The 104,994-nt window shown below is 45.0% G+C and carries 84 protein-coding genes, 1 pseudogene and 1 riboswitch (1 of these 86 only partly in view); of the genes and pseudogenes, 15 read left to right on the top strand and 70 right to left on the bottom strand.

The window, feature by feature from the left end; translation table 11 throughout:
• Positions 1-464: 464 nt before the first annotated feature.
• Positions 465-1,778 (bottom strand): anti-phage deoxyguanosine triphosphatase, encoded by a 1,314-nt coding sequence (locus AC787_RS21035; RefSeq protein WP_054026575.1) that lies wholly within the window; start codon positions 1,776-1,778, stop codon positions 465-467.
• Between the two features lie 98 nt (positions 1,779-1,876).
• Here AC787_RS21035 and AC787_RS21030 point away from each other — a divergent pair, with 98 nt between their 5' ends.
• Positions 1,877-2,440, top strand: coding sequence for a guanylate kinase (locus AC787_RS21030; RefSeq protein ID WP_054026574.1), 564 nt, complete (start codon positions 1,877-1,879; stop codon positions 2,438-2,440).
• Positions 2,441-2,555: 115 nt separating this feature from the next.
• On the opposite strand, the gene AC787_RS21025 is transcribed toward AC787_RS21030, so the two are convergent.
• The 10 genes from AC787_RS21025 to AC787_RS20980 form a co-directional block, all read right to left on the bottom strand.
• Positions 2,556-3,026, bottom strand: coding sequence for a DinB family protein (locus tag AC787_RS21025; RefSeq protein ID WP_054026573.1), 471 nt, complete (start codon positions 3,024-3,026; stop codon positions 2,556-2,558).
• 75 nt (positions 3,027-3,101) lie between these two features.
• The gene (locus tag AC787_RS21020; RefSeq protein ID WP_054026572.1) at positions 3,102-4,016 is read right to left on the bottom strand and encodes an ornithine carbamoyltransferase; all 915 of its coding nucleotides are present in this window, start codon (positions 4,014-4,016) and stop codon (positions 3,102-3,104) included.
• Between the two features lie 185 nt (positions 4,017-4,201).
• Complete coding sequence (locus AC787_RS21015) at positions 4,202-6,130, bottom strand: 3'-5' exonuclease (RefSeq protein WP_054026571.1); 1,929 nt, start codon at positions 6,128-6,130, stop codon at positions 4,202-4,204.
• A gap of 235 nt (positions 6,131-6,365) precedes the next feature.
• Positions 6,366-12,809, bottom strand: a complete 6,444-nt coding sequence (locus tag AC787_RS21010; RefSeq protein WP_054026570.1) for an S-layer homology domain-containing protein — start codon at positions 12,807-12,809, stop codon at positions 6,366-6,368.
• 203 nt (positions 12,810-13,012) lie between these two features.
• Complete coding sequence (locus tag AC787_RS21005) at positions 13,013-13,393, bottom strand: (deoxy)nucleoside triphosphate pyrophosphohydrolase (protein WP_054026569.1); 381 nt, start codon at positions 13,391-13,393, stop codon at positions 13,013-13,015.
• 13 nt (positions 13,394-13,406) lie between these two features.
• Positions 13,407-16,559, bottom strand: coding sequence for a DUF3427 domain-containing protein (locus AC787_RS21000; protein ID WP_054026568.1), 3,153 nt, complete (start codon positions 16,557-16,559; stop codon positions 13,407-13,409).
• A gap of 70 nt (positions 16,560-16,629) precedes the next feature.
• On the bottom strand, positions 16,630-16,959 hold the full coding sequence (locus AC787_RS20995; protein WP_054026567.1) for a nucleoside triphosphate pyrophosphohydrolase: 330 nt from the start codon (positions 16,957-16,959) through the stop codon (positions 16,630-16,632).
• Between the two features lie 122 nt (positions 16,960-17,081).
• Positions 17,082-18,080, bottom strand: a complete 999-nt coding sequence (locus tag AC787_RS20990; protein WP_054026566.1) for a FecCD family ABC transporter permease — start codon at positions 18,078-18,080, stop codon at positions 17,082-17,084.
• Positions 18,073-19,083 carry a FecCD family ABC transporter permease gene (locus AC787_RS20985; RefSeq protein ID WP_054026565.1) on the bottom strand — a complete coding sequence of 337 codons (1,011 nt, stop codon included), beginning with the start codon at positions 19,081-19,083 and terminating at the stop codon, positions 18,073-18,075. The genes AC787_RS20990 and AC787_RS20985 overlap by 8 nt, the downstream gene beginning before the upstream one ends.
• A 78-nt stretch (positions 19,084-19,161) precedes the next feature.
• Positions 19,162-21,123: an AraC family transcriptional regulator gene (locus AC787_RS20980; protein WP_054026564.1), complete on the bottom strand. Its 1,962-nt coding sequence runs from the start codon at positions 21,121-21,123 to the stop codon at positions 19,162-19,164.
• A gap of 444 nt (positions 21,124-21,567) precedes the next feature.
• Between AC787_RS20980 and AC787_RS20975 the strand changes: the two genes are divergently transcribed.
• Complete coding sequence (locus AC787_RS20975; protein ID WP_054026563.1) at positions 21,568-22,191, top strand: sensor domain-containing protein; 624 nt, start codon at positions 21,568-21,570, stop codon at positions 22,189-22,191.
• Between the two features lie 563 nt (positions 22,192-22,754).
• Here the strand turns inward: AC787_RS20975 and AC787_RS20970 are convergent.
• The 3 genes from AC787_RS20970 to AC787_RS20960 form a co-directional block, all read right to left on the bottom strand.
• Complete coding sequence (locus AC787_RS20970; RefSeq protein ID WP_054026562.1) at positions 22,755-24,443, bottom strand: extracellular solute-binding protein; 1,689 nt, start codon at positions 24,441-24,443, stop codon at positions 22,755-22,757.
• A gap of 105 nt (positions 24,444-24,548) precedes the next feature.
• On the bottom strand, positions 24,549-26,159 hold the full coding sequence (locus AC787_RS20965) for a response regulator transcription factor (RefSeq protein ID WP_054027185.1): 1,611 nt from the start codon (positions 26,157-26,159) through the stop codon (positions 24,549-24,551).
• The gene (locus AC787_RS20960; protein WP_235561029.1) at positions 26,137-27,978 is read right to left on the bottom strand and encodes a sensor histidine kinase; all 1,842 of its coding nucleotides are present in this window, start codon (positions 27,976-27,978) and stop codon (positions 26,137-26,139) included. The genes AC787_RS20965 and AC787_RS20960 overlap by 23 nt, the downstream gene beginning before the upstream one ends.
• Positions 27,979-28,119: 141 nt before the next feature.
• Between AC787_RS20960 and AC787_RS20955 the strand changes: the two genes are divergently transcribed.
• Both AC787_RS20955 and AC787_RS20950 read left to right on the top strand, forming a co-directional pair.
• Complete coding sequence (locus AC787_RS20955; RefSeq protein ID WP_054026560.1) at positions 28,120-29,070, top strand: ABC transporter permease; 951 nt, start codon at positions 28,120-28,122, stop codon at positions 29,068-29,070.
• A gap of 15 nt (positions 29,071-29,085) precedes the next feature.
• The gene (locus tag AC787_RS20950; RefSeq protein WP_054026559.1) at positions 29,086-29,958 is read left to right on the top strand and encodes a carbohydrate ABC transporter permease; all 873 of its coding nucleotides are present in this window, start codon (positions 29,086-29,088) and stop codon (positions 29,956-29,958) included.
• A gap of 178 nt (positions 29,959-30,136) precedes the next feature.
• On the opposite strand, the gene AC787_RS20945 is transcribed toward AC787_RS20950, so the two are convergent.
• From AC787_RS20945 to AC787_RS20930, 4 genes are all read right to left on the bottom strand, one after another.
• Complete coding sequence (locus AC787_RS20945) at positions 30,137-30,967, bottom strand: carbohydrate ABC transporter permease (protein ID WP_054026558.1); 831 nt, start codon at positions 30,965-30,967, stop codon at positions 30,137-30,139.
• Between the two features lie 12 nt (positions 30,968-30,979).
• Positions 30,980-31,879 carry a carbohydrate ABC transporter permease gene (locus tag AC787_RS20940; RefSeq protein ID WP_054026557.1) on the bottom strand — a complete coding sequence of 300 codons (900 nt, stop codon included), beginning with the start codon at positions 31,877-31,879 and terminating at the stop codon, positions 30,980-30,982.
• 75 nt (positions 31,880-31,954) lie between these two features.
• Entirely contained in the window at positions 31,955-33,274 is a 1,320-nt protein-coding gene (locus AC787_RS20935) for an ABC transporter substrate-binding protein (protein ID WP_054026556.1), read from the bottom strand.
• Positions 33,275-33,325: 51 nt separating this feature from the next.
• Entirely contained in the window at positions 33,326-35,419 is a 2,094-nt protein-coding gene (locus tag AC787_RS20930; protein ID WP_054026555.1) for an amylo-alpha-1,6-glucosidase, read from the bottom strand.
• Between the two features lie 247 nt (positions 35,420-35,666).
• On the opposite strand from AC787_RS20930, the gene AC787_RS20925 reads away from it, so the two are divergent.
• Positions 35,667-36,677, top strand: a complete 1,011-nt coding sequence (locus tag AC787_RS20925) for a LacI family DNA-binding transcriptional regulator (protein ID WP_054026554.1) — start codon at positions 35,667-35,669, stop codon at positions 36,675-36,677.
• A 101-nt stretch (positions 36,678-36,778) separates the two neighbouring features.
• Here AC787_RS20925 and AC787_RS20920 read toward each other — a convergent pair whose 3' ends face one another.
• From AC787_RS20920 to AC787_RS35105, 9 genes and pseudogenes are all read right to left on the bottom strand, one after another.
• Entirely contained in the window at positions 36,779-37,618 is an 840-nt protein-coding gene (locus tag AC787_RS20920) for a class I SAM-dependent methyltransferase (protein WP_054026553.1), read from the bottom strand.
• A gap of 1 nt (position 37,619) precedes the next feature.
• Entirely contained in the window at positions 37,620-38,333 is a 714-nt protein-coding gene (locus AC787_RS20915; RefSeq protein WP_268760197.1) for a polysaccharide deacetylase family protein, read from the bottom strand.
• A gap of 153 nt (positions 38,334-38,486) precedes the next feature.
• Complete coding sequence (locus tag AC787_RS20910; RefSeq protein WP_082360893.1) at positions 38,487-39,362, bottom strand: glycerophosphodiester phosphodiesterase; 876 nt, start codon at positions 39,360-39,362, stop codon at positions 38,487-38,489.
• Positions 39,363-39,608: 246 nt separating this feature from the next.
• The gene (locus AC787_RS20905) at positions 39,609-40,334 is read right to left on the bottom strand and encodes an ABC transporter ATP-binding protein (RefSeq protein WP_200930723.1); all 726 of its coding nucleotides are present in this window, start codon (positions 40,332-40,334) and stop codon (positions 39,609-39,611) included.
• A complete protein-coding gene (locus tag AC787_RS20900; protein WP_054026549.1) occupies positions 40,334-41,431 on the bottom strand; it encodes an ABC transporter permease in 1,098 nt (365 codons plus the stop codon). The genes AC787_RS20905 and AC787_RS20900 overlap by 1 nt, the downstream gene beginning before the upstream one ends.
• 189 nt (positions 41,432-41,620) lie before the next feature.
• A complete protein-coding gene (locus AC787_RS20895; protein WP_054026548.1) occupies positions 41,621-41,908 on the bottom strand; it encodes a hypothetical protein in 288 nt (95 codons plus the stop codon).
• Between the two features lie 86 nt (positions 41,909-41,994).
• Positions 41,995-43,119 (bottom strand): annotated as a pseudogene (locus tag AC787_RS20890) (DEAD/DEAH box helicase); the annotation flags it as partial.
• Between the two features lie 169 nt (positions 43,120-43,288).
• A complete protein-coding gene (locus tag AC787_RS20885) occupies positions 43,289-43,765 on the bottom strand; it encodes a GNAT family N-acetyltransferase (protein ID WP_054026547.1) in 477 nt (158 codons plus the stop codon).
• A 207-nt stretch (positions 43,766-43,972) separates the two neighbouring features.
• Positions 43,973-44,095, bottom strand: a complete 123-nt coding sequence (locus AC787_RS35105) for a hypothetical protein (protein ID WP_268760183.1) — start codon at positions 44,093-44,095, stop codon at positions 43,973-43,975.
• Positions 44,096-44,301: 206 nt separating this feature from the next.
• Between AC787_RS35105 and AC787_RS20880 the strand changes: the two genes are divergently transcribed.
• Positions 44,302-44,844: a DUF6022 family protein gene (locus tag AC787_RS20880; protein WP_054026546.1), complete on the top strand. Its 543-nt coding sequence runs from the start codon at positions 44,302-44,304 to the stop codon at positions 44,842-44,844.
• Positions 44,845-44,875: 31 nt separating this feature from the next.
• Here the strand turns inward: AC787_RS20880 and AC787_RS20875 are convergent, their stop codons facing one another.
• The 3 genes from AC787_RS20875 to AC787_RS20865 form a co-directional block, all read right to left on the bottom strand.
• On the bottom strand, positions 44,876-45,529 hold the full coding sequence (locus AC787_RS20875) for a M48 family metallopeptidase (protein ID WP_054027184.1): 654 nt from the start codon (positions 45,527-45,529) through the stop codon (positions 44,876-44,878).
• A 454-nt stretch (positions 45,530-45,983) separates the two neighbouring features.
• The gene (locus AC787_RS20870; RefSeq protein ID WP_054026545.1) at positions 45,984-46,541 is read right to left on the bottom strand and encodes a GNAT family N-acetyltransferase; all 558 of its coding nucleotides are present in this window, start codon (positions 46,539-46,541) and stop codon (positions 45,984-45,986) included.
• 113 nt (positions 46,542-46,654) lie between these two features.
• A complete protein-coding gene (locus AC787_RS20865) occupies positions 46,655-47,551 on the bottom strand; it encodes an AraC family transcriptional regulator (RefSeq protein ID WP_235561028.1) in 897 nt (298 codons plus the stop codon).
• A gap of 174 nt (positions 47,552-47,725) precedes the next feature.
• On the opposite strand from AC787_RS20865, the gene AC787_RS20860 reads away from it, so the two are divergent.
• Positions 47,726-48,562, top strand: coding sequence for a phytanoyl-CoA dioxygenase family protein (locus AC787_RS20860; protein ID WP_082360890.1), 837 nt, complete (start codon positions 47,726-47,728; stop codon positions 48,560-48,562).
• Positions 48,563-48,676: 114 nt separating this feature from the next.
• Here AC787_RS20860 and AC787_RS20855 read toward each other — a convergent pair whose 3' ends face one another.
• The 4 genes from AC787_RS20855 to AC787_RS20840 form a co-directional block, all read right to left on the bottom strand.
• A complete protein-coding gene (locus AC787_RS20855; protein ID WP_054026544.1) occupies positions 48,677-49,384 on the bottom strand; it encodes a DNA alkylation repair protein in 708 nt (235 codons plus the stop codon).
• 507 nt (positions 49,385-49,891) lie between these two features.
• On the bottom strand, positions 49,892-50,290 hold the full coding sequence (locus AC787_RS20850; protein ID WP_054027181.1) for an iron chaperone: 399 nt from the start codon (positions 50,288-50,290) through the stop codon (positions 49,892-49,894).
• Between the two features lie 23 nt (positions 50,291-50,313).
• The gene (locus AC787_RS20845; RefSeq protein ID WP_054026543.1) at positions 50,314-50,502 is read right to left on the bottom strand and encodes a hypothetical protein; all 189 of its coding nucleotides are present in this window, start codon (positions 50,500-50,502) and stop codon (positions 50,314-50,316) included.
• Positions 50,503-51,210: 708 nt separating this feature from the next.
• Positions 51,211-51,996 carry a TatD family hydrolase gene (locus tag AC787_RS20840; RefSeq protein WP_152970724.1) on the bottom strand — a complete coding sequence of 262 codons (786 nt, stop codon included), beginning with the start codon at positions 51,994-51,996 and terminating at the stop codon, positions 51,211-51,213.
• 587 nt (positions 51,997-52,583) lie between these two features.
• On the opposite strand from AC787_RS20840, the gene AC787_RS20835 reads away from it, so the two are divergent.
• The 3 genes from AC787_RS20835 to AC787_RS20825 all read left to right on the top strand — a co-directional run bounded on the left by AC787_RS20835 (position 52,584) and on the right by AC787_RS20825 (position 56,791).
• A complete protein-coding gene (locus AC787_RS20835; RefSeq protein ID WP_054026541.1) occupies positions 52,584-53,324 on the top strand; it encodes a LytR/AlgR family response regulator transcription factor in 741 nt (246 codons plus the stop codon).
• Between the two features lies 1 nt (position 53,325).
• Entirely contained in the window at positions 53,326-54,615 is a 1,290-nt protein-coding gene (locus AC787_RS20830) for an ATP-binding protein (protein WP_054026540.1), read from the top strand.
• Positions 54,616-54,739: 124 nt separating this feature from the next.
• Entirely contained in the window at positions 54,740-56,791 is a 2,052-nt protein-coding gene (locus AC787_RS20825; protein ID WP_054026539.1) for a serine hydrolase domain-containing protein, read from the top strand.
• Positions 56,792-56,868: 77 nt separating this feature from the next.
• On the opposite strand, the gene rlmD is transcribed toward AC787_RS20825, so the two are convergent.
• From rlmD to AC787_RS20805, 4 genes are all read right to left on the bottom strand, one after another.
• Entirely contained in the window at positions 56,869-58,365 is a 1,497-nt protein-coding gene (gene rlmD / locus AC787_RS20820; RefSeq protein WP_054026538.1) for a 23S rRNA (uracil(1939)-C(5))-methyltransferase RlmD, read from the bottom strand.
• 79 nt (positions 58,366-58,444) lie between these two features.
• On the bottom strand, positions 58,445-59,353 hold the full coding sequence (locus AC787_RS20815; RefSeq protein WP_200930755.1) for a diacylglycerol kinase: 909 nt from the start codon (positions 59,351-59,353) through the stop codon (positions 58,445-58,447).
• A 41-nt stretch (positions 59,354-59,394) separates the two neighbouring features.
• The gene (locus tag AC787_RS20810) at positions 59,395-60,198 is read right to left on the bottom strand and encodes a sirohydrochlorin chelatase (RefSeq protein ID WP_054026536.1); all 804 of its coding nucleotides are present in this window, start codon (positions 60,196-60,198) and stop codon (positions 59,395-59,397) included.
• 10 nt (positions 60,199-60,208) lie between these two features.
• Positions 60,209-60,499 (bottom strand): YerC/YecD family TrpR-related protein, encoded by a 291-nt coding sequence (locus AC787_RS20805; RefSeq protein ID WP_054026535.1) that lies wholly within the window; start codon positions 60,497-60,499, stop codon positions 60,209-60,211.
• Positions 60,500-60,721: 222 nt separating this feature from the next.
• Between AC787_RS20805 and AC787_RS20800 the strand changes: the two genes are divergently transcribed.
• Positions 60,722-61,252, top strand: a complete 531-nt coding sequence (locus AC787_RS20800) for a hypothetical protein (RefSeq protein ID WP_054026534.1) — start codon at positions 60,722-60,724, stop codon at positions 61,250-61,252.
• 636 nt (positions 61,253-61,888) lie between these two features.
• Here AC787_RS20800 and AC787_RS20795 read toward each other — a convergent pair.
• The 20 genes from AC787_RS20795 to purE all read right to left on the bottom strand — a co-directional run bounded on the left by AC787_RS20795 (position 61,889) and on the right by purE (position 85,158).
• Positions 61,889-62,884, bottom strand: coding sequence for an inorganic phosphate transporter (locus AC787_RS20795; protein WP_054026533.1), 996 nt, complete (start codon positions 62,882-62,884; stop codon positions 61,889-61,891).
• Between the two features lie 24 nt (positions 62,885-62,908).
• Positions 62,909-63,520 carry a DUF47 domain-containing protein gene (locus AC787_RS20790; protein ID WP_054026532.1) on the bottom strand — a complete coding sequence of 204 codons (612 nt, stop codon included), beginning with the start codon at positions 63,518-63,520 and terminating at the stop codon, positions 62,909-62,911.
• A 221-nt stretch (positions 63,521-63,741) separates the two neighbouring features.
• Entirely contained in the window at positions 63,742-64,815 is a 1,074-nt protein-coding gene (locus AC787_RS20785; RefSeq protein ID WP_054026531.1) for a DUF3048 domain-containing protein, read from the bottom strand.
• 267 nt (positions 64,816-65,082) lie between these two features.
• Positions 65,083-65,904, bottom strand: a complete 822-nt coding sequence (locus AC787_RS20780) for an alpha/beta hydrolase (RefSeq protein WP_054026530.1) — start codon at positions 65,902-65,904, stop codon at positions 65,083-65,085.
• A gap of 352 nt (positions 65,905-66,256) precedes the next feature.
• The gene (locus AC787_RS20775; RefSeq protein WP_054026529.1) at positions 66,257-67,651 is read right to left on the bottom strand and encodes a sensor histidine kinase; all 1,395 of its coding nucleotides are present in this window, start codon (positions 67,649-67,651) and stop codon (positions 66,257-66,259) included.
• Positions 67,648-68,496, bottom strand: coding sequence for a response regulator transcription factor (locus AC787_RS20770; RefSeq protein ID WP_054026528.1), 849 nt, complete (start codon positions 68,494-68,496; stop codon positions 67,648-67,650). Before AC787_RS20770 ends, AC787_RS20775 begins: the two co-directional genes overlap by 4 nt.
• 25 nt (positions 68,497-68,521) lie before the next feature.
• The gene (locus tag AC787_RS20765) at positions 68,522-69,919 is read right to left on the bottom strand and encodes an FG-GAP repeat domain-containing protein (RefSeq protein ID WP_152970663.1); all 1,398 of its coding nucleotides are present in this window, start codon (positions 69,917-69,919) and stop codon (positions 68,522-68,524) included.
• 77 nt (positions 69,920-69,996) lie between these two features.
• Positions 69,997-70,923, bottom strand: coding sequence for a polysaccharide deacetylase family protein (locus AC787_RS33360; RefSeq protein WP_054026526.1), 927 nt, complete (start codon positions 70,921-70,923; stop codon positions 69,997-69,999).
• A gap of 199 nt (positions 70,924-71,122) precedes the next feature.
• On the bottom strand, positions 71,123-72,388 hold the full coding sequence (purD, locus tag AC787_RS20755) for a phosphoribosylamine--glycine ligase (protein ID WP_054026525.1): 1,266 nt from the start codon (positions 72,386-72,388) through the stop codon (positions 71,123-71,125).
• A 204-nt stretch (positions 72,389-72,592) separates the two neighbouring features.
• Positions 72,593-74,140: a bifunctional phosphoribosylaminoimidazolecarboxamide formyltransferase/IMP cyclohydrolase gene (gene purH / locus AC787_RS20750; protein ID WP_054026524.1), complete on the bottom strand. Its 1,548-nt coding sequence runs from the start codon at positions 74,138-74,140 to the stop codon at positions 72,593-72,595.
• 36 nt (positions 74,141-74,176) lie between these two features.
• Positions 74,177-74,788, bottom strand: a complete 612-nt coding sequence (gene purN, locus AC787_RS20745) for a phosphoribosylglycinamide formyltransferase (RefSeq protein ID WP_054026523.1) — start codon at positions 74,786-74,788, stop codon at positions 74,177-74,179.
• Positions 74,788-75,831, bottom strand: coding sequence for a phosphoribosylformylglycinamidine cyclo-ligase (gene purM / locus AC787_RS20740; protein ID WP_054026522.1), 1,044 nt, complete (start codon positions 75,829-75,831; stop codon positions 74,788-74,790). Before purM ends, purN begins: the two co-directional genes overlap by 1 nt.
• Before the next feature lie 64 nt (positions 75,832-75,895).
• A complete protein-coding gene (purF, locus tag AC787_RS20735; RefSeq protein WP_054026521.1) occupies positions 75,896-77,380 on the bottom strand; it encodes an amidophosphoribosyltransferase in 1,485 nt (494 codons plus the stop codon).
• Positions 77,362-79,608, bottom strand: coding sequence for a phosphoribosylformylglycinamidine synthase subunit PurL (gene purL, locus AC787_RS20730; protein ID WP_054026520.1), 2,247 nt, complete (start codon positions 79,606-79,608; stop codon positions 77,362-77,364). Before purL ends, purF begins: the two co-directional genes overlap by 19 nt.
• Positions 79,586-80,281 (bottom strand): phosphoribosylformylglycinamidine synthase subunit PurQ, encoded by a 696-nt coding sequence (gene purQ / locus AC787_RS20725; protein WP_054026519.1) that lies wholly within the window; start codon positions 80,279-80,281, stop codon positions 79,586-79,588. The genes purL and purQ overlap by 23 nt, the downstream gene beginning before the upstream one ends.
• A 4-nt stretch (positions 80,282-80,285) precedes the next feature.
• On the bottom strand, positions 80,286-80,531 hold the full coding sequence (gene purS / locus AC787_RS20720; RefSeq protein ID WP_175598164.1) for a phosphoribosylformylglycinamidine synthase subunit PurS: 246 nt from the start codon (positions 80,529-80,531) through the stop codon (positions 80,286-80,288).
• A 754-nt stretch (positions 80,532-81,285) separates the two neighbouring features.
• The gene (locus AC787_RS20710) at positions 81,286-82,182 is read right to left on the bottom strand and encodes a phosphoribosylaminoimidazolesuccinocarboxamide synthase (protein ID WP_054026517.1); all 897 of its coding nucleotides are present in this window, start codon (positions 82,180-82,182) and stop codon (positions 81,286-81,288) included.
• A gap of 15 nt (positions 82,183-82,197) precedes the next feature.
• Positions 82,198-83,493 (bottom strand): adenylosuccinate lyase, encoded by a 1,296-nt coding sequence (gene purB, locus AC787_RS20705; protein WP_054026516.1) that lies wholly within the window; start codon positions 83,491-83,493, stop codon positions 82,198-82,200.
• Between the two features lie 7 nt (positions 83,494-83,500).
• On the bottom strand, positions 83,501-84,676 hold the full coding sequence (gene purK / locus AC787_RS20700) for a 5-(carboxyamino)imidazole ribonucleotide synthase (RefSeq protein WP_054026515.1): 1,176 nt from the start codon (positions 84,674-84,676) through the stop codon (positions 83,501-83,503).
• Positions 84,673-85,158, bottom strand: a complete 486-nt coding sequence (gene purE, locus AC787_RS20695; RefSeq protein ID WP_054027180.1) for a 5-(carboxyamino)imidazole ribonucleotide mutase — start codon at positions 85,156-85,158, stop codon at positions 84,673-84,675. Before purE ends, purK begins: the two co-directional genes overlap by 4 nt.
• Positions 85,159-85,479: 321 nt before the next feature.
• Positions 85,480-85,579, bottom strand: a riboswitch (purine riboswitch).
• Positions 85,580-86,074: 495 nt separating this feature from the next.
• On the opposite strand from purE, the gene AC787_RS20690 reads away from it, so the two are divergent.
• Positions 86,075-87,358, top strand: coding sequence for a LysM peptidoglycan-binding domain-containing protein (locus AC787_RS20690; RefSeq protein ID WP_063847549.1), 1,284 nt, complete (start codon positions 86,075-86,077; stop codon positions 87,356-87,358).
• A gap of 81 nt (positions 87,359-87,439) precedes the next feature.
• On the opposite strand, the gene AC787_RS20685 is transcribed toward AC787_RS20690, so the two are convergent.
• From AC787_RS20685 to AC787_RS20675, 3 genes are all read right to left on the bottom strand, one after another.
• Entirely contained in the window at positions 87,440-88,009 is a 570-nt protein-coding gene (locus AC787_RS20685; protein WP_054026514.1) for a nitroreductase, read from the bottom strand.
• A 47-nt stretch (positions 88,010-88,056) separates the two neighbouring features.
• Positions 88,057-89,043 (bottom strand): peptide-methionine (R)-S-oxide reductase MsrB, encoded by a 987-nt coding sequence (gene msrB, locus AC787_RS20680; RefSeq protein ID WP_054026513.1) that lies wholly within the window; start codon positions 89,041-89,043, stop codon positions 88,057-88,059.
• Positions 89,044-89,163: 120 nt separating this feature from the next.
• On the bottom strand, positions 89,164-90,921 hold the full coding sequence (locus tag AC787_RS20675; protein ID WP_054026512.1) for a stalk domain-containing protein: 1,758 nt from the start codon (positions 90,919-90,921) through the stop codon (positions 89,164-89,166).
• 263 nt (positions 90,922-91,184) lie between these two features.
• Between AC787_RS20675 and AC787_RS20670 the strand changes: the two genes are divergently transcribed.
• From AC787_RS20670 to AC787_RS20660, 3 genes are all read left to right on the top strand, one after another.
• Positions 91,185-91,616: a hypothetical protein gene (locus tag AC787_RS20670; RefSeq protein WP_054026511.1), complete on the top strand. Its 432-nt coding sequence runs from the start codon at positions 91,185-91,187 to the stop codon at positions 91,614-91,616.
• Positions 91,613-92,689 (top strand): phosphodiester glycosidase family protein, encoded by a 1,077-nt coding sequence (locus tag AC787_RS20665; RefSeq protein WP_054026510.1) that lies wholly within the window; start codon positions 91,613-91,615, stop codon positions 92,687-92,689. The genes AC787_RS20670 and AC787_RS20665 overlap by 4 nt, the downstream gene beginning before the upstream one ends.
• Before the next feature lie 99 nt (positions 92,690-92,788).
• Positions 92,789-93,733: a proline dehydrogenase family protein gene (locus tag AC787_RS20660; protein ID WP_054026509.1), complete on the top strand. Its 945-nt coding sequence runs from the start codon at positions 92,789-92,791 to the stop codon at positions 93,731-93,733.
• A 69-nt stretch (positions 93,734-93,802) separates the two neighbouring features.
• On the opposite strand, the gene AC787_RS20655 is transcribed toward AC787_RS20660, so the two are convergent.
• The 9 genes from AC787_RS20655 to AC787_RS20615 all read right to left on the bottom strand — a co-directional run.
• Positions 93,803-94,942: a glycoside hydrolase family 88 protein gene (locus AC787_RS20655; RefSeq protein WP_054026508.1), complete on the bottom strand. Its 1,140-nt coding sequence runs from the start codon at positions 94,940-94,942 to the stop codon at positions 93,803-93,805.
• A 57-nt stretch (positions 94,943-94,999) separates the two neighbouring features.
• Entirely contained in the window at positions 95,000-97,315 is a 2,316-nt protein-coding gene (locus tag AC787_RS20650; protein ID WP_054026507.1) for a helix-turn-helix domain-containing protein, read from the bottom strand.
• A 44-nt stretch (positions 97,316-97,359) separates the two neighbouring features.
• Complete coding sequence (locus AC787_RS20645) at positions 97,360-98,259, bottom strand: carbohydrate ABC transporter permease (protein WP_054026506.1); 900 nt, start codon at positions 98,257-98,259, stop codon at positions 97,360-97,362.
• A complete protein-coding gene (locus AC787_RS20640) occupies positions 98,253-99,158 on the bottom strand; it encodes an ABC transporter permease subunit (RefSeq protein ID WP_054027178.1) in 906 nt (301 codons plus the stop codon). Before AC787_RS20640 ends, AC787_RS20645 begins: the two co-directional genes overlap by 7 nt.
• Before the next feature lie 77 nt (positions 99,159-99,235).
• Positions 99,236-100,885 carry an extracellular solute-binding protein gene (locus AC787_RS20635; RefSeq protein ID WP_054026505.1) on the bottom strand — a complete coding sequence of 550 codons (1,650 nt, stop codon included), beginning with the start codon at positions 100,883-100,885 and terminating at the stop codon, positions 99,236-99,238.
• Between the two features lie 354 nt (positions 100,886-101,239).
• Entirely contained in the window at positions 101,240-102,208 is a 969-nt protein-coding gene (locus tag AC787_RS20630) for a metallophosphoesterase (protein WP_235561027.1), read from the bottom strand.
• A gap of 38 nt (positions 102,209-102,246) precedes the next feature.
• Positions 102,247-103,101 carry a DMT family transporter gene (locus tag AC787_RS20625; RefSeq protein WP_054026504.1) on the bottom strand — a complete coding sequence of 285 codons (855 nt, stop codon included), beginning with the start codon at positions 103,099-103,101 and terminating at the stop codon, positions 102,247-102,249.
• 186 nt (positions 103,102-103,287) lie between these two features.
• Positions 103,288-104,055, bottom strand: coding sequence for a DeoR/GlpR family DNA-binding transcription regulator (locus tag AC787_RS20620; protein WP_054026503.1), 768 nt, complete (start codon positions 104,053-104,055; stop codon positions 103,288-103,290).
• Positions 104,056-104,171: 116 nt separating this feature from the next.
• On the bottom strand, positions 104,172-104,994 hold the 3' portion of the coding sequence (locus tag AC787_RS20615; protein ID WP_054026502.1) for a biotin-dependent carboxyltransferase family protein. Its footprint extends 191 nt past the window's final position; only the last 823 of its 1,014 coding nucleotides appear in the window; the start codon falls outside the window, past its right edge; the stop codon is at positions 104,172-104,174.

Genomic DNA, 104,994 nt, shown 5'->3' with positions numbered 1-104,994 from the left:
CCGCTCGACTTGCATGTATTAGGCACGCCGCCAGCGTTCGTCCTGAGCCAGGATCAAACTCTCCAAATTGGTGTTTGAAATGCTCATTACTTTTTATCGCTTTTTCGCTTATCCCGAAGGATTTGCGAGGCAGTTATTACTCGTTGTTCAGTTTTCAAAGAGCAATCTATTCTTTCGTTTGTCATGCTTGTTTTGCTTGCTGTCCGCGTGTGTCTCTCGGCCAGAAATAGAATATACCATGTACTCACCTACTAATGCAAGTGTTTTTTTGAAAATAGTTTATAAACTTTAAATATAGCGATATTTGAATCCTTTCTCTTACTCTTTTTCTATTAGAAAGCACTGTATTAATCATACCGTATCAAGCACCTTCCTTCATTAGAGAAAAGTGCTTACGTACAGCTACTACAATCTATCACTTAATAGTGGTGAACCAATTAAACTGCCGTAAGCGACCATTCATATTAAATATCAAATAGCCTGCCTCCAGCGGCTTCATATAAACGAGAATACATCTTTAATGCATAGGTGTCCGTCATCCCAGCAATATAATCGCAAACTAGTCTCGCATTCATCCTATCACTAGATGCATGCCAGCTTAGCTTTTTATCCTCAGGAAGCAGGTTTTGATCATTCAGCATTGCGTCGAAAAGTTTTTCTATTATATTGCCGCCGCGCCATTCAAAGGTTTGAACCTTCTGTGAGAAAATCACATGCGTTTCGACTAGCTTTTTCAAATCCTCCAGCAAATCCATTGCATCCTCAGTTATTACCGCCTTATAGCGCAACCGATTGGATGAAAAGGTAGGCTGGGACTCAACAATCGTAATCTCATGAATGAATCCAGAAACCAGATCAGCGAAAAAACGCTTCGTCTGTTTATTCTGCTCACTGCTATTCTCCATAAAAACCCGTAAAGATTCTGCAATTCTAACTGATGAAATATGCTTATGCTTCTTGGCTACGTCGCATAAATCATTTATTTTAATCATATTAAGCTTGAATGCATCCTCTAAATCATAGGTTGCGTAAGCAATATCGTCAGCGAGCTCAATAATGGAGCATTCGAACGTTTTATTTAAAGTCTTCTTATGCTTACCAGCCTGCAAGTCGGATACTTGCATGAAGTAGGCCTTCTCTTCCGCCGAAAAGCTCTCAATAACCCACTGAAAAACGTGCTCGTCCTCTTCAAAAACACTGCTTTTGGGCGGTTTGCCCGTAATTTCTGGATTATTAACTTGCTTCATGCTGGCTGGATATTTCAATATGGACAATAAAACAGCTCTCGTTAAATCAAGTCCCGCTTCCATGTCCCCGTCTCTATTCGTCAAAAGCCTAAACGTATGTGCATTACCCTCAAAGTTAAGATCGAATGCACTCATGCATTTGTTCAACGCACGCTCTCCTTGATGTCCGAATGGCGGATGTCCCAAATCATGAGCTAACGCAGCAGCCTCAATAAGAGAAATATCAATCTTGCTCTCCGACTCTTTAAAAATATTGTTTTTTTCATTTAAGGTTGTGGCAATTCCTCTTGCAATTTGAGATACTTCAAGGGAATGTGTAAGGCGAGTTCTGTGAAAGTCTCCTTCGCTGATTCCGATGACCTGCGTCTTGGACTGCAAGCGGCGAAACGCCGCTGAATGAATGATTCTGCCAAAATCACGTTCAAAGTCATCCCTAACTGAAATTCTTTGCTTCGCATTTTCTATATTAAAATGCCTCTGAATATCCATATCATTATAAAATGAATTTGAAGAATGTTTATAGAGAATCATAGGCTCGCTCCCAGCTCATTGTAATTTAGAAACATTTTAACAATATATGGTCTTTATTAGAAGAGATAGATGAAGAATTAATAAAGGAGAGCATTCGTTTGGGGAAAATATTCGCATTTTATGGTCCGTCCGCTTCAGGTAAATCAGAAATACAGAAAGAGCTAACCCTAAGTGGCTTTCAAAAAATCATTACAGCAACAACAAGAGCCCCTAGGCTGAATGAAGAAGCAGGGGTTCATTATATTTTTATGGAGGTCCCGCATTTTAAAGATCATATTCAGACTAATTCCTTCATCGAGTGGACGCAGTATAATGATCAGTATTACGGAACACTCAAATCCAGCATCGAGGAGGTATTAGATCAAGATGGAAAAACCCACATTGTTCTCGACTTAGCTGGCGTGCTCGCTCTAAAAAAACGGTACACGAATATAGTAGCTGTCTACGTTGGTGCCAATATTGAGTCTATTAAAAGAAGAATGGCTTCAAGAGGTGGACTTCCCGATGAGATGATTAAGAGGGTGAAAAAAGCCGAAGAGGTTGAACTAACCAGCGAGTATATGCAGCATGCCGATGTGATCATATGGAATCATGATGATATTAAATTTAAAAATACGATGATGCAGGTTATGCAAATTATAGAATCTGGTCATGATGCCTGAATTTTTTCAAACAAATGAATAAGTGAAAAAGCTCATCACCGCTATAACGCGAGGTTGAGCTTTTTGATTACCGCATAGAGGCAAACTAATAATATCGTATGAAGTAAGTATATCGTTATGCACTCTTCTCCCGTTCCAAGAAAGCCTCCATCTGCTGCTTATGATGCTCGTCATGGTGAATAAAAACATGAACAAATTTCTTATAGGTATAATTACGGTTATCGATTGTAAACTTTGTCGTCGTATCATATTTCTCATTGAGCAGCGCTAACAGATCCTGCCTAGTCTTAATACAATCATCAATAAGAATGTCTAATTCCATATAGGCTTGGGCAAGCGCTGTAGCCACTTGGTTATGTTTCTCGATATCAACGAAGTTAAGCTTTGCTCCCTCTTCCATAGCCGGAACCATCATTTCCAAGCTGTTTTTATCCCAGTTCATCATGTGAGTCAATATTTCTCTAATCGACCATTTGCCTGGTGAGGTCGGTTGAAGCCATTGCTCTTTACCTGTATCCCTCAGCTTCTCCATCCAAGATACTAAATCCGAAAATTGGCTCAGTGTCTTATTCTGTTTAGCAGCCATCGAAAAGCCCCCTTTGTATTATTCATTTTGTATAACATACCACAAAATGGAATAAAACACAAACATATGTTCTCATTACTGTTGCAGCACATACATAAGCAAAGCTTTTTGAACATGCATTCTATTCTCTGCTTGCTGATAGATAATGGAGCGTTCCGATTGAACCAGCTCCTCCTCTATTTCAAAACCAGGATGAATAGGCATGTCATGCATGATGTAAGGAGAGTATCCACTTAGTTTGGCTCTGCTTAACTGATAAGGCAGCATCTGCTCCATTCTCCGGTTCTTCTCCTCCTCGTAATGACTCTCGTAGTAAAACTCCATATCAATCCAAGTGTCTGTATATACAAAATCAGATCTGGATATCGCTTCTGACAAATGATCAACCTTTTCCACATATCCGCTTTGATAAGCCGTCAGCATAAGCTCTTCATCCCAAGAAGGTGTGTTAATGATTGGTGTAACCAATAAAAGCTTAATACCTAGCGCCACACAACCTGCTACCAGCGAATTGGCAACATTGTTATGAATCCCAACATAAGTGAGTGTTATTCCTGCAAACGTACCTGCAACCTCATAAATCGTCATCATATCAGCTAACGCTTGGCATGGATGATATTTATCGCAACAGCCATTGATCACAGGAACCTTGGAATATTTGGCTAGTTCGAGCACATCGGAATGCTTCTTCAATCTAGCCATAATGACATCGCAGTTTCTTGAAGCATACTGTGCTTCGTATTGAATCGGTGAAATACTGAAGTTACTAGCATCCCAATCCATGACAACCGGGTAGCCGCCCATCTGGTTAATGCCGGATTGAAAGGAGAGATTCGTTCGTGTAGAGGTTTTCTGAAAAAGCATCAGGAGGCCTTTTCTCTCAGCTGCATTGTAAAAGAGCTCTGGGTTCTTCTTCATCTCGATTCCCTGTTTGATGATGGAAAGAATCGTATCTCTGCTGAATTCTTTTAATGATAATAAGTGGATCATCGTTTCACCTCGCATGAATATTTATGCAATAATTTGTATTTATATTCAACTTAAGGTGAAGGAGCTTATTTGTCAACCGATGGATTTCGCATGGACGAAGTTCTCGTTTTCATCTGAAAATCATAAAACAGGCCGTCCGATACATTCTCGGACAGCCTGCTTTTTTATTGGAATCAGCCGCTGCTTCATCCCATCTTCTTTATGGAATGCTTTTGCTCCTGACGCTGCTTCTTAACCTCGTCCAAATAAAGCGTAAACTTGGAATCCCCGCTGTAGGAGATGTGCAGCCACTCCAATGCGCGTGTCATGGCAATATAAAACAGCGATACCTCGCGTTCCTCCGCCTCTTCCAATGAGAAAGGCATGTTCTCGGCATTTACGATAAAGACCGCTCGGAAATCGAGCCCCTTCACACTGTCAATGTCCGATAGGTTAATCGCATCGCCGTTAATGTCAGATTCCTGATTCGAATCGCCATTGTCCGTGATCCAATAAACCGGAAGCCCTTGCCCCTTAAGCGCCCTCTTAATCATATCCGTGTAGGAGGAGTAGTAGTTGTCTTTCACTCGGTACAAGATGACCATGTCCGAATAAGCAATCTTATGATTATCATGCAAGTACCGGATATGTTCAATTACAGCCCGGAGCTCTTCCTGAAAGCTACCGCGACGTTCCAACAATGGCTCTGGTCCGCTTCTCCGGGTACTCTGAGGAGGAATAATCTCTACCCCTTTCGCTACCCCGTATTGAACCTTATTCTGAAGCAGTGAATGCCGTTGATAGAAATCCCAAGCAAACTGGGCGATCTGGGCCGTGTTACGGTAATTAATGGAGAGAATACGTGATCGCCCGCGAAAATCAAGCCCTGTGTCCTGCAGCAAGCTCGATTTCCGCTTAAAGAACGATTGCGCCCGATCCTCAACCAGCAGCAGATTTTGTGTCGCTGGATTAAGCAAATAACTCAGAAGCTTTAGCCATTCCGGCTGGAAATCCTGGCCCTCGTCGATCAGGATCGCTTCATAGGTAGGTAGAATCGCTTCCTTCTTCTCCAGCTTGCCGATAAGTGCAGAGATATCCGTATCCCTTGCATTCAGCACCGCCCTCAACCACTCATGAAAGTTGTAAACCTCGACGTTTTGCTCGCGTGGCTTGCCGTCCCTTTGTTCCGCAAGTCTAATCCAGTCCAGCAGATCCTCCGGCTCCTCCATCTTGCGGTCAATCATTTGCCGAAGACTTCGGGATAAGGCGATACTGCTGCAGAGGACAAGAATCTTCCAATCCGGATGATGATTAGCCAGATGTTTGGCACGACTGGCGAGGACAAGCGTTTTACCGCTCCCGGCCACGCCGCGAATCAACCGGTGACGATCACCGAGCTGCTCTGCCATATTTTCCTGGTGCAGATCCATTCCCTTAATATTGTGAAGCGACAATACAAACTGCTCCTGTTGCTTCTGATTCGCGGGCTGGCGAAATTCCGCACTGATCCGCGCTTCAGGTATGAGGTGATTGCGAATTTGCCTAATATCCTCTTGCGATAAAATGTAACTGTTGCGCTTCCGCCCCGTAAACATGCCGTGGATTTTCTCAATGAGAGAATCGGCTGTAAATCCCGCATCCTCCGGGTCGATTTCGTCACGGCAAAGCACAAATTGCTCTGTAATGACATCGTATAAGCTATATTCTATAAAATCCTTCTGCTTCATCCGAGTAAAAGCCGTTCCGAAGCCGTGCGGGAATTTGAGCTGTCCTTGAAATTTACCTTCCCGTTCAATGAGGTTGTCGTCATTCCGAAGCTCGCCCACCACGTGCCGCAAGCTCTCCCTTGCTTCTTCATAGGGGTTCTGAACGGCTTCGATCTGTCCTCCAGATGCATGCAGACGCCACTCGTCGCGGTCAACCTCAAATAAAGCAGACTTCGTATAATCCTTCACTTCCAGAACGACCAATCCCAGATCGGGACCTATGATTACGAAGCCGGGACGATTCCCCTGAATTTCCGGTTCAAAATAAACCACATAATCGCTCGGTAAATAATCCTTCAGCGTACGAAACAATAACCGTTCCCCACCAGTCGCACTCGTCCGGATAACCTCCGGGACCATATAAGCCATTCTCTATCACCTCAAATTCGGTTTTCTGTTGGTTCTAGTATAAACCATCTTTGAGAGATTAGTATGAGAAAATGGGGAAGGGGATTGATTACTACGGAATATTTTTAAAGGAAAAAGAACAGAGCGTCAAGTAGACAGCTACTCGTCGCTCTGCTCCTTTGTAGGGCAGTATCTATTCCTATTTTAAAATATGCATTCCATACAAACCGTGGTCTAACAACCACGTCTCGTAAATTTACTTCAAGCTGTTCAGTAAATTCAAAATCATTTGAGCGCTCTCCGCTCTTGAGCCGTTCGCCTTGGGAGCAAAAAGCTCATCTGTACGTCCTTTCATGAGTCCAAGCTCAGCAGCCGATACGATTGCTTTTCTCGCCCATTCTGGTACGGAGGTTGTATCTGTGAAGCGTACATTACTTAATGTACCAGCTATCTGATTTTTCATCGCGTATTCGTAAGCCCTAACGATCATTGCCGCCATTTCTTGACGGGTAATTGACGCGTTAGGTGTAAATGTGACTTCACTTACTCCCATCACAATACCCGCTTGCTGAGCAAGTGCGACCTCATTCGCAAACCACTTATCCGCTGGTACATCTGTAAATATCGGCGTTGCTTGACCTGTGATACCTAGCGCTCGTACAAGCATAGCTGCAAATTCTGCACGAGTAACCGCTTGGCTAGGGTTAAAGCGATCAGCGGATACGCCTTGAATAAGTTGTTTTGCCGTGAGCTCTTTCACAACACTAGCTGCCCAGTGGCTCGGTGGCAGATCGGTAAAGGACTTGTCATACTTCAATACAGCATACTTGCTAAAATGATTGATAGTAGCCGTAAGCTTCCCATTAACCAGCTTACCTCCTACATAATCTAGCTTCCCATCATCTGCAATGTAGTAAATGCCAAGCAAGCTTGTATCTGTTTGAGAACCTACATCAAATGAAATTGTGATCGGCTGCTTGAACTCGCTTAATGTGACCGTTTTGCCGTCTTCAGTCGTCATCGTCAAGCTGAAATCATATACCTTGCTTGCCATATCCAATTGCGCACCGGCTTGGTTTCCTGCTTTTCCTAATAGATCAGCAGCTTCATCAGTCGTAGATATTTTTCCTACCAATGATATCGTGCTCTTCTTTACTTGATCAGATGGCAGCAAATTCGTTAAGTCGCCCAGCACCTTCGCAGGAATGCTGATCAAGAGGTTCGAAGCCTCTACCTTGAACAATGAACCCGCTAGCAACTCGGCCGTATTCCCTGGCAAAACGAGCTTACTTAGTTCTCCATTCGTTTTAATCCGAACCTCGCCATTCGCGGTATTATCCGTCAACTGTTTATCCGTTACTATAACCACGCCTGGCACTTCAGGGGTTGGCGTTGGTGTCGGTACTGGTGTTGGTACTGGTGTTGGTTCCGGTGTTGGTTCCGGTGTTGGTTCCGGTGTTGGTTCCGGTGTTGGTTCTGGAGTAGGTGTCGGTGTCGGTGTCGGTGTCGGTGTCGCTTGCAGTGTCACGTTAATAACGAACTCCACCTTTTTCCCGCCATAGCTCGCCATAATCGTTGCTTCCCCAACTTGTAATGCTTTAATCGTGCTGCCATCCACAACCTCCACGATATCGAGGTTGCTGCTTATAAATTCAGCCTCCTCACTTACATCACTTGTAGTCCCATCACTATATACCGCTATTAGCTTCGCTTTTGCCGATTGACCTAGATCCATTGCTGAATTTAATCCGCTCAGTTCAAGTTTACTGAGCGTTACTTCTGGCTCATCTGCCGTTATCGTCAATTCGTATTTGGCGCTTAAGCCTTTGTAAGTTACCGTTATTTCCGTCGTACCTTCCTTCAAAGCGGTGACTAGACCCACTTCACTTATTGCAGCCACTTCCTCATTCGAGCTCGCAAAAGCAAGTCCCGTCAAAATGACCTCTTTTCTGCCTGAGCCATACACGGCTTCTGTTACAGTCTGGTCTACTGAACCTACCTGAAGCGCTGACTTCCCTAGAAGTGTAACACTTTGCAGTACATCCACGACTGTAATCAGACTCTCTGCATAAACAGTCGGATATCCGCTAACCGTCGCTCTTACCGTTGCCTGTCCCGGCTTCACTGCCGTTACTACGCCTCCGGCATCCACTGTAGCCGCGCCCTCCGGCGTCGATTCCACGATTGACCAAATCACTTCTTTCGCTGTCGCATGATCTGGGTTTACTGTTGCTTTAAGCGTAGTAGTCTGACCCGCTTCAAGCTCGGCCGACGTCTGATCAAGAGTTACCGTCTCTGGCTCCACTTTCGTAATGGCAAAACGGTCAATTTCCCGTCCATCTACCGTTCTTCCCACAACAACAATCTCATTGTTTGTTATTTCAACGGCAGTAAAGATTTGTGCATCCTCGTCAAAAATCTTCTCCTGCCAATAACGTTCCGTCAGCGCATAAAACTTCGGACCCGACGAGCCGCCAATGACATATCTCGTACCCTGCCCATCCGCTACCTGCTGACCACCCTTCATCGGGTACGATCTCATATAAATATGGTCATGACCATTCATAACGAGATCCACGCCATGCTTATCGAAGATAGGCACCCAAGTCGACTGCACCTTTTCGTTTGCATATATGCTGCCATATGGTCCTTGGTGGAAGAAGATGACCTTCCACTTTTTGCCTGAACTAGCGAGATCTGCGTCCAGCCACTGTGCCTGCTCATCCATGATTTGACTAGACACTTCCGTATTCATCACCACAAAATGCGTATCCTTTACATCAAAGGAATAGTTCGAGCCCTTCACAGCTGCTGCTCCATTTTGCGGATTATTGAACTGAGCCAAGTAGTCGCCCGCGCCGTTCGTTCCCATCACCTCGTGGTTGCCGATGATCGGAATAAGCGTTGTGTTTAACAGCTTCTCTTGAGCCGCTTCAAACCACCAATCCCATTGCTCCTGTTCAAAGCCTTTATCAACCATGTCGCCCGCATGTACGAGCATCTCCGCATCCGGCATGTACGCCGTTGCACTATTTAGCGTGTTGCCCCAAAGACTAAATCCAGCCTTCGAATCTGCCTGTGAATCTCCGATGAATAAGAACTTCATCGTATCTCCTGCTGCGGCACTCGTGCGGAAGGTACCTTGACTACTAACATTTGTTTTGCCATCGCCAACTCTGTATACATAAAGCGTATCAGGAGTAAGCTGAACAGCTTCCGCCTTATGAACACGCATTGTGCCATCATTGTTGGTATTGTAGATTGAGCTAGAGCCTACTATTCGGGTTACATTGCTATCTTCGAATTTTGTAAACTCTGACTGCTTCACAAGCTCAACAACTGTATCGCTCGTAAGCGGCTCCGTCTGCCAAGTAAATTGGCGGGATGTGCTCGGATCGAGTCCCATCGTCACGTTAATATTACGCGGCGCCGCTGTTCCTGCATGCGGTGCGACCTTGAACGTCATAACAGGGCTATATGCACTGCCTTTTACCGCTTGCACCTTATACGTTCCTGCCGCCTGGGTAGCTGCTGTAGTTGTAAGAACACCGTCAGTGCTAGAGCTCGCATCAGCTATCTCCATTTGATCAATAATCAGCTTCGCACCCTCGACAGCTTTTCCTCCTTGCATCTCCTCTACCTTGAAAGAGGCAGCATAGCCCAGTCCAATCGTAAAATGATCCCAAGTCAGCTTCAACTGTGTCTTCACTGTCGATTGTGCTGCAGCACCGACAAAACTAATCGGATTACCTGATCCTTCAGTAGAGATGACCACACCTGAAGTGTTCTCAATCGAAAGCTGCTTCGACACTTCATTCGTTGCTTGCTCGAGCGTGATCGGTCCGACATAGTCATTCCGAATCGTATATTGAATTTGTCCAATAAGTTCGGAATCAGCAAGATTAGCCTCGTTTATATTCAGCAGGTTTAAGCGGACATTTCCCACAGCCTCGTCAATTATCGGCTCTAGCTGAGCCTCCGACACTTTGGTTCCGCGAACGACTTTAAGATCTTTGACCGCTGCTGGATCAAACTTAAAGGCAATATGTCCTTCTTTCAGCTTGCTTGCCTTCTCCGCCCGAATATTTAACGTATACGTATTCCCGGCAAACAAATCGCTTGGTGTCTCGTACACATAATAAGGCGATCCCAAATTGACCATGAAATACCACTCTTTGATCGTCTGGTTGCCATCCAAATCACGAATAGCTATCTTCACTTTGTGACGACCTTCCGCAAGCGGAACGGTCGGCTTATACGAAATGAGGCCCGCAGGCGGATAGAAGCCATGCTCCACAAGCTGGTCATCCACGTATACGCGAGTTTTCGCAGGATCGATTAGAGTTGTGCCTGGGTGAAGAACAGGATCATAGCCAGCATCCTCGCCACGGACAGAGATAGTCGGTGTCGCCGTTTTGATTACCGCATTCTCAAGCGGAAGTATATCTTTGATCACAGGAGGTGTCGTGTCCTCCTCCATAGGTCCATAAATAGCGCGTATATCATCAATATACAAGGCACCATCTGTCTTCTTGACGTTGCTGGTCTCCATATAACGGACAGGCATATCCATCGATAGCGGCGTCGCTTTTCCTTTCGGAACGGTCGCCTCTACATACTTCCACCCTGTCCAATTCACACCGCTTATGTTATCCGTAAAATCGACCGGAACTGCCGCGTTGTTGCCATCCCGAATTTGAGCGCGTAGCCAATGCTTCTTCCCGTCACCGTACACCCACATGCCGATCTTCTCTGGATATCCCGGAATTTGTATGCGGTTCTCAGCAGAGGTTGCCGCTAAGTAGGCACCCGACGTACCCGTTTTGCCAATAAAGTCATACTCCAGCTTCAGCGCTTTATTCCCGTTTCGTACGAAATCCTGATCCGTCACTTCAACGATGCGCACGTAATTCGCAGCAGAGTTGGAAGCGTTATATTTGCTTAATCCAGATTCGAAATCCTCCAAAATAACGGGAGGTAAACCGACGTTGACCTCGAATGAGGTTTCCAAGCTGCCGTATTTCACGAAGATTTTGCCATGCTGTCCGTTCTCCTTCGTAGCTTGAAATACACCATTCTCGTCCACGTCACCGATACTACCTTCCACACGCCATTCAAAATTATGATTATTCACCTGTACCGTTTGTCCGTTTCGCAAAGCCTTCACCGTAAGGTTAGCTGTTGCACCGGATGTATAGGTTTTAATGACATCAGGAAATTTAAGTGCAGTAAGCTGATCGACAACCTCTATTTCAGCGGTGCCCTGCACAGATCCAGACGATGCCGTTACGAAGCCGCTTGCCGCAGAAGCACCTGCTGTAAATACGCCGTTCTCATCGATCGTTCCGAGCGATGGATCAACCTGCCATGAGAGCACATCCGAATAAGCTGCTGGGTGACCATTATCATCAATCCCGGCTGCTTTGAAGGTGTAAGATGCTCCCTCCAAAATCCGCTGCGCGTTCGGCTGAACCGCAAGTTTTGAAGCAACGTTAAGCTCAGGCGCTTTGTTAACGAGCAGCAAGCCATTGCCCGTCTTCCGCTCCCCGCCATCGGAGCCTTGGTTCATCATCTGAACCTTGCTCGTACCCGGAAGCTTCGCAACAAACGTAGATGATCCGCCGCCGTCGAGATTCATACCATTAACGACACCCATGTCCTTTAACATTTTTGCAAGCTCATCGGTTTCTACGCCTTCACTAAAGCCCGGCGACCTTCCGTCAATCTCGAAGAGGACAATGCTCCCATCGGCCTTCGTCCCGATCGCGGTACGAGGATGAACACCCGCTGGACCTACGTCCAGCTGCGGAACGCCGTCCTTCACCAGAGGCCCTTGGCCTCCAATTGCTACCGTTACTTGGCTCCACTCTCCATCAAGGACAAAGTTAGCAGCGATCTCGTCACCAACCTGTAGACCCGCTATTACAGCACGAGATGAGCCGGAAGCGGATAATACCATCTGTCCTTGTGCAAGCTTCGTGTCTCCTTTATCTTTGCGGAGCTCGATGACCTTCAGCTTCATCGTCTGTCCGCTCTTTACTTCACCTTCTACGATATCTAGTAAGACCTCATCGCCCAGATTCGTAGACAATGTTGAAGTATTATAGTCAGATGTAAAGAGAACCAGCTGGTTCAAATCTCGATATCGGTTAATGCTCGTCAAATTGGTCGTCTTCCCGCCAATCGTTACCGTCTTCGTAAGCTTCGGAGCGCCATAAATCGAAGATCCATCAGCTTTCAGTCCGAAAGCGTAGGAAGAGATAGAGCTATTAAGAATGCGGCCCTCATCCATGAATAATCCATTCGGTACTCCTGTAGCGAAACCGCTAATTTCGTAGAAATCACCATTAATACCCGCGATGACGCGGCTTCCTGGCGCATCCACATGAGCGGCCATTTCTGTTACGCCCTTCATACCATATACTTTTCCGCCTTTGGTGCCCGCACGCAGCTCCAAGTTTGGATTTTTCGGATCAAATTCAACTGCGTGAATCTTCTGCAAGCCACGTTCATTCTCCATATCCATCCACGTATAAGTCGCACCCGGTGCGAGCTCTGTCCGCCTTACATCAACGACTTTACCGTAGTCCGTTGCTGGAAGATCTGTAATAGCCGCATTTACGATCAACGCTGGCTGGAGTAACGAGATTAGTAGAGCAAAGATGATAAATGCATGTGTCTTGCGTAGATACCTTCTCACAATTCATATTCCTCCTAATGAGATTTTACTGCCCAATATTTGGACAACATCTTATAGGTAATCTTAATGATAGAGTATGAGGGGGGTGTTATGAAGGAGTTAAGGTATTGTGAAAGGGGCTGACCTATCAAAAAAAGCGCGCATGGAAAGAAACTGCCCTCTCCATACACGCTATTGACTGCTCTTGTTCTACCTATTTATTCCTACTGCATTAATAACTCTACAAACTTAATATCAGCAGGTGCAAAAATGTAATCGGCCAATTCATTAAGTTGCACCCACCTATACTCGTCATGGTCAACTAAATTAATCGTACCACTTACAAATGTCGCTTTATAAGCAATTAAACGAATGTGGACAGTATCATAATAATGGTCGTTTACACCAAAATATTTATAAGGAACAATATCGATACTCATCTCCTCTAACAGCTCTCTTCGAAGACAGTCCTGCGGTGATTCATTCTCTTCGAGCTTACCTCCTGGAAATTCCCACATTCCTGCCTGAGCTTTACCATAGGAGCGTTTTGCAATTAAAAGCCTGCCGTGACCATCTTCAATAATAGCGGCTGCTACTTCAATCATATCCGTTCACATCCTATACGATCACTTTATTAGCCGCTGGCACTAGTGCTGGAGGCATTTCCTCTTTTAGCCGCCAAACAATGCTCATTGGCTTGTTTCCCTCATGTCTTACATACTCCGCTTCTCCCAAAAATATAAAAGGGGCAGTATAGTTGTTCTCTTCCTTATACTCACGAACGAAAAGAACAATCCGATTCCCGAGCTTTTTATGATGAATATACCTTTGAGCCGTATTCGATTCCTCTGATGTTCGGCTTTGCGTTTGCCAATGAAACAACCGTTCATTAATGGCGTAATCCTCATACAACGTAGAGGGAGAGAAATCTTTATCTGACTTATTGAGTGTAATAAAGAAAATATCTGTTTTCTTACTCTCAAAATACTTCACTCCCTCTCGGAAGCTTGGCGCCTTCTCTTCGTTCCAAAATCCGAATGCTGTCAAAATCTGATCGGTTGAATAGCGGCAATGCAGATCTAATGGACAAGCATATGGAAAGTTGTTTCTCTTATCTACAAAATAGATATGTGAAAGGTTGAATTTCAAAATATCCAATACCTCCTCGCGGAATTCTGGGCAGGCTAGAGCAGCACGAATTCCATGATCAATATCGCTGAAGCCCTGCTTCTTAGGCTCAGCCCTATAGAAGGTATAATAGAATAAACACAGCATTAGCCGTTCTTCCTCGGAATTCACCTTATTTCCCTCTTCCAGGTAGGAAATAAGAAATGTTAATAGTCTCCGTGAATTAAGGTTTAACAGGGCGGGAATACGCTTGGTGAGATGATCTATGTTTTCAAAATCAAATGCCTCTTTTAATTCAGCCTCCACCATTAAACCGTGAAAAGTCCGATTGCCTGTCCTACCACCATAAAATTCATGCAGATCCATCCCATGATAGCGAACGAAGTTCTCAAGAGTCAGTCTTAACCCCGTATCCCCTTCGAAATACTTCATTTTATTAATTAGACTTCTGCGGTTATTCGTTGCTTGCTTCAGGTTTTTCATAATGTGCTCTTTTGTTTGCTTCTCCAATTGAATGAAGCTGCCTCTAGGCAGGCTAGAGAAGCCATGCTCGACATAATGCTGAACGGAACGTTTTGTTTTGCCTAGCAGCGCCCTGAATTTATCTTGAAAATTATAGTCCTTATGAGCCTGACCGATGAAATCAAGAACAGTCAGGCATTCCTTTCCTTCAGCTAAGCGTAAGCCACGGCCAAGCTGCTGCAGGAACACAGTTAAGCTTTCTGTAGGACGAAGAAATAATATCGTATTAACTACTGGTATATCAATACCTTCATTATATAGATCAACTACGAAGATCATTTTCACGTCGCCTTTAACCAAAAGCCCTTTGGCTTGATCACGTTCCTCATCGTTAGATCGCCCATGAAGTGCGATTGCTGGCAATCCCGCTTCGGTAAATACTTTAGCCATATATAACGCATGATCTACACTTACGCAGAAACCGAGACCTTTGACGTCATCAAGATCTGCAACATATTTTCTAAGACTATTTAAAATTTGAGTAGCGCGTATTTTATTGTTGGTATACAAGTTTTCTAATTCTTGAAGATCATAGCCACGCCTAGACCATTTCACTTGCGTCAAATCCACACTATCCGTCACACCGAAATAATGAAATGGGCATAAAAGCTTGCGATCTATTGCATCTGTTAATCGAATCTCAGCAGCTATAGAATCATCAAAGTAATGAAGAATGTTTTTGCCATCCATTCGTTCCGGTGTCGCTGTTAAGCCCAATAAAATATGTGGTTGATAATGTGAAAGCAGCTTTTGATACGACGGAGCCGCTGCATGATGAAACTCGTCCACAATAATAAAATCATAAAAATCGCTTGTAGTCATTTCGGCAAGTTTGAGCGAGTTGAAGCTTTGAATGCTAATAAACAAATGATCAATCGATCTGGCTTGATTGTTCCCTACTTGCAGCTCACCGAAATTTAAATCCTTCATAATGAAACGAAATGAATCCATACTCTGCTTAAGTATCTCTTCCCGATGCGCGACAAAGAGAAGCCTTGCCCTTACATTTCGCTGAGCATATCTTTTATAGTCAAATGCAGATACAACCGTCTTCCCTACGCCAGTAGCAGCCACCAGAAGATTTTTCATTTTTCCATACAGGACTCTCTGCGCTTCAAGCTTTTCTAATATATCCTTCTGGTAGTCGTAGGGTGCAATATCGAATTGGAAGGTAAGGCTGTTGCGCTGCTGCTCTTTCTTTCTTCCCAATGCCTGCTTGAGCAATTGCTCATGCTCGTTGTCTGTTGATAAGAAGCTTTTGAACTCCCGATCATTCCAATAGCTTTCGAAGGTTGCTTCGATCTTCTTAAGTACATCATACGAATCCTTCTCCGTAATCTTAAGATTCCATTCTAATCCGCTTGTAAGCGCTGGATTGGAAAGATTAGAGGACCCAACATATGCCGTAGTAAAGCCCGTATCTCGTTTAAATACATAGGCTTTCGCGTGAAGCCTAGTACGATCAGTATCATAAGATATTTTAATTTCTGTGTTGGACAGCTTGCTTAACTCTATGACCGCCTTATAATCGGTAGCCTCCATATAGGTTGTCGTAATGACACGCAGTTTTCCTCCATTTGAGGTAAACTGTTCTAATTGCTCCATTAAACAACGTAAGCCACTCCACTTGATAAAAGAAACGAGCAGATCGATCCCATCCGCAGATACAATCTCATGCTGCAGCTCACTCATCATATTAGGTTCCGAATGGGCACCAGTAAATAATGAGCTTTGCGATAATGGAGTCGTGGGACGACTCACTTTCTCATGCTTAATACTACGAATATGATTTAGTTTGGAATAAACATAGGTGAGCACCTCACCCTGCTCGTTTAATTGCAAGTCGTTATACTCTGCCTGTCCTAGAGTGTCCTTCAAGGTAGATATGATTTCATTACATGTTCGTACTTGTGCAAATACTGATTCTTCATCATTACTATTTTGTTCCCTGATGACTTTCAGTGCCCTACGGGTAACTACCGCTAAATAGTTTGAGAGCAGCTTTCTTGCTTCCTCTGGGTCAAGCGGCTCCTTTCCAAACTCATACAATGCTGGGTCCAGAGCGGATAACTGTCTCGTCGTCACGTTATTAATAATTTGTTCGTAAAGACCTTGCTTCATGGCACACCTCTGCTTCAGGATGTTTAAAGCTCTATCGAATCGTAATAGCCAATATACTGAAAAGCTTCACTCAGTAAGCATCTTCCACCTCAATAAGATATACACGCTCCTTAAATCCTCCACGCTTTTCAGCCTTCTCGGCACGTATTTGTTCAAGCATCTCACTTGTCACTCCGTAAACTTCTGCAAGTGCATAGAGCAGTTCCATAATATCCGCTAGCTCCTCAATCGCCTCAGCACTAGACTCTGCTTCAAGGTATTCATTCGTCTCCTCCTGCAGCTTCGTGCGTAGCTCGTTCAGATACTCTTCGTTCTCGAGAATTCTTGTACTGAGCGTATTGCCTTGCTCCTTTATGATTTCCGGTATCCGATCGCGGACTAATTTATTATAAATGGGCATTTCTTGCCTCCTTGTCATATTGAGTTTCTTAGCCTGCTTGGCTAAACAGTTTCCTAAAATGATTATACAAGAAAAAACGACGACCATAATCGGTCGCCGTTCTTCTTTTTGAGCGAACAACATCATTTAAATGCTTTCCGTTTAAACAAAAGGTACATAAAGAAAGGCGCGCCTATACCTGCGGTAAAGACGCCGACTGGTATATCAAGCGGTTGGAAAAGCGTTCTCCCCGCCAGATCAGCCAACAGCAATATCATCGCACCCAAAAGAGCGGACACTGGAATTACTAGTTTATAAGAATGGCCGATAAGCTTTCTAGCCATATGTGGCGCCAATAAACCTAAAAAAGAAATAGTTCCGGCAATTCCGACCGCTGCCCCTGCAAGCGCTACGCTATAGAACAGCAGGATCATACGGCTTAATTGAAGTCGGCTGCCTAATCCGATTGCCGTTGCTTCACCTAAGGATTGTACGTTCAGCTCTTTTGCATAGAGAATGGATAAAGGAATGAAGACGGCGACCCAAGGCCACAACACCTCAATATACTTCCAACTCGTCCCGTAGATGCTTCCGGTCATCCAGTTCAGCACTTGCGCAGCCAAATAGGCTGGTCCGCTAATAAGCAGAAATATCGTAAGCGCCCCCATAGCAGTCGATATGCCAATACCAATAAGTACGAGCCTGAACGGTGAAACCCCATTTTTCCAAGCTAGCGCATAGTTTAGAGCAGCAATAACGAAGGCCCCCGCGACAGCTATAAAAGGAATCCAGTGAACACTGTATCCTGTAAATAGGGTCATAAAAGCTACAACCGCAACTGACGCCCCTCCGGTCACGCCCAGCAAATCTGGTGATGCAAGCGGATTCCGTATCACGCCTTGAAGCACAGCACCTGCAACCGCTAAGGCAGCGCCGACTAAAACAGCTGCAACAATTCGCGGCATACGGAACTGCATAATAATTAAGTCGCTGCCCTCTTTATTTTTACCCAGCAGTGAAAGGAAGATTTCCTTAACAGGGATGCTTACACCGCCTATGGATAAACAGAGAATAGACAAAGCAATCAGTGCGATACTTAGTATTACGAATATTAAGATAGATTTCCCTATTCCTCTATGCATGCTTACTCCTTCTCGCCACATAAATCAAGAAAGGAACACCAATAAGCGCAGTAGCGACACCTACAGGTACCTCCTTGGGCATAAGGATAAACCGCGAAGCAATATCAGCAAATACGAGGAGGATTGCTCCTACCAACGCACAATAGGGCAATAGCCAGCGATAGTCATTTCCAAATATATATCTGCAAAGATGAGGCACAATTAATCCAATGAACGCAATTGGCCCCGCCACCGCAACCGAGCTTCCTGCTAGAAGTACAACAGCAAGGACAGACACAACCCGTATAAGCATCATTCGCTGACCAAGGCCTCTGGCACTATCATCACCCAAAGCCATGACGTTTAAAGAGCCTGCCAATAGCAGCGCTAAGACCCATCCTAGAAGCATATAGGGAAACACGATAGTGAGATGAGTTAATTGTCTCCCAGATACAGAACCGACCATCCAAAACAATGCAGAATCAAGAGATTCTTTATTTATCAGCATAATGCCTGAGGATAAGGAGGAAGCAAATGCAGCTACAGAAGCCCCGGCCAACGTGAGCTTTATTGGCTCAAACCCGCTTCTACCCTGAATTCCCAGTGTAAAAACAAGCAAAGAAGTAGTGGCTGCGCCTGCTAAAGCAATCCAAACCATTCCGTTCATGGTTAGTGACGAGCCTAGCATAGCCAAGCTGACAACAATAAATAGAACAGCACCTGAATTGATGCCGAATATAGATGGAGAAGCTAACGGATTTTTGGTTAACACTTGCATAATTGCACCCGCAATAGCAAGACTCGCACCTACTGCTGCCGCAATTAATGCTCGAGGAACTCGCGTATTTCTAATAATTAGATGTGCATCAGAACCATCAAATTGCGTATAGGCACGCCATAAATCTTTTAATTCGAATAGATGGATGCCATATAGAATACTAACGAGCATACCGATGAGCAGTAACACTACGCCTGCCCCCAGGCTCACCAGCTTTCTTTTGCGGCTATGGAGCCTTAATGCCATGTTAACTTCACCCCTTTCATCAAAAATAAGCTGACGTCTGGTAGTCACGACGTCAGCTTGTTGACTAACACTGCTAAGCTACTTTACATCAAAATACTCAACAATTTCATCAAGCAATAAATTCGCAGCCTTGTAGCCTCCAGCAGAATTCCAAATCGCTTCGTCTACTTTTATTACCTTGTTGTTTTGCACGACATTTAATTTTTTGAATAAAGGATCGTTCATCCACTCCTCTACCACCTTGGATGCATCTGTCTTCCCAGCTGCCTCCGTGACGAAGTAGAATAATACATCCCCATCCATGCTTGGAATCGTTTCTTTAGACATCACTTCAATAAATGAATCCTTATCCTGTGACTCAGGACGTGCAAATCCTAAATCATTTAAGAGTACGCCCGAGAAGGTTTGCTTCTGATAGATCCGTACCTGAGAAGCGGAGAAACGTGCAACCGAAATTTTGGTATCCGCTTTGCTGCCTAGCTTAGCTTTCACTTCAGCAACACGCTTGTCGAAGTCTGCCATCGCCTTTTCGCCCTCTTCCGTCTTATCCACGGCTTCCATATAAAGCTTAAAGTTGATTTTCCAATCTCCGACCAAGTCCTCTGCGAATACGGTCGGCGCAATTTGGCTTAGCTGATCATATATTTTTTCCTGTCTCACCTTATTCCCGATTATTAGATCTGGTTTCAGGCTCGCGATCATTTCAATATTCGGCTGCAGTTCATCACCTACAACGGTAACGTCCTGCATCTCATCTTTGATATGATCGTACCATGGGTCGCCAATCCAAGATTGCACCGCGCCGATCGGTTTAATGCCAACGGCAAGAAGTGCTTCCGTTCCTTCGTTCGTAAGTATTACAACACGCTCAGGCGCGCCGGTTATCGTTGCTTCCCCCATCGCATGTTTTACTACGCGGGTAACATTTGCTGGTGTTGAGTCGGTTGTTGCTGGGGATGCTTCAGACACATTGGTGGTTGGTGCAGACGACCCTCCATTTGTTGAACTCGTATTTGACGTACCCGCAGAGCAGGCGCTGAGAAATAAAACAAAGCAAAGCAATAATGATGCAGCCATTGGTGTTCTTGATCCTCTATACATTTTGAATATTCCCACTTTCTTGTATTGATAATGATTTTCATAACCATTACCACTATAACGCCTGATTCTGCGTGGGACAATTGTATATCTTGAACGATCCACAGGATTATTTTGAACCTTTGTTTTAAATTGACCGAGCGACATGCCTACATGTTTTTTGAACATGCGATTGAAATAGCTGTCATCTGAGAAACCTACGCTCTCGGCTATTTCTTGCAGCGTTGCATCTGTATTTTGCAAAAGATCCTTCGCTTTGTCGATTCGAACAGCAATCAGATACTCAATGGGACTTTTACCTGTCGCATGCTTGAATTTTCTTGATAAGTAACTGACGCTGCAATCCAGCAGCTCTGCAAGCTCGTCCAATGTTACTCGGTCTGAAGAGTGCTCATGAATATAGCGAACCACTTGTGACACGAGGTCCACCTTTTGGGTCTTAACGTTTTGACTGCTCATTTGACTTAAAAGCTCATAGGCAAATTGATAGAATAACATTTTTATATGTAATTTTTCTAATAGTTCTGGCTCACGCCATTCCTTGCTCATTAGCTCAACACTATGATATAAGGGGATCGGATAATGAGGTACAAAGCTATATTGCAGTTGGAATGGGTTATCCGTCTCCATTAGCTTCATTAAAGGTTGGCGAGAAGGCAAAGCGAGAATAGCTTTATAAAAAATCATATAATATTCAAAAGCATCATGAGCGGTAATTTCAAGACACATCCCTTTGCCGCCATGCAAAACATGAAATCGATTCGCCATGTGCATTGTTCCATCCGACCACATCTGAGCACTGCCGCGAATCGCATAAAAAAAAGCGCTGGTTGGCAAGCGATACGATCGCAGCTCCTCACCTGGTTCCATGACCGTATGGCGTATATCCATCACTTTGATCGAAGCATGATTCCATAACATTAGGTGATCACTCATTTTCATCGTGTCGGATCACTCCCTTCTCCCTGTGAAAGCATTACATATAAAGATTCATTATCATTATAAATGATAACGATTATCATTTGCAACGTCTGGCCGAGTAAATAAATACATTATTTTTAGCGATGAATCTACTATTTGCTCCAATTTGCGTTTATTTTACTTTTCGGCGTATATGATGCATCAATGGCATAACATTTCTACATGTCCAGCAAACAGTGAGAATCGAGTGCGTTTTGCTTCCAAAAAACTCATGTTTTAAAAGGTTTAATGCGCATATTGGTTGAGAGGACGCAGCATACGGAGCGGTTGGTCTGAGTCAATTTTTATAAAAAAAGATATCCATACTAGACCAAAGTCGAGCACCCAATCCAGTCTTTGGATGAATGCTTAAGCAGAATTATGCCTCTATACTGAAGGAAGTGTTGGTAGGAAAGGGGTTTAGAAATGCAAAAACAAAGTGCCGTAAAAGCTTGGACTATGCTTCTAATGTCGCTTCCGAAGGGAATCGTAGCATTTGTAATAGCTGTTACAGGTTTATGTGTAAGTTTACCGCTCATTATCCTATGGGTTGGGCTGCCCTTGCTGGGGGCAACACTCACAGCTTGCCGCTGGATGATGGTCAAAGAGCAGCAATTCACTCTAGATTGGTATCGAAGTGATTCCCAATCGCTTCATAGGTTGGATGATAAACTATCCCTCCGCTGGGAAGGTTGGCGGTCATTGCTTAGTCTTCTTGGAAAAGGTCAAACTTACCAAGGTGTTCTGTACAGCATATTGCAGCTTCCGATTGGTATTGTAGGGTTTACATTAGGGATTGTCCTGCCGGTTACCGCCTATGCAGTCATGCTTTCTCCATTTGCCTATAAGGTAAGTATAGATTTCTTCAACTTAGATCTGTTTCAGTCCAGCTGGTCCTTCTTTCCTTTTTACTTAGAAATTACTTCTGCACAGCGCTCTTGGATAGCTGGCGGGATCGGTTTAGTGCTCGTATTTCTGCAGCCGATGATATTGCGAGCTCTTGGACGCATGTATGCCGCATATATTCAGATGGTATCGAAGACCATTTAGCCACTACACAATACAAACAAATCCAACACCTTTATTAGCACGGTGGCAATTGATGTGCTGGACGGCTACTTCTCACGAATGATGCATACTGCTGAATACTCGAACTAACGGACATACAAGCCGCTATTTCCAATAATTACGACCAAACTGGATTTTAACGGACACAGAAGCCGTTATTCAAGCGAAAAGGCACTAAATTCAAGTACTTGAAGCCAAATAACGGCCTCTATGTCCGTAAGCTCTGCAAAAACAGCCGATTACATGAAAATAAGCGCTCTGGTGTCCGCTACGCTCAACAGGTCTGTTCCATCCGCTCCACACAGCACCGTTCTACGCCGAATCTTCCGCTACTCCTGCACCATTTGCCTCATTTCGCAAACAATCGTCCACCACTCACGTACCCTCCGTACCGATCCACACACAATCATCCGCCACTCACGCACCACCCACTCTATCCCCCTTTTTTGTCTTGTTCATGCCATCCATCATCTCCCCCCATTAGCACCGCCAACCCACCACACAAAAAGAAAAGCCCGCAGAAAACTCTGCGGGCCCCACTCTTATTATTTCGAAACCGATTTGAACCACTCATTAACTTCTTTCGTGATTTGATCTCCGCCATTTGCTTTCCAGCTGGATACAAATTCGTCGAATGCATCAACCGGCAATTTACCGTAGATGATTTTGTTGAATGTTTCCATTTCGGACTGACGCAGAAGATTCCATTTCGATACCATCGTTTCTGTTGCTGCACCTGTAAAGTAGTTTTGTTTGCGAATATCCTTTTGATCCATAACCACTTTCGCTGCATACCAGTTTTCCGGTTTACGGAATTCAGCCGTTTGTTTCTCGTAAGGCGTTTCTGGAGCAGCTCCGTCAGCAAGCTTAACCAAAGTTGTCATAAATAGATCAGGAATACGAGCCGGACCTGTTAGGAACGGGAATTCATTCGTAAATCCAGGAATTTTATCTTTGTTACTAGTTGGTTGACCGTCTACTTCATCCCAGTCATAACCTTTAGCAAACCCATGTTCATACTCGCTGCCAACAGCAGGATTCGCTAGGTTATCGAGCAAGAAGTTATAGTACAAGAAAATGGCTTCCGGATGCTTCGCATCTTTGTTAATCATAATACTAGCGTTTACGCCAGAGTTTTGCCATTTTGTACCCATATAACCATCCGGACCTGCTGGTACCGGGTAAGCTTTATATTTGGAGCCTGGTACGTTTTTCAACAAATCTGGAGCCGGCCAATCTGGTACCCAGTTTGCGCCTGGCAGGATGCCTGCTGCGCCTTTTGTCCAGCTTTCTGCTGACTTGCCTTCATCCCACAAAGCGGAGTCTGCATGGATATAACCTTTGTTCATCCATTCCTGTAGCTTAGCAAGTGCTGCTTTTGCTCCTGGATTAACGGAACCGTATTCAAGATTTCCGTCTTTATCCTTGTTCCATTGTTCTTGAACTGAGCCATATGCTCCGAATAACCAATCAAGTCCGCCCATCCAAGTGTTCGTAGCGCCTTTCAAAGAAATCGCTAGTGGATAAACATCCTTTGGCGCTAGGCCATCAGGGTTCTCGTTTTTGAATTTGTCCATAATTACTTCTAGATCTGCAATTGTTTTTGGAGCCTCTAGTTTCAGCTTCTCCATCCAGTCTTCACGAAGCCAAAGCAGCGTGTTGTCATTGTTCGTGTATTCCATCAATGGCACATTGTATTTCTTGCCATCTCTTGTGAAGGGATACCAAAGCTCAGGGTTTTTCTCAGCATGGTCCTTCCAAACTTTCGTTGCGTACTTGTCAAACAGCTCATCGATTGCAATAAACTGACCAGAATCGATTAGTTGGTTAGTCAATACAGCGTTTGTTGGTACTTTCACAAAATCCGGAAGCTTCTCGCCAGAAGAAATAGCAAGTTGAAGCTTTTGTCTGTATTGATCATCACTAGCTGGATACCAAGTATCCTTATGTTTAATACCAAGTGTTTCCAGCATCCAACGATCGTGAACGTTGTTTTCCTTCGTATCGCCTTTACCGCCATAATTCTTAATCGGCATTAATACGGTGCTGATTTCAATCGGTGGATCGTATTTGCCAGTGGCGAATGCGCTATCAGCTGTACTCGTACCAGTACTAGTATTCGTTGAACCTGTCTCTTCTTTGTTTACGTTCTTGCCGGTATTACCGCTGCAAGCTGTAACGAAAACGAGTCCCAAAGCTGCAAGCAGAAGCCCTGCTTTTCTGAATTTAGCCATTTTTCATTTCCCCCTACGGTGTAAGATCCTTACATGAGTAACTTTAACAATTTGTACGGGGGGGTATCTATAGGACATTCTTAGTTTCCATAGGACTCTGTTAGGCTATTGATTGCCATCTCTATATTCCTGCGGCGTTACACCATATTGGCGTTTGAACACTTTAATAAAATAGGCTGGGTCCAAATAGCCGATCTCCATGCTAATTTCATAAATCTTCTTGCTTGTCGTCTTCAGCTTGTGGCAAGCTCGTTCCATGCGCAAACGTGATATATAATCACTTATTCCTTCACCCGTCTCAATTTTATATATTTTGGACAAATGGGTAGGATGCAGATTCACATGATCAGCTAATGCACGAAGTGAAACGTCCTCATGCAAATGTTCCTCCGCGAAATTTTGGATCTTCTTCACATAAGAAGAACGTATATCCTTAATTTCACTTGAGGTGCCTTCCTTCAGCTTCGAAAGAACGTTAAGCGACCATTTTCGAAGCTTGCTGATAGAAGTAAAAGCTTCTCCGCTTTGCAGCAGCTCCATATCTGCTCCAAGCAGCTTGACCAGCGTATGCCCATTCCGATGGGCCAGCTGTGTGAACGAGGACGCGATCAAAAATCCAGCCTCCATGCAGTGCTCCCATGAATCGGACCATCTCTCATCCAGTTCCGCACAAACGCCCACTAGTTTATCCTCAGCAGCCTCCCATCGCCCCGCCTCTAGCAAGCTAATCAAGGACGGCGGCATATATAGCGCATCCAAGGGGCCATGCGACATGCTTGGCTCCATATCGCCGACCCGCATGACGAATTCTCTCTCATCCCCAACGATTTGCCTAAAGTAAGCAAACGATTTGCGATAGTGGTCCTGCAGTTGCTCAGGAAAATTGAAGCATTCTGATAGTACGATAGACAAGGAGCCCTTCAAAAATTGTTTTACTTTATGCTGAAGCTGAATCGCAAGCTTCTCCAAAATCTTCTCTTTTCCAAGGAGTGAACTATTATCCTTGAGTTGAAGCAAGAACACCAAATAACCATGTTCCTCCTTGACTCCCCATACTTCAGAAAATTCACTGAAGATCTCTTCGGCCATATTGATAATGGCATATTCCATCAGCTGTTGACCGTTACTTGTATATTGTCCAAATTCCTCTTCCATACGTACGAGCAGCAGCGTACAATCTCCATAGCTGAAGGGGAGGCCGTAGCTTTCTAGCTTTCGGCTCCACTCATCAGCGGACATCCGGTAGCCATTTAGCGCATCAAGCAGCAGTTGACCGCGCAGCAGCGGAAGGTTTTCCCGCAGAGTGTACTCCGTACGCTCCTGTGAGCTGACAGATTCCCATTCCGCTTGCAATTGGTCAATCGCAGTCTTTACTGCACTGAACAAATCGTTATCTGAGGGTGGCTTAAGCAAATAATCTACCGTTTGATTTTGGACCGCTTTTTTGGCAAATTCAAAATCAGAATGACCTGATAAAATAATACATTTCATTCTTTTATCGCGTTTCCGTATTTTCTCTATGAGTTCAATCCCTGTCATTTCGGGCATAAGAATATCCGATATGACAATATCGATAGGATTTGTTTCTATAATTTGAAGCGCCTCATGCGCGGAGTACGCTTTATGAACCTGTTCTATACCTAATGTATGCCAAGGCTTGTGCATGGATAGATTCTCTACCCAGTGTGCTTCATCATCCACGATTATCATCTGCATGTTGTGTGTCTCCTTGTAAAGTAGGATAAGGTCTGTGTTCTTCTCCAGATGCTGTTTCCCAAACCATTTCTGTACGAAATCCTCCTAATGGCGATTTCTTGAAGCATAAGTACGATTTATCGCCAAATTGATGCATGATGCGCTGATTCGTATTCCAAAGTCCGCAGCCCATTTCCTCCTGCAGCGACTCGCCCATTTTGCGATTTAACGCATCAAGTATATCCTGCTGCAGTTCTGGACCATCATCATCAATATATATTTTGCAAAACCCGTCTGACATCTCGCCGGTGATCCGAATTTCTCCAGATGTATATGATTTCCCTATTCCATGAATGACCGCATTTTCCACGATCGGCTGAAGCATAAGCGGCGGTATACGCTGTTTCAGCATTTCCGCTGGAATATCTATTGTATAATCAATTCTACCGTTACGCAGCTTTTGAATGTCCAAATAATTAATAAGCAATTTAATCTCTTCGTCCAGCAGGGCGGTTTGCCTCTCCGTTCGGGTCGTATATCGATAATAGGCACTTAGATTATATGCCATCGACACGACTGCTTCCTGTTCCTTCATTTGAGCCATATTAATTATATAGCCCAGACAATTATATAGAAAATGCGGATTAATTTGAGCCTGCAATTGCTTCAATGTGGCTTCCCTAGACCGGATCTTCTCATGCAGTACATTTTCAATTAAGTCTTGAATTTGTCGTGACATGTCGTTAAAGCGGTAAAACAGAAATGCAAATTCATTATTAACGCTTGAGCTGATACGAAACGAGAAATCACCCCGCTGTACGCTTTGTAATCCCTTGATCAGCTGCCTGATCGGTCGCTGTACATTCCGGTAAAGCAAGATAGAAGCAGAAATGCCCACAACAAATAGCAAAATCATCGAGATATAAAACAGATTGCGACTGATCGATATCGGATTCAATATTTGATCGAGCGGGACAACGTCAACGACATGCCAGCCCAAATAAGATGATTTAACAGAACTCACCAAATAGTTTTCACCGTGCAGCTTCACTACCTGCTGTGTCGTGTCTTCCAGCGACTGCTTGTCCAAATAGGAAATCAGCTCTCCCGAAAGCTGTTGATCCGCACTGCGGTTCGTAATCGGAGCGTCCCCCTTATGATAAAAAATCGGGTCGCCTTGTCCGCCTGCCTTATACGTATCCAGCATGTTTTGAATATTTTCATAACTGAAGCTCGCTTCAATGACCAGATTACTTCCATTAAGTTTACCTTGCTGGCCGTATGATTCTGTATAAAACCAATGAAAGTATCTAGGCTCATTCGGGGCCTGGGCAACGCCATTGCCATAGGTCCACTTCCCGCTCATATTTCGCTTTAAATAATCCTCATCGTACTCAGCAGGATTATTGTAATTTGAGATTAACTCTTTGTTTTGTTGTGAGTATACGGTATATCTGACTGGCCATATATTTATGACACCTGATTGCAATGCCATCTTCTCCTGAACGATAAATCTGGTCTGCATGCGGTCATAACGATCTTCCCATATTTTAAGTCCGTTAAATCTCTGCACATTCGGATCTTTTGAGAATGTATTGGAGAAATCCACCATCTGATTAATCCGCGAGTCAATTTGACTGGACAAAAAGGACAGCTGCCTCGTGTTGGATAACTGAAGCTCCTTGCTGACAACGTTAAAGGCCACGTCGTTTGAATACGTATACATAATAAAAATTGGTATGAACAAAATTAAGATCAAACCATTCATTTTGGAAAACAGACTAAACCGAGCACCCATCTTTCTTTTGACAAATGCAAGACCGTTACTTATCTCCATCATTCATTCCTCCAGACGATATCCCCTAACAAAACCATATCAATCCTAACATTGTCATATAGTACAGTGATAGAAATGCTTGTTACTATATATAGCAGGGTTTCTCTTTATACACAAATCAAAATTATGGAACGGGGGATAGCTATGGAAGCAAACACAGAAAAGCAAGTGACTTTGGAGACCACACCACGAGCAAAAACAAAACACAGATATAAACAACCTTGGATGCTGCATTTCATGGTGCTGCCGGCGGTACTTTCGGTTTTCATCTTCTCTTATATACCGATGACAGGTATTATGATGGCATTTCAAGATTATAAGGCTTCACTAGGAATGATGGGCTCTCCATGGGTAGGTTTGAAGCATTTTCAATACATGTTTCAAAATGATTACTTTTTGCAGATTACGTGGAACACCTTATTTTTCGCTTGCTCCAAAATCGTGCTGAACTTGATCATTCCGTTCATTTTTGCCTTGCTTCTTAATGAAGTTAGGAATATGGGGCTCAAAAGATCGATTCAAACGCTCGTCTATCTGCCTCACTTTCTTTCCTGGGTCACGCTATCAGGAATTTTGATTGATATGCTCGCACAGACGGGAATTATCAATCAATTTATTAGCAATGTATTCGGCATTAAGCCGATTTTCTTTTTAGGTGACGGCGCCTGGTTCCGTTTCACCATTATTTTTAGTGATGTGTGGAAGGAATTTGGATTCAACACGATTATCTTTCTTGCAGCGCTTGCCGGTATTAATCCAGCACTATACGAAGCTGCTGAAGTTGACGGTGCAGGCCGCATCAAGCAAACGACGCATATTACGATTCCATCACTCATTCCAATTGCTATTGTAGTAGCAACTTTGGCGCTTGGTAACGTACTAAATGCAAACTTCGACCAAGTGTTCAACTTATATAGTCCTTTGATTTATCAGCAGGGTGATATTATTGACACCTTTGTCTATCGTGAAGGTCTACTCAGCGGTCAATTCAGCTTTGCAACAGCAGTTAGCTTGTTTAAATCAGGGATCAGCTTGATTCTAATCGTAATCTCTTATCGTCTTGCTTATAAATTTGCCGGTTACCGAATCTTCTAGAAAGGGTGACAACATATGCACCATAAAACACTGCCTTACCGTATTTTCAGCATATTTAACAATGTGTTTTTAATTCTTCTTTCCATACTATGCTTGCTGCCCTTATATCACTTACTTATGGTATCCATGAGTGCATCCGCTCCCGCCAACGCGGGATTGGTCACCTTTTGGCCGATCGGTTTCACATTAGAAGCCTATGCCAAAACGTTCGACAATAGCAATTTCCTAACTTCTTTGTGGGTATCGACACAACGGACCATCCTTGGTACAGCGCTCGCGATGCTTGTTAGTACACTTGCAGCTTATGCGCTATCCAAAGATTCTCGTGTCTTCCGTGCTCGCAATATTTATCTTTGGTATTTTGTTGTAACGATGCTATTTGCAGGCGGTCTTATTCCAAGTTACCTCCTCATCCTTAAGCTCGGACTTATGAATACTTTATGGGCGCTTATCCTTCCAGGTACGGTCGGCGTTTATAACGTTATTCTTTTGCTAAACTTCTTCCGCACTGTTCCTAAGGATCTTGAAGAAGCAGCTTTTATCGACGGAGCTGGCCAGCTTCGTACTTTCTTCATGATTTATTTGCCGATATCCTTACCTGCTATCGCAACGGTTTCCTTGTTTATTATGGTAGGACATTGGAATTCCTATTTCGACGGTATCATCTATATGAAAGATGCCGAGAAGCTGCCTCTCGCAAGCTTCATGCAAACGATTATCGTTCAAAAGGATATGACTAAGCTTGATCCGCAGATGGTTGCCAATATGTCGCAACGAACCATTAGCGCATCGCAGATCTTTATCGGCGCATTACCGATTCTATTGGTTTATCCTTTCTTGCAGCGTTACTTTGTAAAAGGGATTGTCATTGGTGCGGTTAAGGAATAACCTATTGCTTATAACTAGCTCCACTAAATAAACAAAAGCAGCCAATCAGGCTGCTTTTTGTTTTATCTGGCGGGGCTTTTTTGTAGACATCCATAATAACCAAAAACTAACTCCTATTAAAAACGAGCTCTGTAGATGATTCTACAGAGCTCGTTCCAGTAATGTCCTCTTTTTCATGCTATTTACCGCCGGTAAATGTAATCCCCTTAATAAAGAAACGATTGAAGAATGCATAAATCAGCAGTGCTGGAAGCGTAAATACCATAGATGCAGCCATAATGTAATTCCAGTGGCTAATGTACTGCCCCTTGAAAGTATTCAGTCCCAGCGTCAGCGTAAACATCGACTTATCGGACATGAACATGAGCGGCTTCAGGAATTCGTTCCATGCTCCCATGAATACGAAGATCGTCTGAGCTGCTAATGCAGGTACCGCCAGCGGCAGAGCAATTCGGAAAAACACACCGAACCGATTCAAACCATCCATTTCGGCTGCCTCCTCAAGCTCCTTCGGAAAGCTTAGAAAAAATTGCCGCATCATAAAGATAAACGTTGCATTCGCCATCATCGGCAGAGTCAGCGCTGCATATGTGTTCAACAAATCGAGCTGCTTCATAATTAAGTAAGCGGGTACGATCGTCAGTTGGCCTGGAATCATTTGCACTGCCAAGATAAGGATGAACATTACCTTGTTTCCAGCAAATTCAATGCGCGCAAGCGCGTAACCTGCCATCGAGTTGAACAACGTATTGCAAACCGTGGCAACTACTGCAATCAAAGCACTGTTATACATCCACCTGAGGAAAAGCGGTTCTTTGACGAAAATATCATAATAGTTCTGAAAGGTGAACTGTTTCGGAATAAAGTTGATGCCCCCTGATACAATCTCACTGAGCGGCTTAAACGAAGAGGAAAGCGCCCATAGAAAGGGAGCAACGGTGATGCAGCCATATGAGAATAACAGGAAATAAAGAATCGCCTTTCCCCATTTGGATTGTTGAAATACCATCTAGTCGCCCTCCTAGTTCAGCTTTTCTTCGGCAAACAGCTTTCGCTGTATCAGCGTCGCGAGCATAATGACCGCAGCCAGCATGACAGCGAGCGCAGAGGCGTAGCCGAAGTCAAGATTTTTGAAAGCATATTGATAAATGAGCAGCGCTACTGTCAAGGTCGAGTTATTCGGACCGCCTGACCCTGCTGAGAAAATATAAGATTGATCAAAGAGCTGAAAGGTTCCGATGATACCCATCACAACCGTAAAGAAGGTCGCAGGCTTAATCAATGGGAGCGTAATGGAAATGAACCGTCTCCAGCCACCTGCCCCGTCCAGCATAGCTGATTCGTAAAGTGCATCAGGAATGTCTTGCAATGCAGCCAAAAAAACGACCATAAAGAATGGAGCGGTAGACCATATATTCATAAGCATGATCGCCTTCATTGCGACCGCAGGATCTCCAAGCCAGTTGTATCCATGCAAACCGATAAATTCAAGCACTCGGTTCAAAAGACCGTTTGAATTGTATATCCACATAAATATAAGTGATAATACCGCCGACGAAGTGACGGTCGGCATAAAAAATACGATGCGAAAGAAGTTTTTGTATCTGAGCTTAGCGTTCAAAATAACAGCAAGCAAAATTGCAAACGCAGTTTGCAGCGGCACAACAAACAGGGCAAAGGATGCCGTATTCTTAAGCGCAATCCAGGCTCGTTCATCGCCTGCCATACGTGTGAAATTATTAACTCCTACCCATTTGTAGCTTACCTCGCCAAGCAGATTGACCTTATGTCCAGATAAATAAAGGGAATAGAAAACAGGCAAGAACAAAAAAGTACCAAGAACTAAAATGGTTGGAAGCAGGAACAGATAGCCGGTTGCATTATTTTTCAGCTTTTTTCTCCATGAAGAGACATGGGTCATGCTGCACCTTCTCCTTTCATATCATAATCAGAGATTGAAGGAGGGAGGCCACTACGCTCCCCTCCTTCACCCCGTTTACTTTGCTGCTGCGATTTCCTTATTCGCGACAGTTTCTGCTTTATTCATTGCATCCTCAAGCTTCGAATTGCCCATAAATGTATCTACGAACTGATTGTTGAAGTTGCTCATGATCGTAGGAAGTGTAGAGCCTGCTTGCCAAGGCGTCGCATAGGAAGCGCCCGCTACAATTGCGCTGCGCAGTTCATCCTTATCGTAGCCAAGCTCTAGCGATACCGATTTACGTGTAGGAAGCGCGAAACCTTTACTCGTCCACGTTTTCATTCCTTCTTTGCCTGTCAAGAAAGAGATCAACTTCCAAGCTGCTTCTTTCTGCTTTGACTCCTTGTTCATAACATAAGCAACAGTGAAAGCCATAGTGCCTTTTTTGCCATTTACAGTTGGAATCTCAGCTGTGCCGTAATCAAGCTCCTTGTAGTTGGACTCCAGGAATGGAATCGCCCAGTTTCCTTCGAATACGATGGAAGCTTTACCTTGACCGAACATTTCTCCACCCCAGCCAGCCCCTACTTCTTTCGGCTCGCCGGATGTTTTGTCTACATTGTGCATATCTGTTACAAGCTGCAGTCCTTTAAGAGCATCCGGAGCCGCGAATGCAGCGTTGCCGTTCTCATCTGCTACTTTTCCTCCGAATGCTTGAACCATGAACATTTGACGGGCAAGCTCAGGCGCTACACCAAAACCAAAACGTACGGTTTTATCGCCTTCTTTTTTCGTTAGCTTAACTGCTGCTTCTTTCAGCTCATCCCAAGTTGTCGGTGGTGTAGTGATACCAGCTTCTGCAAAGTCCTTCTTGTTGTAGAACATTGCAAGGGTAGAGAAATCTTTAGGGAAACCGTAGGATACGCCATCCTGTTTAAAAGCATCGACCATTGGTTGCTCAAAGTCTGCAACATCAAATTCCGGTGTCACATAACCATCAAGCGGCTCGAGTACATTACGCTCAATAAGTGCCGGTGCTTCGAAGGCGTCCAAGTAAAAGACGTCTGGGCCTTCACCGCCAATAAGTCTTGTTTTAATAACATCCATGTATTGATCAGCAATAACTTCATAATTAACTTTGATATTTGGATATTTAGTTTCAAATTCCTTCAATGTCTGGTTTAGCAAATCCTGCTCTTCTGGACTTGCTCCCCAGCCTGCAAGTGTAACTGTAATCTGTTCAGCGGCTGGCTCTTTTGTCGCCTCTTGTTCTGTACCGCTATTCGTTGCTGTATTACCAGTGTTTTTGTTACCTTCATTGCTCTTGCCACATGCCGTTAACATAAGAACAACTACCAGCATCAAAGATAAAATAGTAACCCCTGTTTTCTTCATCTTACATACAACCTCCTTAATAATATGAACTTTGTATATAAAGCATAAAGCCTATGAAATGAGCAGCTCATATCCTGTCTGATTAGACAATATTTCCACCTCTGGTCCATTGATGCCGCGTGTAATGCGCAGACTTAGAGAGCCGCTGCCAATCTGCAACTGCTCGACCAAAAGCTCGTTCATCCCTTGAAGCAAAGATGGCTTGATCGTAATCTGCTTCGTTAGAGCGTTAGGCTGAAGTCCCAGCAATGCTTGCACGAATGTGAGCGGTGTCCCTGCTGCCCATGCCTGCGGAGAGCAAGCAACTGGATAAGGAACCGGCGCATCAAGCGAATCATCATAACCGCAGAACAGCTCAGGCAATCGGTAATATTCAAACTTTTCTGCTGCATTCAATAATCCTTGCATGACCGTAATAGCTTCCTCTTGGAAACCCAAATAACTAAGACCAAGCAAGCAAAGCGAATTGTCATGCGGCCATACGCTTCCGTCATGATAGCTCATTGGGTTGTAGCCGGCTGCGTCCGTACTCATAGTACGAATGCCATACCCACCGAATAAGTCAGGAGCAACCAGTCTTTTTGCAACCGCGCTCGCTCGCTCATGAGAAGCAATTCCTGACATTAAAATATGTCCTGCATTCGAAGTGACGGAGTCTACGCGCTTCTTATCCTTATCGAGCGCAATCGCATAAAACTGCTCATCCTCCATCCAGAAATCGCGCTCGAAACGAGCTCTAAGCTGTTCTGCATCCTGCTCCATACTAACGGCTTGCTCTTCATGGCCTAAGCTCTTGAATATAGGTGCAAGCCTTGTAAGCGCTTGGTAAACATAGCCTTGAACCTCGACGAGCGCAATGGGAGCCTCTGCGTAGTCGCCGCTTCGGTGAACGATGGAATCAGCAGAATCCTTCCAGCCCTGATTGGCAATACCTTTGGACGATTTCTGATAATACTCCACAAAGGAATCATCATCGCAGTCGCCATATTCCTTAACCCAAGCGAGCGCTGCATTGAGATGGGGCATCAGCTCTTTAACAAACTCAGCATCTCCGGTCCAGTGATAATACTCGGCAGCTAACAGTAGGAAAAGCGGCGTCGCATCGATCGTGCCGTAATACGGCGTAAACGGAACCTGATTAGTACTTGCTAATTCGCCATATCGAATTTCATGCATCACCTTGCCCGGCTGCTCGTCACGCCACTCATCTTCTTTCTGGCCTTGATATGCCGCCATCGTGAGCAAGGTTCCCTTCGCAATTTGAGGATTCAAGGATAACATCTGCAGCGCAGAAATTAAGCTATCGCGGCCAAATGGCACCGAGAACCAAGGCAAGCCTGCAACTGGAAATGCTCCATATCCGATATCGGTAAGCAGCACCCGTAAATCTTGAACCCCACGATGATGAAGCTTGTTAAATAGCGGTACATCGCTTTCGATTGTTGTCGATGAAGCATTCCAATCCGCATAGGATTGTCTCAGCTTAATCATGGCATCCGTTGGCTCGTGCTGCTGCGGCTCGTTACCGTCAATGATTGGCGCAATATAGAAAGCAATTTCATTGCTTTCCCGATGATTCAGTTCCACATCGAAATGCAGCTCGCCCGTCTCACTTATACGACTTTCATTTGTATCCCACTTAATCTTCGTTTCGCGCCGCACATCGTCAGCACCAAGATAGCCAATTACTCTTTCCCGTTGCCCGCTTTTCTCAGCCGTCTTTCTTCCCAAATCACCATGCTGAAAGCCGCGAACGACAAACATATCTGCAAAATCCGCATCCAATAACACGGAGAAATCAAATCGAATGGCTTTAGGATAATAGCTAGTCAGCCTAAAGGTCTCATACAATGCTCCATCATAAATGAATCGCGTGCGTTCAATTTCTACGGATTCACGCCACAAAATAAGCTCGCCTTTCTCTTCCATGTGTGGATTGGTAAGGCGAATCGTAGAGATATAATTCTCATCCGCTGCTGAAGACAATAGTATAGGCTTCTGACCATTGATTCGAATCTCCATCCTGCTTATAAACCGGGTATCTTTTGTATAAAGACCCTGACCGGAAACATCACCTAACGGGATATCTCCATTCCGGTCCGTCATGAGGAATAGATCGTTTTCTTTGATGACTCGATAATCCAAGTGTTTCCCTCATTTCTTTTTTTGATAGCTTCTTGATAATCAAAAAATAATTCCTTTATCCGAAACGTTTCGGAAAAGAGATAAAAAAATATTCAATCTCATTTTCAACGAAACAACCCAACTTTCCAAAACGTTTCGGATAAGTTATAATCGAATTATAGATCATGATGAAAGCATTTACAAGACTCAATTTATTTTTTATTTTTATCATAATACATTACATGTTTCAACATTCCGGAGGTATCCTATGGTTACGATTAAAGATATTGCTAAAGCCGCAAGTGTATCCGTTACGACTGTATCCCGTGCATTGAATGGTTATGACGACGTTAACGAAGGCACCCGGCTCAAAATTAAAACGATTGCAGACCAGCTCGGTTATAGTCCTAATATGGCTGCAAGGTCGCTCATATCGAAGAAAACAAAGACGCTTGGCCTCCTGCTCTCCAATGTTACAAGAGACAGCTCCAAAGACAATATCGCTTTTGAAGTGCTTTGCGGAATAAACGATCGTTCTGGTGAACTCGATTATGACCTTGTATTGTTCAGTACGACACCTCAGAAACAAAAGATAAAATCATATAAAACATTATGTCAGGAACGAGGTGTCGACGGCGTCATCATCATGGGAATTCGATTAGATGATCCCTATTTGAAGGAAATCGTGTCATCAGATATTCCTTGCGTGCTTATCGATATTACTCTCCAAGGGCCTAACGTCGGGTACGTAACATCGGATAATACAACAGGTGCCCTTACCGCGACCAGCCACTTGCTCGATTCGGGACATCGCCATATCGCGATGATAAACGGTCATGAGCAAGCAGCTGTAAGCCTTCTTAGGTTAGAGGGCTACCGTCAAGCACTGCAAAATAACAATGTTTCATTTGATGAATCACTCGTCCTGAATGGTTCATTTTCCGAACATGGAGGAAGAGAAGCAGCACGCAAAATATTGTCCAGCCGTCCTGAAGTGACCGCATTATTTTGCGCAAGCGACTTAATGGCTCTCGGGGCTTTGCAGGGCGTAAAGGATATGGGGAAAAAGGTGCCTGATGATATTTCTATCATTGGCTTCGATAACATTGATTTGACTGCCTATTGCACACCCGCGCTTACTACCGTTCACCAGCATAAATACGAGCTAGGCTCCCAAGCCGCGCAAATCCTTATCGAAATGCTCGAAGGAAAAGAAATGATTCATCATGTCATGCTCGGCACGGAACTAATGCTTAGAGATAGCGTTCGTAAAATTTAATATGAACTTTGGCGCGCGATTAGTAAACAAAGTACATATATAAGCAATAACAACCCAAGTCTACTCGACTTGGGTTACTATTGTTTTTGAGCAGACTGCATTCAGCTCTCCGCCGTTACAGCAAAATAAACAGGAAATACCCCTATCTTCATCCATTCTTTATAGGTGTGAATCTTCATATCTTGAAAACCTGCAGCAGCCAGCTTCGCATTCAAATCCTTTGCGGTTAAAAAGTTTGCTTGTGAGCTGCTAAACTCCTTAGCTGTGCTTCTTGAATGAAAAAGCTTATTTATCGCAAATTTGAAATTTTGTTTTTTGAAAATAGCTCTTCGTGAAAATAAATAATCCAATATGTATCCCGAGCCATGAACGAGCAAAAACACTCTCCCTTGCGGGGAGAGTACACGATAAATTTCCTTAAGCACCTGCTCCACATTAAGATATTGCAACGCTACTCTACAAACGACAAAATCAACAGAATGGTTCGCAAGCGGAATATGATGCACATCTGCTATCCTTGTGATCACCTTGTCGGAAGCATCGCTTCTGTGGAGCATTGCATCTAGCAGCGCGATCTGATTCTCGTCTGAATCGAGTCCATATATCATTTCCGGCTTGTTCTGAAGAAGCGAGAATATCGTTGCCCCTCCCCCGCAGCACAAGTCCAGCATTTTCTTGCGATTTTTGCCCTCTTTGATAAGAAGGGTATCAAATGAATCGGGATTATAAACCTGCCTGTAATATTCGTAACAAGCATAACCAAATGGTTTATCCACAAGCTTGTGTTCTCTGGATACAATGCCATTCACAAGGAGCTCATTCATTTCTTCTGCTGATGGTTTCTGTATATTTACCCTGCTAATCCCCATTTCTTTGCAAAATAAATAAGCGACACCATCTAATAAACGTCTGTTAGAAATAATTTCCGATTTTATGGTCACGCTAATGTATCCCCCCGATTTGAGGATCATATTCGCTTATGGACATACAGTTGAAATCCGACAATAATTTTTTGATTTTTGCGTAAGTATCCCCTAATCCATAGTATCTTCTAATGCCATTCGACCAAGAAGTGTTAAAGATTTGCGGTTGATCGTGGTCTAGATCATATGGATGGATGTAATATACGAAATAATCTCTATCTCCTATAATTTTTCTTGCCCCGCTATAAAAAAAACGATAAGGATACATTCGAAAATATCCCCCGCCGCCCCAAGGAATATTAAGCCCGCCTAAGCGATACACAGGCAGTGGCACCTCCCAAAGATTATCTTTTATTTTAAAAGAGTGAGAGGCCTTTGTGGACAAATTAAATTTGGAATATAAGTTATTCGGTGTATTCGGACTAATGCTTGAATCGTAAGAGAATCCTTCTTCTATTAGAATATCAAGTCCCCAATCTGTCATCGAAAAACAGGGGGCCCGATACCCATTCACACTTGAACCGATTAAATCTTCTAAAATGTCTTTTGACAACCTGATATCCTGTTTGAACTGCAGCGCTGTTTGATGATAAACCAGCCGATGGGAATAACCGTGTGAGGCAATTTCATGTCCTCTTCGATATATTTCTTTTACCAAATCAGGCCTTTTCTCTGCGATCCAGCCAAGGACAAAAAATGTCCCCGTCGAATCATATTCGTCTAGAAGGTCCAGTATTTGATGAATGGGCTACTCAAGCCTTAATTCGTAATCAGTCCACTCATAGAGAGATAGGTTCGGACTGCAAAACCAATCCTCCACATCGACAGTAAAAGCCATTTTCAGGCGTTTGAATCCTATCTACCGCTTTGCTATATACGACATTCCTTACCCCGGAAAATCCGTAATGACCCCATCTACTCCTAGCCTTTTCATCCGTTTCATATCTTGCTCAGTTCGTATTGTCCATGCCATCACTTTCCGGTTACGATTATGAATTTGCTGAACGATCTTCTCATCAAGCAATTCATGATTATAATGGATGTAAGCTGTGAAAGAAACGAGTTCATCCAGCGTCTTCTCTGATAAAGGGTGCTGATCCTCCTGAATAAGCGCAGCAATTGGGATGTTCGGCAGCAATGAGTGAATAAGGCGAGTAGATTGAAAGTCATACGACTGTATAATGATGCCAAAGCTATTTTTCACTTTTTCAACCGCTTCTAAATGTCGATTTTCTTCCAAACTATTAACATTGAACAAAAGCTCGTAGCGACGTACAACCTCGGCTACCTTCTCTTCGATGCCTGGATAAAGTGTTGATTCCTTAATCTCGATGAGCATGCCTATCTTTCCTGCAAAACGGTGCATCACTTCTTCGAGAGAAACAATCGTTTCATCAGCTTGGTCTTTTTTTTCATAGTCCCCTGCATTCATGCTTTCAAGCTCTCTTAATGTGTAGTCGTCCACAGAACCTCTATATTCCGTCGTTCTATCCACCGTATCGTCATGGATGACGACAAGTTCACCATCTTTGCTCATCTGCACATCAAATTCGATAAAGTCAGATCCGAGATGCTCCGCCTGCCCGAAGGCGGCCATCGTATTCTCTGGAGCAGAACCGGAAGCTCCGCGATGCGCGATAATGATAAAACCTTCGGGTGTATTTGGATTCGATGCAGATATGATCAACGTCATGCAGCAAAGCATTAACAATAGCAAAACGGCTCTGTGCCAAACCAATGCTATTTTCCATTTGCCCATCATCCCATCTCCTCTTGTCTGAACTGCAACCCTGACGATCCGTATAGCGAGACCTGCCAACAACAGCCGTCTTCTACTTTATTAAACATACAGAGCATGAGCCGAAACGCTTTATCCGGGTTCGTCTACTTCCAATATGGGGATTTTCATAAAAAAAAAGGATGTCCCTGAAGGTCATAGACCTTTAGGGACATCCCATTTACGATTGATTTAAGAGCTGCGAACGAAATTTAATCAATCAGTCGTTATTCATTTATGCGCGACTGCACCAGGCCTCTTGCTCGCAGCAGCATTGTCATTTTGCTCAAAGAGCATGCCGTCCTTAATTGTTACGATACGATCGCATAAATCCAATACACGCTCGTCATGGGTAACCATAACAGCAGCCTTGCCCCTTTGCTTAACCTCTGAGGCCATTAGCTCCACCACTGCTCTACCTCGTTTCGAATCGAGGCTGGCTGTTGGCTCATCAGCAAGAATAACGCCGGGATCATTCATGAATGCACGGGCAATGGCTACCCGTTGACGTTCGCCGCCGGACAGCTTCTCAGGATAATAATTCATACGATGCAGTAGTCCTACGTTATCTAGAAGTGCTTTAGCTTTCTTGAACGCTTCTTTTCCATCTGTGCCTGCTAGCTTCGATACGAGCAGCAATTGGTCCACTACTCTCAAATACGGAACAAGATTGGATGCTTGAAAAATAAAACCAAGGTTTTTTACTCTAACCTCACTTAATTCACGTGAAGATAAATTTGTTATATCCTTCTGATTAATTAGAATACGTCCGCTTGATGGTGAAAGCAGCGCTCCTGCAATGGAGAGAAATGTGCTCTTACCGGAGCCTGAGGGACCAACAACGGCGACAAACTCCCCTGCTTTCACGCTTAAAGAAACCTTTTGCAGCGCGGTAACAGCCGTTTCTCCTTCGCCATAAACTTTATTTACATGCTCAAGAATAAGTTTTTCCTTCATTATTCAACCCTCCCAATCGCTTCAATCGCATCTACTTTTGCAATCCGGTTTAAGGATAATAGCGCACCGATAATCGAGACCAGAATAAGTAAACCGGAATATTGAGACAATATATTAAGACCTAATTCAAACGGCATGCTTGCTGGCAAAATCGCACTTACACCAAAAGTAAGTCCGATGCTTATAGCAACAGCCACAATCGCTAAAAGCAATACTTGACCGACTAAATTTGCTGCCAGATAGGACGTTTTGGCTCCAATGGCCTTCAACACTCCAAATTGGCTAATTTTTTGTAACGTAATGACGTAGAAGAAAACAGCTTGTATGAAAGCTGCAATGACAATTAAGAAAGCGATCATCATCGTCAACGAGCCTTGCTCTTCTTTAAAACCCGGAATTCCCTGCACCGCTTCTTTTTTAGTAATGACTTCTGTATCAGATACGCTTTTTTGCAGCGCTTCTTTATTTAGATTATCTGCATGAATGACTATTGCGTTATAAGAAGCTGTTTGTTTACCGAAGGATGCTTGCATCAGTTGATTAAAATATTGAATATCCATAAACGCAACCGCCGTATGACTGAATTTCTGATTGCTTGCAAAGCCGACTACTTTCCATTCAATTCCCAGCTCTTTATCCCCAAGCGTATCACCTAATCGAACGCCTTGTTCTTTAAGCGAGGAGTCAACGACCACTTCATTGCTATCTAACATGCTCTTCCCCTCTGTAATGCTCGGCATCACTTTTCCACTAGGCTCGACACCAAACAAAGCGATGTCGATCTTCTTCTTGGAATCATTCCGATAGACCGTCAGCATCGTTTGCCCAAGCGGTTCGGATTGTGCTAGTCCATCCAATTGGCGAACTTCCTCCAGCTTCTCGGTACCGAGTGCAGACCGAGTCAACTTATGTTCCGAATCTGTCTGCAGTACAAAATAATCGGCATCCATATTTTTCAGAATAGATGCGTTATCTGATGAAAGTCCATTAGCTAATCCTGAGACCATAAAGGTTAACCATGCGACAAGGACCATAATTAATCCAATTAGAAAATATCTGCCTTTCGCATATTTCAGTTCGCGTATCGCTAGAAACATGATCAAACCATCTCCATTCCTACTCTTGATACCAGAAGTTTACGTTTGGAATATGAACAGAGCGTGAATGGCTCATTACAATGTGAAATGATCCTCTAGAAAACAAAAAAAAGCTCAAGCCACGATGGGCTCAAGCTTCAACTTGCCTATAAATGATGGACTGCTGGCACTTCAATCTTCAATTGCTCATTACTTGCCGCTGTATTCAGAAGTCGCTGTATCCAGCATGGATTGCCAATTGGCAAAATCCGTCTCTCTTGCAACATGACGATCAAATAGCTCATCCGGAATGTTCTGAACATCTTCTCTTGTCTCTACTTGAAAGTTGCCCTTCTCAAGAAACGCGCTAAAACTTGTAAAGCTGGAATGCTTGCTCATAAATGATTCTTTAAACAAATCCTCGAATGAAACATGATCCGGATCTTCCTGTATCGTTTTCTGTCCTTGCAATTCCTTCAACAAATCTTCAAATGACATTGGCTTTTGCTTTCTCAGACGATCACCCCTAGGTTAAATTAGTATATTTCGGCTCTCTTAGTTGCTTAGCTGATCAGCACCCGTTCAGGATGCTCGGTTACAACAGGTATAGACTTGCGAATCATTTTCTCAATATCCTTCAAATACGGAATTTCATCTACTTCGCAAAAAGAGATCGCGATTCCACTTAATCCAGCTCTGCCCGTGCGCCCAATACGATGAACGTACGTTTCTGAAATATTTGGAAGGTTGAAATTGATGACATGTGAAAGCTCGTCAATATCGATTCCCCTCGCTGCGATATCTGTAGCTACCAATACCCTTGTAGCACCGCTTCTGAAATTCATTAATGCATTTTGACGAGAATTTTGAGATTTGTTGCCATGAATAGCCTGTGCAGAAATATTTACTTTAGTCAGTCCGCGCACGACGCGATCAGCACCATGCTTCGTCCGAGTAAAGACGAGCGCAGAAACAATCGATTTATCTTGCAGCAGGTGATTCAATAAATCTTGTTTATTTCCTTTATCTACAAAATAGACGGATTGCTCTATACGATCCACAGTAGAGGACGCAGGGGTTATTTCCACTTTCGCCGGATTAACAAGCAGCGTTTTGACAAGCTTTGAAATTTCCGGAGGCATCGTAGCTGAGAAAAAGAGTGTTTGTTTTTTTCTTGGCATTTTGGCGATGATTCTCTTCACATCGTGGATAAAGCCCATATCCAGCATTCTATCTGCTTCATCAAGCACTAATATTTGAACATATTGCAAATCGACAAACTTTTGATTAATTAAATCGATAAGTCTGCCTGGAGTGGCAATAATAACATCAGCACCTTGTTTAAGCGCACGTTCCTGTACCTTTTGTGAGACGCCGCCCACGATAGCTGTGCAGCGCAAGTCAGTAAATTGACCATACGCGTGCATGTTTTCGGCAATTTGCAAGGCAAGCTCTCTTGTAGGTGTCAAAATCAATGAGCGAATACGTCGCTGTGCTTGAGGCTTAGTTGGCTGCTCGCTTAACAATTGAATAATTGGTAATGCAAATGCGGCAGTTTTCCCTGTCCCTGTCTGAGCGCAGCCAAATAAATCCCTACCCGTAAGTACAACGGGAATTGCCTGCTCCTGAATAGGTGTAGGCTTCGTATAGTTTTCTTTGGTTAGCGCTTTTAGTATCGCAGGGCTAAAATTTAGATCGTTAAAAGTCATTTTTTCTCCTTCATTTGAAACCGTATATTCTCAATCATGTTGCTTTTATAATCGCATAGCATCTCCAAAAACCGTTCCTTTAAGACATAACAAGTAAGTATAGCATAATAAAACTAGATAATCGACATAAACCTCTATCCTTGAGACGAGGTTATGCCCATTTTGAACATTAATTGAAAGTCATCCATACCGTGTTTCCCAATGACTCAAAGCCTTGCTTATACCAAAAATTCCGTGTTTTATCTAATGTGTACACATACATTTTTTTATTCGGATATTTTGCTTTCAGCCAATTAATAAAGGAAGCAGCATAACCCTTGCCTTCAAATTCCTTTAAAACATCAAGCGCTTCTATAAAAACAAAGTTTTTTTTGTTTTTAATCTCAATATAAAAGTCCCGTTCCAAATATTTCTCATCATCGCTAAAATAATCTTTTTCCGCCTTCTGGATGAGCTGCTTGGCGTTATCGTACTCCCAAACGACACCGTATCCAACCATCTCGTCTTCCGCCTCGATGACGTAAATGTCTTCCGGGAGTTCTGACTTTTCCCTCTTGCACAGTTCCCCGGCATGATAAGCAGAATGTATATCGCTGAGCACGTTTTGCATTTCTTGGTCAAATGGTTTTGCAATAATTGTAGGCATTTCCAATCTCCTTCTTGCTGCTTTAAGCATATAACGTCTTCAAATAAAAAGAAGCAGGGTATCCATCCGTACCCTGCTTCTCCTATTAATTGTTTTGTATGGTTTATTAGTCTTAGACATCTTACCATAAATGATCGCAGCCAACTAGTCGTTCTCTCTTCCAATTCTCATTAAGCTCACTGACTCAGCCTTGGATCGATCATTCCATTAACGGTTCTTTTTCCTGAAATTTTGCAGTGTATGCACAAGCTTATCACGCGCATCCTTATTTTTCATTAAATAGGTGACTCCCGCTCCAATTGCAGTTAGCAGCAGTTTTTTCTTCCTCATGGATACTACCTCCCTGAATTCGTCTTTGTATGAATGTACCCACTTTATCGTTTTTTTAAGCAAAAGATTAAACCAACATGATAATGTTTGGTTATTACAAGGACTAATAGTTAAAGCAAAAAATCTATAAACCTTACCATTTGCATGAATGTTGTAAGATTGGTATGTAAATCAAAAAATCGAAGAATGTTGAAAGGGGATAACGCATGAACCGAGTAAAACCATTAAAAGCATTTCTTGAGGAGAGTAACGAAAGTCTTATTGCCGCGATGGCAAGTTACATTAAAAATCATATCCATGAAAACTGGCAAACCATACTTCTTAACAATCAAGATATACTGCTGAAGGCTTATAACGAGGCAGGAGATGTTGCATATGGAACATTTTTGAACCTGCTGTTCCTACCTGTCCATAGACAATTTAAAGAGGCTGAGTTCCGTCTCGATCCCAAATTGCCTGGCGATTTTGACATATCGCGGGAATGGGGAAATGCGGAGGAAACCGATCAACAACGATGGATGTGGAGCTCTGTTTATTCTTCCAATGGTGAGGCAATAGGAACCATCGTCACCATCACATTTCATGATCATACGCAGTTCCGGATTCCTCGCCAACCTCAAATCATCCCATTAAGTGAAACAGCGAAGGCGGATGTAGTAGCAGCTCTTTCTCTCCTGTCGCCAGAATTCGAGCAAGCGCTCGAGTTTACAGTTGAATACGAAGAATACCTTCGGAGTCAGCAGGGCTAAGAAGGAGAGCCCACTATTTCCCATCGATTAATTAAAGTGTCATCGCTTGTCCATGCCTTGCTAAAAACTCTTCCTTCTCTTTATAATCCGGCATAATACTACCGACACGTCTCCAGAAGGATCGGTCATGATTCATATGAGTCAGATGGCAAAGCTCATGAATGATAACATAATCAATCACTTCAAGCGGAGCCATAGCCAAGCGATAATTAAAGGTTAGTTTTTTACTTGAGCTGCAGCTTCCCCACTTGGTTCTCGACTCTTCGATTTCGAAGCTTTTATGTTTTACTTTCAACTGCTCTTGATATATCTTGATTCGTTCTCCAATGATTTTCTTACAGCTTGCAAAATAAAACTTCTTTAGTTTGATTTTTAACTCTTCTTCACTCAGATCAGCCGTGTCGATCAACTCTTGAAGATAATACTCTTTTCCAAGGTGAAGGAATTTCCCTTGCTCTTGATACTCTCTTGTCTTAGGGGTATCTCGAACCTTTGCAATCTGCTGCAATCTCTGGGTAATCTGTTTTCCATGCTGTTCCACGGCCCTTATTACATTCTCTTCCGTTGTTCCATTGGGAGCCTTCACTGTTATGAAGCCCAATGAGTCCATTTGAATATATATCTTTTTTCTATTGGCATATTGAACATTAAACTCAATGATATGATTTTCAAATTCGATTTTCATAACGACCATCATTTCTATAAGGTTATTTCTGAATCATATCAACGTCTCATGCTAGGAATTGTTATACAAAATGATTGTAAATTTTATAGGGACCTTATACGTGGGTGTTACGAAGCAACTACGTTGAATTTACGACACTGGCCGGCGAGCCTTCAAATCAGCAGACTGGCAATCTAGGACCAGTGAATTCCATTCGACTGGATCAATACTACGCTGCAGTTTCTGCAATGGAAAGCGCTCAGGAACAGCAGTGCACTTGCTACATTGTAGTTTGTGCAACAGAATGCCCCGCCGCACCCTCCTATACCACTTTTATGGCTGTTTCTGTTGTATTTCTACAACGTAGCTCTTCCTTCAGGGTGTCATGTCAGGTTTCTATTGCACTTTCTGCAATGGATATCTCATGGTCATGCTCTACTTTGAGCTAATAAAGCTTTCGGTCCGTAAAAACTGATTATTTTAACATACTAAGCATCTCATATTTATTAAATTCCCCCATCGGATTAGAGGCTGATCCTTTATATTCATAGCCACAGCTTAGATAGAATGCATTCAGCTTCTCGTTGTTCGCGATACAATCAAGCCGAATACGATCTTTGCCTTCAAAATGAATGCCTGAACTAGCCCAATCTACAATGGCCTCACCCAAATTTTTGCCCGCAACTTCACGGTTAATATTAAGACGGTGCAGGTAGACTGAGCGTTCATGGCCCTCTTCACCCCATAGTTCGCGATCCCAAGCGCTCGCCTGCTGCATGAGCATGACCATGCCAGCCAAAATACCGCCTTGCATAAATATGTAAACCTCGCCGCGTTTGATTGCCTCCGGTGTCTGATGAGAATCTTCGCCTTGCAGCAAACCGCTCCACTGTGTGGAACCTTTGCTCTTTAACCATTCAGCTGTACGGACGAGCAGCTGCAGCACAGCTTCCGTATCCTCTGGTTTCGCTTGATATACTTTGATATCCGATTGAATGACTCCAATATGGTCCGTGCGGGTAAATATAGACATGATGTTTGACCTCCATATAATGATAAGTCTTTTTATTATACCCTTTTCTTGTCATGCAACTAAACCATATCCTTGGACGTGGTTTTTTGCTCGTTAATGAGCTATTTCCGTTCTCATGATCTATTCCCATTCACATTATATAACCTGCTGTATTCTCCGGGAGACATCCCTAACTTCTTTTTGAATGCCTTAGAAAAATGATGAATATCAGAAAACCCGCAATAACTTGCAATCTGTTCTTGTGTTAGCTTGGACGTAAGCAGCAGCTCGCATGCATGATTGATACGTGTTTTTAACAAATATTGATGTGGTGTTACACCGTACTGCATTTTAAATACATCGTTAAATCTTGAAGTAGATAAGTTAGCTCTTCGTGCCATATCAACTACCGATAGAGGTTCGCTAAGATTAAAAGAAAAATACGAAGTAATCCAATTCAATGCCTGCGGTGACATTTGCTTAACATGATTGGCAGGCATGTAATCCTCTAGTATGAAGGTAATCAACTCCATCATTCGGGTTTGCGCCTTCAGTTGCATAATGGGGTCCTTATACTGCCAGAACTCCACAACTTGCAGAAACATATCTCGAAATTTAGATGGATGACTAAGCTTGATCTTCACAGGTATATGAATTTGGAACAGCTCGTCCAATCTCGGCTGCATAAGGTGCTGATATGGGGTCAAATCCAATTGGCCTGCTCGTGTTGGGAAGCTTTGATCACTGCTCGAACTGTAGAAAATATCAAAGTGTGCAAACGGTGTTACCGTATTCGTTACTCCTTCCAATCGATTCACACTATTCGGCTGAATGAAACAAAATTCACCTTTTTCGAATGGATATGCCACCCCATCAACAGTGAACAAACATTCGCCTTCCTGCACATAGATAAGCAAGTAATCAAGCAAGCGTCGTTCCTGCATCACCCACGGTTTTCTCAGCGCAAAATCACACTCCCGTATATAGGGCACAATCCGGTGGTTCATCATTGAATCCATGCTAAACTTCATGAACATCGTCATCCTCTACTCATAATTACACACAGGATATCATATCCCCCTAACAATTACAGTTGTTTTTGACAAATTTATTTGAAGCTTTGACAAAGCCAAATCATAGTAGGAACCCTTACACTATATTTATTGCAATGGTGGAAGAAAGACATCTAATAAGGAGGAATAATAATGAACGACAATAAAATGATAAATAAAATGCCCCATTTTGAAGAAAGCTATCCTCTCAACCAAGAGCAAATCGATTCTTATCAAAAGGATGGTCATATCTTTTTGAAAAATGTCGCAACCGCAGAAATGATAGAGACCTATGAGCCGATCCTTAGCGACTTGGTATTTAAATGCAATTACCATGATAAACCAGTCGCTGAAAGAGATACTTACGGTAAAGCTTTTATTCAAGTAGGCAACCTATGGGAGATGAGTGAAGCTGCAGCTGCTTTCACACTGGCAAAGCGCTTTGCTAAGATTGCAGCAGATTTGATGGGTGTTGACGGCGTGCGACTTTACCATGATCAAGCGTTATTCAAAGAGCCAGGCGGCGGACATACCCCATGGCACCAAGACCAAATTTATTGGCCTTTTGATACGCATAATACAATTACGATGTGGATGCCGCTTGTTCCCGTTCCTGCGGAAGTCGGCACGATGAATTTCGCTTCCGGCACGAATCACTTAGGCTATGTAAGCAAGCAAGAAATTTCCGATGAATCACACAAAACACTTGCTCAATTTATTGAAGGCCGCAGTATTCCACAAGTTAATTACGGTGCTATGTCGGCAGGAGACGCAACCTTCCATGCTGGTTGGACCATGCACTCCGCACCAGGCAATCCGACTGACCATATGCGCAAGGTGATGACGATCATCTACTACGCTGACGGTTCGCTTGTTGGTGAACCAGACAGCAATGCTAGACGTTCTGATCTTGCAAATTGGCTGCCAGGCTGCAAGCCGGGCGGAATCGCAGCGAGCGCAAGAAACCCACTGCTTTATAAAAAGGAATAATAATTAATAGCTCTAGTACAATGACAAAAAAGAGGGGTTACGTGCACCCCTCTTTACTATTTTCCTCATTCACATTTTATAATGCCTACCTCAAAACAATCCTCGAAGAAACTTTTAGCATCTTACATGTTTGCGTTTGAAACCAAGCTCCCGTTTATCTACTGCCTTTTGAATGCGTTCAGAAGCGAGTAGAAAATTGCTTTTTTTCTTGTCCTTCTTCACTTCTACTGGGCCTACTGCCTTTGCGATTTCGACCGCTGTATCATGGAGCCGAACATAGGATACGCCTACTGTGTAAATAAAATTATTCATAGCGTATTTCGCTCGTTCGGGAGAATCATGAATCGTATTTTTCACAATTTCAAGCATATTAGCAATCTTGCTTTCGGAAAATTCATCATCAGGCCGATTTCCCAAAAGCCAGCAGTAACAACTCCAGCCCGCAGACATTTTCAGTTCTTCGCCGCTTTCGATCCACTTGTCAGCCACTTCTTGTGCAATATCTGCTTCTGCCAAGGTTACCGCAACAACAAAATCGGACAGCATATAAAAATAAGCTCCATCAATCCATCGCTCAAAATCTGCTGCTGTCATCGCTTTTGGATCTGCAATAATTCCAGCAAAATACATGGCGTCATAATTCCCTGTAGCATAAAGCTGCTCAGCCAACGGTTGGTTTATTTTTGTTTTTTTGAAAATGGGCTTCATTTGGCCTGTAGCAACTCCAAAAAGCGGTTCCTGTGCGCCATTGGATTGGTAAATTTTCTTAGTTCGATCCTTGCTAAGAGCTTCAAGTTCCTGCATAACCATTTCTAAATTCATTGTTTAGCACTCCCTTTTGAGATTTTATCGCCTTCTCCAACCATTTGTTTCTGTTGCATTAGTAACTTTTCCTCATATTTCAATCACCTTCTATGAAGAATCCACAGATCAGTAAGATTTTATTACTCCTTAAAATCATTTTTAGCATCAGTTTCGCGTCAATATCTCAACAAAGACAAGTATATGTTACCACTTCTTGAGCATAGCAAATATGAAATGAAATAATGGCCCTATGCGACGCGGGCTGAAGTAAAGGATACTGGCTCTGGCATACCTGAAGGTGAGCAAATGAATATATTCGAAAGGTTTTACTGGGGGACGAACAAACAGCTTGAGGTGGGGACTTGGGCTTGGACTAACCTTCAGCCAAATGCTTGCAAACGCCATGGGCGGACAACTTGCCCTGAAGGTAAGCACACCTCAGGGAACAATGTTGCAGCTGATTCTTCCTAAGGCTATAGAAGGATAAAACAGGAATAGAGATGCGGTAAAGAACCCACAGCATCTCTATTCCTGTTTCTTTTTTTTCGCTTTCTTGTTCGCTGCTTTTTGAAGATTCTCAGCCACTCTGTATTTTACGATTTCACTAATTAATTCATACGGTATAGGTTGATCTAAAGGGAAGCGAATCGAACCTTTTGCCCCTTTATATGGGGATAATTGTTGTTTAAAAGCCTCAATTCCGCTAGGAGCTGGATACAAGCCGATATGATTTTTGTAAGCTGCAAAATGAACCAGGTTCCCGTGGAGCACGAAGGTCGGCATTTGATAGCCGATTTTCTCTGTGGCTTCTGGTGCAGCCTCTTTAATCACGCCTCTTATCTTCTCCAAAATATCCTGAATCTCAGGAGAGTAATTGGCGATATACTGATCGATCGTCTCAAATGTGATTTTATTGCCTTCCATGGCTGCTCCTTTCGGGATCATTGTTATTTGCGGCGCTTCCGGGCCATTCTCGAATAAATGATGACTGCTGCAACAAGCATGCTAAAGAAACCAAGATTTTCTGCCGGTCCCTGTTCCATCCCAAACACCATACAAAGATTCGTAATTAGGCTTTTTACAAGCAGTGCTATGACAATCAGCATTAACGGACGCATAAAATTATATTTCTTCATCTTTAGTACCACTCCTGACGACATCCCATAGTAGATCAGCTCCCGCTAAAACTAGCAATTGAAATCGCTTTAATGAGAGCAATCCCGGCAAGTATACCAGTTTCCTGCCTGATCGTCCAACCTTTCTGCGCAACTGGCTTCTACAAAGTCATCGCCTGCCCATACCTTGCCAGAAACTCATCATTTTCTTTGTAAAAAGACGGTGAACATGTGGCAGCTGCCTACATGTTCACCGTCTTAGTTACCAAGGATGAAAAATTAAAAAACAGTAATTATTCCACCAGCTATCTATTTTAATGGGCCCCACCAACTAGTATAGTTAATTCACTCCCCAATTTTACAAAATAATGAAACTAAACATATGAAGTGAGACCACTATTAAACTTAACCTTAATTCCATCTACGATATATAGAAGACAGTTAAGCTTCTGTTAATGCCTGCTCCATAATTGAGTAGTATTATCTAAAATTATGATTTCTGAAAATAAAAAAAACGCGCTAAGCGCGGTTTTGATAGAACTATGTTTCTATTTGATGCAATAGAAATATGTTTAATATGTCACTTCTATTAGTAAAGCTTATTTTCATCTATAAATCGTATGGTCCTTCTCCATATATCTGATCGTTGATTTTCTTTCATATTCTTCTGGTAGACAGCGAAAAACAAATAAAGTTCAATATTAAAGTTGATCCGGCGTCTCTTATCTCTTATAAACCAAAAAACTCCTCAGACGTCTTTCTCGTAACCTCAGCTACCTCTTCCACTGGTTTTCCTATACACCGTGATACGGTTTGCAAGATGTGTGGTAAGAAAGCTGGCTCATTCCGTCCATCTTGCGGCCTCCTCTTCAAATCCCGTGGCGTTAAGAACGGCCCATCCGTCTCGATCATGAGCCGGTCCAGCGGAATCATCCGTACAAGCTCTTTCAGGTGTTTGCCTCTTCGCTCATCACAAATCCAGCCTGTAATCCCAATATGGAATCCCATTTCGAGATAAGCCTTAAGCTCTGGTAAAGTCCCCGTAAAACAATGGACGACTGCTTTCTGCACCGATTGTTCCTTAAGAATGGCTATAAAATCCGAAAAAGCTTCCCGTTCATGCAGAAACAGCGGCATATCCTGCTCAAGCGCTAAATCAATTTGCTCAGTAAACCATTTGCGTTGCACATCTCGCGGTGAGAAATCCCGGTTATAGTCTAGTCCGCATTCTCCAATTGCAACCACCTGCGGCTGTGCCACCAGTTGTTTGAGCTTCTTAATCGTCTCATCTGTACAGCTCTTTGCATCGTGAGGATGAACACCCGCAGTAGAGTACAGCTTTCCGGGTAAACGACCTGCATAGCGAGCAGCTTCCATGCTGTTCCTCAAGCTTGTTCCAGTGATAACAAGTGGAGAAACCCCATTCGCTGCCGCCCTTTCAACCACCTGTTCACGATCTTGATTATACGATCGATGCATCAAATTGACGCCAATATCTATAATTTTATGATCCATCATTTATTTGCTCCGTTCGATTTCATTTCTTGATGCTTCTAATGTACACACATACTCTCTACATCCAAATTGTTCTAATTAAATTATAAGCATTTCAAACGAATGGAGGGTAGGGAATGTTTGATTAAAAGCATTTTTTACAATTGCTCAGGCAAAAGAAAAACCGAGTTGAGGCAGGCACATCACCTGGATCTCACTCGGTTATCTTTTATTCTATTGCAAGGGTTTATTTATTCGTTACCCCCTATAAACCAATGAACAAACAGCTTCCACTTGTGTCGAGACAGTGAAAGGGATATAATGGTTAACGCTTTTTGAACACATATAAAAAAGACTCTTTTTACCGTGAATTTCTTGTTCTCGGATAGAACATGAACTTGGACTTTAATCTTTCCTTCATCATCGTAATCTATATTAACCTACTAGTAAAAAACTTTGCCTCCGGAAAGGCATTCATCACCTAAGGAGTGATTGATGGATTCAAATTTGCATTTCATCCAAAAGTTATCTATACAAAGTCAATACGTTGTATCATGCTTACATAGAGTTCTAGAATGAATATAATCGAAATGAGGGGTTTATTATTTATGTATAGAGTGGCTATTTGCGATGATGAGGACAAACAAAGAGAACTTGTTAAAAGCATCCTGATTACTTTGTCGATAAAGACAAATATAGAATTTGAAATCGAATTATTCGGCTCGGGCGAGCAGTTGGTATCCTATTATGAGCGCAATGAAACGCCATTCCATATTTTAATTTTAGATATTGAAATGGGCGGGATTAACGGGATTCAAACCGCTCGAAAAATAAGAGGGCTAAAGAACCTCGATGAACAAATTGTTTTTCTGACAAGCTACCCTGAATATATGATGGAAAGTTTTGACGTCATAACATTCCAGTATTTGATAAAGCCCATTGCCCCCTCGATCTTGGAAGAGAAAATTATCAAGCTATGCCAATACTTCCAAGCACTTGATAAAAAGTTTATGGTCATTAAGTCAGCCTATGAAGAAGTCGTTATTAAATATGATGACCTCATTAGTATTGAAGCTGCCAAAAGCTTAACCATCAAAAGCAAACTGCACGTTATTACCACGAATCAAACCTATGAAAGCAAAGGCATCATTTCAGATTATGCTTTGGCCTTAAAAGACTGTAACTTCCTGCAAATCCATCGTTCCATTATTATTAATCTGCTTCATGTGAGGAAGTTTGCTAGCGGAGGTGTTCTCATGTCCAATGGTATGGAGTTCCCCATAGGTCGTTCTAAAATTAAAGAGGTTAAAGATACTTACACCAAATTTATGATTATGAAGGTCGATTGATATGATTCAAAATAATTTTCCTATTGTCTTTAGTATTGTACTTGTGATGGGCGCTCACCTTAATTTTTTCTTCAACTCGGTTTTTGATAAATCAGCTAAAAAACATAACCGATTCATTTACTTCATTATCTTTGGGCTGCTCGATTACCTATATCTAGTTATTCCCGTCATTCCTATTTTTTCTTCGATTCTACCCTTGCTTATGACATTTAGTTTTGCGCAATCTTATAAAATAGAAATTAAAACCAAGATCATTTTTTCTATACTTTACGCTGTTTTAATGTCTATCGCTAATTATATATCTCAACATCTTTTTTATACCCTAGATTCAGTTGACTTTAGCCACTTTCACACTGTAAATGAACAAGATCAAATAAACTACACGAAATCTATTTTACTCAGTTGCATGATCATGTTTGCTATCATTCAGATCATACGACTACTTGCAAAACGTAGAAGTTTCTCTTTACATTATCGTTACTACGTATTATTTTTGGTTATTCCTATCATAAGTATATACCAACTGAATATTTTAACTTATAAGGACGTCTACTCTTTTATATCCGTCATTGTATTACTATTTTTAAACGTTATGATTGTCTATATTTTTGATACTATCATTGATAAATTTCGATTCATGCATGAGAATGCGCAGTTGCAACATCAGATGGACTATCAGGATGCGAATTACGAAAAAGTCGTTCACAGCTTCAAATCCATTAAAAGAATCATTCATGATACGAATCAACAGTTCTTGTATATTGAAGAGTGTATTAAGCGAAATGAATTAGTAACTGCACTGGAACATATTAAGACGACATTAAATAAAGTCGAAGGAGCCTACCAAAGGGTAAATACGGGGAATTTGGTTATAGATGCCCTTGTCACAAATACGCTTAATATTGGCCAAGCCAATGGCATAAGAATAGATACCAAGCTTAACTTATATTCACAAGAAATCCATATTGACCGTTATGACCTATGTGTTGTCATTGGAAATATGCTAGATAACGCAATAGAAGCTTCTAAAAAGTTAAAAATCGCAGAAGATAGGTACATTCTAATAAAAATACATTCTACCGAGTCTAATCTTCTCATTCACATCATGAATCATATGGAAAATGAAGTAACCAACTTACACAGCCAAAAATCAAACCCGGAATTTCATGGTATTGGTTTAACAAATATAGCTAGAATCTGCGACAAGTACGGTGGTCATATGACTTTTGGAACGAAGCTTAAAGTGTTCAACAATATGGTCATACTTCCATTTAAAGACAATAACCCTTAGACAACATGTTGTTTAGGGATTGTTTTTTTCGTTTCAGGGTGATTTTTAATATAACAGCCTTCTTCCTTGTATGATGAATTCAGCAAGTGACATCTAGAAAGAATACGAGGAGGAATTAGTAATAATGAAGAAAATGATTTCTGTATTAATGACCACTATACTTATTACCGTACCGGTCACCCCTACTTTTGCTCAAACGAATCAGGATACTGTTAAAGAAAAGGCACAGGTGCTGGCTTCGAAGCTCGTGTCCGATTATGGTGTAAGTGGTCTTCAGTATGCCATTATGGATAAGGGATCTATTGTTTTATCAGATGATGCTGGTGTATACGATAAAGCTTCCAATGCTCCGATCACCAAAGACACGATGTTTGGTATAGGCTCGGTAAGCAAGGTGTATGTAACTGCTGCAACGATGATATTAGCTGATTCTAATAAAGTGGATATTGATAAACCACTCACAACATATATCAAAGACTTTACAATGGCAGATGAAAGGTATAAAGAAATTACACCACGTATGTTAATGAATCATTCGTCAGGACTTTATGGTTCTCACTATGGGAATGCTATACTTCTCGGTGACAATGATACACAATACCATGATGAATTATTGTTCAAGTTACAGTCGGAAAAATTAAAATCAAAACCCGGTGAATATTCCGTATATTGTAACGATGGATTTCAGTTGCTTGAATTATTGATTGAACGAGTGAGCGGTATAAGTTACACCGAGTTCCTTGCGAAATATGTTAGCGCTCCTCTGGATTTAAGCTCAACTAAAACACTACACGATGAATTTGATAGAGAAAGGTTAGCCAAATCTTATTGGCCTATGATTGATCATGCTTTACCCGTTGAGAATACCAATGTCATTGGGTCAGGCGGGATCTACTCAACTGCAGAAGAATTAACTAAATTTGCAGAATTATTAATAGGTAATCGAACAGATATTTTATCTGAACAATCAGCCAAGGCCATGCAAAGTCCTGAATATAAAAAAGGAATTTGGGTTTCTGAAGAAACGAACACCGTTAACTACGGTCTTGGTTGGGACGCTGTTAGCTTCGCACCGTTTGATGACTACGGAATAACGGTATTATACAAAGGGGGGGACACCCTTGAGTATCATTCTTCCTTGATTGCAATACCAGAATATGATATTTCTATGGCTGTTGTTTCTTCAGGAGGCAGTTCCATATTCAATGGTACATTTACATCTAAAGTTTTATTAGAGTATCTAAGAGACAAGGGGCATATTAAGGAAATCCTACCCGAGAAAACATTTGAACCTGCCTTGAAAGTGGAAATGCCGTCTGAATTGCTTTCGTATTCTGGATTATATGGTTCAGTGGGTTCAACCATAAATATGGAGATTAAGAACGGAGAAATTAATTTACCTATGACAGGGGGGGGACTTGTACCACCACAAAAGTATGTATATACGGGCGATGGACAATTCAAAAACAGTGATGGTAGTGTCGCAGTAAGCTTTGACAAACAAACAAATGGACAAACATATGTGAAGCTTAACTCTTATTTGAATTTCCCGGGATTAGGTCAGTTCATGATGTTGACCTATGCCTATCAAAAGCTGGATCCCAATCCTCTAAATCATATAACTAAAAAGGTATGGGAAAACAGAAATGGGAAAAATTATTATGCGTTAGGTGAAAAGATTACTTCTGCACTTTATCTAGCCCCAACTATCTTAACTAAAAATATATCCGTTGATATGGATCATGGATACGCAAACGGTACTAAAATTGTTGATGAGAATAAAGCTGTAAATGCTGTCGAAATTCCAATTAGCGGACGAGATGTATTTGATCTCAACTTTTATAAAGTAGGACTTACGGAGTATTTAAAGATTGATGGAGTCTCGTATATCAATGAAGATGCTATTCAACCCATTTATGAAGGGAATTCCTCGATTAGCAGCATACCATCGAATGGTCAGGCTGTATGGTATAAGATTGATGAAAAATCAGCCAATCGAGTCATGACCGTTGAGGCCCCGGTAAGTGGGGGATTTGCCGTTTATGACGCGAAGGGAATGGTTGTGAACTTTTCAAAGGCAACGAGCAATCATTCGGTAGTACTGCCTGAGGATGGGATGATCGTTTTTGGTGGTAATGAGGGAGATGTATTCAAAATTAATTTGAAGAATAAATAGGCTTGTAGCACATAATCAGAACAGCCCGGTCACCAAATGATCGGGCTGTTTGATATAGATAAATGTGGTCCTAATCTTTACCCTCTCACCAGCAACACACAGCACTCCACATGCACCGTCCACGGAAACATATCCACCGGCACAACCTCAACTGTCCTATATCCGCCGTCCTCCAGCACACGCAAATCCCTTGCCAATGTTGACGGGTTGCAGCTCACATACACCACTCGCTCCGGCTTCATCGCCAGAATCGTCTCAAGCAGTGCAGGATCGCAGCCTTTGCGCGGCGGATCAACGACGATGACATCTGCCGTAATACCTTCCTTGCGCCAGCGAGGAATAACAACCTCCGCAGGGCCCGCCTCGAACGAGGCATTCGTAATACCGTTGAGCGCCGCATTCCGCGCCGCATCCTCGATTGCCTCAGGTACGATTTCAACGCCATAAACGCGTCCAGCCTGCCTTGCAAGGAACAACGATATCGTACCGATGCCGCAATAAGCGTCAATAACGGTTTCTGAGCCTGTTAGGCCTGCATACTCCACCGCTTTACGGTAAAGCTCCACCGTTTGCATCGGATTTACTTGATAGAACGATCTCGCCGATATCGCGAAGCGAATACCGTCGAGCTCATCATAGATTACCTCGCTGCCCCAGAGGACACGAGTCTCATCACCAAAAATGACGTTCGTATTCCGCTCATTCACATTTTGAACGATGCTCTTCACGCCAGGGAGCTCCTCGCGGATGCGCCTAACCCATTCATCCGATGAAGGCAGCTTCCTACTGTTCGTGACCAATACGACCATGATCTCGCCAGTGACAACGCCTGTCCGTGCCATCACATGGCGCAGTACGCCGCGGCCAGTTTCCTCATCATAAGGTGTGGCGCCAAGCTCACGTCCAATTCGTTTTACGACACGAATAACCTCATCATTATGCTCATGCTCAATCAAACAATCATCCATATCGATAATCCGATGGCTGCCGCGGGCGTAGAAGCCTGCAATTAATTGACCATCTTTAGAACTAGTGCCGATCGGTACCGATGCTTTATTGCGATAGCGCCAAGGCTCGTCCATTCCAACAGTAGGGTGAACAACAATTCCAGTAGACGTACTTGCTCCATCCGACAGATTGGCTTCACCATCCACATTCAGTTTACCGATTCGCATCAAGTTATCCACAACATGCTGTCGTTTCCATTCAAGCTGCGCCGGATAATCAAAATGCTGCAACTGGCAGCCGCCGCACTCCTTATAAATATCACAGGGCGGCTCCACGCGCGATGGGCTCTTAAGCATTAGTTCTTCAAGCTTCGCATAGCCGTACTGCTTCTTTACCTTCATAACCTTCGCACGCACGCGCTCACCGGGAAGTGCTCCCTGTATAAAAAGGGTAAAGCCATCAGCGCGGCCTACCCCTTCTCCATCATGTGTCAGGCCGATAATATCGACAGTGACTTCTTCATTTTTCTGAAAAGGCGCATCCGCTGGAATCGCCGCTGTTCGAGTACCCGTACCCTCAGCACCGCGCGATCTGCCTTTGCCGCCTCTGCTTCTACCTTTGTTCATAAACTCTCTCCGCTCTATCTTCAATGCTGTTGCATGCTTCTTCCTCTTATCATTCCCAGATTTCTGCATTCATATGGGCTTAACGGTAAGTCGATTCCCCAGTCTCATCAGCAAAAATACGCAAATGCGACGGCAGCACCGAGAATGTACATGGCAGCACGCCGCCATATTCGCCATCGAGATTAATTTGCACATAATCCGGTGTAGTCACCTTCAACTCGTCTGTCCGAAAATGAATCACATGCGGATCGTTCAAATGCTCACCACGCAGCGCTAGCGTAACCAGCTTAATAAATTCCGGCAGGTTGCATTTGCGGATAAGCAGGACATCCAAAAGCCCATCATCGAGTTTGGAGTCCGGCGCCAATCGCTCGAATCCTCCGACTGAATTGCTGTTGCATATAAGGAACATCATGAACTCGTCATGGAACTGACCTACTCCAGCTGCATGAAAAGTCAGCTCAGTTGGCCGAAGCCGGGTCATTTTCTCCATGCCCTTCATATAATAAGCCAGCTGCCCAATCATCGTCTTCAGTTTGCTCGGCACGTCATAGGTCAATTCCGTTAAGGAGCCGCCACCGGCAATATTGATAAAATAACGCTCATTCGCCTTTCCGACATCAATCGGCCGGCTATATTGCTGAATAATGAGGTCGACTGCGTACTCCCAATGCTTCGGAATACCCATCGCCCGTGCAAAATCATTGGTTGTACCCACCGGCAATATGCCAAGCGGAGGTCGATTCGCCTTGTTCGTCAAGCCGTTGATAACCTCATAAAGCGTTCCATCGCCGCCTGCAGCTATAATCATATCATAGCCGCGATCCGCTGCTTCAGCCGCTGCAAGCGTTGCATCACCCTCGCCAATCGTGGCGTGGCAGCTCGTCTCAATACCGCCTTGTTCAAGCCGCTGAAGAATATCAGGCAATCTTTTTTTCATTTCTTCTCTTCCCGAAGTCGGGTTATATATAAGTCTTGCTCGTTTGATTGCCATCTTGGTTCACCCCTAACAATCATTCAACCTAACATTTATTCATGAAACGTGGCATGCTGCTCTTCAAGCAAGCGCTGTAAACCGTCGAACATCTGATGTTCCAGCCACTGCTCAATCGCCGTATTTGGAAGCATCGCCTTGCCGTTATACCGATAGGCAAGACCATTAAGCCGAGTTGGAATGACCTGTTTGGTAAAATAACCTTGGCTCAGAAATAGCGGTACAACAATGACCGCTTCTTGCGGATTCGCCGTCTGCATCGCTGCTAGCTTAATTGCGGCTTGGTCTGGCAATAGCATGGCATACTCTGCTCGCTTATATCCACCGAGCGCTCTAACCCGCTCGCCAAGCTTCAGCAGCCCTTCCTGCCAGCGCTCATGGAATACCTTTTCTTTGCTTCCATGGCCAATGAGCAGCAAGGCTTCCATTTCTGGTTTTGTGGATAATTGTGCGATGTTTGAAGCGAGCAGCTCTGCAATTTTGGGATCATCGTCAATTGGAAGTCCATAATGTATATTTGCTGTGACTCGGAACGTTCCGAGGTCGCCTTCCAAATCGGAAACCCATGGAAAACCAAATGCTTGCCCAATTTCATCCACATGTGTACTTCCCGAAGAAACGAACAGCGGCACTACGAACATATCCGTTACGCCTTGACGCTCTAATTCATCAATACCATCCTGAATAAGCCGTCCCTCCACGATCTCGAGAAAGGACGACATAATTGGAACACCTGATAAACGGGGCGAAGCCGCTGCTGCTGCAATCGCCTCATCGACTAACTGTACCCATGCAGCTTCTCTGGAGCCGTGGCTAATAACAAGAATGCCTGGCTTCATAGAATCATTCCTACCTTCCAAGCCGTTCTAAAGCCATTTTATAACCATCATTGCCATAGTTCAAGCAACGCTTCACTCTCGATATCGTTGCTGTACTTGCGCCTGTCTCGGCCTCGATCGCATTATAAGTGCTGCCTTTACCAAGCATCCGTGCTACTTCAAGTCTTTGCGATAATGACTGAATCTCATTCACCGTACACAAGTCATCAAAGAACACATAACATTCCTCAACTGACTTCAAAGTAAGTACCGCTTCGAATAATTGATCTATTGCTTTATCGTTCAGCTTTTTAAGCTGCATGCGAATTCACTCCTATTAAAACTAATGTTACTATTGTAACTTTTTTAACCGTTTTTTTCAAACATTACCGAATTCGCTTAAGGATTTGCCGCACAGTTTTGAAGCGATCTCGCATACAAGCAGCAGGCATTTATCTAGAAAAAAATCTGCACTCGGGACATTCGTCCAATCCTTATGTTCGCCTACTCCATAAACTGTTATAAAAGAAGGGTTGTGATCCGTGTGAATTATCGCAATAACCCCGGTACCGGCAACCAGCAAAACGATTGGCACGGCGGCCAGCATCTGGCGCGAGATCCGTTCAGCAAATCGTCTGGCGCAAAGTCGAGCGGTTTCAACTTTGGTGGAAACCTGCCAACGATGCCGCCGGCTACGCAGCAAGCGCAGGATATCCTGCCCGTCGTTGTACCGGATTCTACTGCTGAGCTAATAGAATCGACCACCAGCACCAAAGGAAGCGGCTTCTCTCTTGCCAATCTAGGCGAAATCAAAGGATATATCGATCGTTTGGGCGGCATTGACGGTATTCTTACAACAGTGACAAAGGTCCAGAAGGTGATGTCGAGCGTTTCTCAAATGGCTCCACTTGTCAAAGTGCTCATGGGCTCCTTCAGCAAAAAATCATCATCCGATTCAGATGACGATGACAAAGACGAGTGGAAACCAAAACGCCGTAAACGCCGCAAGCCAAGTTCTGGTTCCGGCTCAGGCAAAAACACAGCTATTCGCCGCCGCAAGCCAAAGAAACGTTAATCATTGCTTTCGAGGTTTGTTCTACACATATTTAACCTACATTTATTTAAGTGAAGCACCCTGAATGCAGCGAAACTTGCTGCAATCGGGGTGTATTTCATTTCCTCGCTTTATGCACATGATCACACAAAAAAGAAAACGATTATTAGACTGTGGATAACGTTTTTCCTTTGTCTATCCACAGGACAATTCGTTTTTCTTGCCGTTTAGATGGTTCGGTCTGTGTACAAGTACAACCTTCGACAGGTTTCGTCAACTTCCATTTTGCAATCCATGCACAACTGTTCCTACAATGTGCATATCTCTTCTGCTCATATTGAAAATTCACAAATTTTAATGATAAAAACGAATCATTTCAGCCGTTACTATTGTAGTATTCTACTGAAATAGCGGTACCGCCCATCATAAGTGAAACTCATACACAGCTGTTATTAATTATGTGTATAGATGCAATTTTCGCGAATTTTCGATAAACGTTGTCCACAGCGGTTAATCGTTAGCAGAGAACACAAAAAATAGTGAGGAACATCTCATTCCCCATGAGCCTAAGCTCATGGCGAGTGAGGTTTTCCTCACTATCTCATTAATAGTCAAAGTATTATCTTACAGAAGAGTATTCGTTTTTTCAAGCATTTCTTATAAGAAAAAGAAATGAATGATCCAGTAGAACACCATCGCCATTATGATTGTAATGGGAATCGTGATGACCCAAGCAACGACGATACGGCCTGCAACTCCCCATTTAACAGCGGAGAAACGTTTCGCGCTGCCGACACCAAGGATTGAAGACGTAATAACGTGTGTTGTACTTACTGGAAGATGAAGCATCGTTGCCGTCAAAATAACGGCTGCAGAACCGATATCAGCTGCAAAGCCATTGATCGGCTCGATTTTGAAAATTTTTGTCCCCATCGTTTTGATGATTTTCCAGCCACCGACTGAAGTACCAAGTGCCATAGCTGTTGCTGCGGAAATTTTAACCCAGAGCGGGACGTCCATCGTTGTTTGAATGCCGGAAGCAACAAGTGCAAATACGATAATACCCATTGCTTTTTGAGCGTCATTCGTACCATGAGAGAACGATTGGAACGCAGCTGTAAGGATTTGACCGAAGCGAAACCCTTTATTCACCTGATGCGGACTTGACTTGGCAAAAATCTTTTTTAGAATCCACATAATGATAAAACCTGCAGAGAAAGCAATCAGTGGTGAAAAAATCAATGCTTGTACAATCTTGATTAATCCGCCGCTGTTAATCGCGCTCATGCCTGCTCCGCCGATTACTGCACCTGCGAGGGAGCCAATCAAAGCGTGTGAAGATGAGGAAGGAATACCAAACCACCAAGTGAGCAAATTCCATGCGATTGCTGACAATAGTGCCGCAATGACAATGGGAACGCCATGCTCCAGCTCAGCTGGATTAGCAACGCCTTTACCAATTGTCGCTGCTACGCCAGTAAAGGTAATCGCGCCGACAAAGTTCATAACAGCAGCCATTACGATTGCAACTCTAGGTTTTAAAGCCCGAGTCGACACGGCAGTTGCAATGGCATTAGCCGTATCATGAAATCCATTTATAAAATCAAACGAAAGCGCTAGAAATACTACAATCCATAGAACCATTAAATCCATTGTGAAAGACTCCCACTCTCTAGATTAGCTATTACGCATAATGATCGATTCCAGCGTATTGGCAACGTCCTCGCAGTAGTCGGTCGTTTGCTCTAGCATCTCATAAATCTCTTTGCGCTTCATCAGCTCAATTGGATCTGTGACATTTGCGAACAAGCTCTTGATGCAAACCCGAAGCAGGTCGTCAGCTTGGTTCTCCAGCTCGTTAAGCGCAATATTCGGCTCGCGAATCGCAAGCAGCTTTCGTTCTGTAAGCAAATAAATTGCTTTCTTGATTTGGTGCGATGAACGAACGAGAATATCGCCAAACAAAGTTATGTACTCGTCCTTTTCAAGAATGTTGTACATTTCAAATCGAGATGCACAAGCTTCTATGCCATCAAGCACATCATCAAGCGAAGACGTTAGGGCCATAATATCTTCACGTTCAATCGGAGTGATGAACGTTTTGTTCAGCTCCTTCAAAATCGTGTGTACATGCTTGTCGCATCTACTTTCGTATTCCTTCATGGTCTTGGCGAAAGCTGACACATCCGATAGGTCTGACAGGCCTTTGGCAAAGTACTCAACAGCCTCAACAATTGCGTCAGCCATTTCTTCGAACGTCTTAAAGAAAATATCCTTTTTCTTGAACATCGTAATCCCCTTTACACGACTTGATGTTTAGGCGTACTGCTATGAGCCCACAATATCTTAACATAGTTTACATGTGAATTGTTAAGAGAATGTAAAGGTTTTATGAAAAATTTTAGATTTTCATAAAAAATATAAAAAAGACGCAATCCTGTAACAAGATTGCGTCCTTTTTATCCTCGGAAGCTCATCCGTTAACGTCTGTTAACAGTGTCTCCAACTTGCTACGTTTGTACCCATGTTACATGTCCTTCAAATGTCGGCTTATTTGGTACGATATGAAAGAAGGTTTTTCCAGGGACAAATGGCAGCTCTGTTCCGTTCTTCACGATTCGAATCATACCATCTGGAGCTCTTACCCATTCCGCTTCTATCGCTTTGCCTTTCTGGAATAGAATCGCCGAGCCCCCTTTCGTCAGATCAACGGCCAATCGGCCCTCATTATCCATTGTCTTGTGATCTGCTCCCAGTACAACCAGGTTTGTACCCGAAAGCTGTTCATTATTGTTTAGGTCGATATGCGGTTTGTCGCCAATGGACCGTTTATATAAGCCAGACGCCGAATCGTATTGATATCCAACACTATAATTTTTGAGCATAAAAGATATTGTAATGTCGGCAGCCGGAACACCGGCCTCTGTGGAACCCGCTTCAGCGAACGTGTATGGTGGAACCTGTTTGTCCGTTCTATATTTCTTCTTCTCAGCACCAGTGCGCAGCTTCTCTAAATTCGAATACAAATTATGCGGCGCCTTGCGCTCCTTGCTTCTCCAGAAGTAGCTGCCTGCATTCGAGATTTCATCCAAATAAGGTTTGCCCTGCCTTTGCAGTACTGCATATCCATCATTGCTCGCTCCTGCATGGGCAAGCACCGCTCCATAGCTATCTCCAATATCAATAAGATAAGGTCTAATACTGCGTATGGGTCCAATTGTATCGGTTAGTGCACTCGTGCTCTGAAATACAGCAATTAAACGAGTAATCCCGCCTTCCGCAAGCACTTCCCAGATCACGTCAGCATTCGTTAAACCAGACTGTGGACGAGCTGCAGCGAAATTGTTAATCATGACAACAATGGGTCTTGCGCTCGCTTCATTTTCCAGCTTCAGTCCGCTCAACGGAGCATCATAGGGAAGAGGCGTCGGCTCTGTCACTGGCTCATCTGTACCGCTAGGATCGCTGATGTCATTTGTCTGTTTCGGTGAATCGTTGCCACCGTTCCCGCTGCTGCAAGCTGTTACAAGGAGTATAAGCGATAATAATAGCAACACTGCTGATTTTCGGATTCGTTTGTTCATGCGTTAACCTACCTTTTCCCGCTAAAACATAGCATGTATTCGTTTTCACTTTACTTCCATTTAAACACAATTGAGGACGTATGTCTCGACAAATAAGTTGCTTTCTCCTTTAAAAAAACCATAAATTCCACACAATAGCACTATCTCCTGTCAGAACGAGGGGAAGGTCATGGGCAGAAAAAATAGTATCGCATGTGTGTCAGACCAAATAAAAGAGGCAAGCTCTTGCATAACAAGAACTTGCCCCTTCTTATCGTTCTATTCGCTTTAAATACTCCAGTGATGCCATTCTTCTTGCTGTTTATCAAGACCGCTGAGCCATTCCGAGGTTACACGTATCGCTTCCTCCTGGTGATTGCGCGTAGAGTAAGTATGATTCGCTTGAAATATAATTTCCTTATCGCAAAGACCCTCGTTACGGGTCCAGAAAACCTTCTGGTACAAGAAGCTGTAATCGACAGGTATAAGCTCATCGCTAGTACCATGAACAAGCAGTACTTCTCCTCCAAATTTAGTAGCCGCTTGGAAAGGCTGATGCTGGAGCAGCGAATCAAAAAACACAGGCTGCAGCGTATATCCTTGATAATCGGAGCTACCTCCAGTTACAGCATCGTCATAGCTGCTTCGTCCCACTATACGTACAATATCATTGAACGGATACGCAACTGGCGACCAGAGCACAAGACGTTTGGCCCGCTTATCTTTAACCGCTGTCATAATCGCTACCGCCCCGCCGAGACTGTGACCGAGCAATACAATTCTGAGCGGGTCAACACATTCCATGCTTGCTAAATAATCAATCGCGCTTCTAGTCTGATCCACCATTGAATCGAAGCCAAGAGCACCATAGTCACCGCTGCTCTCGCCGCAGCCGCCATAATCAAAGCGTAGAACGTAAGAGCCTTGCGCCGCAAGCGCACGAGCCGTCTTCACGAACAACCGGTCAACCCCAACACGTGAGCCTATGAATCCATGGCATATAATAATGGCTTGCCTTTTTTCTGAATCGTTCTTATTTCCATCTGCGGGGTAATGCAGCGTTGCCGCAAGCTCAAGCTCATTATGTCGCAGCGTCAAGTGCTTTTCCATCCGATAACCTCCTGATAGCCTATATATAATAATTCCTACCCGTATACTATGATTTAATGTTAAAACCATAATATCATCACCGCTCCGTACCTGTCAATCTCACTTAAAAAAATAAAACCATCTAACTTTATGCTGCAGCTAATTGGGACATACTACCCCTATGTTTAGCAGATTCACATTTTTAGGAGGTGCAAAGCAATGCCTTTATGGATTGCGTGGATAAAGGACCATTGGCTGTCCTTGCTGCTTATTATAGGAATCGCAGTGGCTGTTTTATATGTATTTGTCAACCGCAGACTGTTATTCTACAAAGAATGACGATAGGAGCACCGTCCGAAGCTGAGGAAATGTTTTATTCCTCGTGCATAATCGGTACTCTAATCGTCACAATTGTACCAGCTCCACGTTCGCTGTCAATGGTTAGCTGACCGCCGTGGAGCTCAATAATCTCCTTGCATATAGCGAGTCCAAGACCAGATCCACCTTGACCCGTACTGGCTTTATAAAACTTTTCTGTAACATGTGGTAAGTCATCTGCTTCAATCCCACAGCCGGTATCCGCTACGGTGAGCATCGCGCTTTCCTGTTCGATCGTCGTTGCTACACGAATGGTGCCCCCCGCAGGTGTAAACTTGAGCGCATTGTCAATTAAATTGATGATTACCTGCTTAAGCCGATTTGCATCCCCTCGAACCACAATCGGGCTTTTTCCATAGTTAGCTAGAATCCGTACCCGTGTATGCTCCTCACGAACTCCCAGCTGATTAACCGTCTCCTTAACCGGACCATTGAAATCAAGCACTTCACTATGCAGCTCCATCGTCCTGGCCGACAGCTTCGAGAAGTCGAGCAAATCCTCGACAAGCCCCGATAAGCGTTCCGTTTCCTTGCTAATAATGGACAAACCGAGCTTTACCTCTTCATCGTCCTCGGTAGGCTCGCTTTCCTTTAGTGTTTCACTCCAGCCCTTTATCGATGTAAGCGGCGTGCGAAGCTCATGTGATATAGAAGATATGAAATCGTCCTTCAGCTTCTCCCGTTTACTCAGCTCCAAGACCATAGCATTAAACGTTTCCGCCAGCTGACCTATTTCATCATCATTTCGTTGAATAGCTCGATGCGTCCAATCACCCTCAGCCATATAGCGCGCCGCACGTGTTAGCTCACGAATCGGCTTCACTATACGCTGGGCGAGAAATAAGCTTAAGCCAAGAAACAAAAGGACAACACCGATACCAACCGCAGTTGCCATCCGGATAAGCAAGCTCACCATCGCATCCACTTGATTCAAGGACGCTGAATAACGAAGCATGGATACAACTCTCGTTTCATTCCATAACGGAATTGTAACCGACATAACACGTTCACCATAATAGGGGTCAACCCCCCTCCAGCTTCCCGTTACTCCAGCAATAGCCGACTTCACGTCAGCCGTCGTATAACGAATATCCGGAGCAAAACCGTCGGAGTCAATCCGAATTTGACCAGTGCTGTCAAGCAGTTGCAGTCTGGTGCCGCTCTCAACCATATATTGCAAAATATAATCGCCCTGATCCTTCACCGTAAGCGAGGACAGAGAACGGCTATGCAGCGTTAACGCCGATTCCGCGCGCTGCTTAACCGAGCTTTGTGCGCTTCCATAATAGTAATTCCACATTAATGCTGCGAACACGCCACCAAGTACGCTGACGACAAGCACGATGAGCAGCAAATAGCTCCACACCATTCTCGTTTGTACGCTTTTCATTCTTCGCCGCCCCGCTTCCACCGATAACCATAACCCCAAACCGTCTCAATAAAGGCGGGATCGGATGGGTTTTTCTCGATTTTCTGGCGAATTCTTCGAATGTTCACATCCACTACCTTAAGATCGCCAACGTAATATCTACCCCATACCTCTGTCAAAATATGATCTCGGCTGACGCTCTCGCCGACTCGTTCCATCAACAGTCGTACAAGTGTCCACTCCGTAGGCGTCAAAATAATTTCCTTACCCTGCTTCCACAACTTCCGTTCTGCTACGGAAAGACGGAAGGGATTTACATGCAGCTCCTGATGAAAGCTTCCATTTCCATAAATCGTAGGCAGCTGTTCTTCCATAGGTCGCTGTCCATAGATTGCAGATGACGCTGCAGCCATAGTCTCTGCTTCACTCCGATAAACTTCTTCGCTTGCTGCAATCCCTTCGGAAGCAGCCTTAATCTCTTGTTCCTGCTCATCTAACCGTGGCTTCATTCTCCGATAGAGTGATTTAATCCGTGCAATAAGCTCACCGGGACTGAACGGCTTCTGGACATAATCGTCTGCCCCTAGCTCCAAACCATGTATTTTATCCTCTTCCTGCGACTTCGCTGTAAGCATAATAATGCCCATTCGCGGATAACGGGCACGCAGCTGCTCGCACACCTCAAAACCGCTTATCGTCGGGAGCATAACGTCAAGCAGCGCAATATCGATAGGTCCTTCCGTATCTGCAAGAGCTAAAGCTGATTCGCCCGTTTCGGCTTCTATAACTTCCATATCGTTGCGCTTCAGATTAATGCGAACGAAGCCGCGGATGGACTCCTCATCCTCCAACAATAATATACGCATAGCTTAATGCACCCGCTTTTCTCTCTTAATCGTTACGGATGGTAAGAGAAGATGCAAACTCTGCTTCTACCCCGGCCATCTCGCTAAATGCTTGCCGCTCTTCTGCGGGCCACTCGGCTGGAGCTTCCGTTACGAATGAAACCGCAAAAACATTTCCACTGTCCGTCATAAGCTGCCGATATCGTTTAGACTGCTGCTTCCAAGTGGATTCAACGGTATCCCACTGCTTCTGCGGCACCGCATATAAGGTTGCCAGCTTGGCTGTAACATTCAATTTCTCATTCCAGTAATCGATAGATACGAGGGAATAAGGCTCGTTCAAGCTGTGCATCGTATAGCGTCCTATCCATTGTTCTGGAATTCGAAGCTGTATACCATAGCTATAGTCGGAGAATTCCTCCGTTATTTTCACAAAATCAGATTTGCCGTCCCATTGCATCCATTCATTCAACCATTTGGAATTGGAATAAGGAACTTCTGAATAACCCGGTGCCTCTTTCGCCCATGGCAGTTCAAAAATACCATCGCCATTAATATCCTTGCTCATCGTTGGCGTACCGCTAATCCCTTCCTGCGAGATAGAGCGATTTGGATAAACGAGTCTCAGCTTATTCCTCTCCCACACGTACATGGTGGTATAGGTGCTGTGTGCACCGGTGGATGCTTCCAAAATAATGCCTCTTCGACTTGGTGAAATCCGTCCAATGAGCAAACGGTCATAATTATTCACATCTTTATACAGGTTCTCTGTATGTATCTCCCGCATGCTGCCGTTTATCCAATTGTAAATCGTTAAATGAAATTCAGGCAACGCCATTTCTTGATTCGTACCGATCTCCGAAATGATCGCGAGCTCCATTCGTCCGTCATCATTAATATCGCCCGTATCTCCATAAGAATAGGGCAAAGTCTCCAGAGGCTTTAATGTTAATTTGCCAGTGTCGTTGCGAATAGGCTTCGATTCAAACGAATAAATCTCCAGTACATTCGGACTATCAAATGCTCCGATCCATCCGATCATAATTTCCATTTGACCATCGTTATCGAGATCCTCTATTTTCAACCAATCGATTAATCTGGCCAGCGGCTGCTGAATGAGTACCCAAGGTTTCCACGATAAATCCGTATATTTGAACACCATTAACTCAGGTGAGCTATATTCATTGTAATAAGAAACGATAGCCTCTTCCTTGCCATCTCCATCCACATCAATCAAGCGAATGGCTTCCATATGATCCTCTCTAAGAGGCAACGTTAGCTTGCTGTAATCCGGTAAATTTTTTTCAATCGCCTGCACAATGGCCTGCTTCTCGGGTGAAATAGCTGGCTTCTGCAGAAGATCTGCAGGCGCGGCTGTATAACGACAGCCAGTTGCGAGGAATAGGAGTGAAATCATGCCACCGAGCATCAGGCTCCATCTCATGATTGATCCACGCCTATTCCTAGCATTCCTATCACTAACGTTATCCAACTTTGCAGCCTCCTCGTGCATGTTCCCAGTTAAGCTAATTGATCGGCAGTGACTAATGTATAACCCATATTTTCCAAAACATCAATAATGGCAGGTAGAGCATGTACCGTATTCTTAATATGCTTGTTGCCAAAAGAATGCATTAATATCATACCATTTGGCTTTGCTTCTTTCTTTATCATTTTGATCATATCTGATGATGAGGTTCCAGCCCAATCACGCGTGTCGATATTCCAGCTGATTAATTCACGATGATTTTCTTTCAATAATGTCTTAAGCGTATCCGATACTGCCCCATAGGGTGCGCGTACCATAACCGGTGTAATGCCAATCGCTTCTTTAATGGCTGTATCCGCCGTTTTGAATTGCTCAATAATTTGCTGCTCGTCTAGCTTAGATAGATCCTTATGATTGTTTGTATGATTGCCGATTGCATGCCCTTCATCTACGATACGCTGTAGTACCTCTGGATATTTGGTAACTTGTTGTCCGACAACAAAAAATGTTGCCTTTACTCCTTTTTCCTTCAGGATATCCAAAATATCGGTTGTATAACGCTTATCTGGGCCATCGTCGAACGTGAGCGCGATAAGCTTATCACCTTTGCCTGGCTTCGTTGCAGTCATTTGATCAGGCTCGTCCAGCTTTTCCGTTACGGGAACATCAGGCTTTTCCATATCTGAATCGCCTGGCTTGTTATCGACATCGCCATGGATGATTTCACTGTCTTTGCCACCGTCATTACCAATGATAATGACGTCTCCGTCACCCGTGGCACCGCTTCCAGTTTCCGGCCCTTTCTCGGTATCTCCTTTATCCACAATGGGGTTCTTCTCGCCTGTCAAAAGCGTGGATAAGCTTAATCCGCCCTTTGCCCCACAAGCGCTGAGGCTCATGATTACTACAGTCAATATGATTCCTAAAAACAAAAAACGACGCCGTCTTACTTTTTTCATTACGCTCACCTTCTATTCCTCGCTGATAGTTTCATTGTAACTCTGCAGTAAATTGATAGAGTTACAAATTAGTAACACCATTCGAGTGATTTTGACACATATGGCATCAAAATAGGCGAAAATAAAAAAAAGCCAACCAGAGATTTCTGGTTGACCAAATTAAAATAAAAGCCATTCCTTTACATCATACTAAGGCAGCTTAGATTAATGCTTTAGCTGCAATGTCAGTACGGTTTTGTTTGCCTTCAAAGTCAATCACACTAACCGCTTCATAAGCACGTGCACGAGCTTCTGCAATATCGCGGCCACGGCCAACGATACCTAGCACTCGGCCTCCGTTAGTAACGAATTGCCCATCTTTCTCGGCTGTCCCCGCGTGGAACACGAGTGCGCCTTGCGCTTCTGCTTCTGCAAGACCGCTGATTACACGTCCCTTTGGATAAGTAGCTGGATAACCTTCTGATGCTACAACAACACAAACCGCTGCTTCCTCGCTCCACTGAATGTCCAGTTGATCCAGATTGCCATTCAGCGATGCAAGCACGATGTCGATCAAATCCGTTTGCAAACGCGGCAGTACAACCTGAGTTTCAGGATCACCCATGCGAGCATTGAATTCGATCGTTTTTGGGCCGTCCTTCGTAATCATAAGACCAGCAAACAGAACACCGCGGAATGGACGACCTTCGCTGACCATCGCTTTTGCTGTTGGAATAATGATGTTCTGAATCGATTCGTCTATAATTGCTTGATCGATATGAGGCAGTGGTGTATAGGTGCCCATGCCGCCTGTATTCGGACCTTTGTCTCCATCAAAAATCGGCTTATGATCCTGTGCAGGCACCATTGCGCGAACCGTTTCTCCGTCAACGAAGGCGAGAATCGACATCTCTTGCCCCACTAGACATTCCTCAATGACGATCTGACTGCCCGCTTGGCCGAACACTTTATCCACCATCATCTCGCGCAGTGCCTGTTCGGCTTCTTCAATCGTTGCCGCAACCGTAACCCCTTTGCCTGCTGCAAGCCCATCAGCTTTAATAACGATGGGAGCGGATTGCTCGCGAAGGTACGCGGACGCTGATTCATAATCCGTGAATGTTTCATATTTCGCTGTTGGAATATCGTATTTTTTTAGCAAATTTTTCATGAAAATTTTGCTGCCTTCGATTTCAGCCGCATTTTTGCGCGGACCATATGCCACGATTCCAGCTGCTTCGAATGCATCTACAATACCATCCGCAAGCGGATCATCCGGACCTACAAAAACAAGATCGATTGATGCATCCTTAGCGAACTGAATAAGCTCATCGAATTGATTGACCGCAATCGGTACAATTTCAGCAAGCTGTGCAATACCTGCGTTGCCTGGCGCGCAAAAAACTTCTTTTACCTTCTCGCTTTTCTTAAGCGCCCAGACGATTGCATGCTCTCGTCCACCGCCGCCAACTACCAAAATACGCATAACGATTAACCTCCCAAATGACTAAATACAAGCAAAAACGCCTTCGGCGACCTCTCGACGCTGAAGCAGCTTTGACGGAGAAATATAAGCCCTTTATAAGCTAACAAACTTATAAATTCTTATATTTTAAAAAATGCAGCCGCCGCCCGCGCCAGCTCTCTGTCGTTAACGTGCGGCTGCCTATTTGAATAGATGCGTTTGATTCTAGTGTTTAAAGTGACGTACGCTTGTGAACACCATTGCGATGTTATTCGCATTAGCCGCAGCAATCGACTCTGCGTCTTTGATTGAGCCACCTGGTTGAATGATAGCCGTGATTCCTGCTTTGGCAGCAAGCTCTACCGTATCGCCCATTGGGAAAAATGCGTCAGAAGCAAGTGTTGCTCCTTTTGCCGCTTCGCCAGCTTGTTCAATCGCAATGCGAGCCGCGCCTACGCGGTTCATTTGACCGGCGCCAACGCCAATAGTCATATCGTCCTTCGCAAGTAAAATCGCATTGGATTTCACATGCTTAACGACTTTCCAGCCAAATAGCAGCTGTTTAAGCTCTTCTGCAGTCGGTTTGCGATCTGTTACAAATTGCAAATCTGCTTCTGTAACCGAGTGAACATCGCTCTCTTGTACGAGCATACCGCCATCAACAGAAGTCACAAGCCATTCCGGCTTGCGCTCGCCAGCAGTGGAAAGCTCGCCCAGCTTCATCAAACGGATGTTTTTCTTCTTAGTCAAAATCTCTAGCGCTTCTGGCGTGAAGTCAGGCGCGATGATGATTTCAAGGAAAATACCGCCAAGCAGCTCAGCCGTATCAGCGCCGATCGTGCGGTTAGCAGCAACGATACCGCCGAAGATCGAGGTTGGGTCAGCCGCGTATGCTTTTTGATAAGCCTCATGGATTGTAGCGCCGATTCCTACGCCGCAAGGGTTCATATGTTTTACAGCAACTACTGCTGGCTCATCGAATTCTTTAAGAATCGCGAGTGAAGCGTTGGCATCGCTAATATTGTTATAAGAAAGTTCTTTGCCATGCAGCTGTTCAGCAGTCGTAACACTGCCTGCTGCTGCAAGCGGCTTGCTATAGAAAGCAGCTTTCTGGTGCGGGTTCTCGCCGTAACGAAGATCCTGTACCTTCTCGTAAGTAACTGTGTACGTTTCAGGCAATGATTCGCCCACTTGCTTGGTCAAGTAATCAGAGATAAGGGAATCATAAGCCGCAGTATGACGGAACACTTTAGCGGTCAGGCGTTTGCGCGTCTCAAGCGTCGTATCGCCTTGTGCTTTCAATTCCTCAATTACCGTACCGTAGTCGGCAGTATCCACTACAACCGTTACGAATGCGTGGTTTTTGGCAGCTGAACGAAGCATCGTCGGGCCGCCGATATCGATATTTTCGATCGCATCCTCATAGGAAACATCAGGTTTCGCAATCGTTTCTTTGAACGGATACAAGTTAACGACAACGAGGTCGATGTAATCCAGGCCAAGCTCCTTCATCGTGTTCTGATGCTCTTCATTGTCACGCACCGCGAGCAAGCCGCTATGTACGGCCGGGTGAAGCGTTTTGACACGACCATCCAAAACCTCCGGGAAGCCCGTTACATCGGAAATACCGATAACCGGAATGCCTTCCTTTTGCAGCAGGCTGAATGTACCGCCCGTCGAAATAATTTGCACACCTAGGCTAGCCAGTTCTCTAGAAAACTCCACGATTCCTGACTTATCCGAAACACTAATTAACGCTCTGCGAATTGCCATGCAAATCCCTCCTCATCTATTTGACCAATCCTTAACTTAACTGCTTATCGTCACATGCCTGCCATCCAGTGCGACACGGCCCTGTGCGATTTGCTGAATAACGGCTGGCAGCAGCGCTTGCTCAGCTGCGTGAATACGCACCGCGAGAGAGCCTTCCGTATCCCCGTCTACCACCTCGACTGCATGCTGTGCGATAATCGGTCCACTGTCCATGCCGCCGTCCACGTAGTGAACGGTGACGCCAGTCAGCTTAACGCCATAGGAAAGTGCTTGCCCGATACCGTTAACGCCTGGAAAAGCTGGCAGCAGCGCGGGATGAATATTAATCATTCGGCCGTAGAAAGGCTCAACGAGCACCGACGTAATAATGCGCATATAGCCTGCAAGTACGATCAGCCCAACGCCGCGCCTTGTAAGCTCAGCAATAATTTCCGTCTCATAAGCTTCCCGAGACGGATACTCCTTCGGTGTGAACAGGAACGTGTCCACACCAGCCTTCCGTGCACGCTCCACAACGGGAGCGGCAGGCTTGTCACAAACAAGAAGCTCGATGGTTACATCGAGCTTCCCCTCCTGCACCGCATCTACAATCGCTTGGAAATTCGTACCTTGTCCCGAAGCGAAAACAGCGATGCGAAGTGCTCCCATTATACGTCCGCTCCCGTAAACGTTACGATGCGGCTTCCTTCCGTAACCGTTCCGATACGGTAAGCCTGCTCACCAAGCTCAGCTGCAATGCGAAGAGCTTCATTTGCTTGATCAGCTGGAACAACAATAACTAGACCAATACCCATATTGAAAGTCGTGAACATATCACGATTCGTAATGCCGCCTTTATTTTGCATCAAATCGAAGATCGGCAAAATCGGCCATGAGCCGTACTCCACATCAACGTTCACGCCATCAGGAAGAACCCGTGGAATGTTCTCGATAAAGCCGCCGCCTGTAATATGTGCCATGCCCTTCACTTCCACTTGTTCAACCAGCTTAAGCGCTGATTTCACGTAGATGCGCGTTGGCTCGATCAGCACATCGCCAAGCTTCGCTCCGCCAAGCTCTTCAAGCTCTTGATCAAGCGAGTAACCCGCATCCTCAAGCAGCAAACGACGAACGAGCGAGAATCCATTGCTGTGAATACCGCTTGAAGCAAAACCGATAACAGCATCGCCAGCAGCGATTGTTGAACCGTCGATCATTTTTTTCTTATCCACAATACCAACGGTAAAACCCGCGATATCATATTCTCCGCCTTGATACATGCCCGGCATCTCAGCCGTTTCGCCGCCGATGAGCGAACAGCCAGCTTGTACGCAGCCTTCCGCAATACCTTTAACGATCGCTTCGATTTTCTCAGGCACGACCTTGTCGCATGCCAAGTAATCAAGGAAGAACAACGGCTCCGCGCCTTGTACGATAATATCGTTCACGCACATCGCAACGGCATCAATGCCGATCGTGTCATGCTTGTCCATTGCAAAAGCAAGCTTCAGCTTCGTTCCGACGCCATCTGTTCCAGACACGAGTACAGGCTCATCGTACTTGTCCTTGTTAAGGCTGAACAGACCGCCAAAGCCGCCAAGCTCTGCCAGCACTTCTGGACGGTAAGTCCGCTTTACGTGCTTCTTCATCCGTTCAACCGCTTCGTTGCCTGCCGCGATATCGACGCCGGCTTTTTTGTACGCTTCTGACACTCTCGGTCAACTCCTTAACTAATTTAGGAGCAGCAATCGCTCCATGAGGTTACTCATTATACTATTAACAGCTGCAGCTTTTATCCGATTCTTCGTTAACCGGTGTTGGGTAGTCATTATCGAAGCAAGCTAGACACATGCCGCGATTATACGCTCCATCATTGCCGCCAACTGACTCAACAAAACCTTCATTGCTTATAAAAGATAAAGAATCAGCATTGATTTGCTTCCGAATTTCCTCCACTGTCCTAGAAGAAGCGATTAGCTCTTTGCGGTCAGGAGTGTCAATTCCGTAGTAGCACGGGTTTTTGAAAGGTGGCGATGTAATTCGCACATGCACCTCAGTCGCTCCCGCTTCACGAAGCAGGTTTACGATCCGCAGCGACGTTGTGCCCCGAACGATTGAATCATCAATCATAACGACGCGTTTGCCTTCAACCACTTTACGAACAGCGGACAGCTTCATTTTCACACCCTTCTCGCGAAGCTCTTGAGAAGGCTGGATGAATGTCCGGCCGGTATATTTATTTTTGATAAGGCCTAGCTCGTATGGAATGCCGGTTTGCTCTGCGTAACCAATCGCTGCTGAAATACTCGAATCGGGCACGCCCGTTACGATATCCGCATCAACGAACGATTCCGATGCAAGCTGGCGCCCCATACGTTTGCGTGCCATATGAATATTGATTCCATTTATATCACTATCAGGACGGGCAAAATAAATATATTCCATCGCACAAGTTGCGCGGCGGTCAACCTCCGCGTAACGTTCCTCGCGCATGCCGTCTGCATCCAAAATAAGCAATTCGCCAGGTTGTACATCACGCTCATAAACAGCACCGATCGTCTCAAACGCACAGGACTCAGACGAGAATACATAACCATCGCCAATACGACCCATAACGAGCGGACGAAGAGCGTGCGGATCAGCTGCAACGAGCAGCTTGTCATTCGTCATAATCAAGAATGCAAATCCGCCTACGATACGCTGCAATGCTTCCTTAGCAGCCGTCTCGAAATCTTTCGACGAGCGTGCGATGAGATGCGCAATCACTTCCGTGTCGCTGGACGTTTGGAAGATCGAACCTGACATCTCAAGCTCACGACGAATTTCTGGAGCATTCACGATATTACCGTTCGTAGCAACCGCTAGGTCACCGTCGCGATAGCGGAAAATAAGCGGCTGTGCGTTCGCAAGCTTACTTTCTCCCGCTGTCGAGTAACGTACGTGACCGATGGAGCGGTCACCTGCAAGCATATCGAGATTTTCTTTATTGAATACTTCTTTTACGAGACCCATACCGCGGTGATAAGCGAACTTATTGCCGTTTTTTGTATCAACTGTACAGATTCCCGCACTTTCCTCACCGCGATGCTGAAGTGCATGAAGACCATAATAGGATAGGTTGGACGCTTCGGGGAGGTTAAATACTCCGAAAACGCCGCATTCCTCACGCAATTTGTCAAACATATCGTCACGGCCAATACCTTCGTTATAATGGTCTCCCGTCCATAACAAAGGCTCCTGTCTTATTTGTTCATCAGACATGGAATCGCATCCTTCCAGACCTTCTCCAGTTGTGTTACCGGCGCCTGAATGCCGGATTTTCCGTTTACGCTTATGGTCAGGCTGCTGCCTTTAACGTTACCAACTTGTGCATGAACAACACCTTGCTCTGTAAGCCAAGCTTGCAATGCCGCTGCTTGATCCGGCTTAGCCGACAGCAAAATACGGGATTGTGATTCGCTGAACAATAGGTGATCAGCGCGTAGATCCGATGACAATGCAACTTCTGCGCCAAGACGACCGCTAATGCATGATTCTGCAACAGCAACAGCGATACCGCCTTCGGACAAGTCATGCGCCGATGCAACAAGACCTTTTTGAATAGCGCTAAGCACAGCATCTAGAACTTTCTTCTCTGTCGCAAGATCAATTTCTGGAGGACGGCCAGCAGCAGCACCTTGCATAACGTACTGCAATTCACTTCCGCCTAGCTCCGCTTTTGTCTCGCCTACGAGAATAATAACGTCGCCTTCAGCTTTAAAGCCTTGTGTCATAATGTGATCGATGTCGTGTACAAGACCAACCATACCGATAACCGGTGTCGGGTAAATAGCACCCTTAGCGTTCTCATTGTACAAGCTTACGTTACCGCCGATTACCGGCGTGTTAAGCACGACGCAAGCTTCCGACATACCGTCTGCCGATTTCTCAAGCTGCCAGAATACTTCTGGCTTCTCTGGGTTACCGAAGTTAAGATTGTCCGTTACAGCAAGCGGCTCAGCGCCTGAGCACACGATGTTGCGAGCTGCTTCTGCAACCGCAATACGTCCGCCTACTTCTGGATCTAGATATACGTAACGTCCGTTGCAATCCGTTGTCATCGCAAGCGCTTTGCGCGTGCCGCGAATCGTCACGACTGCCGCATCAGAGCCTGGTTGAACAGCTGTCGATGTACGAACCATGTAGTCATATTGATTGTAAACCCACTCTTTACTAGCAACGGTTGGGGATGCAAGAACCTTCTCCAGCGCGCCAGTCAAATCAGTGATTTCATCAAAAGCCGCTGTGTCTACAGCTGCATTTTCGCTATAGTAAGCAGGCTCTTTCGATGGCTTGTCGTATACAGGGCACTCGTCAACGAGCGCTTTAACCGGCATATCGGCAACCTCTTGGCCTTGGTGGAACAAACGTAGACGTCCATCGTCTGTTACTTTACCTACTTTGGCGCAAATAATGCCCCAACGATCAAAAATTTCCATAGCTTGCGCTTCATGCTGCGGCTCTATGACGAAGAGCATACGCTCTTGCGACTCGGAAAGCATCATTTCATAAGGTGTCATGCCTGTCTCACGCTGCGGAACCTCATCAAGGTAAAGTTCTAGACCATTACCTGCTTTGGAAGCCATCTCAGCGCTGGAGCAAGTAAGGCCCGCTGCGCCCATATCTTGAATACCAAGTACGATACCAGAATTGATTAGCTCAAGTGTTGCTTCCATAACCAGCTTCTCCATGAATGGATCGCCAACTTGAACAGCTGTACGATTCTCTTCTGATTCCTCAGAAAGCTCAACAGAAGCAAAGGTAGCACCGTGAATTCCATCGCGACCAGTAGCAGGACCTACGTAAAATACCGGGTTGCCTACCCCTTTTGCGACACCACGCTGAATTTTATCATGATCGATTAGACCTACGCACATTGCGTTAACGAGCGGGTTACCCTCGTAGCTCTCATCGAACATAACTTCGCCCGCAACCGTCGGAATACCGATACAGTTACCGTAACCAGCAATACCGCTAACCACATGCTCAAACAAATATTTAACGCGTTCATTTTCAAGACGACCGAAACGCAAGCTGTTCAGCAATGCGATAGGACGTGCGCCCATGGAGAAAATGTCGCGGATAATGCCGCCTACACCTGTTGCAGCGCCTTGAAAAGGCTCAACCGCAGATGGATGGTTATGTGATTCGATTTTGAATACAACCGCTTGGTTGTCGCCGATATCAACGATACCCGCGCCTTCGCCCGGCCCCATAAGAACACGAGGTCCAGTGATCGGGAATTTTTTCAAAATAGGCTTGGAGTTTTTGTAAGAGCAGTGCTCTGACCACATGACGCTGAATACGCCGATCTCTGTGTAGTTAGGTTTACGGCCAAGAAAACCGCAAATCAATTCAAACTCATAATCGGATACACCAAACTGGCTGTAAATCTTTTGCTCGGCAATTTGCTCCGCTGTCGGTTCCTTAGCTGTTAACTGCTGCGCCATGTTGTTCCCTCCATGCATTCAAAATCGATGTAAACATCCGTTTGCCGTCTTCCGAGCCGAGCAATTGGTCAACCGCGCGCTCTGGATGCGGCATCATGCCTACTACGTTACCTGCTTTATTGCTAATGCCCGCAATGTTCTCAACGGAACCGTTCGGATTCGTATCGCCCGCATAGCGGAAAATAATTTGATCGTTCGCTTTAAGCTCAGCAAGCGTTGCGTCGTCGCAATAGTAGTTGCCTTCGCCATGTGCGATTGGAATATTTATAATTTCACCTTGCGAATATTGGTTTGTAAAAGCTGATTTGTTATTTACCACTTCAAGCGGCGTTTGATGGCAGCGGAACTTCAGTCCGTTGTTGCGAATCAAGGCGCCTGGCAGAAGGCCAGCTTCCGTCAAAATTTGGAACCCGTTGCAAATGCCTAGAATATACTTGCCTGCTTCGGCAGCTTTTTGCACTTCGCCCATAACAGCAGCGAATTGCGCGATTGCGCCGCAGCGCAGGTAGTCGCCGTAGGAGAAACCTCCCGGCACTAGTATTGCATCATAAGAAGACAAGTCTGTAGCCGTGTGCCATACGTAGTCAACGGACTGGCCGATAGCATCCTCTACAGCTTTATAGCAGTCGATGTCACAGTTGGAGCCTGGAAATACGAGAACTGCAAACTTCATCGCCCTATCCCTCCAGCTCAAAACGGAAATCTTCTACAACCGTGTTCGCAAACAACTTCTCGCACATTGCTTTGATGCGTACTTCCGCTTCAGCGCGGTCAGTCGTATCAAGCTCAAGCTCCAAATATTTGCCGATGCGTACTTTTTCGACTTCAGAGAAACCAAGTGTGTGAAGCGCTCCTTGTACAGCGGTTCCTTGTGGATCCAAAACGTTTTGCTTGATAGTGACGTAGACGGTTGCCTTCATAATAGCCTCCTGAAAATGTGGGTTTTTCTCGCAGAGAGATGATAGATATGCTGCGCGCGGGCGTGGGGATTATTGTCTACGTCGCTTTCGAAGCCGGGAAATTCTGATTACACCGCCTAGCGGTAATTTCCCGGTCTTCAAGAAGCGATCGCTATCGCTCTTAAGACAACAACTCCCCACGCTTCGCGTAGGCACATCTCAATCAAACCCCTGCGAGGGTGGTCGGTGAAGCAATGGGCGGCGGCCGCGTTTCCACTGGCCACCATGTTTATTGCGACTAGCCTGTGCTTGCACTGGCCGCCGTTGCCGTTGATACTTTATTGCAACCCTGCGCTTTCACGCTCAGGTTGCAGTTTATGGGGTGCAGCAGCGCTCTCGCTGACTGCCTGCCTAACGGCATGCGCTTCAGCACCCCTATGTCAGCGTCATCGCTTGCGCTCGACTTTGTTTTAATCACTTCATCCGGCCTTCATCGGCGGATTTTAATATAACGGGATTTCCTACCGTTAATTCAATCATAAAAGCTAGTTTGCTGCGAATAGCGGGAATTTTGGGCGTTAATTTCATCAATTTCGGCGTCCTAGCTCGATTTCGCAGCATTTAACGCCCGTTTTTCCCGTTAATTCAACTATTAAAGCTAATATGCTGCGAATAGCGGTAATTTTGGGCGTTAATTGCATCAATTTCGGCATCCTAGCTCGATTTTGCAGCATTTAACGTCCGTTTTTCCCGTTACTCACTCAGCTTGCGAAGTTTCCTACAGTTCTGCGCCTGTAAGTCGGCGATAGATATCGCGGTAGCGGGACGTTGTTTCGGCTACTACGGAATCTGGCAGCGGTGCTGGCTTGCTGTCGCGATCCCAATCCGAGCCTAACAGGTACGTGCGTACCGGCTCTTTGTCCATGCTGTCGATCTCGATATCTAGCGCATAGTTGCCTTCCGCCCAGAAACGGGAGGAGTCCGGCGTGAAGATTTCATCGATCAAGATGACCTTGCCGTCGATTAGTCCAAATTCGAATTTGCAATCGGCAAGGATGATGCCATGCTCTGCGCAATAGCTATGGGCGTATTCGTAGAGCTTGATGCTGCGGTCACGCAGCTCCTCGGCAAGCTCAGCGCCAACCATTTCAGCCATTTTTTCGAATGGGATGTCCTCGTCGTGGCCAACATCGTTTTTTGCTGCCGGCGTAAAAATTGGAGCAGGAAAACGATCGTTTTTGCGCAAGCCTGCAGGAAGCTCGATGCCGTTGATCGCTGACGTTTGCTGGTATTGTCTCCAGCCGCCGCCAGTAATATAGCCGCGAACGACACATTCGATATCGATGCGCTCCGCTTTGCGTGTCACCATAATCCGATTTTTGAGCAGCTCCGGCTCCGTTACAAGATCGCCAAGCTTCTCAACATCGGTATGAACGACGTGGTTCACTTGAATATCAGCTGTTTGCTCAAACCAGTAAGCGGATAAACGGTTCAGCACATTGCCCTTGTCCGGTACAGCCGGGTCAAGTACATAGTCGAAAGCGGAAATCCGGTCAGTTACGACAATGAGAAAATGCTCACCCAGATCGTATAGCTCGCGAACCTTCCCTTTGTAAATAAGCGGAGCTTTAATATAATCAACAGCTGTCGATAAAGCTTGCGATGGTGCGGTCATCAGGCCAGCCTCCCCTTAAATCAATCCCAAACGTGTGAAAATCGTATCAACATGCTTCAGATGCCAAGCTGGGTTGAAGCAATCATCGATTTCTTCCGTCGTCAGCACGCTTGTAATTTCCTCTGTTTCACCAATGATGTCGCGGAATTGACGCTTTGTTTCCCAAGCCTGCATCGCACGCGGTTGAACCGTGTCATAAGCTTTCTCACGGCTGAAGCCTTTGTCGATCAGCTTCGTCAATACACGGCCAGAGAATGGTACGCCATATGTTGCTTGCATGTTGCGCTTCATGTTTTCCGGGAACACGGTCAGGTTGTTGATGATGTTGCCCAAACGGTTCAGCATGTAGTTAAGCAGCATCGTTGCATCCGGCAAAATAATGCGTTCAACAGAAGAGTGACTGATGTCACGCTCATGCCAAAGTGCGATGTTCTCGTAAGCTGTAACCATATGACCGCGAATGACGCGAGACAAGCCGGAAATGTTCTCGCAGCCGATTGGGTTGCGTTTGTGCGGCATTGCAGATGAGCCTTTTTGACCTTTTGCGAACGCCTCTTCTACTTCACGGAATTCACTCTTCTGCAAAGCGCGAATTTCAGTTGCAAACTTATCAAGCGAAGATGCTACTAGAGCAAGAGTCGCCATATATTCAGCGTGACGGTCACGCTGCAATGTTTGTGTCGAGATTGGAGCTGCGGTAATACCAAGCTTCTTGCATACAAATTCTTCAACGAACGGATCGATATCTGCGAAAGTACCTACCGCACCGGACATTTTACCGAATTGCACATTGTTAGCAGCATGGTGGAAACGCTCCAGGTTACGCTTCATTTCCTCATACCAAAGCGCCATTTTCAGACCAAATGTTGTTGGTTGTGCGTGTACGCCATGCGTACGACCCATCATCGGCGTATCCTTGTATTGCAGCGCTTTGTTCTTAAGAATTTCGATAAAACGTTCAATATCTTTAACGAGAATTTCGTTTGCTTGAAGAAGCAGATATCCGATAGCCGTATCTACAACGTCTGTAGAAGTAAGACCATAGTGCACCCATTTGCCTTCTGGGCCTGCTTTCTCCGATACTGCACGTGTGAACGCAATGACGTCATGACGAGTATCCATCTCGATTTCATAAATCCGGTCGATATCGAAATCGGCAGAAGCGCGAAGCGCGACTACGTCCTCTTTTGGAATAACACCTAGCTCAGACCAAGCCTCGCATGCACAAAGCTCAACCTCCAGCCATGCTCTGAATTTATTTTCTTCTGTCCAAATTGCTCTCATTTCCGGTCTGCTGTAACGTTCTAACATGATTGCTTCACACCTTCCAAATAGTTGTTTCTTCGATCCAGCTGAGTGCAGCATCCGTAGTTTCTGCCAATATGTTGACATGACCCATCTTCCGCTTTAGAACAGCTTCCTTTTTCCCGTACAAATGCAATTTTGGAGCTACCTTCAAGCGCTCTGCGGCTTCATCCGCCCGTGCAGTAAGCTCTAGAAGCGGTGCGACATGCTCGCCCAGTACATTAACCATGACGACTGGACTCATAAGCGTCGTATCTCCAAGCGGCAGGTTGCACACAGCGCGCACATGCTGCTCGAACTGCGAAGTCCGGCAGGCCTCCATCGTGTAGTGGCCGCTGTTATGCGGACGAGGTGCCAGCTCATTTACGAACAGCTCACCATCCGCTGTAACGAATAGCTCCACTGCGATTAGACCAACTGCGCCTAGTCCCTCAGCGATACGCTTCGCAAGCTGTTCTGCTTCTTGCTGCAGATCGTCGCTGATTCTTGCTGGTACGATAGACAAGTGCAATATATTATCGACGTGTATGTTTTCCGCGACAGGGAAAACTTTGATTTCACCCTGCGGACTTCTCGCCGCTATAACCGATATTTCCTTCTCGAAGCGAATGAACTGCTCAAGCACTAGTTGGACGCGCGCGCGCGATAGAGTCTCATACGCTTCTTCTATTTCGCTTTCGCTGCGAATAACCCATTGTCCCTTGCCATCATAGCCGCCCATCGCCGTCTTCAATACGCAAGGTGTTCCAAAAGCTGCAACTGCCTCGCGCAGCTCGTCCACGCTGCTGATCTCGCGGTAAGGCGCAACTCTCACGCCAGCCGCTTCAATCGCCCGCTTCTCGCGAAGCCGATGCTGCGTCGTGTACAGCAGTTCGCTTCCTTGCGGCACATAAGACTCGGCCATCAGCATCGCTGCTACTTCTGCGTCAACATTCTCGAATTCATACGTGATGACATCCGACCGCTTCGCAAGTTCCCTCGCTGCTTCGTGGTTGTCGTAGGCTGCGACGATTTGCTCAGCTACCTGCCCAGTCGGCGCATCCGGTGTCGGATCAAGGGCAATGAATCGATAGCCCATCGCGCTGCCTGCATTCGCCATCATTCGTCCAAGCTGTCCGCCGCCAAGGATGCCGATCGTACTACCCGGGAGCAGCGTCTGGATAGTTTGCTTGTCCGCTTCTTGACTCATAGCGTCTCACTGCTTTCCAGCACTTCCTGCTTTACACGCTCGCGACGCGCAATGACACGCGCTTGTATCTCGGGATCAAATGCTCCCAGCATTTGTGCCGCGAGTAGTCCAGCATTCGTTCCGCCTGCATTACCGATTGCAACCGTAGCTACCGGAATACCGCCGGGCATTTGAACGATGGAGAGCAAGGAGTCAAGTCCACTCAAATTCGAGGACTTCACAGGAACGCCAATAACCGGCAAAATCGTCTTAGCAGCGACCATGCCGGGCAAATGTGCAGCTCCGCCGGCTCCTGCAATAATTACCTTAAGTCCGCGTTCTACTGCAGTTTCTGCATACTCGAACATTAAATCCGGAGTACGATGCGCGGAAACGACTTTTTTCTCATAAGGAATTTGCAATTCCTCTAGTACGTCGCAGGCTAATTTCATTGTGTCCCAATCCGATTTGCTGCCCATGATGACGCCAACCTTCGCAGACATGCGATCAAACCCACTTTCATCTATAAAATAATAAATCATCAAGCTCCAATGACTCAAAAAATCTAAAAACAGAAAAGGCCCTTCAGCAACCATTTGAATGGGGATGCCGCAGGACCGGAGCGGAAGCACAGACCGGTATTCATGCGAATCCATGGCCAATCAAGCTTCACTTCAATGAGGACGTAACAAATCGTGCTGCAAGGCCGAAGAGACAACAGAAAGCTGCCCCGTAAAAGAGGCAACCAGTGTCCAACTAACGAGGCACCTTGCAGACTTTGAATTTGCTTTATGGCGATCCGAAACATTAAGGTTCGGTCTCGCTTATCGTCTCATTTTGCTCGTAGTCCGAAAATTAAGGTTTCCGGGTAGAAACATTCAGGCCTGATCCCAAATATATACGAGTAAACTTTAAATGAAATAGTAGGAAGACATTGTATTCATCCATTAATTTCAGTTCTAACTTTTCAAGAAACGTTTCTGCGTCCTCTAACCTGAGAACAATCAGCATGACGCTCCAGCGGACAACTCCGCCTCAAACCTATTCTAGTTTATCTAATCCCCAAACCACTGTCAATGAAATACGAACATTAAAAGAGAATGTTTTATAAAGGTTCGTTTTTTTGAATAAAACATCCGGAAATACAGTGTAAAATAACCATATTTAGGTGTATCGCACTCGATCATTACCTAAACTTGCCTTATTTCCGATTCCGTACATCCCTCATTCTCATTCACTTCCGCTATCGCCCCTTTCCTAATATCATTCCCATTACTCAGTAAGCCATGTGATTGTGATTTTCCCGTTCGAATGCCAGAGCTTTCTAATGAATACATTATAAAAGAGTCTTTTCTTGGCATACACGCAAGCACCGCAGCCGAGACCGCAAAAGCTAATCATTTTTAAAAAGGAGGCTCGATGAAGGTGCATATTCATGTCGTGCAAAGAGGAGATTCCATCTATAAGTTATCTCAAACTTACGATTTGTCGATAAGTGACATCACGGATGCAAACGGACTTAGCGATCCGGACGTACTCGTCATCGGTCAGGCACTTATTATTCCAATCGAAGCACACACTCATAAAGTACATATTGGCGAATCTCTCTGGCTCATTGCACGGCGATACGGCGTTACGCTGCAGGAGCTGGCGAAAATAAATCAAATAAAGAATCCCGCACTTATTTATCCGGGCCAAAATCTCGTTATTCCTCAGCCCGTGCGGCCTACAATTGAAGTCAACGCCTATACACAGAAATTTGACGCTGCCGGCATTCGTCTTATAGAGGAGATTGGGCAGCATTTAACCTATTTAAGTCCATTCAGCTACCGTGTTCAGACTGACGGAACTTTTACGCTCTTGGATGACTCAGCTATCATCAATGCGGCGTATAAGACACGAACAGCACCCATGATGGTTCTTACCAATTTCGAAAATGGTACATTCAGCCCGGCTACTGCCCATGCCGTGCTGGCTGATCCCGCGCTTCAACAAAAACTTATTGCAAACATCCTCGTTGTGATGAAGCAGAAAGGTTACCTAGCGCTCAATGTGGATTTCGAATATGTACCTCCAGCCGACCGTGAGCTTTTTCAAAATTTCATTCAAAAGCTCGTCGACAGCCTGCATCCGCAAAACTATCTCGTATCTGTCTGTCTCGCACCTAAGCTGAGCGCCGACCAAGCAGGCACATTATATGAAGCTCATGATTATCAAGCTCTTGGGCGCATTGCCGATTTTGTTATTCTAATGACCTACGAGTGGGGCTGGTCGGGCGGGCCTCCACTTGCCGTTGCTCCGCTAAACGAGGTCAACAAGGTGCTTCAATATGCTCTCAGCGTTATTCCTTCACAAAAAATCGTAATGGGCATGCCATTGTACGGCTACGATTGGACACTTCCATACGTCCAAGGAGGAAAGTGGGCACCTACAGTTAGTCCGCAGGAAGCCGTAAATCGAGCCCACACTTATGGAGCAACCATTCAATATGACGATGAGGGACAATCACCCTACTATAATTATTACGACAAGGAAGGCCGCGAGCATGTCGTCTGGTATGAGGATGCACGAAGCGTTCAAGCTAAATTCAATCTCGTAAAATTGTATAATCTTCGCGGCATTGGCTACTGGGTACTCGGCGTACCATTCCCGCAGAACTGGTATGTGCTGCAAGCAAACTTTAAAGTAAAAAAACTCGTATAACTTTCTGTTATTCAGATAAAAAAAGGCCGTATCGTTCGACATAATCGAACGGTACGGCCTGATTTAATACTGCTTTAATAGTTAAACCAGCCACACTGTTTTTGCAGTAGCAGGTATGCGCTGCGGCTCTGGAGCCGTCATGTCCGGATAACCCAAGTAAATAAAACCAACGATTTGATCTTGTTCAGCAAGACCAAATGTTTCTTTCATAAGCGGGTGATACATCGGATCACCCGAACGCCATATGGCTCCGAGTCCATTCGCATGCGCTGCAAGCAGCAAGTTTTGCACCGCTGCTTGAGCGGCAGCAAGCTCCTCTGCCATAACGGCACGTGGATCATCCGATGGTGAACATACTGCCGCAATGACGACAGGTGCGCGGAATGCTTTGGTGCGTTCTTTGGCCAAACGGTCCTCAAGCGGCTGTCCGCTGAGCTCAGGAACAGCGGCAGCGGATACACGTGCATATCCTTCTGCAAGCCGCCCCCTGCCTTCACCTGTCATGACGATAAATGACCACGGCTGCGTATTATGATGGCTAGGCGCCCAAACCGCCGCGTCCAACAACCTTTCAATTAGTGCACGGTCAACAGGGTCCTTCTTCAATCTTCCAATCGATCTTCTCGTACGAATCGCTTCTTCTACGTTCATCTCAGCTTCTCCTCCACCCAAATGTCTATTACAAGTCGCTTCAATTCCTATTTCTCAAACAGATGCAAATATTCGCCGTACCCTTCCTGCTCCAGATCATCCTTGCCGATAAAACGCAGCGAAGCAGAATTGATGCAGTAACGAAGTCCCGTCGGATGTGGTCCGTCATCGAATACATGACCTAGATGAGAATCGCCCTCTTTGCTGCGAACCTCGACTCTTACCATGTAATGCGAAGAGTCCGTATGCTCGGAAACAGCTGCCGCCTGCAGCGGCTTCGTGAAGCTCGGCCAACCGCAGCCCGCATCGTATTTGTCGCGGGAGCTAAACAATGGCTCTCCAGAAACGATATCTACATATATGCCTTCCTCGGTGTGGTCCCAATACTCCCCTGTGAACGGACGCTCCGTTCCACTGTTCTGTGTAACCTCGTACTGGATCGGCGTAAGACGCTGCTTCAATTCCGCCGGATCTTTCTTAAGCACCCAATTTTGCGATATAAAAGCGTCGCGTCCAGAGCCTTTACGGTACATTTTGTAACGATAAGGATTCGATTTGTGATAGCCCTGGTGATAGTCCTCTGCCGGATAAAAAGCTTGCGCAGGCTCGATTTCCGTTACGATTGGTCGGTCGAAGCGGCCGCTAGCTTCGAGCTCTTGCTTAGAAGCCTCCGCTAGCTCGCGCTGGTCTTCATCATAGTAATAAATACCAGTCCGATACGATTCGCCTCGATCATGGAACTGACCGCCTGCATCGGTAGGGTCGATTTGCATCCAGAAAATATCAAGCAGCTTCTTATAAGGGAAAATAGCCGGATCATACGTAATTTGGACTGCCTCCGCATGACCTGTGGTCTCCGAACATACCTCCTGATAAGTTGGATTTACCGTATGTCCACCCGTGTAGCCGGATACGACCGATATAATGCCGGGCATCTCCTCGAATGGCGATACCATACACCAGAAGCAGCCTCCTGCGAACATTGCTTTAGCTTCTTTTCGGCTTGCGCCGTTATTTGTAATTGGTTGATCCATGCTGATCATCCTCCTAGTTGGTTCAAATGATAATGAATCTCTATTATACAATACTAGGTGGGCTAACAACAAAAAAGGAGGAAACATCGCTACTTAGCGATGTTTCCTCCAAGTGAATGGTTATTTAAAGTCTGAGCCTGGAAAAAATACAAATAATATCGGTAATGAACTAGCTCCCGGTGATGAATATTGAATAGTTACCTCTGGCGCAGGTTGCATACCAGCAGCTCCAGCTGGTTGATTCGGTTGCGTATAGATCAAAGCTCCTTCGCCTACCTTCACATGCCCGCCTGAAGGGACGTACACCACTTTTCCATTTACTTTAACCGCACCTTGGAAAATTCCAGCTCGCGGGTTAAGAATAATACGTGTCCCCCAAGCTACACTTTTGAGCTTCACTGTCGTCACGGCGCCGTATTCCCCACCGTTAATGGTCATTCCGCCTGTCAAGGCATCTACACCTACCATAGCGGGACCACGTTGACCTAAGCGCAGCTTGCTCTCTGTAACGCCAACCTTCTCATTCACTTCAATATATTGATCCGTATCGAAGAACTTGCCGCGATTGCCCACCTTCTCCAGCTCAGGAACCATAAACACTGCACTAAGCGGGTCGGTATCTACTTTAAGCGCTAACGTGGAAAATGTCAGCTCTCCGTCCATGTCGACATCTAGCAAGCCGGAAAACCCTTCGTCTGGATTCATAATGATTTTCTCAAGCTCCGGCAACAGCACAGCGGAAGTACCAGGCTCAATAATGAGCTCGCGCGGCTCTGAATTAGCAAAATATCTTGCCACAGCTGCTGATCCGAATTGCATCGCACTGACACTTGGTCCAGCAAGGCCGCGGTTGCCAAGCGTCAACTTCACGCTTTCGCTTCCTTTATTCGTAGCAACGACTGCCAGCTTTAATCGTTCGTCAGAACCGTTACGGTGATGTAGGAATATACGGCTTGCATCATTCAGCGTATCCTCATACAACAGGCCTTCTCCAAAGAAACGCTCCGGCGCATTCGACATATACAACGTGCGTCCGCCTTTGGATTCAATCGTATCAACTTCTTTGAAGGTGTTCATCAGCTTGCCATCAACCACAAATTTATCGCCTGGATTACCATAACGCATGTAGTACTCATAAGGCGTATACATAACCTCTTCTGTAACACGAATGTCATGAGTCACAACTTCACTGCTCGCGCCATCGTTATCGTAGACACTTTGAGTTACCGTATAGACGCCCGGCTCAAAATATGTACTTTTGCGCCCCGTCCAGTCCGTCTTGACGATTTTGCCATCAGGATCATAGCTCAAATCCTTATATTCAATAGGCTCGCCCAGCTTCACCTCAAACGGAGCTTCGAAGCCCGCTACCGGCGGTACGTTAGGCTCAGGCTGAATCGTAATGCTAATTTGCTTAAGCTGTGTATTGAACACATAGGTCGCATTCCACAGCAGCTTGACTGCCGATAAAGGCACATGCATCGTACCATTGATTTGCATAGCTGCATTAGGCATCACCAGATAGCTTCCATTGCGATTCGCACCGCGCATATTATTGTTCAGTGTAACTTTATTGAAATAAGTATCGATATGAGTTCCTTTACTATCTGCATAAACACTTGCACCTACGGAGGTTGCAATGGTTCGAACGGGAATCATCGTAACTCCCTTGACAACCGGCAGCGGCTTCGCCATTTGCTGCGCCTTGCCATTTACCGTCATTTGTTTCGATCCATGTACAAACACTACCTTTATCGGCTGACGCTCAGCAGCATTAGCTTCCTCCTTCACTCCAAATCCAGTACCTACTAGCGAAACAAGTAAGCCAGCTATAACCACTCGCTTAGTCATTTTTTTGATCCAATTCTGTGTTTTCATCCTGTTCTCCTTCCAAATTCGCGACATCGACTGCCGCATCCCTTATGGTTAGACGCCGAAAGGAGGGAGAATGTTCCGGTCAATTTCGAAATTTACAGGAAATTCCCATATAACGTAAAGGACAACTATGCCTCTCTTTGTTACAATAAGATGACATCCGCAACTATTTCGGATGAATTGATGTCTAATCTATGTACCCTTGCTAGCAGTTCGTTCATCCGATCTTTCGTGCAAGTGACTAACAAGAGAGGTGAATGAATAGAATGAGTGATTTGATTTTGGAACAACGCACTGCCAGCCAATACGACAAGAAAACACGCAAAAAGAAAGGAAGTCGCCCTTTCCTCCTTTTTGTCTGCATATGGGTCATTATTATATGCTCCGGCATATTAGGCGCCAAATGGTATACCGACCGGATTCAACAAACGTTATCCACTAACTTGGAGCAGCAGACCGCTGGCCAAATTGCGTCAATGCAGCAAGCTTATGAGGCACGCATACTGAAGCTCGAAACCGACTATACAACAGATCTTGCAGAGCTAAAAGCAAAAGTCGATGCGCTAAATGAACTGCTTACGTTTACGAAGGACAATGCAGCTTCCAAAACGGACAACAGCAACAAGCTGTATACGCAATTGAACGAAGTAAAAAAACAGCTTAATGAACTGCAGAAGAGCTTGGACGTGCTCAAATGAATATAACCGTCAAAGCGTTAAATCGTACTGCGCTGCTCGCCTGTGCGCCATTTCTAGGCATTATGATCTGGCTGCTATTGTCCGATATCGTGATTCAATTATCTGCAGAAGCCTTTCCAAAGCCCATTACCGAGCAAACAAGGCTTCCCGAATCTGACGTCAAGCATGCCGCTGCTGGCCTAGACCTGGCTCAGGAGACCGCGTCGCAAACACGTGAATCCATTCAAAGACAGCTCAAGCTGTACAAACAAACGAATGCTGATATGGCAAAGATCTCATCAATGGCCGCATCGCAAGCGATGAGACCTCTACAAATTTATGATCGCAATATTACGAATAAACTTGGCAAAGTGTCCGGCACGATTGAATCCGATAAAATGAGAGCACAGCTTTTCTACATAAAAGCAGAAAACTTCTCGGCGTATGCGCTTAAGGTGAAGCTCAAGAGCAAAGATGCGATGACGATGACGCTTGGCGGTGATGAACTCGGACAAGCTGAGACAACTCTTGCCGCTGTGAACCGCCATGGGGCTGTTGCTGGCGTCAATGGTGGCGGCTTTGCCGACGGGAGAGGAAAAAGATATCCACTGAGTACAACGATCGTGGATGGCAATTATGTGACAAGCTTTGAGCCGCCTCGTGCGGATTTGTTCTTTGTAGGCTTAAACGAGCAAAATGAGCTTATTGGCGGAAAGTTTGCAAGCAAACAACAGCTGGATGCCAAAAAACCGAAATTCGGCGCATCCTTCGTTCCCGTCTTACTGCGCGGCGGTACTCCACAACCAATTCCAGCCAAATGGCAGACGAGTCCAAAGCGCGCACCGCGGACCATTGTCGCTAATTACAAGGATGATCAGCTGCTGTTTCTTGTAGCAGACGGTTACAACGAATCGGGGAGTTCAGGGGCTACGCTAGGGGAAATGCAGCTCTTGCTGCAGCGGTATGGCGCCGTTGATGGTTACAACCTTGATGGCGGCGGCTCCTCCTCACTCATTTTTAACGGACGAGTCATTAACAAGCCATCCGATGGACAACTTCGCAAGCTGCCAACGCACTTTTTGTTTTTCAAATAATTAAGGCTGCATAGCGCGATGGTGATGATTTCTGAATATACTATTACCGAACTCCCAATTCAGACTCCTACTACTGTTCTTCGGAAAGGAGCAGCACGAATGGGCTTTGGATCGAAATGGTATCGTAAATCATTATTGACGATTACGGGCATACCGCTTGTAGAAAAGCTTTCAACGACGTATGGAAAAAAACTCGCGAGCCGATTTATTGCGGGGGAGACACTTGAAGAGGCTTTGTTGGAACTTGAGAAGTTAGGCAAACTAGGCATTATGGCAACGCTCGACCATCTTGGCGAAGGAATACAGGACTTAAGTGAAGCTTCAGCATACAGAGATCAATATTTGAAGCTTATCGAAGGCATAGCTAATCGTAAAGCTAACTCTCATGTATCGCTGAAGCCTACTCAAATGGGACTCGCTCTTGACCAAGCGGCGTGTTATGCCAATATTCGAGACGTTGTGAAGCATGCCAGGCGCCACCGAAATTTCGTTCGAATTGACATGGAGAATACGCCTTACACGCAAGCTACGATCGATATCGTAAAACGGCTTCATAAGGAAGGCTTAACCAATGTCGGAACCGTGCTGCAGGCTTACCTTTTCCGAACGGAGCAGGATGTTAAGGATATGCTTCAAGCACGTATAAGTTTGCGCCTCGTTAAGGGCGCCTACAAAGAATCAAGTGAGGTCGCTTATCAAGATAAAGCCGAGGTCATCGATAACTTCAAAAACATGATCAAGACTCATTTGGACAAAGGCATTTATACCGCCATCGCCTCGCATGACGACGCCATTATAAGCTGGGTGAAAGCTTATGCGCGCACGAATCGCATTGCAAAAGGAGCCTTCGAGTTTCAAATGCTGTACGGTCTCCGTATGAATGAGCAGGCAACGCTCGCTAAGGAAGGTTACCGTATCCGCTGCTATGTGCCTTACGGCGCCATGTGGTATCCATACTTCACTCGCCGCCTTGCCGAGAAGCCCGCTAACCTTTTGCTTGTACTCAGAAATATGTCCGGTCTAAAGAAGGAATCTCCTAAGTAGACCATCGGAGAAGCGCTATTAAAGCCAAAACAGTCGAGCAGGATAGTTTTACCTGCTTGACTGTTTTTTCTATCGATCTTCGTACCAATACCCTTTGATCCCCTTCTCTAGGCGAAGCAAAGCTTCCAAATAATAATAATCGCCCCAAATCATAAAATCGTCCGGAGACGATCCGCCTCGAACATGGTAAGAGCCTCTTTTGATCAGGCCTTCCACATTCGGCTCATTGATGGTCGAATAATTGAGTACAAGCGACTCCATCGCAAGCCGTATTCTGCGTTCGAAATACGCGCGCTCCGGGTCACTCTCATCCATCAAATCGAGCAGCTCCAACAAACCGGCGCAAAAGATGGCAGAAGCCGAGCTATCACGAGGCGGTTCAGCCTCGATAGGCGCATTAAAGTCCCAATAAGCAACTTCATCCTCTGGCAGATGGCTCAAGAAAAAACGCGCCAGCCTTTTTGACGTCTCTAGGTAAAGCTGATCCTCCGTATACCGGTACGACAGCGCGAATCCATATACACCCCATGCTTGTCCCCGTGTCCACGTCGACCCGTTTGTATAGCCTTGAGCTGTATCGCCGCCGATCGGTTCGCCATTTTTTTGACCAAAATGAAAGGTATGATAGGACGAGTCATCACCACGGACCAGATAACGTCGACTCTTGTCAGCATGGAGAACCGCAGCCTGGCGGTACCGTTCATCTCCTGTCTGCTCGAAGGCCCAGTAAAGCAAAGGCAAATTCATCATGCAGTCGATAATAATGCGGCCGCCATTTACAGAGTCTCCAGCAGGTCCCCACGCTTGAAAATATTGCCCCGACTCGCGCCACCTTGCCATTAGTTTGTCGGCAGCCCTTAACGCAAGCTGCCTCGCAGCTTCATCCTTTTCTACGATCCACTGCGCTTTGGCCGACAGCGAGTACAAAAATCCGATATCATGATGGTCCAGCACGCGATCGGCCTCAAGACGCTCCCGGAAGCTTCCAACGGAACGGGCTGCCGCTTGCCGAAATGCGTTGTCGCCGCTGTATTCGTAACAAAGCCATAACATCCCGGACCAAAAACCATCGGTCCAATCATCGTTGGCGTTCACGACATACGAGCGGCCTCCGTCCGTACTGACATGCGGAAATTCGTCTCCGAATATGGCAATATTTCGCCTCGTCTTAAGTAAAGCGTCCTCAATAGCTGTTTGCCATAAGCTCATCGGACTCATCCTCCCCCTATTCCGGCCTCATTCAAAAATAATAGACGGCTCCGAGCCTCATCGCTCTAGCGCTTCTCTTCCGTCCCTGCTCTGCCTGTACTGTCCCGGCGTTATGCCTTCATACTTTTTAAATACCCTTAGCAAAGATTGGCTGCTTGCAAAGCCGCTTTGCTCAGCAATATCTTGAATGGCGTGGTTCGTTTCAGCAAGCAGCGATTTCACCTTGTCGACACGCCGCTTATTAACAAAATCGACGAGATTCTCTCCGGTTTGCTCTTTGAAAAATCGAGATAAATAAGTCGGATTAATATCGAAAGCAAGCGAAATGCTCGTCAGGCTAATATTCATATCATTCAAGTTATGCAGCACATGCTCGACGACTTGGCTCTTCAAATCGGTATTATGGCTTTTCTTCTTTTGCTGCAAATAATCACAGGCTTTCTTTAGGAAGTCTAAAATTTCTTCTTCCATCTCTGCGAAGGTTTCGCATTCCGTTATCTGCTTAATTAAATCCGTTTTCTCCACCATAATTTCTTTCGTGCTGAGTTGAAGCTGCTCTACTGCTTTCAGCATCGTGCCTACCAATTCGAACATCAGCAATTTTCCCATTTGAATGGACAGCGTTCCCTCGGAAAAATTCGTAATGAGGATACGCTGCAGAACAGCTGCCGCCTCATCGTAATTGCCTGCCGCCATCAAGTTAATTAATTGACGTTCAGTATCGAGCGGATAATACAAATCATTTTTAGGACGCTTAATGGATTCATAGGAAATGATTTGGTTGGAGCCAAGAACAAGCTTATATTCCAGAGACTCGACCGCCTCTTCGTAACATTTCGGCAGCGTCGACCAAAACGTATGGATATCGCTGACACCGACGGAAAAACGAACGAAAAATTTATCTTGAATGAATTGTTTGGCGTCATTTGCCACCTTGAGCAGCTCTTTCTTTGCTTCCTTCTCTTTCCCAAGGACGTTTACTACGCAAGCAATCATGCCGTCAACTTCCGTGAAATAGGAGCGATGGCCTGCGGATAACAGCTCCTCAAAAATGTTCGTAACGATCAGATATACGAATTGAAGCTTCTTCTCCGCATCCATTTCTTGATTTGCCTGAAACAGCCGCTCATAGTCTTCGATCTGCAGCAGCAAGACGGCAAAGCGGTCTGTCTCGAACCGAAAATCGAACGATTCAATGGCTTGCGGCAGCGCGGAGCCCATATCCACCCTGCCCTTCAGCAGACGGGCCAAAAATTGGTTGCGCAGCACTTGATGCTGCTCGAGCAGCTTTCTATTCGCTTCGTCCTGGATCGCTGCACTGTCAGTCATAAACGATTGCAGCACCGCAAATTCATTCGGCATATTCATCATGTTTGTTTTGACCTTTGTCGAAACAAAATTCATCATATTTTGAATAGGGGCATAATTTCTTCGCGTAAGCCAAAATGCGGTAAGACCGCCCAGTCCGATGCAAAGCAGCATCGCGAGATAAATCAAATTTTTCAGCAGCTTCACTTTAGCGGAATACACTTGCTCCGGCAAAACCGAAATATAGGTCCAATTGGTCGTATCCGACTTCACATAAGATATGGCCGCATCGTTGCCGTCCACCAATTCCGTAAGGAAACCGCGTTGATTGCTCATTTTCTGTATCGGCAGCTCAGCCAGTCCAGTCTCAGGGCCAGTAATCATAATGGGATGGCTCTCGCGATCGAGGATATAAACCGAGCCCTCGGTTGCTAGGCCGATTTTCGAAATCGCTTGCTTGAGCCGCTCCTGATTGAGCAGCACGACAAGAGTCGCAGGGGCAGCTTTAATTTCTTGAATAGGCAAGGATTGCACGTAAACGAGCGAATTTTCCGTTTGCTTAGCGCCTTCATTCAATGTAACGAATAGGCCGGCATGGCTCGCCCGGAGCCACTCTGTCCATTCCGTAAAGCTTTTCCCCGATGCCTTATGAAGCACGGAATACAAATCATCTGCCGGCATAAACGTCGTAGTCGTTATCCCGGAAACATTGTTCTTGAGATAGATATAGGCATCGGTTATATTACCATTTGCAATCGTATAAGACTGAAGGCTTGAGATCATATCCATCGTACCGAACCTGGCTTCCGCCGTATCCAACGTTTCGCGGTTTAAGTAAGCCATAACCTTCGGGTCAAACGATAATTGCGTGCCTAACCTGCGAATGTCAGTGATCTGATTGTCCACTAATTGCCGAACTTGATCGAGGAGCGTGTCGTTAGATCTACGCACTTCCTTGACCAGCATTTCTTGTGATTGCAGCAGGACGATCAAGGTAATAAGGATTGGAATAAATAAGACAAATAAGTACGAGTACAGCCAAAACTTATAAACCTTGCGTTTCATATGAGCATCCACCGCCAGAGAAGTATACTCCGAGTATATACCAACTACTCTTTTACCGCACCGATCATAACGCCCTTCGCAAAGAATTTTTGCAGAAACGGATACACAAGCAATATGGGAAGCGTCGCAACCATAATCGTGGCATATTTGATGCTTTCCCTGATCCCTTCTTGATCAGCCATCGCGTCTCCCAGCTGCATAGAACTCGTATCGTTAATGACCAGTATTTCCCGTAAAATGATTTGCAGCGGAAACAATTCACGGTCACGGATAAACAGCATCGCATTGAACCAAGAATTCCAGTGGGCAACGCCGTAATAAAGAATCATTACCGCGATAATCGGCATGGAAAGCGGAACGACAATTTTGAACAGGATACCGAACTCCCCGGAGCCGTCTATTTTGGCAGATTCAATTAAGCTCTCGGGAATCGCCTCGAAGGAGGTGCGCATGATGATCAGATTCCATGTGCTGATTGCGACCGGCACGATTAACGCCAGCAAGCTGTTGCCCATATGCAGCCAATTGTTGATCAATAAATAAGTGGGAATCAGTCCGCCGCTAAAATACATCGTAAAAATGATAGCGATCATGATCGGTTTGCGCAGCATGAACTTACGGGACAAGCCGTAGGCTCCAAGCGCCGTGAAAAACAAGTTAAACAGCGTTCCAGAGAAGAGGATCAGGAGCGTATTCCGGTATCCGCTGAATATATTCGGATTGTCGAGCACGCGGGAGTAAGCCTCCCAGCTAAATCCAAGCGGACCTAGGAGCATGCCTTGATGTGCAATCAATCGATTAGAGTCGCTTAAGGAAGCCATCACGACATGATAGAAAGGATAAATGGTGACGATGATGAGCAAAAGCATGAGAATAGCGTTCAAAATATCAAATGTGCGGTCTGTCATGGTATTATTCTTCAAGTTCCCATTCCCCCTTACCATAATCGGTTCCCGGATACCCGGCGGGAAAACCAGTTGGCGCTGATGAGCAAAACAAAGTTAATGCCCGCTTGAAACAAGCCGACGGCAGAAGTAAAGCTGTAGTCCTGACCCTCCGCAAGCCCTTTCCTGTACACAAAGGAGGAGATGATATCCGCAGTCTCATAAGTATTCGGATTGTAGAGCAGTATAATCTTCTCAAATCCGATATCCATAAGTCCTCCGATTCTAAGAATGAGCAAAATCATTATGATTGGAATCAATCCCGGAAGCGTAATGCTCCACATTTGCCTAAACCTCCCGGCACCATCGACTCTAGCCGCTTCGTAGAGCTCGGGATTAATGCCGCTGAGCGCCGCCAAGAAGATGATGGACGACCAGCCAAGCTCCTGCCATATGCTGGAGAATACATAAATAAATCGAAAATTGGCGGCATCACCTAGCAAAGTCGTGCGTTCGCCCCCGAAAAATTCGATCATCGTGCTGATGATCCCGTCGCGATTCGTAAAATCGAGAATGAGTCCGCAAATGACAATGAGCGATACAAAGTGAGGCAAATAGACGACCGTTTGAACGACGTTTTTGAACAGCTTCAAACGGATCTCATTGAGTAAAATGGCAAGAATAATCGGCGCTGGAAAACCGAATAAGAGCTGATAGAAGCTTAGCAGCAGCGTATTGCGCAGCACCCGCCAAAAGTAGATGCTGTCAAAAAAGTCCTTGAAATTATCAAGGCCAACCCAAGGGCTTCCCCATACCCCCTTGGCAATGCTGAAATCCTTAAACGCAATAATTGAACCGTACATCGGAAGATATTTGAATATAAAATAATACAGAACGACAGGCAGCACCATAAAATAGATGGCTTTATTTCTCACAAGATCGTTAGCTAGTTTTCTCATCATCGCAGGTGCACTCTCTTTCCACCGAGATTGATTTTTAAAGGAAGGGGAGTGTGTCCCCCCTTCCTTCAATCGGTTTAACGTTTGATGAAACGGTCGAAAGCGGCTTGTTGAATTTCTATCGCGCGCTCGATTCCCATTTTCTTAAACTGCTCGATCGCTTTATCGAAGCTGTCCAAACTAGAGGTGCCCATAATTAGTTTCGTGACGATCTCTGAGCGATACGTATCCACATCCGTCATAATTTTGCTAAATTCGCTTGCTTCCTCCGGCGTTAAGGAAACGGGAGGAATGAGAACAGAGGCAGAGTTTTTCGCGAATTTGGCATACGCTTTTACTGCTTCCTTCTGGGCGTCGAGCGAATAGTATTGGTCGTTATAACGGTCATCGTCCGGACCCGGGAACGGATAGTTCGCAATGAAGTTTTTCGCCATTGCCTGGCCGATCGGCAGTCCGTCCGGATTTTTCATGATCAAATCTGTAAATTTAGGCTGGCCGTCCACCAGCGTATACGTTGTGCCGTCAATACCGAAGTTTTTCAGCATAGCCCCTTCTTCGCTGAACAAATAATCAAGCGCCTTGATCGTAGCTTCCGGATTTTTGTTCGCGCTTGTGATAACAGCTCCCGTATTGCTGTAATCCCAGCCGGTTTCCGTGAATTTAGGCTCATCTCCTTTATTCAGCACCGGATATTGAACGGCGGAAAGCATCGCCTTCGGATCCGCCTGCTGCAAGGAAGGAAGCCATGCGCCCATGCTGCCGCCAATGTAACCGAAGGTAGCGGCTGCTTTGCCTGAAGTGATCTTCGCTTCCTTCGCTTTGTTGTCGTTGGAAGCATAGTCCGGATCAATCAGACCTTCTTGATACCATTTTTGCATACGCGCCAAGTAGTCTTTAAATGCTGGTTGAAGCGGCCCATACTGGATTTTGTCGCCGTTCAGATAAAAATCTTTGCCGATGCCGTATGCCCCGATGAAGTCCATCGAGCTTTTTGATCCTAGAAGCATGTCTTTTTCGGACGTATATGGAATGACACCTTTTTTCTCTTTAATCGTTTTTAGAACGAGTTCCCATTCATCGATCGTTTCAGGCAGCTGCAAGCCCAGCTCATCGAGCCAGTCCTTGCGTATCATCTGGCCGGAGAACGTTTTATACTTGCCGTGATCGCCAACCTTCAGGTTAGGGAATACGTAAATATCCCCGTTGTCGGCTTTAATTTGCTTGGCGATAAGCGGATTTTCCTCGAGAATTTTTTTCAAATTCGGTGCGTGCTGATCAATAAGATCGTTTAATTTAACGATCGTTCCATCCTGATACAGCTTGGCTGGACCGCCTTGGAAGTTGGACATGTTCCACACAATCAAGTCCGGAAGTACATTGGAAGCTACCATCACGCCGAATTGCTGCTGAGCATCGGCACCCGTGCCCGTCGGATGTTCAAAGTCGAATTTCACATTCGTCTTTTTCTCCCATTCCTGCACCATTGCTACATCGCTTAAGCTTTGAACGACGGCTTGCGCATTAGGATTTAAAGGATGCCAGAGCTTTAGTTGCACAGGTTCATCCGATTTTTCTTCTTTCCCCGCATTTTCTTTCGTTCCGTTGCCGGATGCCGCGTTATTAGCGGGTTGTTCAGTCTTGCCGCTGGAACAAGCCGTTGCAATTCCTCCGAACATCAATACGATGGCAAGCAGCAGAGCAATTCTAGTAAATATACTTTTTTTCATGCGTGACTCCCCTTTACGAATTTATTTATAAGACGTTTGCCAGTTGCCGGCTCGCCCTAGTCCCAATTTAATGGATAATAACAGCCCCGTACATTTTCAATTGCAATAACCGTATTCATTTCTGTACAAACAGCGATTTACGATTCTTTACATGATATCCTTTTTTGTAGAAAACCTTTAAACAATGCTGCTGCGCCGCCTTATTTCAACCTCATAGGCTTCGGCCCGAGACCCAGAAATTCCTCTACGAGAACATGGACAGAAATTTTTTCCACAAAAAAAAGATGCCCCGCATTCCTAAGAATATTCGAGACATCTTTGCTTCTTCGGGCTATTTAATTATAAGTGCTTGTATTAAACGATTTCTGGCCGGTGCTCCGGCTGCTGCAAGGCGACCGAGCCGTCATCAAGACGCAGCCATGATTCCACTTTCCGTTCGTTTTCGATCAAGCGGATAACGCGGGCGCCTCGCGGGAAACCTTCCTTGCCGTAAGTATTGAACCCTGTTGCTCGTCCGTAATAGAGACGAATCCCGTAGAGCTCTCCCCAATAATCATTCGTGTGATCATGGCCGCAGAACGTTGCCATCACGTCTCCCTGTGCCAGCATCGCCGAGAAGAAACCGGCTTGCGTCCGCGCGGCGCATACCCCCTCATGCTTATGGCCATAGCACACTTCCCGGTCCCACACTTCTTGATATTCAGGCAGAGGGATGTGAAAGAATGCGATGGCTGGCAATGCTGTGCCCTGCTGAACAGCATTCCACTTCTTGGATTGCTCCATGTACCACTGCACTTGATCATGCTGAATCCAATCGTAGCCGGGAACTCCCGGCAGCTTGGAATAATCACCGGAGTCTAGGCAGTAAAGCATAGCTGCCGCTTGATCGTTGTTGGCTCCGAGTACAGGTAACGCGTAGTTGCCTGTGCCATGGATATCTCGCGGTCCCGGTTCGGCAAACGTGTGAGCGTGCTTTAGCACCTCGCCCATCAGCTCATCGCGGGTAATATCGTTCTCCGTATCATGATTGCCGAATACGATTCCCCATGGAATGCCTCGCTGCTCGGCAGCGGCAACCGCATCGCGAAAGGCTTGAAGCGGATCTTGGCATAAGACTGCCCCGTCTGAATCTCTGCCCGTATAAATTACATCTCCTGTAAACATGACAAAATCCGGTTGTTCAGCCTCAAGTACAAGCTCCATCGCAGCCTTGGAACGCAAATCTAAGTCCGATCCGTCCTGCCAATGAATATCTGTGAACTGAACAATTGTAAAAGTGCCGTCTTTGCGAAAACGAAGCTTTTTGGCGTTTTCCATCTTCATTCTTACTCCCTCTCCATTAGGTATTTACGTGCTATTGTTTAATGCCCTGATGACGCAATCATAATGATGCCCATAACTACAACGATCGAAGCCGTAATTCGGCGAGTCCCTTGCGACTCTTTTAATACAAATAGACCGAGAAGCGTGCCAAACACGATTCCCACCTCGCGCATAGGCGCGACTGTAGAAACATTGGCATTTCTGGCTGCAAACAAAAACAGCAAGTACGAGCCCGGAGACAAGATAGCGCCAATCCAAATAATATTAATATGAGTGCGAATAACATGCTTAAGCCGTTTAGAGCGAAGAACAGCAGGCGTCAGTCCGAGTACAAAACCGATATTCGTCACCTCAAGCAGCGCAAGCGGTGAAAGATGCTGTAAATTCACTTTATCGATAAGCGTGTAGGTCGTAATGCATAGCCCAACGCTCATCGCCAGCAGTACAGGCTTATAGAAAGACTGCTGATGCCCTTTGCCCGAAGATCTTCCGAGCATGACGACGAACCCGACCAGCATAAAGCTGAGTCCGATCCAGCCCCACAAAGGCAATGTCTCCTTTAATAACAATACGCCGATGGCTGGGATAAGCAAGGTTGGTGTCCCCCGCATGATCGGATACACTTGCGATAAATCTCCAGCATTATAGGTGTAAGCGAGCAGCAACGAATAAACGCTTTGCATCATTAACGATGCCCCGATTAACAGCCACTGTGTCTGCGATAGTGACGCACTCGAAAGTTCATTAATGAGTGTCGGCAGCAAAACAATAGTCGCAGGCATATAAATCACCCATAAGAACAACGCTTTATCCGTACTTTGCTTAGCTAGCATATTCCATACCGCATGCGCCAAACCGGAACACAAGACAAGAATAAGAGAAATAACAATCAATTAAGAAACACCTCCATCGATCCACATTTAGATTCAACTACCAGTTCCACATATTCCAACACAATATCACACAAACACACACATTTACAATATCTTAATATATACTTTTCATTAGAAAGCAAAAAAGACCCTTGGTATATAACCAAGAGTCTTTAGGACAGTCAAAGTCCCCTTTATTATTCATCTCTACTCATAAACAATCTCAATGCCGCTCCGTTTATATTTATCGACTAGATCAAGGTCGATCTTCGAATCTGTAACGAAACGTTCTACATCCGCGCAACCGCACACCTTGAGCAGGGAGACTTGATCAAATTTGCTGCTGTCGGCAAGTGCGATCGTGCTTTTTGCGTTTGCTTGCATAATTTTCTTCACCTGTACTTCACCAATCGCGTTGTCGGTAATGCCTTCGTCTAATGTAACTCCGCTCATGCTCATAAAAAACAAGTCTGCATGAAAGCGGGAAGCGAATTCTTCAGCCAAGTCTCCGATGATGCTCTGTTCTGCTTGACGGATAACGCCTCCGATCATGATCAGCGTAAAACCGGGGACATCGATTAGTTCATTTACGATTGGCAAGGAATTCGTAATAATCGTCAAGCGCTCGAACTTTGTCTTGAGCATCTTCGCAATCTGAGTATTGGTTGTGCTCACATCAAGTGCGATGGACATTCCTTCCGTTACATATCGAATGGCGAGCTGCGACAATTCGGTCTTCTCCGTCAAGTAAATCGATTCACGAATCGGCAGCGGTATTTCCCGGCTATAATCCGGCTCTTTTAAAATCGCACCGCCATGAACCCTCTGCAATAAGCCAAGGTTCTCTAAATGTTCCAGATCGCGTCTTATCGTTTCAAAAGAAACGCCAAACGATTCCATGAGCTCCGACGCTCGAATCGATTTATCGCTATTTATTTTTTGGATAATTAATTGATGCCGCTGCTGTGCAAACAAATGCTATCACTCCTCTATGCCATGACTACCGGAATTTCCTGCTTCTTGATTAGTAGTCTATCATAAATCAAGCAAAGAGGCTCAGTCGCAGAGTTCAGTTACATCTTGCTTCCGCCTTAATTCGCGGCATTAAATTTTAATGCTATAGCTGCTTTCAGCATTCTCATGTCACGCTCATTGTCCAAATAAAGCTCCTCGGCTTCCTCCTGCGTGATCCATTCGAATCGAAAACGCGCGCCGGGCCTTAACTGAGCAAAAACCGGAATGTCGACCGTTGCCAACTGCGCGATACGGGGATAACCGCCCGTTGTCTGCCTGTCCGCCAGCAGCACGATCGGATCTCCGCCAGCAGGCACTTGAACCGTTCCGTTTGCGACAGCCTCCGAAAGCAGCTCCTGCGGCTTCGCAAGCTTCAGCTTCTCCGTACCTTCGAGCCGGTATCCCATACGATCGGACTGTACGGAAATCTGGAAGCTTTGGCTAAATAAGCTCGCTTGGCTTTCCGTTGTAAACAGCTCATAATGCGTACCCTTCATCGCGCGAATGATCGGGTCTGCTAGATTATCCGCTATCGCAAAATGACTCGCATGCCAGAGCGGCACCGCAATGCTGCCATTCCATCCCAGGCGCAAAGCATGCTCCAATCGCTCTGACAGTAAGCTCGGCGGCCGGGCTGCCAGCTCATCTCCTGCCTTTAATGCCCTTCCGAAATAACCTCCGATTGCGCCGCGCAAATAGGTGCTTTTGCTTCCCATTACCTCCGGTACATCAAATCCGCCGGCAACTGCGAGATAGGAGCGACAGCCGGATTGACAAGCTCCAAATTTCACGCTCATTCCCGCGCGAACGAGCACTGGTCTCCATAAGGGCAGTGTCTCATCGCCAGCGGTAACAGACATACGCGCGCCGCAAATAGCGAGCAGCGTATCCTTCTCCATA

Origin of the sequence: Bacillus sp. FJAT-28004 (assembly GCF_001280845.1) — a bacterium.
GTDB lineage: Bacteria > Bacillota > Bacilli > Paenibacillales > Paenibacillaceae > Pristimantibacillus.
Note: the sequence above shows the minus strand (reverse complement) of the source record. Positions and strands in the feature narration are given on the sequence as shown.

Excerpts from the sequence above, each read along its gene's own strand:
- AC787_RS21035 (WP_054026575.1), bottom strand. The coding sequence starts at position 1,778 with ATGATTCTCTATAAACATTCTTCAAATTCATTTTATAATGATATGGAT.
- AC787_RS21025 (WP_054026573.1), bottom strand. The coding sequence starts at position 3,026 with ATGGCTGCTAAACAGAATAAGACACTGAGCCAATTTTCGGATTTAGTA.
- AC787_RS21020 (WP_054026572.1), bottom strand. The coding sequence starts at position 4,016 with ATGATCCACTTATTATCATTAAAAGAATTCAGCAGAGATACGATTCTT.
- AC787_RS21015 (WP_054026571.1), bottom strand. The coding sequence starts at position 6,130 with ATGGCTTATATGGTCCCGGAGGTTATCCGGACGAGTGCGACTGGTGGG.
- AC787_RS21005 (WP_054026569.1), bottom strand. The coding sequence starts at position 13,393 with ATGATTGAAGTAGCAGCCGCTATTATTGAAGATGGTCACGGCAGGCTT.
- AC787_RS21000 (WP_054026568.1), bottom strand. The coding sequence starts at position 16,559 with ATGAAGCAAGGTCTTTACGAACAAATTATTAATAACGTGACGACGAGA.
- AC787_RS20995 (WP_054026567.1), bottom strand. The coding sequence starts at position 16,959 with ATGCCCATTTATAATAAATTAGTCCGCGATCGGATACCGGAAATCATA.
- AC787_RS20990 (WP_054026566.1), bottom strand. The coding sequence starts at position 18,080 with ATGCATAGAGGAATAGGGAAATCTATCTTAATATTCGTAATACTAAGT.
- AC787_RS20985 (WP_054026565.1), bottom strand. The coding sequence starts at position 19,083 with ATGGCATTAAGGCTCCATAGCCGCAAAAGAAAGCTGGTGAGCCTGGGG.
- AC787_RS20980 (WP_054026564.1), bottom strand. The coding sequence starts at position 21,123 with ATGAAAATGAGTGATCACCTAATGTTATGGAATCATGCTTCGATCAAA.
- AC787_RS20975 (WP_054026563.1), top strand. The coding sequence starts at position 21,568 with ATGCAAAAACAAAGTGCCGTAAAAGCTTGGACTATGCTTCTAATGTCG.
- AC787_RS20970 (WP_054026562.1), bottom strand. The coding sequence starts at position 24,443 with ATGGCTAAATTCAGAAAAGCAGGGCTTCTGCTTGCAGCTTTGGGACTC.
- AC787_RS20965 (WP_054027185.1), bottom strand. The coding sequence starts at position 26,159 with ATGCAGATGATAATCGTGGATGATGAAGCACACTGGGTAGAGAATCTA.
- AC787_RS20960 (WP_235561029.1), bottom strand. The coding sequence starts at position 27,978 with ATGATGGAGATAAGTAACGGTCTTGCATTTGTCAAAAGAAAGATGGGT.
- AC787_RS20955 (WP_054026560.1), top strand. The coding sequence starts at position 28,120 with ATGGAAGCAAACACAGAAAAGCAAGTGACTTTGGAGACCACACCACGA.
- AC787_RS20950 (WP_054026559.1), top strand. The coding sequence starts at position 29,086 with ATGCACCATAAAACACTGCCTTACCGTATTTTCAGCATATTTAACAAT.
- AC787_RS20945 (WP_054026558.1), bottom strand. The coding sequence starts at position 30,967 with ATGGTATTTCAACAATCCAAATGGGGAAAGGCGATTCTTTATTTCCTG.
- AC787_RS20940 (WP_054026557.1), bottom strand. The coding sequence starts at position 31,879 with ATGACCCATGTCTCTTCATGGAGAAAAAAGCTGAAAAATAATGCAACC.
- AC787_RS20935 (WP_054026556.1), bottom strand. The coding sequence starts at position 33,274 with ATGAAGAAAACAGGGGTTACTATTTTATCTTTGATGCTGGTAGTTGTT.
- AC787_RS20925 (WP_054026554.1), top strand. The coding sequence starts at position 35,667 with ATGGTTACGATTAAAGATATTGCTAAAGCCGCAAGTGTATCCGTTACG.
- AC787_RS20910 (WP_082360893.1), bottom strand. The coding sequence starts at position 39,362 with ATGATGGGCAAATGGAAAATAGCATTGGTTTGGCACAGAGCCGTTTTG.
- AC787_RS20905 (WP_200930723.1), bottom strand. The coding sequence starts at position 40,334 with ATGAAGGAAAAACTTATTCTTGAGCATGTAAATAAAGTTTATGGCGAA.
- AC787_RS20900 (WP_054026549.1), bottom strand. The coding sequence starts at position 41,431 with ATGTTTCTAGCGATACGCGAACTGAAATATGCGAAAGGCAGATATTTT.
- AC787_RS20895 (WP_054026548.1), bottom strand. The coding sequence starts at position 41,908 with ATGTCATTTGAAGATTTGTTGAAGGAATTGCAAGGACAGAAAACGATA.
- AC787_RS20885 (WP_054026547.1), bottom strand. The coding sequence starts at position 43,765 with ATGCCTACAATTATTGCAAAACCATTTGACCAAGAAATGCAAAACGTG.
- AC787_RS35105 (WP_268760183.1), bottom strand. The coding sequence starts at position 44,095 with ATGAGGAAGAAAAAACTGCTGCTAACTGCAATTGGAGCGGGAGTCACC.
- AC787_RS20880 (WP_054026546.1), top strand. The coding sequence starts at position 44,302 with ATGAACCGAGTAAAACCATTAAAAGCATTTCTTGAGGAGAGTAACGAA.
- AC787_RS20875 (WP_054027184.1), bottom strand. The coding sequence starts at position 45,529 with ATGAAAATCGAATTTGAAAATCATATCATTGAGTTTAATGTTCAATAT.
- AC787_RS20870 (WP_054026545.1), bottom strand. The coding sequence starts at position 46,541 with ATGTCTATATTTACCCGCACGGACCATATTGGAGTCATTCAATCGGAT.
- AC787_RS20865 (WP_235561028.1), bottom strand. The coding sequence starts at position 47,551 with ATGAAGTTTAGCATGGATTCAATGATGAACCACCGGATTGTGCCCTAT.
- AC787_RS20860 (WP_082360890.1), top strand. The coding sequence starts at position 47,726 with ATGAACGACAATAAAATGATAAATAAAATGCCCCATTTTGAAGAAAGC.
- AC787_RS20855 (WP_054026544.1), bottom strand. The coding sequence starts at position 49,384 with ATGAATTTAGAAATGGTTATGCAGGAACTTGAAGCTCTTAGCAAGGAT.
- AC787_RS20850 (WP_054027181.1), bottom strand. The coding sequence starts at position 50,290 with ATGGAAGGCAATAAAATCACATTTGAGACGATCGATCAGTATATCGCC.
- AC787_RS20845 (WP_054026543.1), bottom strand. The coding sequence starts at position 50,502 with ATGAAGAAATATAATTTTATGCGTCCGTTAATGCTGATTGTCATAGCA.
- AC787_RS20840 (WP_152970724.1), bottom strand. The coding sequence starts at position 51,996 with ATGGATCATAAAATTATAGATATTGGCGTCAATTTGATGCATCGATCG.
- AC787_RS20835 (WP_054026541.1), top strand. The coding sequence starts at position 52,584 with ATGTATAGAGTGGCTATTTGCGATGATGAGGACAAACAAAGAGAACTT.
- AC787_RS20830 (WP_054026540.1), top strand. The coding sequence starts at position 53,326 with ATGATTCAAAATAATTTTCCTATTGTCTTTAGTATTGTACTTGTGATG.
- AC787_RS20825 (WP_054026539.1), top strand. The coding sequence starts at position 54,740 with ATGAAGAAAATGATTTCTGTATTAATGACCACTATACTTATTACCGTA.
- rlmD (WP_054026538.1), bottom strand. The coding sequence starts at position 58,365 with ATGAACAAAGGTAGAAGCAGAGGCGGCAAAGGCAGATCGCGCGGTGCT.
- AC787_RS20810 (WP_054026536.1), bottom strand. The coding sequence starts at position 60,198 with ATGAAGCCAGGCATTCTTGTTATTAGCCACGGCTCCAGAGAAGCTGCA.
- AC787_RS20805 (WP_054026535.1), bottom strand. The coding sequence starts at position 60,499 with ATGCAGCTTAAAAAGCTGAACGATAAAGCAATAGATCAATTATTCGAA.
- AC787_RS20795 (WP_054026533.1), bottom strand. The coding sequence starts at position 62,884 with ATGGATTTAATGGTTCTATGGATTGTAGTATTTCTAGCGCTTTCGTTT.
- AC787_RS20790 (WP_054026532.1), bottom strand. The coding sequence starts at position 63,520 with ATGTTCAAGAAAAAGGATATTTTCTTTAAGACGTTCGAAGAAATGGCT.
- AC787_RS20785 (WP_054026531.1), bottom strand. The coding sequence starts at position 64,815 with ATGAACAAACGAATCCGAAAATCAGCAGTGTTGCTATTATTATCGCTT.
- AC787_RS20780 (WP_054026530.1), bottom strand. The coding sequence starts at position 65,904 with ATGGAAAAGCACTTGACGCTGCGACATAATGAGCTTGAGCTTGCGGCA.
- AC787_RS20775 (WP_054026529.1), bottom strand. The coding sequence starts at position 67,651 with ATGAAAAGCGTACAAACGAGAATGGTGTGGAGCTATTTGCTGCTCATC.
- AC787_RS20770 (WP_054026528.1), bottom strand. The coding sequence starts at position 68,496 with ATGCGTATATTATTGTTGGAGGATGAGGAGTCCATCCGCGGCTTCGTT.
- AC787_RS20765 (WP_152970663.1), bottom strand. The coding sequence starts at position 69,919 with ATGAGATGGAGCCTGATGCTCGGTGGCATGATTTCACTCCTATTCCTC.
- AC787_RS33360 (WP_054026526.1), bottom strand. The coding sequence starts at position 70,923 with ATGAAAAAAGTAAGACGGCGTCGTTTTTTGTTTTTAGGAATCATATTG.
- purD (WP_054026525.1), bottom strand. The coding sequence starts at position 72,388 with ATGCGTATTTTGGTAGTTGGCGGCGGTGGACGAGAGCATGCAATCGTC.
- purH (WP_054026524.1), bottom strand. The coding sequence starts at position 74,140 with ATGGCAATTCGCAGAGCGTTAATTAGTGTTTCGGATAAGTCAGGAATC.
- purN (WP_054026523.1), bottom strand. The coding sequence starts at position 74,788 with ATGGGAGCACTTCGCATCGCTGTTTTCGCTTCGGGACAAGGTACGAAT.
- purF (WP_054026521.1), bottom strand. The coding sequence starts at position 77,380 with ATGTCTGATGAACAAATAAGACAGGAGCCTTTGTTATGGACGGGAGAC.
- purL (WP_054026520.1), bottom strand. The coding sequence starts at position 79,608 with ATGGCGCAGCAGTTAACAGCTAAGGAACCGACAGCGGAGCAAATTGCC.
- purQ (WP_054026519.1), bottom strand. The coding sequence starts at position 80,281 with ATGAAGTTTGCAGTTCTCGTATTTCCAGGCTCCAACTGTGACATCGAC.
- AC787_RS20710 (WP_054026517.1), bottom strand. The coding sequence starts at position 82,182 with ATGACCGCACCATCGCAAGCTTTATCGACAGCTGTTGATTATATTAAA.
- purB (WP_054026516.1), bottom strand. The coding sequence starts at position 83,493 with ATGTTAGAACGTTACAGCAGACCGGAAATGAGAGCAATTTGGACAGAA.
- purK (WP_054026515.1), bottom strand. The coding sequence starts at position 84,676 with ATGAGTCAAGAAGCGGACAAGCAAACTATCCAGACGCTGCTCCCGGGT.
- purE (WP_054027180.1), bottom strand. The coding sequence starts at position 85,158 with ATGTCTGCGAAGGTTGGCGTCATCATGGGCAGCAAATCGGATTGGGAC.
- AC787_RS20690 (WP_063847549.1), top strand. The coding sequence starts at position 86,075 with ATGAAGGTGCATATTCATGTCGTGCAAAGAGGAGATTCCATCTATAAG.
- AC787_RS20685 (WP_054026514.1), bottom strand. The coding sequence starts at position 88,009 with ATGAACGTAGAAGAAGCGATTCGTACGAGAAGATCGATTGGAAGATTG.
- msrB (WP_054026513.1), bottom strand. The coding sequence starts at position 89,043 with ATGGATCAACCAATTACAAATAACGGCGCAAGCCGAAAAGAAGCTAAA.
- AC787_RS20675 (WP_054026512.1), bottom strand. The coding sequence starts at position 90,921 with ATGAAAACACAGAATTGGATCAAAAAAATGACTAAGCGAGTGGTTATA.
- AC787_RS20670 (WP_054026511.1), top strand. The coding sequence starts at position 91,185 with ATGAGTGATTTGATTTTGGAACAACGCACTGCCAGCCAATACGACAAG.
- AC787_RS20665 (WP_054026510.1), top strand. The coding sequence starts at position 91,613 with ATGAATATAACCGTCAAAGCGTTAAATCGTACTGCGCTGCTCGCCTGT.
- AC787_RS20660 (WP_054026509.1), top strand. The coding sequence starts at position 92,789 with ATGGGCTTTGGATCGAAATGGTATCGTAAATCATTATTGACGATTACG.
- AC787_RS20655 (WP_054026508.1), bottom strand. The coding sequence starts at position 94,942 with ATGAGCTTATGGCAAACAGCTATTGAGGACGCTTTACTTAAGACGAGG.
- AC787_RS20650 (WP_054026507.1), bottom strand. The coding sequence starts at position 97,315 with ATGAAACGCAAGGTTTATAAGTTTTGGCTGTACTCGTACTTATTTGTC.
- AC787_RS20645 (WP_054026506.1), bottom strand. The coding sequence starts at position 98,259 with ATGGTAAGGGGGAATGGGAACTTGAAGAATAATACCATGACAGACCGC.
- AC787_RS20640 (WP_054027178.1), bottom strand. The coding sequence starts at position 99,158 with ATGAGAAAACTAGCTAACGATCTTGTGAGAAATAAAGCCATCTATTTT.
- AC787_RS20635 (WP_054026505.1), bottom strand. The coding sequence starts at position 100,885 with ATGAAAAAAAGTATATTTACTAGAATTGCTCTGCTGCTTGCCATCGTA.
- AC787_RS20630 (WP_235561027.1), bottom strand. The coding sequence starts at position 102,208 with ATGAAGATGGAAAACGCCAAAAAGCTTCGTTTTCGCAAAGACGGCACT.